The sequence below is a fragment of the Dactylosporangium sp. CS-047395 genome (genome assembly GCF_050942185.1).
In the GTDB taxonomy this organism is placed as follows: domain Bacteria; phylum Actinomycetota; class Actinomycetes; order Mycobacteriales; family Micromonosporaceae; genus Dactylosporangium.
The window spans coordinates 6,047,098-6,162,440 of sequence record NZ_CP192015.1 but is presented as its reverse complement, the minus strand read 5'-3'; the positions used below and the strand labels follow the sequence as shown (position 1 = coordinate 6,162,440).

Genomic DNA, 115,343 nt, shown 5'->3' with positions numbered 1-115,343 from the left:
CGCTGGTGTACCCGTTGCGCGACGACGCGGAGGACCGGGTGGTCGGGACGCTCATTCTCGGCGTCGATCCGTACCTGGCCCTCGACGACAGGTACCGGGAGTTCCTGATGCTGGTCGGCGACTCGGTCGCGGGGCGGATGGCGGACGCGCAGGCGCGGCACCGGGAGCGGCGGCGGTTGGAGCGGTTGGCGGAGCTCGACCGCGTCAAGACGGAGTTCTTCTCGAACGTCTCGCACGAGTTCCGGACACCGCTGACGCTGATGCTCGGCCCGCTCGAGGACCTCGCCCGCGACGGCGGCGACGGGCTCGCGCCGCAGCAGCGGGCCGACATCGACCTGATCCGCCGCAATGCGCGGCGCCTGCAACGCCTCGTCGGGACCATGCTCGACTTCTCCCAGATCGAGGCCGGGCGTCTGCGGGCAAGGTTCGCGCCGGCCGATCTCGCCGAGCTTACGCGGGAGATCGTGGCGCAGTTCGACAGCGCCGTGAAGCGGGCGGGGCTCGCGCTGCGCGTCGACGTCGAGGCGCTGCCCGCGGTCTGGGTGGACGCGGAGATGTGGGAGAAGATCGTCTCGAACCTCCTGTCGAACGCGCTGAAGTTCACGTTCGAGGGCGAGATCGAGGTGTCGTTGCGGGCGCTGCCCCGCCACGTCGAGCTCGTCGTCCGCGACACCGGCGTCGGCATTGCGGAAGCGGAGCTGCCGCACGTCTTCAAGCGCTTCCACCGCGTGCGCGGCAGCCGCGCACGGACCCACGAGGGTGCCGGGATCGGCCTCGCCCTCGTCGACGAGCTCGTCCGCCGCCATCACGGCCGGATCCGCGTCACCAGCACGGTCGGCGAGGGGGCCAGGTTCGCCGTCTGGATTCCCGTGGGCCGGCGCCCCGAGCAGCCGGAAGCACCGGCCGGGGTACCGGCGCCGACCGGATTCGCGGCGGCGATGGCCGAGGAGGCGACGCGCTGGTCCGAGACGCCCGAACCGGAGCTGTTCGCCGACGACGGCGCCGCCCGGGGAACGCTCGGCGGGTATGCGCCGACCGCGCGCATCCTCGTGGTCGACGACAGCCACGACATGCGCGAGTACCTGACGCGTCTGCTCGCTGCGCACTGGCAGATCGAGACGGCGTCGGACGGAGCGCAGGCCCTCACCCTCGCGCGCGCCAACCCACCGAATCTCGTGCTCGCCGACGTCATGATGCCCGGCCTGGACGGTTTCGCGCTGCTGCGCGCGCTGCGCGGCGAGACTGATCTGCGCTCCGTCCCGGTCGTGCTGGTCACCGCTCGGGCCGGGGAGGAGGCGGCGATCGAGGGCCTGCTCGCCGGCGCCGACGACTACGTCGTCAAGCCGTTCTCCGCCCGCGAGCTGATCGCCCGCGTCGGGGGACAGCTGGAACTCGCCCGTGTCCGGCTGCGCGCGGCGGAGCTGAACGCCTTCCGCATTGGCCTGTCCGACGCACTGCGGACGCTCGGCGACCCGCTGGCCATCCAGCAGACGGCCTGCCGGATGCTCGTCGAGCAGCTCGGGGCCGACCGGGCCCGCTTCGTGGAGGTCGACCAAGCCGCCGGTGAGCTGATCACCATGGGCGGCTACGCGGTCGACGGGATGCCCGGCGGATTCGGCCGCTACCCGCTCGAGCACTACCAGCCGCTGGCCCAGGCGATCCTCGCCGGCCGCCGGCTGGCGATCGATGACGTCCAGACCGACCCGCACGTCGCCGGCATCGGGCCGGCCCTGGCGAACCTCCAGATCGGCGCGCAGCTCGTCCTGCCACTCGTGCGTGGGCAAGAATCGAATGTCGCCCTCGCGGTCCACCAACGCACGGCCCGTTCGTGGACGGCCGAGGAGGTCGCGATCGCCGAGGAGGCCGCGGGACGCGCCTGGGCCGAGGTGCAACGGACCCGTGCCGAGACGGCCCTGCGCGCCAGCGAGGAACACAACCAGTTCCTGCTGCGGTTCTCCGACACCGTCCGCGGCGTCACCGACCCGCGGCTCGTGGCCGAGGCCGCGTGCCGCATGATCGTCGACAGGCTCGGTGCGCAGCGCGCGTACTGGGGCGAGACGGACTGGTCGACGCGCGAGTACGTGGTCGGCGTGGTGGTGCCCGCCGAAGACCGCGACACGTTCGGCGGCCGCTATCCGATCGACGACTGGCAGCCGTTCACGTCGAGGTATCTCGCCGGCGACACCGTCGTGCGCGATGACGCCACCGCGTTCGCGCACCTGCCCGACGTCGTCCGCACGGCCCGCGTGCCGCGCGGCCACCTGGCGAGCATCGGCGTCCCGGTGCTCGTCGATGGACAGTTGCGCGCGGTCCTCGGCGTCAGCCAGAACGCACCGCGTCGCTGGTCCCGGCACGAGATCGCCGTCGCCGAGGCACTCGCCGCCCGCGGCTGGGCCGAGATCGAGCGCGCCCGCGCCCAAGCCGACCTGCGCGCCGGCGAGGAACGCACGCGCATGGCCGTCCGCGCCACCGGCATCGTCACCTGGGAGTGGATCCCGTCCGAGGACCGCATCACCACCAGCGACAGCTTCGCCGACGTCTACGGCCTGCCCGCCCTCGCCGGCGCCGAGCAGGGCTTCGCCCTCGTGCTACCCGAGGACGCCACCCGGCACCTCGACAAGGTGCGCGCGATCGCCGCCGAGGGCGGCACCTACAGATCCCAGTTCCGAATCCGACGCCCCGACAACAACCAGATCGTCTGGCTCGAAGAGCGCGCCCAGGCTACGACCGGCCCCGACGGCACCGTCGAAAAGGTCATCGGGGTCACCCTCGACATCACCGCGTTCAAGCACCCCGAGCAGGAAACGCACCTCGGCACCGAGAGCGGTACGCCGCCGGCAGCATAGGAAACGGCTCATCGCGGGCAGGTATGGGGCACCACCTGAGCGCGGGTCGTGCGATCATGCGCGGGTGTCCGTCGATGCCTCGCACGCCGCGCTGCCGAAGGCACACGTGCATCTGCACCTGGACGGGGCGATGCGCCGCTCGACGTTGTTCGAGCTGGCCGGCCGGGCCGGGCTCGTCGCCACGCTGCCGAGCGGGTACGGCTCCTTCGCGGCCTTCACCGACACCATCACGGCCGCGGCCCGCTGCCTGCGCACGGCGGCGGACGCGCGGCGGCTGGTCGACGAGATCGCGCCGGCGCTGGCCGGCATCGAGGCGTGGCTGCGCCCCGGCCCGGCGTGACCGGCGCCGACGCTTCCCGGCCGCTGCGCTCGCCGTCCTTTCGCTGGTACTTCGCCGGCCGCTCGATCTCCCTCGCCGGCAGCGCCATGTCCCCGGTCGCGCTCGCGTTCGGCGTGCTCGCCCTGACCGGCAGTGCCTACTGGGTGGCCGCGGTCACCGGCACCGCGATGGTCGCCACGGTCGCCACCATGCTCGTCGGCGGCGGCATCGCCGACCGCTACCGGCGCTCCACCGTGCTGTGGCTGACGAGCCTCGGCGCCGGCCTCACCCAGGCCGGCGTCGCGGTTTTGCTGATCACCCACCAGCATCCGGTACTGCTGCTGCCGTTCGCCGCCGGCAACGGCGTCCTCCAGGGGCTCACCACGCCCGTCCTGCGCGGCATCCTGTCCAACCTGGCGTCGGGGCGCGGCCTGCAGCGGGCCAGCTCGCTGCTGGCCTCGGCCGGCAACCTCGCCCGGATCGCCGGGCCGGCCGGCGCCGGGCTGCTGACGGCGTCGGTCGGCGGCGGCTGGGCGATCGCCGCCGACTCGGCCTCGTTCCTCCTGGCCGCCGCGTGTTTCGCCCGGATCGCGCTGCCCGGCCCGGCGGAACGGGACGGCGGCCGGAGCATGCTCGGCGACCTGCGGGAGGGCTGGGCGTACTTCGCGTCGCACCCGTGGTTCTGGTCGGTGACCCTCGCGTTCGCCGTCTTCAACGCCACCAATCGCGGGGTCTGGGCGGTCCTCGGGCCGGTCATCGCCTTCCACACCATCGGCGCCGCCGGATGGGGCCTGGTGCTCAGCGCGCAGGGCGTCGGCGCGCTGCTCGCCAGCGTGGTGCTGGTCAAGGTGCCGCTGCTGCGCCGGCCGATGCCCCTGGCGCTCGCCGCGATGGCGCTGGCCGCCGTGCCGCTCATCCTGCTCGGCGCCGGCGCCGGGCTCGTCTGGCTGGCCGCGGCGACGTTCCTGGGCGGGGTGGCCGTCGAGCTGTTCACCGTCACCTGGGAGACCGTGAACCTCACCCACATCCCCGAACGGCTGCTGTCCCGCGTCGGCGCCCACGACGAATTCTGGTCGTTCGTGTCCTTCCCGCTGGGTCAGACCGCCGCGCCGGTACTGGCCGCAGTGATCGGAACGGCGCTCGTCGCACTGACCGGCGGTACCGTCGCGGCCTTGATGATGCTCTTGGTGGCCCTGCTGCCGATGTTCCGGCGCATCGAGCTCCACCACGTCGACCGTTGAACGGCACCCGTCCGGATGGAGCAGACTGGGACGCGTGGATGAGCAGGGCCGGGCGACGTTCGTGCTGCATGAGCACCATAAGCCGCGGCACCATTTCGACCTGCGGCTGGAGGAGGACGGGGTGCTCCGGTCGTGGGCGGTGCCGCGCGGCCTGCCCGAGGACCCGCGGCGCAACCGCCTCGCCGTCGCGGTGCCCGACCACGGCCTCGACCACCTGACCTACACCGACGCCGACAAAGCGATCGCCGACATCGGGTGGTGGGAAGAGGTGGACCGCAACGACAAGCGCATCGTCTTCACGCTGCACGGCCGGGGCGCTCCACGGACGTACGCGCTGATCAGAACCGACTCGGACTGGCTGCTCCACCTGATGAACAGCACCGCGGGCTGACCCCGACACGCCGAGAAAATCTGGGTCGGGGGTACTAGACATGCTCGGCGGCGGCGCTTAGTGTTTTTCAGGTCGAGAACAGAGAACGTACCATGACGCTGACGGGACGCCCCGACAGTTGGGCGTCGAGTTGGAACCGCCGGTGGGGCCGTGCAACGTGGGCCCTGCGTACGGCGGAGATCGAGGCACGACCGTACAGATGAAGCAGAGGAAAGGGAGGGCGGCACACCGTTGGATCGCCCGCACCGGCCGCAGGTTGGGCCCGGGTGCGGACACCGCAGGTTCCATCGAACGAGAGGTGGTCTCCGGTCACGCTTACGCGATCCTCGCACCCGGCATCGTCTGTGATGCCCGGGGCGGATACGACAAGCCGGCGTACGCGCCGGTAGATGGTGTTGAAACCCGATAACCCTTGGGCCCCGGCGCGGTTGCGCCGGGGCCCTCGACACGGAGGTCAGATGGCCCAATCCGACGACATGTTCGGCGACGAGGACTACCCCGCCTACACGATGGGCCGGGCCGCGGACATCGTCGGCGCCTCACAGGACTTCCTGCGCCGCCTCGACGAGCTGAAACTCATCACGCCGCACCGCTCCGCCGGCGGGCACCGCCGGTACTCCCGCTACCAACTGCGCCTCGCCGCCCGGGCCCGGGAGATGGTCGACCAGGGCACCGCGGTGGAGGCGGCCTGCCGGATCATCATCCTCGAGGACCAGCTCGAGGAGGCCCTGCGCATCAACGCCGCCCGGGAACAGGCCTGACTCGACAGCCGAGGGGCGGCAGACCGGCCGGAACCCGGCTGGACGGCGCCGCCACCCGTACGCTGAGCGGATGAACGCTCCGGTGGGCGGGCGCGCCGACGAGGCCCAGCCGTGGTTCGGCGCTCAGCCGGTCGACCTGCGACCCGATCCGTTCCCGGTCGGGTTCCCGGTCGTGGCGATCATCGCCTCGGCCGGCGGCGTCGAGGCGTTGCTGCGGGTGCTCGAGCCGCTGCCCGAGGACCTGCCCGCCGCGGTCCTGGTCGCCCTCCACCAGTTCCCGCATCGCGTCAACGAGCTCGCCCGCGTCCTGGGCCGCCGGACCCGCCTGCCGCTGACCCTGGCCGAGCCGGACGCCCTGATGCGGCCCGGGACGGTGCTGGTGGTGCCGCCCGGCCGGCATCTGATCGTGACGTCCCGCGCGCGGATCGGGCTGATCGAGACCGGCGCGCTGCCGCCTCCCCGGCCGTCCGGCGACCTGCTGCTCGCCACCCTCGCCGTCACCTGCGGACCGCGGGCGCTGGCCGTCGTCCTAACCGGGGGAGGACACGACGCGCAGGCCGGCGTACGGGCCGTCGTGCACTGCGGCGGCACCGTCCTGGCCCAGGACGAGGACACGTCGAAGGTCTTCGCGATGCCCGCCGCCGCCATCTCCACCGGCAAGGTCAGCCAGATCCTGGCCGTCGACGACATCGCGGCCGCGATCGTCGCCCACACCACGCGCTGACCCCGCCGCCCGGATCAGCCGCCACCGGTCCGCGCCGCGGCGTCGCGGGCGAGGCCGCTACCGGTCAGCGTCGCGGGCGAGGCCGCTACCGGTCCGCGTCGCGGGCGAGGCCGCTACCGGTCAGCGTCGCGGCGTCGCGAGCGAGGCCGCCACCGGTCAGCGTCGCGGCGTCGCAAGCGAGGCCGCCACCGGTCAGCGTCGCGGCGGCGCGGGCGAGGGCGGCCACCGCCGGGGACGTGCAATGCGTCGGCCAGGCGAGGACGAGGGCGACCGGCGGTACGTCCGCCATCGGCACGGCGACGAGGTCCTCCCGCAGCGGCCGGGTCAGCACGCGGGGCAGCACGGCGACCTTCCGGCCGAGGGCGATCAGGTGCATCAGCTCGCTCAGGGTGCGCATCTCGGCGGGGTCGGCGGGCCGCTGGTGCAGGGTCTCGCCGGCCAGGTCGGCCAGGTGCAGGCTCGCCCGCTGGGCCAGGGGATGGGCGCGGGGGAGCACGGCGACCGGCGCCTCGGTCAGCAGCGGCTCGGTGTCGAACCCGCGCAGCTCGTCCGGCGGCGCGTACAGCAGGGCCGCGTCCACCTGCCCCGCCCGCAGCAGCCGGGCGCAGTCGGCGTCGAAGACCACCTCGATCGGCGGGCCCTCGTAGGCGGCCAGGAGCGCCGGCAGCAGCCCGCCGTCGCCGCCGGGCTTCATGGCCAGCAGCAGAGCCGGATCGGGCGCCGCGGCCCGCCGGGTGCGCCGGGCCGCGGCCGCCACCGCGTCCAGGGCGACGCCGGCCTCGAGGGTCAGCACCCGGCCGGCGGCGGTCAGCGCGACCGCGCGGCTGGTCCGCTCGAACAGGGTGACGCCCAGGCGGCGTTCCAGCCGGCGGATCGCCTTGGACAGGGCCGGCTGCGCGATGCCGAGGCGGGTCGCGGCCCGGCCGAAATGCAGCTCCTCGGCGACGGCCACGAAGTAGGCGAGCTCCCGCGTCTCCAGGCGGTCCATGCCTCCAGGTTATCGATCGCGGCCGGACCGGTCTTGGACGATGCCCCGGTACCGCTGGTGAGCTGGACCCATGCCCACCATCGCACTTGTCGCCGCCGGGGACCGCCTCGGCCGGTCGCTCGCCAGGACGTTCGGCCGCAACGGCTACGACGTCGCCCTGATCGCCCGGTCGAAGGAGCGCCTCGACGCGCTCGCCGGGGAGCTGGCCGCCGAAAGGATGACGGCGGCCGCATTTGCGGCCGATGTCACCGACCGCCCGGGCCTGACGGCGGCCCTGGACAGGGCCGCGGCCCGGTTCGGCGGCATCGACGTGCTGCACTACGCGGCTCCGGCGGCCGGAAGCGGCGCGGCGGCCCACCGCACCGGAGCGCTCGACGTCACCGTGGACGCCGTGGGGCCGCAGTTGGAGACGATCTGTTTCGGGGCCATTGCCGCCACGCATGCGGTACTGCCGGGGATGCTGGCGGCCGGCACGGGCACCTTGCTGTACACGACGGGTGCTTCGTCCTTGGCTCCTGTGCCCGTCTTCGTCAGCACCGGCATGGCGGGCGCGGCGCTGCGCAAATGGGTCCTGACCCTGCACGACGCGCTGGCGGGGCGGGGGATCTACGCCGGGCACGTCGCGATCGGGGCCTGGATCGCCGGTACTCCGGGCGCCCCCGACGGCGCGGTGCTGCGGCATCCCGACGACCTCGCCCGCCGGTACTGGGAGCTGCACGTCAACCGCGGGCCGGCGGAGGACGTCATCGCGGCCTGAGGCCGTCCAGCAGGATGTCCAGCAGCCGGCCGGCCCTGGCCGCGTGCCGGGGCGTGGGGGCGACCGTGAAGACGCCGATGAGCGCGGCGGCGACGTCCTCGGCGGTCACGCCGGCGCGCAGCTCGCCGGTCGCGCGGCCGGCGTCGAGGATCGCGTCGATCGCCGCGAGCAGCGCGGTGCGGGTCTGACCGTGCGGGAGCTCGCCGGAGTCGACCATGGTGTGCAGCGTGTCGAGCATGCCGTTCTTGGCGGCGATCCAGGTGCCGAACAGGTCCATCCAGCGCCGTAGCGCCGCCGGCGGGTCGAGCTCGGCGAGCAGCTCGCGGGCGCCGTCGGTGAGGCGGGTGACCTGGTCGCGGTAGACGGCGTCGACGAGCGACTCGCGGGTCGGGAAGTGCCGGTACAGCGTGGCGATCCCGACCCCCGCCTCCCGCGCGATGGCCCGCATCGACGGCTCGGCCTCGGCGGACGCGAACACGCGGGTCGCCACCTCGAGGAGCTGGTTGCGGTTGCGCGTGGCGTCCGCGCGCAATCCGCGAGCCTCGTCGTCGGTCAAAACGGATCACGCTCCGGTTGTGCTACGGTGACGCTGGTAAGCGGAGCATAGTCCGTTTCAGTGGAGGAGACATGAGCCGTGCGGTCCAGTTCGAGTCGTTCGGCGGGGCCCTCGTGTTGCGCGAGGTACCCGAGCCGCACGCCGGCCCCGGCCAGATCCGGGTGCGGGTCGCCGCGGCCGGGCTCAACCCGATGGACTGGGTCATGACCTCCGACGCCGAGACCGCGGCCCGGTTCGGACTGAGCCTGCCGTGCGGGTTCGGCACCGACTACGCCGGGGTCGTCGACGAGGTCGGCGCCGGCGTGACCGGCTACGCGACCGGCGAGCGGGTCTTCGGCGGCGCCATGTCCCGGGCCGTCGCCGATCACGTCCTCATCGACGTGGACGGGACGATCGCCAAGGGCGGCGACGCGCACCGCACGCCGGAGGGCGTCGAGGACCGTACCGCTGCCGTCCTGACCATCGGCGGGTGCACAGCCGCCGCCGCCCTCGCCGTGGTCCGGCCCGGCCCCGGCGACACGGTGCTCATCGGCGGCGCGGGCGGCGGGGTCGGCGTGTTCGCCGTGCAGCTGGCGCGGCGCGCGGGCGCACGGGTGATCGGGACCGGATCGGCAGCGTCGGCCGAGGCCCTGCGCGCCCTCGGGGCCGAGCCGGTCACGTACGGCGACGGCCTGGTCGAGCGGGTCCGTGCCCTGGCCCCCGGTGGGATCACCGCGGCCCTGGACCTGTACGGCGCGGAGACGGCCCACGCGGCCCGCGCCCTCGGCGTGCCGGACGAGCGGATCACCACCATCGCCGGCGTCCTCCCCGGCATCACCCCGGCCAACGGCGCCAACGCGGCCCCCGGCGCCATCGAGGAGATCGCCGGCCTGGTCGCGGCGGGCGCGCTGCGGGTGCCGATCGCGGCGACTTTCCCGGTCGAGCAGATCCGGGCCGCGGTCGAGCTGCAGTCCGGCCGCCACGTCCACGGCAAGGTCGTCATCGACCTGTAGGCGGACCGCGGCGGCCGCGGACACCAAGATCGAATGTTCCGGCGCTGTACTACCATCGCCGGGTGAGCGCAGCGACACCTGTACCTGACGAGCGGACCATCTATTCGTCGCGCCGCGCCGGCGGTGTCGACGACCCGGCCTGGCCGGTGTTCAGCGAGCACGTCATGGGCCTGCTGCGGACGGCCGGTGAGGTGCTGCACCCGCGTGCGGGCGAGCTGCTGTGGGACGCCGGTGACCCCTATGACCTGAACCTGGTGCTCACCGGTGGCGTTCAGCTCGTCGACCGGCGTGACGACCGGGTCGTGTTCGTGGTCGAGGCCGGCGACTTCGTCGGTGAGCTGGGCATGCTGATGGGCCAGCGGGCCTTTCTCCCCGGCGTCGCCATGCCGGACACGACGCTGCTGCGCGTGCCGGTCGACGAACTGCGCCGCCTGGTGGAGATCTCGGGCGAGTTCAGTGACGTCCTGCTGTCGGCGTTGGACGCCCGGCGACGCCTGCTGACCCGGCTGGGCGAGGGCGGGCTGGTGCTGGCCGGCGACGACGATCGGGACCTGCACCAGCTGCAGGACTTCGCGCAGCGCAACCAGATCCCCTACCGGACGGTGCTGCGCGCCGACGCCGACGCGTGGGCCGAGCTGGCAAAGACCTGCGAGCTGCCCGCGGCGGGCGCGGCCGTCGTCACCGGGCAGCGCCGGGTGCTGGCCGCCCCGACGACCCGCGACCTGGCCACCGCGCTGGGCATCGACCTGTGGAGCGTCACCGACGGCTCCACCTGCGACCTGCTGGTGGTGGGGGCCGGCCCCGCGGGGCTGGCCGCCGCGGTGTACGGCGCCTCGGAGGGTCTGGACGTGGTGGTCGTCGAGGACGTCGCCATCGGCGGGCAGGCCGGCAGCTCCTCCCGAATCGAGAACTACCTCGGATTCCCCCGCGGGGTGTCCGGGGCCGAACTCGCGCGATCGGCGATGCTGCAGGCCGTCAAGTTCGGCACCCGGCTGGCCTCGCCCCGTGCGGTCACCGCGCTGGCCCGGGACGCCGACGGCCGGTTCCGGGTGACCCTGGACGGCGAGCTCGACGTGCTCGCCGCGGCCGTGATCGTCGCCGGCGGCGTGCGCTACCGGCGCCTGGCGCTGCCCGGCCTGGCCGACCTGGAAGGGCGCGGGGTGTACTACGCCGCGGGCCAGCTCGAGGCGCCGCTGGTGGCCGGGCGCAACGCGGTGGTCGTCGGCGGGGCGAACTCGGCCGGCCAGGCGGCCCTGTTCCTGGCCCGGCAGGCCAGCCACGTCCACGTCCTGATCCGCCGGGACGACCCGGGCGCCACCATGTCGAACTACCTCCTGCAGCGCCTCGCCCACCACGACCGCATCACCGTCCATCCGCGCAGCGAGCTGACCGAGGTGCACGGCACCGACCGGCTCACCGGTCTGGTCTGGCGCGACCACGCCGACGACCGGGACGTGCACCTCGACGCCGCCGCCGTCTTCCTGCTCATCGGCGCCGAACCCTGCACCACCGCGCTGCCCGCCGCGGGCGTCGAACTCGACGGCAAAGGCTTCGTCGTCACCCACGACGGCTACGCGACCTCGCAGCCCGGCCTGTTCGCCGTCGGCGACGTGCGCGCCGGCTCCGTCAAACGCGTCGCCTCGGCGGTGGGCGAAGGCTCCGTGGTGATCTCCGCGGTGCACGCCTACCTGGCCGGACTCGAAACGACCTGACCTGCGGGACAGCCGCGCGCCGGCATCGTCAAGTCGGCCGAGCTCGCGGCCGCCCAGCCGGTGCTCCTGGTCGTCGAGGACGTCCGGTGGCCCGACCGGGCCAGCGCCGACGTGCTCGCGTTCGTCGCCCGGCGCCTCTTTTTCGAACCCATCGCTCTGGTACTGGCGGTGCGCGACGGATTCCACGGCCCAGCGCATCTTCCCGAAGCTCGGCGTCACCACCCGCGCCGCGCTGCGCGGGGTGCCGGACCCGTCGTTCGTCACCGGGAGACGGCGACCGCGATGACGGAGACCCCGATGATGAGGTCGACGACCGCGCACCACTCCGCGAACGGCCGCGGTACGACCAGGTCGCGCCGGTGATGCCAGGCGTCCCAGCCGGCATGGAGGATCCAGCCGATCCCTACCAGGATCTGGCCCCATCGGGCCCCGGCGGCGGCCGCCGCGCCGAGCAGGACCAGGTAGCCGGCCAGCGCGCCGAGCTGGGCGAGGAGGACCGGCCGGGGCCGCAGCGTGCGCCGCGCCGCACCGATCGCCAGGTATCCCAGCGGCAGGATCATCATCGCCGCCAACGGGAGCGGCCGCGGGTCGAGCAGGTTGTCGGCGGTGGCGAGCAGCGCCAGGACGCTCGGCCAGCGGGCCAGCAGGCCGTGCCGCTCGACGTGCCCCGGCCGCCGCGCTCCGTACTCCCCGGCGCGGCGGAGCATGGCCAGAAGCATCGCGGGCAGCATCAGGAGGTGCCCGCCGAGCAGCACGGCCCCGTCCGTGACCAGGCCGGCCCACCAGGGCACCAGGAGGAGCAGGAACGGCACGTACGCGGCGGCGGTCATCTCGGCCACCGCCGCGCGGCCGTGCCCGCGGTGCCACATCCACACCGCCATCGCGATCGCCATGTCGGTGGCCGTGACCAGGGCGCTGACGTCGGTCCGGCCGGCGATCGCCGGCGGCAGCGGCCACAGCGGGTCGAGTACCACCATGCCGACCGCCATGGCGAGCACCATTTCGACGAAGTGGCGGACGAAGGTCCGCCGGGAGACTCGGGGTGTGACGAGTGTGGTCATGCCGTCGAGCGTGCGGCCGTCGCAACGCCGGCGACCCGTGACATGTTCACGGTCCGGGCGTGACGGGCGCCGGCCTACAGTCGGCCTCATGCAGCAGCGCCTGGACCGGGTCAGGGTCGTCACGTTCGCCGTGCTCATCACCAACGCGTCGGCGGCGTTGTTCCTGCCAGCGGTCGGGTTGTGGCGCGAACCGGAGCCGGCCCGGCAGGCCGTCGGCGCGCTCGGCATCGCGCTGTTCTCCGCGGCGCAGGTCGCCGTGCTGTACACGCTCGTGACGCCCTGGATCGGCGCGCGGGCCAGGCGGTGGGCGCGGCTGGGACTGGCCGGGGCGGCCGCCGCGTCGCTGCCGCTGGTGTACCCGGTCGGCGGTGGCTGGCCGACCTGGTCGTGGCTGGCCGCGTGCATCGTGGGACTGGTGCCGGTGCTCACCGGGCCGGTCCTCGCCGCCGGGCTGAGCGCGGTGACCATCGCGCTGGCGCTGCTCGTCACGCCGGGCCCGCCGGCCGACACGTTGATCATCACCGCCGGATTCGGTGCCGGTCTGGCGGCGATCAACGTGCTGCACGTGTGGCTGTGGGACATGCTGCTGCAGGCCGAGCAGGGCCGGGCGGCGCAGGCCCGGCTGATCACCGCGGAGGAGCGGTTGCGGTTCGCCCGGGACGTGCACGACCTGCTCGGGCACAACCTGTCCATCATCGCGTTGAAGGCCGAGCTGGCGGAGCGGCTGGCTGCCGTGGACAGTGCGCGGGCCGGCCGGGAGGCGGCCGAGGTGCGCCGGTTGGCCGCGGCGACGCTCGTCGAGCTGCGTGCGGCGGTGTACGGGTACCGGCAGGCGGGCCTGCGTGAGCAGCTCGCGGCGATCGAACGGGTGCTGGACTCCTCCGGGGTGCGCTGCACGGTGACGGTGCCCGACGGCGACCTGCCGGCGCAGACCGTGCTGGCCGCCGTGGTTCGCGAGGCGACCACCAACGTCCTGCGGCACAGCCGGGCCCGCTGGTGCACGCTCACCATCGAGCACGCCGCGGGCGTGGTGCGCCTGACCATCACCAACGACGGCGTACCGGCCGGAGCCGCGCCCGACGCGCACAGCGACGGCCTGCGCGGCCTGGCGGACCGGCTGGCCGAGTCCGGCGGCGTGCTGCGCACCCGGGCCGGGGACGGCGAGTTCACGGTCGAGGCCGCCGTACCCTCGACATCGTGATCCGGGTCCTGCTCGCCGACGACGAAGAACTGATCCGCGTCGCGGTGGCCGCCCTGCTCGGGCTGGAGCCGGATCTCGACGTGGTGGCCCAGGCCGCCGACGGCCGGGCCGCGGTCGAGGCCGCCCGGGCCCACCGTCCCGACGTGGCCGTGGTCGACCTGCGGATGCCGGCGTTGGACGGCATCGAGGTGGCGGCCGAGCTGGCGCGTGCGGTGCCGTCGTGCGCGGTGGTGATCCTGACCGGTCAGGGCCGCCCGGCGCAGCTGCCCCGGGCGCTCGCCGCCGGGGCCAAGGGCTTCCTGCCCAAGGGTTCGCCCGGCGGGGCGCTGGCCGACGTGATCCGGCGGGTGCACGCCGGCGGTCGCTACGTCGACCCCGGCCTGGCGGCGGACGCGCTGAGCCTGCCCGAGTGCCCGCTGAGCCCCCGCGAGCTGGACGTACTACGGCACAGCGAACCGGACGTTGCGGTGCCGGTGGTGGCCCGCCGGCTGCACCTGTCGCCCGGCACGATCCGCAACCACCTCACCGCGATCATGTCCAAGCTGGGCGTCGCCAGCCGCGAACAGGCGGCCGCCAAGGCGCGCGACCACGGCTGGCTCTGAGCACCGGCCCTGGTCCGGAACCGCCTTCCGGACCCGCTCAGGTACGGCCGCTCCAGCCATCTGCGGTGGCTACCCCGGCTTCGGCGTTGGGCTGATCGTCGTGGATCTGCCGCTGGGCGTGGCCGCCGGCCACCGCACGATCGCCGCGATCGGCTGAGCCCGCCGGACAATCACCCGGCGGGGTCACCCGGTGGGTGTCTAGCGTGCCGCGCATGCTCAAGAGCCGGGCCCCGTGGCTGGTCCTGTGCGGCGCGTACGCGCTGCTCGTGCAGGAGCTGGTCCGCATCTCCCTCAGTGGCCGCATGCACAGCATGGACAACCTGCTGGTCGTCGATGCGGTGCGGCGGCTGGCGGAGGGCGGCTCGCCGTACGAGTCGGCGCGGTTTCTCTACCCGCCGTCGAGTGTGCTGTTCGCGTGGCCGCTCACCGGGTTGTCCGACGCACAGCTGGAGCGGCTGTTCCCGTGGGGGCTGGCGGCGCTGCTGCTGCTCGGCTGGTGGGCCTCGCTGCGGCTGTTCGGGGTGGGTCTGCGCTCGTGGCTCGGGGTGGCCGGTGTCGCCGCGTTCGGCCTGTTCAACCCCGCGGTCAGCGTGGTCGAGCTGGGCAACTGGACGGCGCCGGTGGCCGCCTCGATGGCCGTCGCGCTGCTGCTGATGGGCCGGGGCCGCTGGGTCGCCGCCGGCGTGGTGATCGGCGTCTCGATCGCGGTCAAGCCCATGCTCGTACCAATTGGGCTGGTATTTCTGCTTGCCCGGCAGTGGCGCGGTCTGGCTGTCGCGGCGGGTGTGCCGGTCGCCGTCTGCGCGATCGTGGCGCCGCTGCTGCCGGAGCCGGGCCTGTTCTTCACGCGGACGCTGCCGTTCCTGCTCGGCGGGCAGGACGAGTTCGCCCGCCCGTACGACTCCTCGCTGCCGGCCATGCTGCCCCGCATCGGCATCGACGGCGCCCCGCTGGCGGTCGTCCGTATCGCGGTCCTCGCCGTCGCGCTCGCCACGGCCTGGTGGCGCTGGCGCACCGGCGGCGATGAGCGCCTGCGGCTCGTCGACACCTGCGCGATCCTGATGATCGGCACGTTCCTGGTGAGCACCCCCGCGTTCGGCTACTACCCGCTGGTGGTGCTCCCGCCTCTGGTGGCGAGCGTGCTGGTCCGCGGTTCGGCGGCCCGTTCGGTCTGGTTCTGGATCGCGTTGGTACCGCTGGTGCGCCCGATCCAGTTCATCGGCGTCGACTTCCTGGACGGCGGGCACGCGGGGTACCGGCAGGCCGCCAAGCCCCTCGCCTGGATGGCGGTCGCGGGCACCCTGCTGCTCGTGCGCACCTGGCGCGCCGAGCCGGCGGCGCCGCCGCCGGCTCTCGGACCGGGTCACGCGGCCGCGGCGCCGCTGCCGGAGCGCGACCTGGCGGCCCGGCTGCCGGTACACTGACGCGGCGTCGCTCCGGTGGGCGACGGGCCGCCGGTGGTGGCAGACTCGGGCCGTGATGGCCCTGCCCGCCGCCGTGCAACGGCTCGCCGACGCCGTGCACCGGGCCGGGCCCGACGACCTCGTGCCGCTCGCCGGTCAGGTGAGCGCCGACCTCGGGGCCCTGGGCATGACGGTCTACCTGGTCGACTACGCCCAGACCGCGTTCACGCCGTTCGGCGTGCCGGGGGAGCCGGTGCCGATCGACGGTACGCCGGCCGGGCGCGCCTACGGCACCGGCACGATCCAGCACGAGCGGCTCGGCGGCGTGTACCACGTGTGGGCGCCGCTGATCGACGGCGCCGAACGGATCGGGGTCCTGTACACGGTCACGGCCGCGGTTCCGGATGCGGTTTCGGTGGCGGCGTACGGTACCGTTGCCGCGCTCTTCGCCCAGATCCTGGTCACCCGCCGCCGCTACGGCGACGCGATCGAACGCACCCGCCGGCGGCTGCCGATGCAGCTCGCGGCCGAGGTCATCTGGACCCAGCTGCCCCCGCTCACCTTCGCCAGCCGCGACGTCGCGGTCAGCGCCATCCTCGAACCCTGCTACGACGTCGGCGGCGACGCCTTCGACTACGCGATCAACGACGGCATCCTGCACATCGCGCTGTTCGACGCGGTCGGCCACGGCATCGCCGCCAGCGCCACCACCTCGCTGGCGCTGAACGCCTACCGCAACGCCCGCCGGCTCGGCCTCGACCTGGCCGACACCTACCGGTCCATCGACAAGTGGGTCGCCGTCCAGCACCCCGACAGCTTCCTGACCGCGCTGCTGGGCGAGCTGGACACCCGCACCGGACGGTACCGCCGGATCAGCGCCGGCCACCCGGGCGAGCTGCTGCTGCGCGACGACGTCCTGGTCCACCCGCTGCCCGCGCCCACCGCCATGCCGCTCGGCCTCGGCCAGCTCACCGACCCGATCCCGGACATCACCGAGACCGTCCTGGAGCCCGGCGACAACCTGCTGCTGTACACCGACGGCGTCGTCGAGGCCCGCACCGCGGCCGGCGAGTTCTTCGGCATCGAACGGCTGGCCGCCTTCGTCGCCCGCGCGCTCGCCGACCACCTGTCCACCCCGGAGACCATGCGCCGGCTGGTGCACGCGATCCTCGACCACCAGCACGAGCAGCTGCAGGACGACGCCACCGCCGCGCTGCTGACCTTCCGCCCCCGGCACTGACGGGCCGGGTTCACGCGGCCGGCGCCTGCTCCTGCGCCGCCTCCGGGCCGGGCTCGGAGCGGCGCAGGGCCCGCACGACGCCGTGGCGGCGCAGGGCGAGCGCGAGGCGGCGGGCGTGGCGGTGCCGTACCAGCAGCAGCACAGCCGACCGGATCAGCGCCCAGCGCCGGCCCTCGGCCTGGTGCTCGACGACCTGCCAGACGACCGCCCGCAGCGGCGCGGACTCGAGGGCCTCCCGCAGCTCGGCGCGCACCTGCGGGTCGTCGAGCGCGGACCGGATCGCCCGGGCCAGGTCCGGCCGGTCGGCGAGGCTCGCGGCGATCCCGGCCGCGAGGTTGTGCCGGACGTCGTCGTCCTCGACGAGCAGGAGCGTCGCGTGCCGGATCTCGGCCGTGTCCAGGCCGGAGCGCAGCAGGTCCATCGCCCGGCGCTCGACCTCGTGGTCGTGGTCCTCGACGGACAGCGCGGCCAGCAGGCTCGTCACCTCGTCGAGGTCGATCAGATGCTGCAGGCCCTCCCGGAACTCGGCCCGGTCCCAGGCGAACAGCAGCGCCTTCACGAAATGACGGTCCATGCCTGCTGATGCCCGGTGACCGGACCGCCCGAAACGCATCCCGGACTTCGAAGGAACGCGATGGAACTCCTTGGGGGTGACGCGATCAACAAGAAAGGAGCGTCACCCATGCGCAGAGCAGTCATCCTGCTGTTCGCGGGCCTCATGGCCGCATTGCTGGGCTCCGTCGCGGTGGCCGGCCCGGCCGTCGCCGCCGGTCCCGCGGCCGCGCCGGCCTTCACCGTCGCGGTGCCACCGTCGGGGGTGTTCAGCGAGATCTTCCCGCCGTTCATCAGCGCGCGGTCGCCGATCTGCCTCGACGAGCCGGGCGGCAGCGCCAAGCTGTACCTGCAGATGCAGCTCTACCACTGCCACGGCTACGCGAGCAACGGCGGCCCGCAGCGGTGGTTCTGGCAGCCGCAGCCGGCGTTGGGCAGCAACGTGTACCGCATCCTGAGCGCCGACAACCACACGAACCCCTACCTGTGCCTCGGCGTGTTCTTCGGCAACCCGGGCCCGGGCAGCGCGGTGGTCCAGGCGGGCTGCACCAACACCACGGGCTTCGACTGGGTCCTGGTGCCCAGCGCGGTGGCCCCGCACTTCCAGCTGCAGCTGCTGAGCCGGCCGAGCCTGTGCCTGGCCGCGGCCGACACGTCGGGCGCCAACGACACCAAGGTCGTCGTGCACACCTGTGTGACGCCGACGGTCTTCTACGAGCCGCCGGACCTGACGTGGCAGATCGGCTGACGTGACGCGGCCGGCCCGGCGGGGACCCGCCGGGCCGGCCGTCGCCGAGGAGACCGGAGCCACGCAGCACACGCGCGAGTCCAACAATCAGCCAGTCGAACCGGCGTCTCGAAGTGAACGACGCACCGGGTGGTCGGCCGCGTCAACGGCACACAACCCCAATTCGTGCCAGGTGCCCGGACACGCACGTCGGGCGATTCTGAGCAAATCGCCGCGAGGGTGCTGACTAGGGTTTGGCCTTACGGCAGGCCACCCAGCGGCAATTCGGCGAGGTGAGGCCGCGTTTGCGGTCATCGCGAGACTTTTACCGCAATGAATATGTACGAGTATGCCCTTGAATTGATGCGGCATTATTTCCGCTAGGAAAACGGCTAACGCACGGCCGTCCGATATTGGGGAGGGCTGCGCGTGTTTCAGCGTGTCCACGAACAGGTCGAAGCGCAGGCGAGGCGCACGCCGGACCGGGTCGCCGTGATCGCCGGCACCGTCCGTACGCGCTACGCGGAGCTCGACGCCCGCGCGAACCGGATCGCCCGGGTGCTGGCGGCGGCGGGAGCCGGGCCCGGTGCGCTCGTGGGCGTGTGCCTGGGCCGCGACGAGCACCTGCTGCCGGCGCTGCTCGGCGTGCTGAAGACCGGGGCGGCCTACGTGCCGATGGACCCGGCGTACCCGGCCGAGCGGCTGACGTACATCGCCGCGGACACGCGGATGCGGCTCGTCGCCACCACCCGTGGCACGGCGCTGCCCGACCTGGACGCCGTCGCGGTGGCGGTGGACGGGATCGCCGCGGACGCCGACGCGACCCCGCTGGGGCGGCCCGGCAACGGCAGCGACGCGGCGTACGTCATCTACACGTCGGGCTCCACCGGCCGGCCCAAAGGTGTCGTCGTCGAGCACCGCAACACCATGAACCTGCTGCGGTACGAGGCCGGGGCGTACACCGCCGAGGAGCTCGCCGGGATGCTCGCCACCGCGTCGATCTGCTTCGACCCGTCGATCACCCAGCTCTTCCTGCCCCTGGCCACAGGTGGCACGGTCATCCTCGCCGACAACGTCCTCGCCCTGCCCGCGCTGCCGGCCCGCGACGAGGTGACGACCGTCTACGGGGTGCCGTCCGCGCTCGCCGCGCTGCTGCGGGAGCCGCTGCCGGGCGGGGTGCGGGCCGTGTTCGCCGGTGGGGAGCCGCTGACCCGGGCCCTCGTCGAGCGGATCTACGCCAACCCGGGGGTACGCCGGGTGCTGAACCTCTACGGCCCGACCGAGTGCACCACGACCTGCGCCATCGCCGAGGTCGGCCGGGACGACACCGGCGAGCCGCCGATCGGGGAGCCGGTCGCGGGCGCCGTCATGTCGGTGCGCGACGGCGACGGGCGGCCGGTCGGCGACGGCGAGCTGGGCGAGCTGTGGATCGGCGGGCCGGTGGTCGCCCGCGGCTACCTCAACCGCGACCGGGGCGGGTTCGGCGACGGCTGGTACCGCTCCGGCGACCTCGTCCGCGCCGACGGGCCCGTGCTGCGCTTCGCCGGGCGCGCCGACGACCAGGTGAAGATCCGCGGGTACCGGGTCGAGCCCGGCGAGGTCGAGGCGGTGCTCGCGGGCCACCCGGCCGTGCGCCGCGCGGCCGTGGTCGCGGCCGCCGATGCGGACGGGGTGTCGTACCTCGTCGGGCACGTGGAGGCTACCGGTCTCGACGAGCGCGGGCTGCGGGCCTGGCTGGGCCGCCGGGTGCCGGAGCATCTGGTGCCGACCCGGTTCGCGGTCAGCGAGCGGCTGCCGCTGAGCCCGAACGGCAAGATCGACCGGGCCGCCCTGCCCGCGCTCGCGGCCCGGCGGGGGACCGGGACCGCGTTCGTCGCGCCCCGTACGCCCGTCGAGGAGCGGCTCGCCGCGATCGTCGGCGAGGTGCTGGGCATCGACGAGGTCGGGGTCGAGGACCGGTTCACCGATCTCGGCGGGCACTCCCTCGCGGCGGCCCGGGTCTGCGCGCTGGCCGGGCGGGAGTTCGCGGCGGCGGCGGTACCGCTGGCCGGGTTTCTCGCCGAGCCGACCGTCGCCGCCCTCGCCGCACTAGTCCGGAAAGCCTCGGCCCCGGCCGCGGGTGGACCGGTGCGGCATGCGGGCGTCCTGGAGTACCCGCTGACGCCGACCCAGCGCGGCCTGTGGACGCTGCGGCAGCTCGGCTCGGTGCCGCAGGTGACCACGGTGGCGTTCCGGGCCCGGCTCACCGGGCCGGTCGAGGTGCCCGCACTGCGTGCGGCGCTGGCCGCGGTGGTGTCGCGGCACGAGGTCCTGCGCAGCCGGATCGTCGAACGCGACGGTGAGCCGATCGCCGTCGTGGGCGGCTGGACGGACGTTCCCGTCATCGAGCACGACCCGGGTGACGGGGATGCGATCGCTGAGGAGGCCGCCCGGCACGCCTTCGACCTGACCGGCACCGTGCCACTGCTGCGGGTGACGCTCATCCGGCTGGCCAAAGACCTCTCGGAGCTGGTGGTCGTCGCTGATCACCTGGCCTTCGACGGCTGGTCGACCGGCGCGTTCCTCACCGAGCTGGCGACGGAGCTGGCCGCGCCCGGCACCGTCGAGCCGCCGCCCGTCCAGGTCGGCGACCTCGCTCTGATCGAGCACGGCGGCACGGACGCCTGGCGGGACGAGCTGGCCGGGGCGTCGCCACCGAGCGAGCTGTTCCGCGGCGAAGGGACCGGAGGCTTCCACGGCGAGCGCGTCACCCGCGAACTACCGCCGGAGATCCGCACCGCCGCCTTCGCGGACTGGCTCAGCGCCCTCGGACTGCTCCTCGCCGGCCTCACCGCCCGCCGCGACGTGCTCGTCGGTGTGGTCGCCGCCCGCCGCGCCGGGCCCGAGCTGGACCGGGTCATCGGCCCGCTCGTCGACGTGCTGCCGATCCGCCTGCGCCTGGAACCGGCGGCCACGGTAAGGGACACGGTCGCCGAAGCGTCCGCAACGACGGCACGGGCGCTGGACCGGCCCCGGCCGTCCACGGACGAGCTGTTCGCCGCCGTCGGCTCGCAGTCGCGCGGGACGATGCTCACCCCGGTCGTCCTGTCCGTACAACCCGCCGGGATGCCGGTCAGGGTCGAGCGGGACGGAGTGCGGCTGGAGCTGCTCGGCGAGCTGGGCTGCGGCGGGGCGCAGAACCCGCTGACCGTCTTCGTCAACGAGACGGCCGGCGGGGTCGAGCTGCAGGTGGAGTACGACACCGGCCTGACGACCCGCGCCTGGGTGGAGGTGTTCGCCGACCGGCTCCTGCGCACGCTCGCCGAGGTCACCGCCGACCCGGACCGCCCGCTGCACCGCGTGCCGCTGGTCACCGCGGCCGAGGAGGCGCACCTGCTGGATCTGGCCGCCGGCCCGCCGATCCCGGACGGCGCGCCGGCCACGGCCGTCGAGGCGATCGAGCGGCAGGTGCGGGAGCGCCCCGACGAGGTGGCCGTCGTCGGCGCCGGCGGCGAGATGACGTTCCGGCAGCTGTGGGACGACTCGGCCGCGATCGCCGCGACCCTGCTCGACCGGGGCATCAAGCCCGGCGACGTCGTCGGCGTGTGCCTGCCCCGCGACCACCGCGTGCCGTCCACGCTGCTCGGCGTGTGGCGGGCCGGCGCGGCCTACCTGCCGCTGGAACCGGAACTCCCGCCCAGCCGCTTGGCGTGGCTGGTCGCGGACGGTGGCGCGACGACCGTGCTGTGCCGGTCGACGACCGCCGCCGCGGCCGGACCGGCCGCGCTGGACCTCGACCGTGCGCCAGCCGTGTCAGCCGCCACGCTCCCGAATGTCAGGCCCGGCGATCGGGCCTACCTCCTGTACACCTCGGGCTCGACCGGCAAGCCCAAGGGCGTGGCCGTCGCCCAGTCCAGCCTCGCCGCCCTCACCGAAGCCTTGCGCGTCGAACCCGGCCTCGGCCCCGGGGACCGGATGCTGGCCGTGGCCACGCTCAGCTTCGACGTCTCGTGCGCGGAGATCTGGTCCGCGCTCGGGGCCGGCGCCTGCTGCGTGGTCGTCGACCGGGACAGCGCCGTGGACGGGTACCGGCTGCGCCGCCAGATCGCCGAGCACCGCGTGAACGTGATGAACGTGCCGCCGACCATCCTCCGCACGCTGCTGGCGGCGGGCTGGACGGGCGGCGCGGACCTGCGCGTGTGGGCGGCCGGCGAGACCCTCGACCCGGCCCTGGCTCGCGAGCTGCTCCCGCTGGTCGGCGAGCTGTGGAACACCTACGGCCCGACCGAGGCCACCGTGCTGTCGACCGCGTACCGCGTGCGCGAGGTCGGCGACGCCGTGCCGATCGGGCACGCGATGGCCGGCGAGCGGCTGTACGTCATGGACGCGCTGGACCGGCTCGTCCCGCCCGGCGTGGCGGGCGAGCTGTGGATCGGCGGCGCCGGCCCGGCCATCGGCTACCACAACCGGCCGGACCTGACCGCGGCCGCGTTCGTGCCCGACCCCGTCGTGCCCGGCGGACGCTGCTACCGCACCGGCGACCTCGTCCACCGCCGCCCTGACGGCGAGATCGTGTTCGTCGGGCGGCGCGACCACCAGCTGAAGATCCGCGGGTACCGGGTCGAGCTCGGCGAGATCGAGGCCGTGCTGCGCGCCCACCCCGACGTCGAGCACGCGGTCGTCGTCGCGCGCGGCCAGGGCGCCGAGGCGCACCTCATCGGTTACGTCGCGGGGCGGGTCACCGCCGGGTCGGCCGCCGACCACCTGCGCGCGAACCTGCCCGCGTACCTGGTGCCGCACCGGTGGGTGGTGCTCGACGCGCTGCCGATGACGCCCAGCGGCAAGGTCGACCTGGGCGCGCTGCCCGAGCCCGGCGAGGACCGGCCGCACCGGCCGGCCGAGTCGGTGATGGAGCAGTTGGTCGCCGACGTCTGGGCGCAGATCCTCACCACCGACCGCATCGGCGCCGACGACAGCTTCTTCGGGCTGGGCGGGCATTCGCTGGCCGCGACCCGGGCCGTCGGCCGGTTGCGCGAGACGCTCGGCTGCGCGGTTCCCGTGCGGCTGCTGTTCGACCATCCGGTCCTCGCGAACTTCGCGGGGCAGCTCGAGCGGCTTGTCATGGACGAGATCGTGGCCGAACCGGCCACCAGTACATAGGGAAAACACGATGACCTTGTCTGACCAGGACACCTTACGGTCCCTCATGGAGCGGCGGGTCGCGGCCGCCCGCGCCGCCGCCCGGGCCGACGCGGAGATCCCGCGCCGGGCCGACCCGCACGCGCCGCAGCCGCTGTCACCGTCGCAGGCCCGGCTGTGGTTCAACGCGCAGTTCGAGAACAACCCGTCGATCTACCACGTTCCCTCGGTACTGCGCCTCACCGGACCCCTCGACGCCGGCGCGCTGCTGGCCGCGCTGCGCGAGGTCGCCGAGCGGCACGAGGTCCTGCGCAGCGTCATCGCGCCGCCCGGGCACGCGATCGCCGGCCCGGCCGACCGGATCGAACTGTCCATCGTGGACATCGACGAGCCGGCGCTGGACGCGGCGCTGCGCACCGAGGTGAGCCGGCCGTTCGCGCTCGACCGCGAGCCGCCGATGCGGGCCGTGCTGTTCCGGCTCGGCGCCGAGCACCACGTGCTGGCCCTGACCGTGCACCACATCGCCACCGACGCGTGGTCGCACGGCCTGTTGTTCGACGAGCTCGGCGCGCTCTACGCCGCCCGGCTCGGCCAGGGTGCGCCGCCCGCCGCGCCGCGGCTGCAGTACGCCGACATCACCGCCTGGCAGTCGACGCGGACCGCGGACGACCACGTCGGCTGGTGGGTCGAGCGGCTCGCCGGGCTCGCCCCGGTGCTGGCGCTGCCGGTCGACCGGCCCTACCCGGCGGTCGCCGACTGGAGCGGCGGCTACCTGCCCTTCGCGCTGTCCCCGGCGCTGGCCGAGCGGATCCGCGAGACCGCCCGCGAGTGCAACGCCACGGCCTTCATGGTGGTCCTCGCGGCCTGGCAGGCGCTGCTGAGCCGGCTCGGCGGCAGCGAGGACGTCGCTGTCGGCGTGCCCGAGTCCGGGCGCCACCACCGCGCGACCGAGAGCGTCGTCGGCTGCTTCATCAACACCCTCGTGATGCGCACCGACCTGTCCGGCGACCCGACCGGCCGGCAGCTGCTCGACCGCGTCCGGGAGACCACCCTCGAGGCGTTCGCGCACGCCACCGCGCCCTTCGAGCGGGTCGTGGAGGCCGTCGCGCCCGAGCGCTCCACCGCCACGACACCGATCTTCCAGTCGATGCTGTACCTGCTCGAGACCGCCCAGCACGACCCGGTGCTGCCCGGCGTGCGCACCGAGCGGCTCGACGCCCCGCTCGACTTCAACAAGTTCGACCTGAGCCTGTCGCTGCAGGCCGAGGGGGCCGGCTACGAGGGCGAGCTGCACTACCGCCGCGACCTGTTCGACCGGGCGACGGTCGAGCGCTGGTCCCGCTGGCTGCTCGCCCTGCTCGACGGGATGCTGGCCGAGCCCGACCGCCCGCTGTCGCAGCTCGAGCTGCTGGACGACGCCGAGCGGGCCGAGCTGATCGCCCTCGGCGCCGGCCCCGCCCTGCCCGAAAATGCCGCCGCCACGGTACCGCAGGCAGTCCTCGCCCAGGCCGCCGCCCGCCCCGCCGCCGTCGCCGTCGACGCCGCCGACGGCACCCTGAGCTACGGCGACCTGGCCGCGGCCGCCGCCCGGATCGCGACCGCCCTGCGCGCGCACGGGGCCGGGCCCGGCACGCCCGTCGGGATCTGCCTGCCCCGCGACCGGCACCTGCCCGCCGCGCTGCTCGGCGTCTGGCAGGCCGGATCGGCCTATGTGCCGCTGGAGCCCGACCATCCGGCGCAGCGGCTGCGGTACCAGCTCGACGACTCCGGCGCGACGGTCGTGCTGGCCGCCGCGGAGACCCTCGACGTGGCCCGCCCGCTCGTCGAGGGCACCGGCGCCGTCCTCGTCGACCTGGCCGACGCGCTGGCCACCGAGCCCGGCGAGCTCCCGGCGCCCGGACCCGACGACCTCGCCTACATCCTCTACACCTCCGGCTCCACCGGCCGGCCCAAGGGCGTGGAGCTCAACCACGGCGCCCTCGCGGCGTTCGTCGCCGCCAGCTGCGACCTCGTACCGGTGACCCCCGACGACGTGATGCTCGGCCTCACCGCGCTCTCCTTCGACGTGGCCGGCTTCGAGCTGTGGTGCGGCCTCGGCCGGGGCGCCCGGCTGGTGCTGCTGGAACGCGGCGTGGCCGTCGACGGGCACCTCGTCGCGGCCCGCATCGCCGAGGCCGGCGTGACCGTGATGACCGCGACCCCGACCACCTTCCGGATGCTCGTCGCGGCCGGCTGGCGCTCGCCGCGGGTGCGCGGGGTCGCCATCGGCGAGGCCCTCGACCCCGCGCTCGCCCGCGAGCTCACCGTCCGGCTCGGCGAGTGCTGGAACGGCTACGGCCCGACCGAGACCGCCGTGGTGTCCACGATGTACCGGGTCACCGCGCCCGTCGGCGACACCGTGCCGATCGGCACCCCGATGGCGGGGGAGTGGGTCTCCGTGGTCGACGCCGCCGGCCGCCTCGCGCTGCCCGGCACCATCGGCGAGCTGTGGATCGGCGGGGCCGGGCTGGCCCGCGGCTACCACGGCCGGCCCGACCTGACCGAGTCCGCGTTCGTGGCCGACCCGGTCCGGCCCGGCGAACGCTGCTACCGCACCGGCGACCTGGTCCGCCGGCGCAACGACGGGCTGCTGGACTTCCTCGGCCGCCGCGACCACCAGGTGAAGGTGCGCGGGCACCGGATCGAGCTCGGCGAGATCGAGTCGCAGCTGCGCGCGGCACCGGGCATCAAGGAAGCCGTCGTGACCGTCGCCGACCCGACCGGCGACGCGCACCTCGTCGGCTACGTGGTACCGCAGCCGGGTTCGGCACCGGACCCGCAGGCGCTGCAGACCCTGTTGCGGGCGACACTGCCCGACTACATGGTGCCGCAGCGCTGGATGACGCTCGACGCGCTGCCGGTCAACGCCTCCGGGAAGGTCGACCGCACGGCGCTGCCCGAGCCGCGGGACGAGGTGCAGCAGCGGGTCGCGCCGCGCACCGAGGCCGAGCAGCTGGTCGCCGAGGTGTGGAGCGGCGTGCTGCACCGGGAGGAGCTGTCGGTGTACGACAACTTCTTCGCCCTGGGCGGGCACTCCCTGTCGGCGACCCTGGTCGTGGGCCGGCTCCGCGACGCACTGGACTTCGCGGTGCCGGTGCGGCTGCAGTTCGAGCAGCCCGTCCTGGCCAACTTCGCCGCCGCGCTGGAGGCGCTGCTGCTGGACGAGGAGACGCTGGACGAGGAGACGCCGGCGTGACCGTCACCGACACCCAGCGCTCGGCGCTGCAGCAACGGCTGGCCGCGGCGCGCCGCAACACCGCGCGGACCGCCAGTACCATCCCCGCGTTCCCCGACCGGGACGCGCCGGCGCCGCTGTCGCCGGCCCAGACCCGGCTGTGGTTCCTGCACCAGCTGGAGCCGGACAGCGCCGCCTACCACGTGACGGGCACCGTGCGGCTGACCGGCCCGCTCGACGTGGCCGCGCTGAGCGCCGCGATCCGCGACCTCGCCGAGCGCCACCACGTGCTGCGGACCCGGTTCGTGGACCACGACGGCGTGCCGGCCGCGGTGCTGGGCGCCGCCGCGGACGTGCCGGTCGAGACCGGCGGGGAGCTGCTGGCGTTCCGGGCGCGGCCGTTCCGCCTGGAGCACGAGCCGCCGCTGCGGGCGCTGATCCGCCGCGAGGGGCCGGACGAGCACGTGCTGCTGCTCGTGGTGCACCACATCGCGTTCGACGAGTGGTCGGTGGACCTGGCGCTGCGCGAGATCGCCGAGCTGTACGCGCACCGCCTCGACGGCCGGGCGGCGCCGGACGGGCCCGGGCTGCAGTACGCCGACTACGCCCGCTGGCAGGCCGGCCGGGAGCCGTCGGCCGCGGCCCTGGACCGGTGGGTCGAGCGGCTGCGGGGCCTGGCGCCGGTGCTGGACCTGCCGACCGACCGGCCCCGCCCCGCGGTCGCCGGGCACGAGGCCGGCGAGGTGGCGGTGCACATCCCGGCGGCGCTGGCCGGCCGGATCGCCGGGCTCGCCAACTCCTGCGGGGCCACCCCGTTCATGGTGCTGCTCACCGCGCTGCAGGCCCTGCTGGCCCGGGTGTGCGGCACCGACGACATCCCGATCGGCGTGCCGGTCGCGGGCCGGCACCACCCCGACCTCGAGCGGATGGTCGGCTGCTTCATCGGTACCGTCGTCATGCGCACCGACTGCGCCGGCGACCCGACCGGCCGGGCGCTGCTCGACCGGGTCCGCGAGACGGCCATCGACGCGCTCGCGCAGTCCGAGACCCCGTTCGAGCGGATCGTGGAGCGGCTGCAGCCCGAGCGCAACCTCGGCCACACGCCGATCTTCCAGGTGATGCTCAACGTGCTGGAGCAGCCGGCCATGGCCACGCGCATGCCGGACCTGCGGGCGCAGGGCGTCCAGTTGCCCAACCACACGGCCAAGTACGACCTCGGCCTCACCCTGTCGCGGGTCGACGACGGCTACCGCGGTCCGCTGGTGTTCCGCGCCGACCTGTTCGACGAGCGGACCGCGCAACGCCTGGCCGACTGGTTCCTGGCCCTGCTGACCGGCCTGGTCACCGAGCCCGACCGGCCCGTCGGCGAGCTGGCGCTGGAGCCCGGGGTGCGGCCCGGGCCGGACGGCCCGCCGGTGTCCTACCCCCTCGATCGGCCGCTGCACGAGCTCATCGCCCGGCACGCCGCGTCGGCGCCCGACGCGACCGCCGTGGTCGCGGCCGACGGCCGGCTGTCCTATGTGGAGCTGGACCGGCGCGCCGGGGTGGTGGCGGCCCGGCTGCTCGCGGCCGGCGTGCGGCCCGAGGAGCCGGTCGCGGTCCTCACCGAACGCGGCACGGCGCTGCCCGTGGCGATGCTCGGCGCGCTCAAGGCCGGCGCCGCCTACCTGCCGGTCGACCCCGGCTACCCGGACGGCCGGGTGGCCGACATCCTCGACGCCGCGCAGGTCCGGTTCGTGCTCACCGAGGCGGCGTTCGCGGGCCGCCCGCTCGGCCGCGAGGCCATCGTGGTCGCCGACGTGACCGGCGAGCCGGCCGAGGCGGTGGCGGTGCCGGTGGACCACCTCGCGTACCTCATCTTCACGTCCGGCTCGACCGGCCGGCCCAAGGGGGTCATGGTCGAGCACCGCAACATCGTGCACTACCTGCACGCGGTGGCCGACCGCATCGGGCCGCACGGCTCCTACGCCTTGGTCTCCACCCACGCCGCCGACCTCGGCATGACGAACCTGTTCGGGGCTCTCGCCACCGGCGGCGTGGCGCACCTCGTGGACCGCGAGACCGCCACCGACCCGGAGGCGTTCGCGGCCTACCTGGCCGAGCATCCGGTCGACGCGATGAAACTCGTCCCGAGCCACCTGGAGCTCCTCGCTTCGCACGGCGACCTCGCCGCGCTGCTGCCCCGCGAGCTGCTGATCCTGGCCGGCGAGCCGTGCCCGTGGGAGCTCGTCGACCGCGTCGAACGGGTCCGCCCGGACCTCGAGGTGCAGGTCCACTACGGCCCGACCGAGACGACGGTCTCCGTGCTCGGCTGCGACGTGCGCGAGGTGCCGGCGCAGCGCCGCATCGGCACCGTCCCCATCGGACGGCCGTTCGCCAACGTCGAATGCCGGGTCACCGACCGGGCGGGCCGTCCGGTGCCCGCCGGGGTGCCGGGCGAGCTGCGCATCGGCGGCCCGAGCGTGGCCCGCGGCTACCTCGGCGTCCACGACGAGCGTTTCCAGCAGGGTTGGTACCGCTCCGGCGACCGCGTCCGCCTCGACGCCCACGGTCTGGTGCAGATCCTGGGCCGGGTCGACGACCAGGTGAAGATCCGCGGGTTCCGGGTGGAGCTCAACGAGGTCGCCACGGCGGTGCGCGGGGTCCCCGGCGTCGGCGAGGCCGTGGTCCTGCCGGTCGGCGAGGCCCACACCCGGCGGCTCGCCGCCTGGATCACGCCCGGCACCGCCGACCCCGGCGCGGTGCGGGCCGCGCTGCGCGACCGGCTCCCGGACTACATGGTGCCCTCGGCGTTCGTGGTCCTCGACCGGCTCCCGCTGACCGCCAACGGCAAGGTGGACCGCACCGCGCTGCCCGCACCGCAACCGCCGGGCGCCGCGACCCGCGTCGCGCCGGAAACCCCGACGCAGCTGCGGGTCGCCGCGGCCTGGGCCGAGGTCCTCGACGGGGCTGAGATCGGGCTCGACGACGACTTCTTCGCCCTCGGCGGCGACTCGTTCAAGGCCGTGCGCGCCGTGCGGGCCATCGACCCGCAGCTGCGCGTCATCGACCTGTTCACCCGCCCGACCGTGCGCGAGCTGGCCGCCTACCTCGACGGCGACACCGGCTCGACCGGGCTGCTGCACCGCCTCGCCGGCCCGGCCGACGCGACCCTGAGCGTCGTGTGCGTGCCCTACGGCGGCGGGTCGGCCGCGGCGTACGGGCCGCTGGCCACCGAACTCGCGGCGCGCCTGCCCGGTGCGGCCGTGCTGGCGATCGAGCTGCCCGGGCACGACCCGGCCCGGCCCGACGAGCCGCCACTGCCGCTGACCGAGCTGATCGACCGGGTGGTGGCGGACCTGCCGGCCGGCCCGGTGCTGGTCTACGGCCACTGCGTCGGCTCGGCCGCCGCCACCGAGCTCGCCCTGCGCCTGGAGGCCGAGGGCCGCGAGGTCGCCGGGCTGGTCGTCGGCGGCAGCTTCCCGGCCGCGCGGCTGCCCGGGCGGGTGTCGTCGTGGCTGCACCGGCGCTTCCACGCCACGTGGTTCACCTCCGACCGGGCGTACCGCGACTTCCTGCGCACCCTCGGCGGGCTCGACGACGACGAGGGCCTCGACGCCGAGGTGATCCTGCGCAGCCTGCGCCACGACGTGGACGAGTCGCAGACCTGGTTCACCCGCGAGCTGACCCGGCCCGACCGGCGGCGGCTGCGGGCGCCGGTGCTGTGCCTGATCGGGGCGCGGGACCGCTCGACCGAGCTGTACCAGGAGCGCTACGCGGAATGGGGCGCCTTCGCCGACCACGTCGCCCTCGCCGTGCTGCCCCGGGCCGGGCACTACTTCCTCAAGCACCAGGCGGCGGCCGCGGCCGACGAGATCGCCGGCGCGCTGCGGGAGTGGAACGCCGGCCGGACGCCGGAGGTGGTCAGCACCGCGGTCACCGGCGGCCGGGCCCGCCGCGACCTGCGCGAGTTCTACGTGATGACGGCCGGGCAGACCACGTCGCTGATCGGGGCGGCGCTGAGCTCGTTCGCGCTGGGGGTGTGGGCGTACCAGCGAAATGGCCGCGTCGCCGACTATGCCCTCGTCACCATGCTGGCCCTGCTGCCCTCCATCCTGCTGCTCCCGCTGGGCGGGGCGGTGGCGGACCGGATCGACCGGCGGCGCATCATGCTGGCCTGCAACGGGGCGGGCGCGGTGGTCATGTCCGCCGTGGTCACCCTGCTGGCGCTGGGCCGGCTGGAGATCTGGAGCGTCGGACTCCTCGCCGGGCTGCTGTCCGCGGTCACCGCCTTCCACCGGCCCGCCTACCTGGCCGCGGTCGCGCAGCTCGTGCCGAAGCCGTACTTGGGCCAGGCCAACGCGCTGGCGAACCTCGGCCCGGGCATCGGCATGCTCATCGCCCCCCTCGCGGGCGGCGCGCTGATCACCGCGCTGGGCATGCCGTGGGTGGTCGCGGTCGACGTGGTGTCGCTGCTCGTCGGCGTCGGCACGCTGCTGCTGGTGCGCCTGCCCGACCGGCTCTTCCGGCGGCAGGAGGAGACCTTCGTGCGCGCCATCGTCGGCGGCTGGCGGTTCCTCGTCCGGCGCCGCCCGCTCATGATCATGATCGTGTTCTTCGTGGTCGAGAACTACCTCGCGATGCTCGCCCTCGCCGTGACCGTGCCGACCGTGTACGCGTTCGGCGGCACCACGGCGGTCAGCGTCGTCACCGCGTTCAGCGGCATCGGGGCCGGTCTCGGCGCGCTCGCCATGGTGCTGTGGGGCGGCGCGCAACGCCGGGCCACCGGCATGGTCGGCTTCGTCATCGGGGTCGGCCTCGGCGCCGCGCTCGTCGGGCTGCGGCCCTCCACGGCGCTGGCGGCGGTGGGCAGCCTCATCTGGTACGGCTCGCTCACCGTCCTCAACGCCCACTGGCTCGCGATCATCCAGGTCAAGGTCGGCCTCGAACTGCAGGGCCGGGTGCTCGCCACGAACCAGATGCTGGCGGTGGCGATGACCCCGGTCGCGTTCCTGACCGCGCCGCCGTTCACCGACGCGGTCGCGCCGCTGCTGCGGCCAGGAGGGGCGCTCGCCGGCACGGTCGGGCGGGTCGTGGGGGTCGGCGATGCCCGCGGTACCGGCCTGATCCTGCTCGCCTGCGGCCTGCTGCTGGTCATCTGGGGCGTCCTGGGCCTGGCCTACCGTCCCCTGCACCGGATGGAGGACGACCTGCCGGACGCGGCGGCGGGGGCCGAGATCCCCGACTCCCTCGACGAGATCCAGGCCGCGGCTCTGCACACCCGTCCATCAACCGGTTGACCCGCGCGGCGTATGCATCGGCCACGATGGAGATCGTGACCGATGCATACGCCATCGAGGCCAAGGGCCTCCGCAAGACCTACGGCGCCAGCCACGCGGTCGACGGGCTCGACCTCGCCGTCGAACGGGGTGAGGTGTTCGCCCTGCTCGGGCCGAACGGGGCCGGCAAGACCACGACCGTGGAGATGCTGGAGGGCTTCCGCAAGCGCAGCGGCGGGCACGTCCGAGTGCTCGGCGTCGACCCGCAGCGCCGCCCGCTGGGCTGGCGCGCCCGCATCGGCATCGTGCTGCAGTCCACCGGCGAGTTCGAGGAGCTCACGGTGCGGGAGGTGGTGCGGCACTTCGCGCGGTACTACCCGGACGCCGACCGTCCCGACGAGGTCATCGAACGGGTCGGGCTGCAGGCCAAGCGCAACGACCGGGCCAAGGTGCTGTCCGGGGGGCAGCGCCGCCGGCTCGACGTGGCGCTGGGCATCATCGGCCGGCCGGAGCTGCTGTTCCTCGACGAGCCGACGACCGGCTTCGATCCGCAGGCCCGCCGCGAGTTCTGGGAGCTGATCCGGGACCTCGCGGCGGGCGGGACCACGATCCTGCTCACCACGCACTACCTCGACGAGGCGGAGACCCTCGCCGACCGGGTCGGCGTGATCGCCCGCGGCCGGGTGGTGGCGGTCGCCACGCCGGCGACGCTCGGCGGCCGGGGCACCGCGGCGGCGAAGGTCCGCTGGGCCGCACCGGACGGCCCGCAGGAGCACGACACCGACACCCCGGCGAAGTTCGTGGCCGACCTCGTCGCCCGGTTCGGCGGCGAGGTGCCCGAGCTGACGGTCACCCGGCCGTCGCTGGAAGACGCGTACCTCTCGATGATCCAGGAGACGGCATGACCCTCACGCTGCGACTCGGGCTGCTGCGCAGCGGCCTGGAACTGCGCCAGTTCTTCCGCGGCCGCGAGTCGGTCATCTTCTCCTTCGCGCTGCCGATCCTGCTGCTGGTCGTGTTCGGCTCGGTGTTCGGCGGCGACGACGTGGCGCCCGGGGTGACCCTGACGCAGTACTTCGTGGCCGGCATGATCGCCGCCGCGCAGCTCACCAACGGCTTCCAGACCCTCGCCGTCCAGATCCCGATGGAGCGCGACCGGGGCGTGCTGAAACGGCTCTACGGTGCGCCGATGCCGGCCGGCGCGTACTTCATCGGCAAGGTCGTGATGGTGTACCTCATCGGCGTGGGCGGCTGCGCCGTCATGCTGGCCATCGGGACCCTGTTCTTCGACGTGACGCTGCCCTCGACCGGCCGGCAGTGGTTCACCCTGCTGTGGGTCTCGCTGCTGGGCATCGCCGCCTGCACGCTGTGCGGGATCGCGTTCTCCTCGATCCCGCGGGAGGCCAAGCGGGCGCCGGCCGTGGTCACCCCGGTGGCGCTGGTGCTGCAGTTCATCTCCGGCGTCTTCTTCGTCTTCACCAGCCTGCCCGCGTGGATGCAGCAGATCGCGGCGGTGTTCCCGCTGAAGTGGATGGCCCAGGGCATGCGCTCGGTGTTCCTGCCGGACTCGTTCGCCGCGCACGAACCCGCCGGGTCTTGGGAACTGGGCCGGGTTGCCATCATGCTGGGGGCGTGGGTGATCGTGGGACTGGGGCTGTGTCTGGTGACGTTCCGCTGGACCGGCCGGGAGGACCGTTGACCGGAGCGCCGCCGGGCGGGCACGCGTGGGACCGGTTCCAGGCCGTCTGGCACCTGGTGGCCGTGGCGGCTCCGGCCATCACCGGCGCGCTGGTCTGGACCGACGACTCCCTGACCACGCGCGCCCGCCTGCTGGCGTCCCTCCTGCTTTGCCTGTTTCTGCTCTGGTACTGGCAGGTCGGCGCCCCCGCCGTCGGCCGGCCCGGCGAGCGGCGGGGGACCGTCCAGCTCGCCGGGGCCCTCGTGCTCTTCGCCGGGATCGTCATGGTGACGATGGTCGGCGCGGTGCTGGTCTCCGTGCTGTTCCTGCACCTGTTCCTGCTCCTCGGCCGGTGGCGCGACCGGCTCGTCGTCCTGGGGATCGTCGCCGCGCTGCTCGTCGCCGCCATGTTCGTCCACTTCGGACTGTCCGCGGGGACCGTCGCCGCGATCCTGCCGACGGTGGTCGTCCCGGTGCTGTCGGCCGGGCTGATCGGCGCCTACATCTCCGCGCTCATCGCGCAGAGCCGCGCCCGCAGCACGCTCATCGCCGAGCTGATCGAGACCCGCGCCGCGCTGGCCCGCGAACGGCACGCGGCCGGCATGACGGCCGAGCGGGAGCGGCTGTCGGCCGAGATCCACGACACCCTCGCCCAGGGCTTCACCAGCATCCTCATGCTGACCCAGTCGGCCCGGCTGGCGCTGCGGCGCGACGCCGCACCGGTGCCGGACCAGCTCGACCTCATCGAGCGCACCGCCCGGGAGAACCTGGCCGAGGCCCGCTCCCTGGTGGCCGCCCTGAGCCCACCCGACCTCAGCGCGCACAGCCTGGCCGAGGCCCTGGCCCGGCTGGCCGAGCGGCACACCCGCGACACCGGCACCCCGGTGGACGTCGAGGTCGACGAGCCTTCCGGCGGCGGGGCGCCCGAGCGGGACGCCGTGTTCCTGCGGGCCGCGCAGGAGGCCCTCGCCAACGTCCGGCGGCACGCCGGCGCCTCGGCCGTGCGCATCGCGCTCACCCCCGGCGCGCTCACCGTCACCGACGACGGGCAGGGCTTCGAACCCGGCCGCGGGCCCGGCGGCTACGGCCTGTCCGGGCTGCGCAACCGGGTGATCGCCCTCGGCGGCACCTGCACGGTCGTCTCGGCGCCGGGCGCGGGCACCACGGTCCGCGTCGAGCTGCCGGTCGTCGAGCTGCCACTGCCGCAGGACTCCCGGTGACGGTCCGGGTCCTGCTCGTCGACGACCACCCGGTGGTCCGGGTCGGGCTGCGCGGCATGCTGGAGCTGGCCGACGACCTGGACGTGGTCGGCGAGGCGGCGTCCGGCGCCGAGGCCTTGACCCTCGCCGCGGCGCTGCGACCCGACGTGGTCCTCATGGACCTGCGGATGCCCGGCGTCGACGGCACCGAGGCGACCGCGCGCATCACCGCACGCTGCCCCGGCGTCCGGGTCCTGGTCCTCACCACCTACGACACCGACGCGGACATCCTGCGCGCCATCGGGGCCGGCGCGGTCGGGTACCTGCTCAAGGACACCCCGCACGCGCAGCTGGTGGCCGCGATCCACGCCGCGTCCCGGGGCGAGTCGGTCCTCGCGCCCCCGATCGCCGCGCGGCTGGCCGGGCGCCGCGCGGCCCTCACCCCGCGGGAGGCCGAGGTGCTCGGCCTCGTCGCCAACGGACTGTCCAACCCGGAGATCGGGCGCGTGCTGTTCATCAGCGAGGCGACGGTCAAGACGCATCTGGTACGGGCATTCGTGAAGCTCGGGGTGAGCGACCGGACGGCGGCCGTGACCGCCGCCCTGTCCCGCGGGATCCTGCGCTCACCGCTTTAGCGCTTCAGGCCTTCGCGCAGGCCGTGCCGTTCAGGGTGAACCGCGCCGGTACCGCGTTCGTGCCGGTGTACGCGGCCTGGAAGCCGAACTGGGTATTGCCGCCCGCCGGGATGGTGGCGTTGTAGGGCATGTTCGTGGCCGTCATTGCCGTGCCCGACTGGGTGACGGTCGCGTTCCAGGCGTTGCTCAGCGTCTGGTTGCCGGCGAAGGCCCACTTGAGTGTCCAGCCGGTGATCGGCGTGGTGCCCGCGTTGGTGATTGTCACGGTGGCGGTGAATCCGGAGCCCCAGTCGTTGAGGGTGTACCCGACCTTGCACCCGGTCCCGGCGGGCGGCGGTGACACGGACCGCGACGCGGACGGGCTCGCGGATGCCGACCGCGACGCGGACGGGCTGGTCGACACCGGGGGATTGCCGCCGCTCTTGGCCACCATGGCCGCGGAGTGCGCCTTGAACACCGACAGCTCCGGCGCCCCGTGCTTGACGCTGTAGTTGTCGCCGCCGGCCTGGGCGTCCGGGAACCACCAGAAGGCGCTGCCGTCGGCGTCCCGGGTCTGCAGGTCGTTGTAGATCGCCGTCCACCAGGTGCCGCGGTCCACGCCCATGGTGTTGAACTCGCCGAGGAAGAACGGCTTGCCGACCACGTCGTGCGAGTCGGCCAGCCAGGCGTCGACGAGCGTGACCGTCTGCGCCAGCGTGAGATTCGCCCAGCCCTCGTTCGGGTACGGGTGCGCCGAGGTGAAGTCGATGTACGGCGACTGCTGGATCGCCACGAACGGGTTGCCCTCGTCGCCGCCGAAGCCGTACTTGGTGCCGTGGCCCTCCAGGCCCGCGTCGACCATGTGGTTGCCGTCGATGCCCTTGATGTAGGCGGCCATCGTGTCGACCCACTTGCGCAGGGTGGTGCCGTTGACGTTCTCGGCGGTGCCCTGGCCCTCGTACCGCGGCTCGTTCATCAGCTCCCAGGCGAACACGGCCGGGTCGTCCTTGTACTTGACGCCGGTGTAGTGGTTCGTCCGGTTCAGCGCGTACGACACGTAGTTCTTGTACTGCGTGAAGCAGCCCGGGCACGCCGACTCGTTGAAGAAGCGCCAGCGGTTGGCCTGCCCGGTGCCCAGGCCCTCCCACGACAGCCGGGTGTCGATGCCGCCGTACGCCTCCCAGTAGTTCTCGAGGACGGGGATGACCCGGATGTTGTGCTGCGCGGCCGAGTGGAGGATGTAGTCGAACTCGGCGAACTGCTGCTCGCTGTACACCCCCTTGCTGGGCTCGAAGCCGTGCCACTGCTCGTGGTCGAACATCCACGTGCGCAGCACCGTGACCCCGTCGGCGGCCATCTCGGCCATGTGGTTGTCGATGCGCGCCTTGTCCATCCACTGCGTCTCGGTGTCGCCGTAGCTGCCGCCGTACGTGAACGTGTCGTAGACGTTGGCCCCGGCGAAGTAGTACGGGTGCCCGCCCAGGCAGAAGTGGATGCCGCAGCGGCTGACGAAGCCGGCGGTCGCGGCGGACGCGCGCACCAGCGGCACCGCGACCGCGGCCGCGACCAGGGCGGCACAGACGGCGACGACGAGCGCGAACCGGGATCGATGCATGGGGGTGCGCCTCCTGGCGTGGGTCTGCTGAACCGCTTCAGTAGGCGCGGGCGACGAGCCCGGCGTCAATGCCCGGTGGTGTTCGGCGCGGCCACCGGCCCAGTGGGGCTGAAACTTACCCGGCCCCGCCGGCTGACCTGCGGTTTTCACCACGTTTCACGCCCAAATCCCCGCAAAACGGCACCCCTCCTTGTGTTGACCCCGGTCCATGTCTACGGTGCCAGGAAAGCGCTTTCCTGACCCCCCATCGACCCTCGGAAAGGTGAGCACGGATGAGACGAGCCCCAGTCTCGCTGCGGTGGCTGGCGGGCGGTGCGGCCGCGGTCGCGGTCGCCGCCGTCACGCTGGCGATGCAGATCCCCAACGCCGCGGCCGCCGACAATCTCAGCATCGGCGCCGGTGCGGACGGCTCCAGCAAGGCCAGCGGTACGAGCTACGGCAACGTGATCGACGGCAACACCGGCACGTACTGGTCGCCCAGCGGCAGTACCGGCCAGATCTCGGTCAAGTGGAGCAGCGCCAAGACGGTCTCCTCGGTCGTCATCCGCACCGCCTCGGGCGGCGGCTCCATCAGCGCCTGGCGCCTGCTCAACCACGATTCGGGCGCGGTACTGGCCAGCGGCAGCGGCACCCCGGCGACGATCACCTTCTCGTCGACGTCGCTGAAGAAGATCACGCTCGACATCACCGGCGCCTCGAGCGCGCCCCGGATCGCCGAGTTCGAGACCTACGCCGCCGGCGGCTCGAACCCGACCCCGACCTCGACCGGCGGTGGCGGCAACCCGACCCCGACGGCGACCGCGACCGGTGGGGGCGGCGGCAACCCGACCACCTCGTGGCCGTCGTCCGCGGGCAACGTGTCGCTGTCCAGCACCAAGAGCGTCTCCGGCACGTTCGACGGCGGGATGAAGACGTACTGCTGCATCGGCGACGGCAGCCAGTCCGAGAGCCAGGACCCGATGTTCGAACTGGCCAACGGGGCCACGATCCAGAACGTGATCATCGGCTCGCCGGCCGGCGACGGCATCCACTGCCTGGGCACCTGCACGATCCGCAACGTGTGGTGGAACGACATCGGCGAGGACGGCGCCACGTTCCTGCAGACCAACGGCGGCACGTCGTACGTCATCGGCGGCGGCGCCCGCTCCGGCAGCGACAAGATGTTCCAGCACAACGGCAACGGCACGGTCAGCATCAGCGGCTTCTACCTCAAGGGCACCGGCAAGCTGTACCGCGCCTGCGGCAACTGCACGAACTCGTACACCCGCAACGTGAAGGTCGACAACGTGATCGTCGACGACGTCGACTACGTGGTGGGCATCAACTCCAACTGGGGCGACGTGGCCACCATCACGCGGGTGCGGGTCCTCAACAGCTCCAGCACGGTGATCTGCGGCAAGTACAAGGGCGTCGCGAAGGGCAGCGAGCCGAGCTACCTCGGCGAGGGCTGGAACGACGCCAACTGCAAGGTCAACAAGAGCGACATCACCTACGGGTGACGTCACCCCACGCAACGGGCGCCCACCGGATCCGGTGGGCGCCCGGTCGACTTCCGGCGCGGCGGACCGGCCGGCCCGTAGGCTGGGGTCGTCGGAGCGGGTGCGGGTGACTGGAGGCTGGGCGTGGAGCTGTCCCTGACGACCCGGCCGGGCCGGGCCGGCCTCGTCGTACACCTCGCCGGTGACCTGGACCTGGGCGTCACACCGGCCGTGCGCGACCGGCTGCGGCAGGCGCTGGACGACGATGTCCGCAACGTCGTGCTCGACCTGGCCGGCGTGCCGCTGATCGACTCCACCGCCCTGGGCATGATCGTGTGGCTGCACAAGCACCTGCTGGAGCGCGGCGGGCGGGTCTGTATCGCCGCCGCCCAGCCCGTTGTGCGCAGCGTGTTGGACCTGACCTCGGTCGATCGTCTCATCGGGGTCTACGACAGTGTGGCGTCGGCCGAGGCCGGCCTGGCCGCCGGCGGCGAGGACTGAGCCGGTCCCGGGTGCCGGTCAGCCGGCGGGGGAGTCGCTGGCCCGGGCCGGGTCCGCGCCGGCGTTGCTGCGCCGCGCCTGTCCGTGATCGCCGTACCAGTCGATGATCAGGAGCGTGGCGTCGTCGGCCAGGGTGGGGCCGGCCACCCGCAGGACCGCGTCGGCCAGGGCCCGGGTCGCCTCCCGCGGGTGCAGGTCGGCGGCCCGGCGCAACTCGGCGGTCAGGTCCAGCTGCGCCGCTCGGCGCTCGCGCATCCCGTCGGTCACCACGACCAGCCGGTCCCCGGCCCGCAGGGTCACCTCGCCGGTCTGGAAGGTGGCGTCGGCCAGCATGCCGAGCGGGAAGTTGCGCGGCAGCGTCAACGCCTCGACCGCACCGTCGCGCACCAGCAGCGGCGGCAGGTGACCGGCGTTGATCAACGTACAGACGCCGCTGTTCAGGTCGATGCGGCCGAGCACGGCGGTCATGAAGGTGCTCTGCGGCCCGGCATGTCCGGCGACCGCGGCGTTGGCGGCGCCGGCCTGCTCGACGAGGCCCTGCCCGCGGCGCCGGCTGTTGCGGAGGCTCCCGACGCCGAGGGTGGCGGTCAGCGCACTGGCCACGCCGTGGCCCATCGCGTCGGTGACGCTGAAGTGCAGCTCGTCCCGCGCCAGCGAGTAGTCGAACGTGTCCCCGCCGATGCTCGCCGCGGGTTCCAGCCAGCCCGACAGCGTGAACGCACCCGCCTCGCACGTGAACGCGGCCGGCAGCAGGCGGCGCTGGATCTCCGCGGACAGGTTGAACGGCGTGGTCCGCTGCCCCCACTCGAACAGGTCGGTGTGCCGCCGGTTGGCGATCACCACGAACGCCAGCAGATGCGCGATACGGCCGATCTCCCGCAGCGCCCGGGCGTCCGGCTCGACCGGCAGGACCACCTCCAGCAGCCCGATCGCCTCCCCGCGCTCGGTGACCGGGGCGAGCACCGTCCACCGGTCACCGGCCGCGATCACCTGCAGCGTCTGGGTGCGCAGCGTCTGCTCCTGCACGCCACCGTCGAACGGCAGCACGGTGGCCACCTCGTCACCGCCGCGCCGCCCGGCCTCGCCGTGCACGGCGTCGGCGAGCGGGACGTACGCCAGCCGCACCAGCGCCCGGCCGCCGAGGTCGGCGATGAGGAACGACACCGACCGGGCGTCGAGCGCCCGGCCCAGCTCCCGCGTGACCGCTTCGACGGCATCGACCGGCGGCGCGTCCTCCGCGGCCGCGAGCAGCGCTGCCATCATCGTCGTGTCGCCGTGATCCATTCCGGCAGCTTAAAGCTTTCCCGCGTCCGTCTCAGCTTCCGCCGGGTGCGCATCGTCCCGGCAGGCGAACGTCCCGGGGGCGCCCACCGGATCCGGTGGGCGCCCGTCAGCTCAGCGGTGGACCAGTTCGCGGATCGGCTCGGGCTCGTCCAGCACCGTCTCCCGCAGGCCCATGAAGCCGTGCAGGCGGCGCAGCCAGGCCGGGGCCCACCAGTTCGCCCGGCCCAGCAGGGTCATCGTGGCCGGGACCAGGACACACCGGACCAGCGTCGCGTCCACCGCGACCGCGATCGCCAGGCCGAGGCCGATCTGCTGCACCTGGCCCATCTCGCCGGTCACGAAGCAGCCGAACACGATCACCATGAGCAGCGCCGCCGAGGTGATGATCCGGCCGGAGCGCTGCAGCCCGCGCCGGACGGCGACGTCGGTGGGCAGGCCGCGGTCGGTGTACTCCTTGATCCGGCCCAGCAGGAACACCTCGTAGTCCATCGACAGCCCGAACGCGAACGCGAACACGCTCACCACGGTGAACGGGCTCAGCCCGCCGACGGTCAGCACCCCGAGCGGGCCGGCCAGGAAGCCGTGCTGGAAGACGGCGGTCAGCACGCCGAACGTGGCGCCCAGGGACACCAGATTCATCAGCACGGCCTTCAGCGGTACGACCAGCGAGCCCGTCATCGCGAACAGCAGCACGACCATCGCCAGCAGCGTCACGCCGAGGGCCAGCGGCAGCCGGTGCACGATCTGGCCGACCACGTCGGCGACGAACGCGCCGCTGCCGGTCACCCACGACTCGCCACCGCCGGGACGGTCGGCGCGGATGCGGTCGACGAGGTCCTGCGCGGCCGGCCCCTCGGGGTCGCCGGTGGCCTCGATGCCGACGGTGGCCAGGCCGTTGCCGGCGTCCTCGGCGGGGTGGATCAGGGCGACCCCGGGGGTACCGGCGAATCGGTCGGCCCAGGCGTCGAGGGCGGCCGGCCCGGTGTGGGCCACGACGATGACGGCCGGCGCCGCGCTCTGCCCGTAGTTGCCGGTCAGCTCGCGCTCGACCTGCACCGACTCCATCTTCGGCGGCAGCGCGCCGAGGTCGTCGAGGTGGATGGCGGCACCGAGGGCGGGCAGGGCGACGGCGACCAGGGCCGCGCCGCTCAGGACGGTGGTGAGCAGCGGCCGGCGCTGCACGACGCGGGCCAGCCCGGCGAAGAACCCGGCGTCGGCGTCCTGGCGGGCGGCCCGCTTCGACGGCTTGATGCGGTTGCGGGCCAGGCCGAGCAGCGCGGCGGTGAAGGTCAGCGACACGAGCATGGCGGCGACGGCGACCGAGATCCCGGCCGCGCCGAGGGCGGACAGGCCGGTGATGCCGAACAGCAGCAGCCCGCTCAGGGCGGCGGCGACGGTGAGGGCGCTGAACGCGATCGTCCGCCCGGCGGTGGCCCAGGCCCGGCTCAGCGCGGCGGCGGGCTGGTGGCCGGCGGCGAGCTCGTCGCGGTACCGCGCGACCAGCAGCAGCCCGTAGTCGATGGACAGCCCCAGCCCCAGCAGCGTGACGATCGTGACCGCGTTCGAGTCGAGCTCGGTGAACTTCGTGAACACCAGCAGCATGGTCATGGAGAAGGCGATCGACACGATGGCGGCCAGCACCGGCATCCCCGCGGCGATGATGCCCCCGAAGATGAACACCAGCACGACCAGCGTGATGGGCAGCGACATCGACTCGGCCTTGGCCAGGTCCGCTCCCGCCTGCGCGTTGGCCTGCTGGTTGAGCACCGGCCCGCCGCCGACCCGGATCCGGGCCTCGGGCTGCCCGTCGGCGCGCAGGCCGGCGGCTCCGGCGTGCAGCGCGTCGGTCAGCGCGGTCGCCGCGGTGTCGCGGGCCTCGTCGCCGAGGTTGGCCAGGCCGACCTGGATCAGCAGGCCGCGGTGGTCCTTGGCGACCAGGCCCGCCGCCTGCTCGGCCGGCAGCCCCTCGTCGAACGGGGTCACCACCTGCCGCACCCCGTCGACCCCGCGCAGCTTCGCGGCCAGGGCGAGCACGTCGGCGCGTACCGGTGCGGCGGCCGGGTCGATCCCGTCGACGACACCGATCACCGTGCCGCCCTGCGTCGACTGCGTGGCGAGGACCTTCTGCCCCCGGAAGGACTCGAGGTCCTTGGGACTGTTGTCCCCGGCCAGCGCGGCGAAGACCGGCCCGGCCGCGAGGACGCCGAGCGCCACGGCGGCGAGCCACAGTCCGAGCACCCCCCACCGGTGCCGGAAGCACCAGTGCCCGACGCGCGCGATGAACCCGTGTGCCATAGCCATCCCCTTAGCCGAAGCGACCCGTATCAACGGGTTTCAGCCTCGTCACCGCGGCGCCCGGGCACACTGCCGCCGACCACCGAGTCGGCCCTGACGCCAGCCCCCGCCCGGCTGCGGGGGACAGCCCTACCCCGCCGCCGTGCCGGGAGCGCTCACGGCAGCTCAGGGTGGGGTCGGGATGGACATCGGCTCCCCGATGACCTCGACCGTGCCGGCCTCGACGGTGACCCCGCCGACCTCGGCCGCGCGGTCGCCGTGGTTGATCGCGACGGTGAAGGGCGGCCGGCGCACGACCTCGACCGTGTCCGGCAGGTCCGGTATCCCCGCCAGGCCGGTCCCGGCCAGCACCCGGGCCAGCAGGCGCTGCAGGCCGGCCGGGTCCGGGCGGGTCGAGACGTACCAGGCCGTCCCGCGCCCGTGCGCCCTGCGGGTCACCGCCGCCTGCCCGGCGGCGGGACCGTCCGCGTAGGTCAGGACGACCTCCGCCGGGTCGGCGGCGAGGTCCTCGGCCCACACGTCGGCCACCGTCCCGTCGGAGAGGGTGACCCGTTCGCCGCGGCGCAGCGGCAGGAACTCCTCGACGGTCACGCCGAGCAGCTCGCGCAGCGGGCCGGGGTGGGCCCCGGGGTGCACGGTGTCGTTGGCGTCGACGACCCCGGAGAAGTACGACACGAGCAGGGTGCCCCCGCCGCTGACGTACGTGTCGAGGTTCTCGGCCGCCGCGGCCGTCGTGAGGTACAGCGACGGGGCGACGACCAGCGGGTACCGGCTCAGGTCGGCCTCGGGGCGGACGAAGTCGACGGTCAGGTGGGCCTTCCACAGGGCGGTGTAGTAGGCCTCGACCCGTTCCCGGTACGCCAGGTCCACCGACGGCCGCCACTCCAGTTCGAGGGCCCACCACGACTCCCAGTCCCACACGATCGCCGCGTCCGCCCGCACGCGGGTACCCCGCAGCCGGTCCAGCCCAGCCAGGCGCTGCCCGAGCGCGGTGACCTCGCGCCAGATCCGGGTGCCGGTCCCGCCGTGCGGCAGCATCGCCGAGTGGAACTTCTCGGCGCCGGAGCGCGAGGCCCGCCACTGGAAGAACAGCACCCCGTCGGCGCCGCGGGCGACGTGCGCGAGGCTGTTGCGGGCCAGCTCGCCGGGGCGCTTGGCGATGTTGCGCGGCTGCCAGTTCACCGCACTCGTGGAGTGCTCCATGAGCAGCCAGGGTGCGCCGCCGGCCAGGCTCCGGGTCAGGTCGGCGCACATCGCCAGCTCGACGTGCGGGTCGGCCCGTTCGGCCTGCAGGTAGTGGTCGTTGGCCACGACGTCGACCTCGCCGGCCCACTTCCAGTAGTCGACCGCCTTGCAGTTGGCGATCATGAAGTTCGTCGTGATCGGGACGGCGGGGGACAGCCGGCGCAGGATGTCCCGTTCCCGCCGGTAGTTCTCCAGGTGGTTGTCGGAGCAGAACCGCAGGAAGTCCAGCTGCTGGGCCGGGTTCACCGGGGCCGGCGCGGCGTGCGGCGGCTCGATCTCGGCCCAGTCGCTGAAGCGCTGGCTCCAGAACGTCGTGCCCCACGCCGCGTTCAGCGCCGGCAGGTCGCCGTGCCGGGCCCGCAGCCACGCCCGGAACGCCTCGGCGCAGCGCGGGCAGTAGCAGTGCGCGTTGAGCCCGGCGTACTCGTTGTGCACGTGCCAGAGCGCGACGGCCGGGTGGTCGCCGTAGCGCCGGCCGAGCTGCTCGGTGATCGCGGCCGCGGCCCGCGCGTACTGCGGCGAGCTGGGGCAGAAGCTCTGCCGGGCCCCCTGCCCGAGCACGTGGCCGTGCCGGTCGACGAGCCGGGTCTCGGGATGGCGGTGGCTGAGCCATGGCGGCGGCGCGGCGGTCGGCGTGGCGAGGTCCACGCGGATCCCGTTGCGGTGCAGCAACTCCAGGATCCGGTCCAGCCATCCGAAGGTGTACCGCCCTTCGACCGGTTCCAGCATCGCCCAGCTGAAGATGCCGACGCTGACCAGGTTCACGCCGGCCGCCCGCATCAGCCGGACGTCCTCCGGCCACACGTCCTCGGGCCACTGCTCCGGCGAGTAGTCCCCGCCGTAGGCGATGGCGTCGAGGCCACGCGGGAAGCGCGGCGAACGGTGCGGCTGATCCATGGACCGGCTCCCGACTGTGAACGTACGCGGAAAGATGCTGCAACGACGCTGCAACGATGCTGCCCGATATGCTGCCGGGCGCCGTCAAGGGATGATCGGCCCATGACGAACGCGCGCGAGCCCCGGCCGCACCCAGCCCGCCGCCCCACGATCAACGATGTGGCGGCGGCGGCCGGGGTGTCGCGGGGTACCGTATCCCGGGCCCTCAACGGCGGCCGGGACGTCAGCGACGCCGCGCACGCCGCCGTCGAACGCGCGATGCGCAACACCGGCTACGTGGTCAACCAGCACGCGCGCAGCCTCGTCACCCAGCGCTCCGGGTCGGTGGCGTTCATCCTCTCCGAGCCGCAGGACCGCCTCTTCGAGGACCCGAACTTCAGCGTCCTGCTGCACGGCTGCACCGAGGCCCTGGCCCGGCACGACATCACCCTGCTGCTGACCCTGGCCGGCAGCGTCGAGGACGGCAGACGCATCGGCCGGTACCTCACCGCCGGCCACGTCGACGGCGCGCTGCTGGTGTCCACCCACCGCGGCAACCCGCTCATCCCCGAACTGCTCGACCGCGGCCTGCCGGTCGTCGCCTGCGGCAAACCCCTCGGCCACGAGCACCGCACCGCCTACGTCGCCGCCGACGACCGCGACGGCGCCCGCCGGATGGTCGACCACCTGCGCTCCACCGGCCGCCGCCGGATCGCCACCGTCACCGGCCCGCTCGACACCCCCGGCGGCACCGAACGCCTCGCCGGCTACCGCGACGCCCTCGGCGACGACGCCGACCCGGCCCTGATCGCCAACGGTGACTACACCCGCGCCGGCGGCGAGGCGGCCATGGTCCGGCTCCTCGAACAGGCCCCGGATCTCGACGCCGTCTTCGTCGCCTCCGACCTGATGGCCGCCGGCGCCCTCAACGCCCTCTACCGGGCCGGCAGACGCGTCCCGTCGGACGTCGCCGTCGGCGGCTTCGACGACAGCCAGGTGGCGGCCGGCACCCAGCCGCCGCTGACCACGATCCGCCAGCCGTACCCGCGCATCAGCGCCGAAATGGTCCGCATGCTGCTCGGCCTCATCGACGGCGGGCCCCCGGCGGCCGTCGTCGTCCCCACCGAACTGGTCATCCGCGAGTCGGCCTGAGCACGACCACACCGGCCAGGGCCGGGGCGCCGGGTACGCCGAGCGCGCTGACGGCCCGGACGGCCACGGTGTAGCGCACCCCGTTGCGCAGCCGGGTGAGGCTCGCCGCAACGGTGCCGTCGGTGTCCACCGCCACTTCAGGAGTCCGCCAGGTCGCGCCGTTGTCCAGGCTTATCTGGTACTGCATGTGCTCCGGATCCCCGCCCGTCGGCGCCCGGAACGTCACGGTGATCCGCCCGTCGCCCGGCTGCAGGCGCACCGCGGTCGGCGCGGCCGGCGGCACCATCCCGTAGGCGTTGATCGAGGCGTTCCACTGCAGCACCGGCCAGGCGGATGTCGACCAGTTCACCATCGACTGGAAATGCGCCGGCTCCCAGACGAGCACGCCGAGGCCCCGGTTGTCGGGCAGGTCGTTGGCCATCCGGAAGACCCGCAGCAGCGCGTCCTGCTGGCCCTGCACGGACACGGGGTACGGCGAGTTCGGAATCGGGTCGGAGAACGCCGACGGATGGGCGGTCTCCGCGATGTCGATCTTGTACCCGGGGTGCTCGGCGGCGAGGGTCTGCAGCTGCGCCTCGAAGACGTCCGGCGGGCCGTGCCACTCGGAGTAGTACGAGAAGCCCATCACGTCGATGTCCTGGCCCTTGGCGTGGAGGCGGTGCAGGTACTGCCGCCAGAACTCCCGGGTCCGCTCGAACTGCCCGTTGTCGATGATGACGTGCGTCTCCACGCCGATGCGCACGTGGTTGGCCGCGGCGACCTCCCGCACGGCCCGGACCCCGGCCGCCTGCACCGTCGTGAACCGGTCCCAGGAGGCCTCGTAGGCGGCCTGCCGGGCGGGGTCGGTGGACGTCCAGTCGTCCCAGGCGATGCCGCCGCCGGGCTGCGCGCCGTACGCGGGATCGTGGTTGAAGTAGCAGTCGTAGCACCAGTCGGCGGGGTCGGTGAACCACGGCCCGGGCCGCTCCGACCCCCACAGGAACCCCTTGATCAGCTCGTTGCCGATCGCGACCTTGTCGGGGACGGTGCCCTGCGCCACGAGCCGCTGGACCGAGTCGCGGGTGTAGTCGTGGACCGCGGTGACGAGCTGGTCGAACGGCAGCGCGGCCCAGGCGGCCGGCTTGGCCTGCTTGCTCGGGTCGGCCCAGGAGTCCGAGTAGTGCAGGTCGACGCCGAGGCCCAGGCCCAGCTGCTTGACCTGCCGGGCGACGGCGAGGGTGCGGTCGGGTCCCTGGTAGGCCGGGTCGAGGAAGGCGCCGGTCTTCTCGTCGCGCGGGGTGTTGAAGACGCGCAGCCGCACGTACCGCAGGCCGGCGTTGCGCGCGGACGTGAGCACGTCGGTCGCCGTGGCCGGATCGTCGACGTAGTAGGTGAGGTGGTCCTGGTTGTCGTCCTGGTCGGCGTAGGAGATGTCGGCCCCGACGACGAGGTCCGGCCGCAGGTAGTTGTAGACCTCGACCTCGGCGATGCCGGCCGCCGGCCCGGTGAGTCTGACCCGCAGGAAGCGGATGCCGGGGCGGGTGAACCCGTGGCGGGTCTGGTCCGCGACCGTCGTCCAGGTGGCGCCGTCGGCCGAGGCCTCCACGATGTAGCGGTTGGTCGCCGTCGCGTTCGTGAACGTTACGCGAATCTGGCGCAGGTTGTCGTAGGCGCCACCCAGGTCCAGGCGCAGCCACTGCGGGCCGCGCCCGGTGGGCCGCCACGCCGTCGTCACGTCGGCGTCCGCGGCGAGGCGCGCGCTCGCCTGCCCGCTGCTGGCCGAGTACGTCACCCACGGCTTGCCGGCGATATTGCTCGCCACGGCCTCGACCGGCACGGTGTGGCCGGCGGCGGCGGGTTGCGCCGGGGCCGCGGCGAGCGCGGTGGCGGCGACGGCGACCGCGGTGATCCAGCGTCGTGATCGACCACGCATCAGCAATCCTTCGTTCGGAGAACTCGGGAAACTCACGAGGACGCGGTGGAACTGCGGCCATCATGCCCGACACGGCACACCACCGCCAGCGTCCCCGGGGAGACCCCTTGCGCAATGGTCAAGAATCGTTGACCATTGACCGCGTGCCTACCGACGATGTGCCCGAGACGTTTCACGTCACCACGGACGAGCAGCTGCGCGCCGTCTCCAACCTCACCCGTCACCGGATCATGGCGGTGCTCCGCTTCGAGCCGGCGACGATCACGCAGATCGCCGAGCGGGTGGGGCTGGCGAAGGGCAGCTCCAGCTACCACGTGCGGCTGCTCGAACGGGCCGGCCTCGTCAAGGTGGTCCGGACGCGGAAGGTGCGGGGGGTCGTCGAGCGGTACTACGCGATGGCCGCGCGGACGATCGAGCTGCCCGATCCGGGCGAGGGCGGCACGGACGTGCTGATGCGGCACGCCGTGGCGGACCTGGAGGCGTCACCGGCGGACGGCGAGCGGCACGTCCGGATGGCGCACCTGCGGCTCACCGAGGAGCAGTTCGCGGAGCTCGGAGCGCGGCTGCACGCGCTGGCCGACGAGTACCGCAAGCTGTCGGACCCGGCGCTGCCCGACGCGTCGCTCGTCTTCGCCCTGTTCCACCCGGCGCGGCGCGGCCAGGCCGGCGGGGGTGCCGCATGAGCGCCGACGCCCGGAAGCTGCCGGCCGGGTTCGCACGGCTGTGGAGCGCGCAGACGATCTCCTCCCTCGGCGACGGCGTGACGCACGCCGCCCTGCCACTGCTCGCCCTGACGCTGACCGGGACCCGATGGCGCTCGCCGTCGTCACGGCCGCCGGGACGCTGCCGTGGCTGCTCTTCGGCGTGCTCGGCGGTGCGCTGGTGGACCGCTGGGACCGCCGGCACACGATGTGGGTCACCGACGGCGCGCGGGCCCTGCTGCTCGCGGTCCCGGCCGGGGCGGCCGCCCTCGACCTGCTGAGCATTCCGCTGCTCGCGGCCGTCGCCTTCCTGCTCGGCCTCGGCGGCCTCTTCTTCGACACGGCCGCCACCTCGTACCTGCCGGACCTGCTGGGCCGCGACCCCGCACTGCTGGAGCGGGCCAACTCCCGCCTGCGCGGCGCCCAGACCGCCATGTCCGGCTTCGCGGGCCCGCCCGCGGGCAGTGCCCTGCTCGCCCTCGGCCGCGCGGTCCCGCTGCTCGCCGACGCGGTGTCGTTCGCGCTGTCGGCGCTGCTCGTACGGTCCCTTCCCGCCGTGCCCCGCCCCGCACCGCAGGCCCGCGAGTCGCTGCTGCGCCAGGCGCGGGCCGGCGCCGCGTACGTCTTCCGGGACCGGGTGCTGCTCGGCCTCGCACTGCGCCCGGCGGTCGGCAACGTCGCCTTCGTCGCCGTCGAGACCGTCCTCGCCCTCTTCGCCCACGACCGCCTCGGCATCGACACCTACGGCTTCGGCCTGCTCCTGACCGCCGAGGCCACCGGCGGCCTGCTGGGCGCGGGCATCGCCTCCACCCTCGGCCGGCGACTCGGCACCGGCACCGCACTGACCTGCACGGCCGCGATCGAGGGCCTCGCCATCGTGGGCCTCGCCGCCGCCCCGAACCCGTACGTCGCCGGCCTCGCCCTCGCCGTCTGCGGAGCCGGCATGGGCGCCACGATGGTGCTCGCACCCTCCCTGCGCCAGGCGATCGTCCCCGGCCACCTGATGGGCCGGGTCGCCTCCACCTCGCGCATGCTCGCCATGTGCGCCGCCCCGCTCGGCGCCTTCCTCGGCGGCTGGCTGGCCTCGGCGTTCGACGTGCGCACGCCGCTGTACGCCGCGGCCGGCCTGCTGCTCACCATGACCGCGGTCACGGCCACCATGACCAGCAACCGCCGCGTCGAAGCCGCACTGCGCGCCGCCGCTGATCCCGTCCGGGACAGCGAACCGGCACTGGTGTAGGACCGGACCTCGGATGGAACAGACCTTTGATAGGGGAGCGTCGATGTCAGCGGAGCTCGTGGACAAGGCACTGGAACTGTTGTGCGGCAACTACATTTTTCCGGATCGGGCTCAGGCGGCGGCCGAGGGTATCCGGAAACGACTGGCCGCCGGGGAGTACGACGGGCTGGACGAGGAGGCCCTCGGCCGGCGGCTGACGGCGGAGCTGTTCGAGGTGTGCCAGGACAAGCATCTGCGGGTGCGGCCGCGGACGGAGGACGCGCGCGAAGCGCTCAGCAAGGCCGAGATGGAGGCGGTCTGGGCCGAGCAGCAGCGGCTCACCAACTACGGGATCGCGCGCGTGGAGCGGCTGGACGGCAACGTCGGGTTGCTGGAGCTGCGGTTCGTCGCGTCGGCCGGGGTCGGTGGGCGCGCGATCGCGGCGGCCATGGAGCTGGTGTCACAGACGGATGCGCTGATCGTCGACCTCCGCAAGAACCGGGGTGGGTCTCCCGACGGGGCGGTGTTCTGGTCGAGCTACTTCTTCCCGGACGGGGAGACCCATCTCAACAGCATCTATGAGGGGTCGACCGGTCAGACCCGGCAGTTCTGGAGCCACGCGTGGCTGCCCGGCGCGCGGTACCTCGACCGGCCCGTGTACGTGTTGACCAGCGCATCGACTTTCTCGGCCGGTGAGGAGGTCTGCTACAACCTGCAGGCGCTGGGGCGGGCGGTCCTGGTCGGGGAGACGACCAAGGGAGGGGCGCATCCGACGGACGCCTTCCCGATCACCCCGACCCTCGAGATCACGGTGCCGGTGGCTCGCGCCGTCAATCCGGTCACCGGTACCAACTGGGAAGGCATCGGCGTGCAGCCCGACGTGGCCGTGGCGGCTCCGGAGGCGTTCGACGTCGCGTACCGGACCGCCCTGCAGCACGTCCTGGCCAGTACCACCGCAGCGTCGGTCCTCGCTGAGGCGCGTTCGGCGCTGGCGTGACGGCGGTCAGCGGTCGCGGGCGGCGGGCGGGCGGCGGGCCGGGTACAGCCGCGGACCGCGCGCCGACCGGGCCAAGCCGGCCACCGCCGCGAGCGCGATCAGACCGGCCGCGGGCCACCAGCCGAGCCGCCAGACGCCGTCGCCGGCCGCCACGGCGAGGTCGGTGGGGGAGGGCGGCGCCGACCAGCGGCCGTCGGTGAGCCGCCAGGCCGTCCAGTAGCGGACCTCGGCGACCGCGTGGTAGGCGAGGTAGGCGCCGGCGGTCAGGCACAGGCCGTACACCGCGCCGGCGAGGTACTGCCGCACGCGCGGCGGGCACAGCGCCACCGCCTCGCGCAGGGCCGACCCGGCGAACACCAGGGCGGTCAGCGCCACCGCCACGCCCAGCGCGACCGCCAGCCACAGGGTCGCGGCGGTCCAGCCGTCGGCGGCCAGGATCCGGTGGGCCACGTACAGCACCGGGTCGTCGGCCGGGCGGGCCACCTCCACGGCGATGCCCGGCTGTCCGGGCGGCGGGTCGGTGCCGGGCCGGGCGTACCAGTGGGTCAGGGCGGCGCCGCCCAGGACGGTGCCGGCCGCGGCCGCCAGCGCGTACGCGTCCGGGCCGGTCGAGCCGAGGACGTCGAGGGGGCGGCGGGTGGCCAGGCCGCGCAGGCCCGCGGCGACGACGGCGAGGCCGGCCGCGATCGCGACCAGGGGCAGCCAGCGGTCGGCGGCGGTCAGGACGTGGCGGAAGGCGCCGTGGCCGGGCCCGCCGGTGCGGCCGGACGCGCCGCTGTTGAGCATCGCGGCGCTGGTGAGGACGACCAGCAGCGCGGCGCTTGCCGTGGCCGCCAGGGCGAGCAGCCGTCCCGGCGGCGGTGGGCCGGTCCGCAGCGGTACGGCCGCCGCCCTGGCGGGCAACGCCAGCATCGCCACGAACGCGAGGGCGGTCAGGAAACCGGCCGGGCCGAGGGGCGTGCGCAGGCCGGTGCCCAGGGCCTCGGCGCCGTTGGCGGTGGCGATCGCCGGGATGACGACGACCACGAGCGCCATCGCCAGCAGGATCAGCGCCGGCCGCAGATAGTCGCGCGGCCTCGACCGGGGTGGCGCGCTTACCGAAGCGCTCACCAAAGCTGGACGAGGAGCGCTCACCAAAGCCGGAGGAGGCGGGCTCACCAGAACAGGTTCGGTCGCGGCGTGCAGGGCGCCCTCGGCGACGATGAGCTCGGGCTGTTCGATGACGACCGGGGCGAGGCCGGTGCTGCGGTGCACGACCGTGGAGACCAGCGGCATCCGGCTGGCTCCGCCGACCAGGAACAGCGCCGCGGGCGGGGCGGGCAGGTCGCGCAGCGCCGTGGCCACCGCGGCGACGGTCTCGTCGAGCACCGGGGCGGCCAGGCCGTCGAGCTCCTCGCGGCCGAGCGGCGCGTCCACGTCGAGCAGCGGCAGCCGCACGAACGTCGACGCGCTGCGGGACAGCATCTCCTTGCCGTCGCGGACGTGCTCGGCCAGGTCGAGCCAGGCGTCGCGGTGGGCCGGCTCGGTCAGCTGCTGCCAGGTTCCGGCGTGGTCGGCGTACGCGGTGCGCAGGTGCTCAACGACGGCGGCGTCGATGTCGAGGCCGCCGCGGTCGGCCAGGCCGGTGCTCGCCACCACCGCGAAGCCGTCGGCCGTGCGGGCGACCACGGTCGCGTCGAACGTGCCGGCGCCGAGGTCGTACACGACGAGGTGGGCGCCGACGGGCAGGTCGGTGCCGAGCACGGTGACGAAGTACGCCGCGGCGGCGACCGGCTCGTCGACCACCGCCGGGTGCGGCAGGCCAGCCTCGACCGCGGCCCGGACGAGCAGCTCCCGGCGGACCCGGCCCCAGCTGACCGGGCACGTCACGGTGACCCGCTCCGGTGTGCTCCCGGCGACGCGCCCGGCCTCGGCGGCGACCCGGGACAGCACGGCGGCGAACAGCTCGACGACGCCGACCTCGCGCTCGCCGAGCAGGACCGTGCCGTCGTCGATGCGCCGTTTCGGGTACGGCTCGAAGCGCTCCGGATGCCGCCGGGCCCAGTGCCGCGCGTCGCGCCCGGCGAGCAGCGGGCCGTCCGGATCGGCGTAGACGGCCGACGGCAGCAGCGGGGAGCCGTCGAAGGTGAGCGGGCGGGTCCGTCCGTCGGGCCAGGCGAGCACGGCGACGGTGTTCGACGTGCCGAAGTCGACGCCCAGCCGGTACCCCCCGCCGATCATGCCGTCACAGTAGAGCCCGACGCCGGGCCAGGAACGGGCCGAGTGGCTGTCCGATAGCTGACATCGCGGTGGCCGTTCCGGCGGCCAAGACGATCACCGAACGGTCGGACCGAACAGGCGAGCGCGGCCGCCTGAACATTCGGTTCGTTCTGGCTGCGTCCCGCGTACGTTCGTTGCCACCAAACCGTTTCCGCGCCCGTACCGCAGCCGCGCAAGCGAAAGGTTCGACCCCGATGCGTCCTTCCCAGCGCACCAGGCTCGCCACGGCGGCCGGGCTGCTCACCGCCGCGTTGTCCACCGTCCTCGCCGCGCCGCCCGAGGCCGGCGCCGCCCCCGCCGGACCGACCGCCGGCTGCGCCATCACCGGCGTCGCCGCCGGGTCCGCGGCCGACGCCGACCGGCTGCACCGGGAGCTGCCCAAGCAGCCGGCGCACGAGCTGGCCGGCGCCCGGCTGGACGGACGGACCACGTGGACGGTGCCGGGCGGCCGGCCGGTGCTGGTGGTCGACTCGACGACCGGGGCGGCCCCGGCCACGGCGACGGCGTCCGTGTTCGGGCTGCGGTTCGACCTGCCCGCCGCCGCGGGGGCGACCAAGGGCCGGTACCTCAACGCATCGCAGCCGCCGCTGTTCGGCGGCTTCACCCGCACCGTCGAGATCACCGTGGCCGGCACCGGCTGCAACACGACGCTGGTGCTGACGAGCGACCGCAGCGCGTACACCACGGTGGCGGGCATCGTCGGGCTGCTGCTGGCACTCGTCGGCGGCTTCTTCACGGTGCTGCTCGCGCGCCGCCCGACCGGTGGCTGGGCCCGGCGCGCGCTGCTGGCCGCGCCGCTGGGGCTGCTGGCCGGCGCCGGTGAGGGCATGGTGCTGCACGAGTCCGGCGCGCTGAGCCCGTCGAGCGGGCTGATCTGGCTGGGGCCGCTCGCCGGTCTGATGCTGGCCCTGCTGCTGCCGCTGACCCGCCGCCGCCCGCGGCACGCCGTTGCCGCACCGGTGCCGTTCGCGCCTCCGAGCCATGTCGACCTTGCCGGCCGTACCGTCGAAGCGCTCTTCACCCAGAGCGAGACCGAGGTCGTCTATCGGGCCGTCGAGCCCGACGGTGTCACCCGGGTGCTGCTCAAGGCGCCCCAGCCGCAGTGCGCCGGCGACCCGGCCGTGCTGGCCGCGCTGGCCCGCGACGCCGAGGTGATGCGCCTGCTCGACGACGAGCACTGCCTGCGGCTACACGGGGCCGCCGCGCCGCCCGTGGTGGTCACGCAGGACATCGACGGCGCCCCGCTGCGCCGGGTGCTCGCGGCCGGCACCCCGCTCACCCCGCAACAGGCCCTCACCGCGGTCGCCGGGGCGGCGAACGGGCTGATCGCCCTGCACCGCCTCGAACTCGTCCACCGCGACGTGCGGCCCGACACCATCTACCTCGACCGGTCCGGGCGTACCGTCCTGGCGAGCTTCGGCAACGCCCGCCCCGGCGCCGAGCCGGTGCCGGCGGCGGAGGGCTCGGCGCAGTACCTCAGCCCCGAGCAGCGCCGCGGCGAGCCGCTCGACGCCCGCTCGGACCTGTTCACGCTCGGCGTCGTCCTGGTCGAGCTGCTGACCGGCCAGGTGCCGGTCGTCGCCCCGGACGCGCCGCCCGCCGCCCCGGCCGGGCTGCACCCGCACCTCGCGGCCCTGATCGAGCGGGCCCTGGCGCTCGACCCGGCGGAGCGCCCGCCGAGCGCCGAGGCGTTCCTGGCCGAGCTGAGCGAGGCGGCCACCGCCGCCTACGGCCCGGACTGGATGACGATCGGCGCCGCCACCAGCGCGATCCTGATCCCCGGCGGGGCGCTCGCGGCCGCCGGCGCGGTCGGGGCCGGCGTCGCCACCGCGGGCACCGGGATCACCGCGCTCGGCGCCGCCGAGGTGGGCGCCGCGTCGGTCCCGGTGGCCACCAGCGCCGCCGGCCTCTCCGCGGTGAGCAGCGGTACCACCGCCACGGCCACGTCCACCGCCACCTCGGTGTCCGGCGGCTCGGCCGGCAGTCTCCTGCCGCTGGCCGGCGCGGCCACCGCCGTCCTCGTCGGCGTCGTGCTCGCGGTGGCCCCGTCGACGCCCGCCGCCGCCGCGCAGGAGGTCATCACGCAGGAGTCGGCCCGGGTCATCCTGGTGTCCACCTGGGACGAGGCCCGCGGCGGCAGCGACACGCACATCGTCACCGACGCGCGGCCGGTCCTGTCGGTCCTGCTCGGCATCCCGGGCGCCGCGGGCGGCGAGCTGAGCCAGATCGAGATCGGCGTGCCGCCCGGGCAGACCAAGTACCCGGCGTACTTCCTCGCCACCGCCCAGCTGAAACTCGCCGACGGCAGCATCGTCTACGTCTACGCCCGGTTCACCCGCACGTCGGCCGATCAGCCCTGGATGATGTCCGAGCTGATCGAGTCGAAGATCGCCGCCAACGTCCCCAAGCCGAAGATCAATGCGGACGGCAGCCTGCCCGCGGCGCCCGAACTGGTCGCCGACCCGTCGACCCTGCCCGCCCGCTACGTCGCCTGGGGCCAGCGGGTGACGGACAGCAAGGCCCTCGGTACCGACGACGTCCTGGCGCTGTCCACGAGCGGCACCTCGTTCCTGGCGGGCATCCCGGGCTTCGTCGGCGCCAACGGCCAGTTCTACAACACGCTCGTCTGGAAACCGGCCGGGGGCCTGACCATGCAGCCGGTACTGCTCGAGGACGGCACCGTCCTGGCCCGCTTCAACGCGAGCGCGGCCCAGACGCTGTACAACTCGCCGTCCCCGGCCAGCCGGCCGTGCGTGGTCGGCAACACCACGGTCTCCGTGCAGTTCGGCTTCCCCGGCTTCCCGACCGGCAAGTACCGGGAGGTGACGGTGGACTGGGCGATCGCGGTGACGGCGCACGTGCCGGTGAAGGGCGCGGCCGCGGCCAAGGTCACCATCGAGGACACGTCCCTGCCGACGAACCCGCGCAGCACGCCCTGCTGACCCGGTCCGGGGCCCGGCTTTCCGGCCGGGCTTTCCGGCCGGGCTTCCGGCCGGGCTTCCGGCCGGGCTTCTGCCACGTGGCGATGGATGGTTGCCGAAGTGGCGGCGCGGGTAACGCGTGGGGTTATGACGGAGTACGGCATCCATGCGTCGCACGAGCAGATCCCGCCCGCCGACCTCCTGGCCGCCGTGATCGCGGCCGAACGGCACGGCTTCCAGGCCGCCATGTGTTCCGACCACTTCGCGCCGTGGAGCAGCCGGCAGGGCCAGTCCGCCTTCGCCTGGTCGTGGCTCGGGGCGGCGCTGCAGGCCACGAACCTCACGTTCGGCGTGGTCAACGCTCCCGGCCAGCGCTACCACCCGGCGATCGTCGCGCAGGCCATCGGGACCCTCGGCGCCATGTTCCCGAGCCGCTTCTGGGCGGCGTTGGGCAGCGGGGAGTACAGCAACGAGCACATCACCGGCGGCCCATGGCCGCGCAAGGAGGTCCGCGAGGCCCGGCTGCTGGAGTCGGTGGAGGTGATCCGCGCCCTGCTGTCCGGCGACGAGGTCACCCGCGACGGCCTGGTCACCGTCGACCGGGCGCGGTTGTGGACCCGGCCGGCCGAGGTACCGCCGCTGATCGGGGCCGCGGTGAGCACGAAGACCGCCGCCTGGTGCGCGGGCTGGGCCGACGGCCTGGTCACCGTCAACGCCCCGACTGAGCACCTGCGCGCGATGATCGCCGCCTACCGCGACGCCGGCGGCCGCGGCCCGGTCTGCCTGCAGGTGCACCTGAGCTGGGCCCCGACCGACGCCGAGGCCGAGGCGATCGCCCACGACCAGTGGCGCAGCAACGTCTTCCGGCCGCCGGTCTGCTGGGACCTGGAGACGGTGGAGCAGTTCGACGTGATCAGCGAACACGTGCCGCTCGACCAGGTGCGCGAGGTGGTCAACGTCTCGGCCGACCTGGAGGCGCACACGGAGTGGCTGCGGGGGTATGCGTCGCTCGGCTTCGACCGCATCTACCTGCACCACGTGGGGCAGGACCTGATGCCGTTCGTCGAGACCTTCGGCGCCAAGGTGCTGCCGGCCCTGCGCTAGCGTGCGTGCTGGAGCGAGGCGACCAGCTCGCCGACCACCAGCGCCACGCAGACGGGAGGCGGGATGCCGGCGCTCAGTGAACACACGAATGTCTACACCACAGCGATGGCGGTCCTGGAACACAAGGGATTCGCGATTTGGTACGACCGGGAACGGGACACCTATTGCGCTCAGCGGGATGGCTGGGACTTCTGGGCGGACAACCCGATCTCCTTGCTCGGCCTGGTGGCGATATTCGAGTACAAGCATCCGACTGAGTACACGAGCCGTTGGTGGGAGAGCGAGGGCAGCATCCGCTACCCGGACGTTCCCGAGACCGCACCCCGATACACCCCGGCCTACGGGATCTCCCAGGACGAAACGCGCGCTCCACGCAATCGAAAACCCGGTCATTGAGGAGAAACGTCGACCGCGCACGCCGAGGACCGGATGCGGCTGGCCCACCGCCTCGCCGGGCGCAACCACCGCGAGGGCACCGGCGGCCCGTTCGCCGCCGTCGTCAGCGACGCCGGCACCGGCGAGATCCTGTCCGTCGGCGTGAACCTCGCGCTGGCCAGCGGTCTGTCCGGGTTGCACGCCGAGATGGTCGCGCTGTGCCTGGCCCAGGCCGGCGCCGGCACCTGGGACCTCGGTGGCGCCGGCCGGCTGCCGGTGGAGCTCGCGGTGAACTGGCGGCCGTGTGCGATGTGCTATGGGGCGGTGCCGTGGTCCGGCGTGGCGCGGCTCGTCATCGCCGGCGAGGGCGACGAGGTCGAGCACCTCACCGGCTTCGACGAGGGCCCGATGCGCGCCGACTGGAAGGAGCAGCTCGCGGCCCGCGGCGTGCAGGTCCACACGGCGTGACCGTGCACCAGTGGTCTGACCCTGTCGCCGGGCTGCGCGAGCTGCGGCGGGTCGCCCGCGGCCCGGTCGTCGTGCTCACCTCGACGGCGACGCCCTCGACCGCCTGTGGCTTGCCGAGTACGCACGCCGCGACCTCGACGCCGGCGCTGGGACGAACGCCACGGCCACCTGCGCACCCAGCCGACCTTCACCGGGTCGCTGCGCCTGCTGGTCGGCCAACCGTGACCGGCCATCCCGCAACCGTGCCGGCGGCCGCTGCCGTGTTCGGGTCCTGGACGCCGCAGGGCGTGGTGTTCGACTGCGACGGCTGCTCGTGGACACCGAACCCTGCTGGAGCGTCGCCGAGGCCGAACTGTTCGCCCGCCGCGGCCTGCCGTTCGGCGCCGAGGAAAAGCGGCTGCTGATCGGCAAGTCCCTCACCGCCGCCGGCCTCGTCCTCGAAGCGGTGTTCGGCGAGCCCGGCCGGGGCGCGGCGATCGGCGGCGAACTCGAGGCGCTCGTCGGCGACGTGATCGCCGGGCAGGCCGAGCCGATGCCCTCCTGCCCGGCCTCCACCACACCGGCCTGGTCGATTGGATCGCCGCCTGGCCACCGGCCGATCCCGGCGACGCCTGAGGTACCCGTCCGCCCCGTACGACGGGTGCTGCCCTCCCTCGGTTCGGGGCATCCGGCAGGCCGCCGGCGCGTGCGCCGAACGATCCTGCCCCGGCCGTCCCGGTGTTCGCATCCCGACCCACTGTCCACGCGGCGACGGGCGGATCACACCGACGCAGGCAGGCCCATCAGGTCCAGGACCGCACGGCTGAGCTCGACAGGCCGTACCTCCGGCAACCAGCGCGCGCCGGGCAGCACCACCGTCCGCAGATCATCCGCCCAACCGGACCACACCCCCGCCGGGTCGGGGAACGACCAGGTGTCGGCCCACACCGCGAGGGTCGGCGCCGCCAGCCGCCGCCCAGCCTGCCGATCGTCCTCGTCGTGGGCCCGGTCGACGGTCGCGCTCGCCCGGAAGTCGCCGCAGATCGCGCGGATGACCTCCGGCGAGGATGCCGTCAACAGGTACGCCTGCCGGACCGGCGCCGGCATCACCCCAGCTGTGTCGGCGTCCGCGCCGAGGACGTTCCCGAAGAACACCTCCGGCGCGGCGGCGACCATCCGCTCGGCCACCTCGCCCGGCTGGGCCAGGAACAGATGGTGCCAGTCGTCGCCGGCGAAACCGCCGACGGTAGCCCACCGGTCCACGCTCGGCACCGCCCCGACGACCGCGAGCCGGACCACCACGCCGGGGTGGTCCATCGCCAGCCGGAACCCCACCAACGCCCCACGGTCGTGACCGACCACCGTGAACCGGTCGAACCCCAGATCACCCATCACGTCCACCGCGTCGCGGGCCAGCACCCGCTTCGAGAACCCGGCACCCGCGCGGACCCGGCTCGCGCCGTAGCCGCGCAGATCCGGACACACCACCGTCGCCCGCGACACCAGCTCGGCCGCCACGAACCGCCACGCCAGATGCGTCTGCGGGAACCCGTGCAACAGCAGAATCGGCGGGCCGGCCCCACCCACTGTCACGAACAGCTCGGCGTCGCCGACATCGACCCACCGGGACCGGAACCCCTCGAACGCACCGAGATCGACCACGCCATCACGGTACCGAGGCTCGACCTCGACACGCTGCCCGACGCCAGCCTCGGCCGCCTCGGGACGGTCACGAACAGCGGCACCGGCGTCAACCTCACCGTCGGATACAACACGCTCAACCAGCTCGCATCGATCACCTACAACGGCGGCAACCAGCGCACCTTCGGCTACGACAGCCTGCACCGTCTGACCTCGGACACGCTGAAGACCTCGGCGTCGGCCACGGTCGCCTCGATCGGCTACGGCTACGACAACAACAGCAACATCACATCGAAGACCACTGCAGGCTTCGCCGGATCGGCCGCGAACACGTACACCTACGACTGGTCCGACCGGCTCACGTCCTGGAACAACGGCTTCGCCACCACCAACTACGGCTACGACGCGTCGGGCAACCGCACCCAGAACGGCGTGCGCACCTTCGCCTATGACGCCCGCGACCGGCTCACCACCGGCGGCGGCAACACCTACAGCTACACCGCCCGCGGCACCCTGAAGTCCACCGTCGCCGCCACCGGCACCAACACCACGACCTCCGACGCGTTCGACCAGGCCATCACCCAGGGCTCAGCGACCCGGACCTACGACGCCCTCGGCCGCCTCGTCATCGCCGGGCTGTCCTACACCGGCGCCGGCAACACCCTCGCCGGCGACGGCACCAACAGGTACACCCGCAGCCCCGACGACAGCCTGATCGGGACGAAGACCAGCAGCGCGTCGCTGTACTCGTGGACCGACCAGCACCTCGACGTCGTGGGCCAGTTCACCGCCACCTCCACGGTGCTGAGCGGCTCCACGAACTACGACCCGCTCGGCAAGATCAGCGCCTCGAACACGCCGGCCGGGAACCTGGGCTTCCAGTCCGGCTGGACCGAGTCGTCCAGCGGCCGGGTCAACATGGCAGCACGGTGGTACAACCCCGACACCGGCCAGTTCGACTCCCGTGACTCGGTGGCGAACAGCCCGAGCCCGAACTCGGGCGAGGCCAACCCGTTCGCCTACAGCGGCCACCCGCTCGGCGACACCGATCTCACCGGGCACACCCACGACCAGCCTGACAACTCCGACCCCGAACTCAAATGGTTCGGCGACCACTGGATCTCCAAGGCCGCGTTCGCGAGCATCAGCACCAGCGAACCGGCATGTGGTGCCCATGCGATTTACCGTGCAGGCAGCGCCGGCTGCGGTGCGAACAACGCTCCGCCCGGCCCGCGGGACGGGAAACCGGCAATGCCGCACGGCCAGCACGGCGAACAGCTCTACGAGCAGCAGTCCTGCCCACGAAACCCAGACGGCACGGCGAACTATTTCGCCAACTGCACCACCCTGATCGAGACCGACGACGGCTACGTCAGCATCGACGGGATCGTCATCAAGCGGGAGGTCCTGCAAGGCATCGACCCACGGGACGTCGCGCAGCAGATCGACGAGTCGAAGAACTCGGCGCACCCGGACGAGCTGGAGGACGTCGCCGCCTACACCGCGTCCAGGCTTGAGAAAGCGGCCCAGGACGCCGCCAACCACGAGCAGGACCTCAACGACCAGGCCAAGAAGCTGCAGTGCGACGCCAGCTGGACCTGCCGCAACGCCGGCCTTCTCGGCAACATCGCCGGCGCCGTCGTCGGCGTCATCTGCGAAACGGCTGTCACGGTCGCCTCCGGCGGTGCCTTGTCCGTTCCCGGTGTGATCGGCTGCGGCGCTCTCGGTGGTCTGGTGAGTTCACTGAGCACGAGTTACCTGCAGGGCAAGGACATGCTCAGCAAAGAGGTCTGGATCGACGCCGCCGTCAGCGGTGGCGTCGGTGCCCTGGCTGGTGGCCTCGGCGGTGCGCTGGGCGGCGCCGCCTCCAAAGTCTGCGGTGCGCTCGCCTCGAAAATCGTCGGCAACGGCGCCGCATCCCTCGCGGCCAAGGTCACCGCGGAGGCCATCCGCGAAGCCGTCGGCGGCGCGCTCACCGGCGGCCTCATCGGCGCAGCCTCGGGCGCGGCCGAGTACGGCTCAACCTGCGTCCGTGCTCATGACTGCTCCGCCGGCGGGTTCGCAGCCGCGGCCGGTGAGGGTGCCGTCGGCGGGGCGGTGAGCGGGGCGATCACGGGCGGCGTCCTCGGCGGGGCTCGAGCGGCCCGCGGTGCAAGAGGTTCGTCGGCGGCACCTGACGAGACGGCCGCGCCGGCGGAACGTCGAGGGTGCACAGCTCCCGGAAACAGCTTTGCTCCAGCAACGCCGGTGCTGATGGTGGATGGCAGTACGAAGGCCATCGAAGACATCAAAGTCGGAGACCGGGTCCTGAGCACGGATCCCGCCAATGACCTCACGGTGGGGGAGCCCGTCACCGATCTGCACCTGAACAAGGACACCGAGCTCACCGACCTCACCGTCCTCGCCGGCACTTGCGCGGCTGCGACCGGTGTTGTGGTGTCGGACGCCGGGCTCGCCGACGGGAGTGCCAGTGGATCTACCGCCATCGTGCACACCACTGCGCACCACCCCATCTGGGACGAAACCGCGGACGCATGGGTTTCCGCCTGTGACCTGATTGCGGGGCATCAGCTTCGGACGCCTACCGGATCGATAACACTCATAGCGGTCCATAGCTATGCCGGCAGTTCGTGGATGCGGAACCTCACGGTCGCGACCGTCCACACGTACTATGTGCTCGCCGGCACGACGCCGGTATTGGTTCACAACACGTGCCCCGAGGGCTTTGAGCCTCCCGGAATCACGGTCAATCGCCATGGCCAGCTCACGAACGGCACCTATACCCTGGACTCGGCAGGAATGGAGCCCCACATCAACGGAACGCCAGGCAAGAAGCAGTTCGGGTTCTACGTGAACTCAGGAAAGGCCACACTCGACGGCGCGGCGTACGCGGACGAGAATGGACTATGGGTTGGCAACAAAGGCGAAGGTTCCGGTCGCGAACGGAACCATCGGCTACACGGGTGACGGTACGCCCACGAGCTGGTTGAATATCTATCGAAACAGGAACGGATTTGTCCATGGCTCGCCGGGGAATGCGCCGTGATGAATATTAATAACCATCTATCAGCAGTGCGCGACGTTGCAGCTAGTTGGAACGCTTCCCTGGCAACCGAGTTTGCTCGCGGTCTCGATGTTGGAGGTGAGGGGGTGATTGACTGGGACGAAGGGGCGGGGGAGTCGTGGGTTCGACTCATTGTCGACAATGCTGTTGTTGCATATGTCTCCATCGTCCTGCCCTTGGTCATCCTCGAGCGCGACGCGACGCGGTTTAGCGAACCCGATTCGAAAGTCAAGAAGATAGTGGTGGAGGCTATGGCCAGCCGTGAATTGTCAAGCGCCAAGGAAGTACTTGTGGCTACCTTTGGCGATTCGCCTCGACTCGATACATTTAATGCCGAGCAGTTCTCTGCCGATGAACTTTGGTACGCGACAGTTTGAGTCTTAACTGGCGCCTCGCAATGTAGATGACTAACTGACTGCGACTGCCGAGCGACGTTGGGTGCTGGCGGGCGCCTCCGTGCACTAGGGTTGCCGTCACGGTTGCCGTCGGCAGGCGACCTGTATCTACCGAAATCGATGCGTTGTCGATGTACCAGATCATGGCTCGGATGCTCGGCGACGTGCCGTGGAGGGTTCTGTCAACTTAACGGCACCTGTCTGTCGCCAACCCCTTGACACAGAGAGGTGCCGTTAGTTCCAGTGTCACTCTTGATCAGTCCGTCGGGCTCGCCCTGCCGTTAGATGCCTTCGTGGCTGAGGTAAGTACTACGGCCCGGCGGACGTGAAGGACCGGCCGGCATGGCTTAAGAGGAGCGTGTCAGCGCCCGACTGGGATATGCCCACCGACCGGTCCGTGCCCCCTCGGTCAAGGAGACACAACCCCCATGGTGGTCATCGGCATCGACGCGCACAAGCGCACCCATACCGCCGTCGTCATCGACAGCAACGGCCGCAAACTCGGCATCAAGACCTGCGAGACGGCGACAGTGCGCCCGTCCTCGGTACGAACGACGTCTGCTCATTGTTCGACGCGGCGCTGCTCGATGCCGCTGTCCCCGGCGGCGTCGTCAGTGTCTCGGCGCTGACCACGTCCGACGATGCGGGATCCGGTGGCGTGTGCGAGGTCAGCAACGTCGGCCAGGGGCCGCGTCCGGCGCTGGCCCGCTCGGCGACGTCAGCCGCATCCGAGCAGTAGGCACGTCCACGAACCGGCAAGCGAACGAGTGAACCGGGGAACGAACCATTCTCCGCCCGGTGTTGACCGCGGGCGGCCCGGCCGTGCGCCATGGAACCGTGGACACTCCCTGCCCCGAGACCGACGCCGCCGGCGCCGGGCGGGCCGAGCGGCTCGCGGCGATCGTCGCGTTCGCGGCCGGCGCGCACCGGCGGGCCGAGAAGATGGCGCAGGCCGCGCGGCAGGTCCATGAGCGGGCCGCGGTCGCGCTGGCCTTCGCCGAGGAGGCGGGCGCCCGGCTCACCGGACGGCGCTGACGTCGGTTCGTGCGCTGCGCCACAGCACGCGCGGGCGAAGCACGCTAGGGTCGGCGGGAGCACACCGCCGGACTGACGCCTCAGGAGCCTCCACTGTGGACTCGTCGGTCGTCGCGCTGACCCTCGCCGCCGCGGTGCTGCACGCCACCTGGAACGCGCTTGCCCACGGGGTGAAGGATCGGCTGGTCGGGTTCGCGTTGATCGGCGTGGCCTATGTCGGGGCCGGGGGAGCGGGGGCGCTGCTGCTCGGGCTGCCGCCGGCCGCGGCCTGGCCCTACGTCGTGACCTCGGCGGCCGTGCACGTCGTCTACGTCCTGCTGCTGTGGGCCAGCTACGAGCTCGGGGACTTCAGCCAGTCGTACCCGATCGCCCGCGGTACCGCACCCTGGCTTGTCGCGGTTGTCGAGGTGGCGCTCGGGCACCGGCTGCCGCTCGTGCAGGCGGCCGGCATCCTCGTGGTGACCCTGGGTCTGCTCAGCCTGGCGCGGGGCGGGCGGCGCGACCGGCGCGCGGTCGGGGCGGCGGTGGCGACCGGGGTGGCCATCGCCGCGTACACGGTGATCGACGCGACCGCGGTGCAGGTCAGCCCGGTCCCGGTCTACGCCGCCTGGATGTTCCTGCTGCAGGGGCCGGTCCTGCCGATCATCGCCCTCGCCCGGCGGCGGCGCGAGTTGAAAGCGACCAGGCCGGGCACCGTCGCCATGGGAGTGGGCGGGGGGCTGGTGTCGCTCGTGGCGTACGGACTCGTGCTCGTCGCCCAGACCAGCGGGGCCACCGCGGCCATCGCGGCACTGCGCGAGACCAGCATCGTCATCGGGGCGCTGATCGGGGCCGTCTTCTTCCAGGAGGGCCTGGGCGCCCGGCGGGCGGTCGCGGCCGGCATCGTCGTGGCGGGGATCGTGCTGGTCAGCTTCTGAGGCCCGGGTGAACCGCAGGGCGGGCTCAGACGTGGTCGAGGCAGGACCACCGCTGGAAGGAGCCGCGCCGTGCCCGACTTCGCGATCGACTACGGGCTGCTGCACCAGGCCCGCAAGGACCTGCACGACCTGGCCGACCGGATCGGGCCCCGGCTCGGGGACACGGTCTTCTCGCAGGTCGGCAGCATCGAGTACGGCGACAGCGACTCGGTCTTCGGCAACGAGGGACTGGCCGAGAGCTTCCGCAGCCTGTACCGGCGGGCGCAGCACCCGATGAGCAAGGCCGAGGACGACCTGCGCGAGCTCGGCGACATCTTCGGCGCCGTGGCCGACGGGTACTTCGACGTCGACGCCCAGATCGCCGACGGCATGGGCATGATGGGCTCCACCCTCGACCTGGACCGGTGGAAGGACAAGAAGGCCGAGTGGGACTACCTGCAGGGCCACCGCGCCGACTGCGTCCCCGGCGCCGACGGCAAGATGCCGGACTTCTGCTCGGCGACCGACCCCGGGCCGCCGCCCACCGACATGACGATCGACACCGCCACCGGGTCGGTGCACACGCACCTGACGCTGGACGAGCACAACAACGTGATCAAGGAGGAGACGACGGTCGTCAACGGCGACCAGAAGTACACCTCGACGACCACGTACAGCGACGGCGGCAAGAACTACACCACCGACACCGTCTTCAGCGACGGCAGCACGACCCACTCGGTGACCACGACCGGTGACAACGGCTCGTCGACGACCGACACCACCGATCAGGACGGCAAGACGACGCACACCGTCATCGCGCTCAACGAGAACGGCGGCGGCACCATGACCGTCAGCGAGCCGGACGGCACGGTGACCGAGTACTCGCGCCCCGACCGCTACGCCAAGTGGGACGAGACGAGCAAGACCGAGCCCGAGGACGACACGTACTATCCGGCCCCGATGTACTAGGAGTCAGCCCAATGCCCAACATCTCCCTCGACTACGACAAGATCGAGGCGACGTCGACCCGCCTCGACGGCGCCGTCCGCGACATCCTGCCGATGCTGGAGTCGCTGCGCAGCGACGTGTCGAACCTGCTCGAGGACGGCCTGGTGTTCCAGCAGTCCAGCCCGGCGATGAAGGAGTCCTACGAGAAGTTCAACACCTCGCTGCTCGCCGCGATGAAGGGCATCAACGACTTCGCCAAGCAGTTCCGCGACATCCGCACCTCGATGGAGGAGATGGACACGGACATGGCCGGCAAGATCCGCAGCGCCGGCAGCTGACGGCGCTCAGCAGCAGGGCGCGGGGCGGCGCAGGCTGCGCACGCCCATCGTCACGGCGGCCCCGCCGACCAGCAGCATCAGGGTCGAGCGGGTGCCGCCGGCGAAGATCCGCCCGACGTGCGGCACGACGAAGACGGCCTTGCGGAACTGCCCGCCGTCCAGGGATACCTGCCACGGGTCCGCCTGCTGGTTCGCGTCGCCCTTGGTGGTCATGAACGGCTTGCCCGCGGCGGTGCCGATGCTCTGCACGCGGTGCATCACCGGGCGGCCGCCGTTGACGACGAACGGGGCCGGCGGGCGGAACGCGATCACGTCGCCGGTGTGGATCTGGGCGGCGTCGACCGGGACCGTCATCACGAGGGAGCCGGTCGGGGAGTACGGGGTCATCGAGCCGGTCAGGATCGGCAGGAACCGCACGCCGAGGAGGCTCGCGACGGCGAAGGCGGCCGTGGCGAGCAGCAGCAGGGCGGTGCCGGTGCGGCGGACGAGGCTCATGCGGCGCTCCTGTCGGTGGCGGTACGGGCGGCGGTGACGGTGTCGGCGGTGAAGGTGACGCCGCTGGCGACGCCGCCGCTGACGATCTTCAGGTAGACGTGGCCGCCGACCGGCAGGGCGGCCGGCGTGGTGTAGGCGCCGGTGGTGGTGCCGATGGTGACGGTGATGCCGACCACGGTGGACGTGCCCGGGCAGGCGCCGGTGGTCGTGTTCCAGGCCACCGAGCACACCGTCGCCGGGCTGGAGCCCAGGACCGTGGTCAGCGACAGCTTGAGGGCGAGCTTGGCCGGCATGGTCGAGGTGTTGACGAGGTCGACGTAGCTGTTGCCGCCGACGAGCAGGCTGGCGATCTGGTACAGCTTCCCGTCCGTGCTCACCGCCCCGCCCCCGGACAGCAGCTGGAACGCGCTGGAGAGCTGGGCGCTGGCCACCGACGCCGCACGGGCCGTCGGTGGTCCCCAGGCGGCGTGCGCCGGCCGGACGGGGCCGGCGCACATGACGGTGGCCACGAGGGCCACGGCGAGGAGCATCCGCGTCACGATCCCGCGGCGCGGCTCCTCACCGCCCCCGCAGGCACAGTCCGCCTGTCGCATGGCTGGGTCAGCCGCCGGTCCGGTCGCTGCCGCCGACGAGGGCGTTGCTCACCGACAGGCTGATCGAGCCGTTCTTGCCCTGCAGCGAGGCCGGGGCAGCGCTGGAGAACGTGAACTTGTACCGCACGTGCTGCGTCGCCCCCGCCCCCGGCGCGAGCGAGCCGTGGTTGATGGCGACGGGGCTGTTCAGCGCCGGCGTGCCGGAGCCGATGCCGGCGGTGGTGCCGGAGCAGGTGCTCACGCCGTTCACGGTCGTCCAGGTGGCGGTGCAGCTCGCCGCGTCGACCGCGATCTGCCCGGCCAGGTCCCCGGTGACGCCCACGCTGCCGGTGAAGGTGCTGGTCAGGGTGCCGTCGTTGCGCACGTCGACGTACCGGTAGAAGTAGTCGCCGGGCAGCAGGTTCGACACGGCGGTGACGAACTGCCCGCCGTTGGTGTCGACGAGGGTCGGGGTGCCGCTGGCCGTGGACAGGCCGCCGGAGTTGACCTCGGCGGTCGTGGTCCAGCTCGAGAACGCGCCGTTGCCGATCAGCACGGCGCCGCCGACGGCCAGCCCGAGCGCGGCGACGCGGCGGACCTTCTTGCCCATCCCGATCCGGGCGTGGCGGCCGGCGCAGGCGTTGGTGTGCTCGTGGGTCATGGTGCTCATCGGTCGGGTCCCCCGTTCGTGGTGTGGCGACCCGGCTGATGGGTCGACAGTGACGTCGGCGTGTCAGCCGATCGGTTGAGGGGGCGCACCCAGGTGCTGTACACCGGCAACCGCCCGGCAACCAGGACCGCCCCACCGGCCCCCACCCGCCACAGGCGTCACCCGAGGAGGGTGTTCGCCATCCGTGTCAGCCGGTCGTCAGCCGCCGCCGGGCCGGTACGCGCAGCGCGTCCCGGTCCGCACGGCCGCGTCGAGGTGGGCGCCGATCGCCGGGGCCCGCTCCCGGATGCGGGCGATGGCGGTGCGGATCGCCCGGGTCACGTTGAGCCGCGCCCGCTCGGTGTCGGAACCCAGCCGCCGGGTACGCCCGCCGAGCCCCGCCGCCGCGCTGATCTCCTGGATCAGGAAGTCCCGCTCGGCCCGCACCCGGGCGGCGCGCTCCTGGTCGTGCCAGTGCTCGGCCTCGGCGAGGTCGTCATCGAGCTCGGCGAGCCGCCGGCGATACTCCGCGCGGGCCCGAGCGTCGAGCACCTCGTCGCCGCGTCCACCACCGGCCGTTTCCAACCCTTCGCCGGTACCGCCAGTGCGTCCCCCCGCCGCCACCCGCACCAGCTCGACGGCGGAGAGCTCCCGGCCGGGACTGCGCACGAGCAGCGCGAGGTAGCGCAGCCCGAGACTGTCGGCCACCCGCACGGCCTGCCCTTCGAACGCCACCAGCCACACGTCCTGCTCCAGCCGCAGCACGAGCCGCGCGCCGGTGGCCGCCGGTGCCTCGCCGAGCCGTGCGAGCAGCCGGGTCATCCCGCAGGCCGCGGCGATCGCCCGCGCCTCGGCGACCTCCCCGAGCTCGGCGAGCGTACGGGCCAGCATCGGCCGCGCCCCGAGCGCCCGGTGCAGCCGCTCCGCCACCCGGTAGTGCCGCCCGGCGGATTCGGTGTCGCCGTCGAGCGCGGCGAGCCGCCCGAGGTAGAAGTCGGTCGCCCCGGAACACGAGACCGCCCCGGCCTCGACGGCGGCGCGCCCGGCGTAGGGCAGCAGCGCCCGGTACACCCGGCGGGCGTGTGGTTCCGCGCCGAGCACGCAGACGGCCTCGGCCAGCTGGGTCAGCGCCCAGACGAGCACCATGTCGGGCCGCTGCCGATCGAGGCCGTGCTCGACGAGGTCGTCGAGCCGCCCCCGGGCCTGCTCGACGTCTCCGGCGGCCGCCTCGAACTGCACGAGCGCGGGTGCGTGCGCGAACGCCCGATGCGAGTGCGCGACCAGGTCCCGCAGCGTCCGTACGGTCCAGTCGAGGTCCTCGGCCGGCACGTCGGTGTGCAGCCAGATGGCGTGGACCTGCCCCCACCGCACCGCGTCGGCGTCGGGCAGCCCCGCGCGGCGTCCGACCTGCCACGCCTCGGTCGCCGCGCGGGCCCCTTCGGCGAAGTCCCCGGCCAGTGTGGCGAGGGCAGCTTGCCGCGACAGCGCGACGAGCCGCGCCGAGGGATGCCGCAGCGTGTCCGCCAGCCGGTCCAGCTCGGGCAGCACCCGCCGCGCGGCGGGCCCGTCCCCGAGTTCGAGGAAATGCGTGAGGACGAGGACCCGCCCGTCCAGTTCGGTACCCGGATCACGAGCCCGCTGCGCCGCGTCGACGATGCCACTCGCATCGGCCAGCGCGCCGGCAGGCTCCTGCGTACCCCACCGCGTGTGGTGCCGCGCCGCAAGAGCAGCCGCGAGCGCCGCCGGTTCGGTCCGGGCGGCCCGTCCGGCCTCGGCGACGGCCGCGTCGGCGGTGATCCGCGCCGCCTCCAGATCGGGCGCCTGCACGAACGCGAGCCGTGCCAGCACCTGAGCCCGCAGCGCGGCCTCGCCGGTCGGCAACCCCTCGGCCGCCTCCCGCAGCAGCGCGGCGAGCGAGTCCCCGGGCGCATTGAAGTCTAGATGCCGCGCGGCAAGGAGGGCACCGGCGGCGAGCTGTCCGCTCTCACCGGTCCGCCGGGCGAGTTCGACTGCCTCGCCGATGACCGCGGCGGCCCCCGGATCGGCCGCCGCGTCGAGGGCGGTGGCCAGTCGCAGCAGGAGTTCGCCGCGCTGCCCGGGACCTGGTTCCGGGCTTCGGCCGAGCGCGTCGAGGGCATGCCGGAACTGCTCGGCCGCCTCCTCGGGTGCGAGCGCGGCGAGGGCCTCGTCCCCGGCGAGCGTGGCGTACCGGACGGCGGCGACCACGGTGGCCGGCCCGGTCGCCTGAGCGAGCCGGTAGTGCCGGGCGAGTTCTGCGGCCCCGGTCCGCCCCCGCCACGACGGACGTTCGAGGACACCCGCGATGCGCAGATGCCGCTCGGCGCGGGCGAGCGGCGTGAGGTCGGCCAGCAGCGCCTCGCGGATGAGCGCATGCCCGAACCGATAGCCCGCCGGTCCGGCCACCAGCAGACCGCTCTGCGCGGCACCGTCGAGCACCGCCCGCGCCGACTCATCCTCCAGGGCGGCGACCAGCGCTGGATCGACATCGGCACCGAGCGCGGCCGCCGTGGCCAGCACGCCGGCGGCATCCGGCCCTAGCGGCACGATCAGCCGGGCGACGGCCTGGCGGATCGAGGCCGGCACCGGAACCTCGTCGACGGTCGAAGCCTCCCGCCCCAGCAGCCGCGCCACCTGGGTCACGAACAGCGGGCTGCCCGCACCCCGGCGAGCCACCGCGTCCAGCACCGCGTCCCCGGCGTCCGGCAGCAGCAACCGGATCTCGGCCGCGTCCAGGCCGGACAGCGTCAGCACCGTCGCCGAGGACTCCAGGGCGCCGAGCACCGGCCGCAGCCCCGGGTCCAGTCGCGCCTCGGCCGGCCGCAGCGCCGCCACCAGCAGTACACCCGGAAGATTGGCCGCGGCGAACCGCAGCAGCAGCGCTGACGGAGGACCGGCCGCGTGCAGGTCGTCGAGGACCACCACCAGCGGCGCGGCGACCCGGGACAGCACCGCGCAGACCGCGTTGAACAGCGCGAAGCGGGAGCCGAACGCCGACCCGGTGAACGGCGCGTCGTCGCCGGCCTGGCGCAGGACCTGCATCCACGGCCAGTACGGCGGAGCGCCCCCGTCCTCCCACGCCCCGCCCCACAGCACCGTGGCGCCGCCGGCCCGGGCGCGGCGGGTGAACTCGCGCAGCAGGGCGGTCTTGCCCAGGCCCGGGTCGCCGCAGACGAGGACCGGGCGCGCCTCGCCCGCCGCCGCGGCCGCCCGCGCCGCCGCGAGCACCGCCAGCTCACGCGCGCGGCCCACGAACACGTCCACGAAGCCACCGTAGGCGTTCGGCGCGGTGTTCAGCGACGGTGAACGGCCCGATGAACGCCGGAGGAGGTAACCAACGATCGGGAGGTACCAGAGATGGACGAGAACAAGGCCGCCGAGTTCACCGGGCGCGTGCTGGCAGACACCGCCGCCTTCGCCACCGTGGTCCTGGCCGCGCTCGGGGACCGGGCCGGGCTGTTCAAGGAGCTGGCCAAGGGCGGCCCCGGCACCAGCGGCGAACTGGCCCGCCGCGCCGGCCTCGACGAGCGGTACGTGCGCGAGTGGGCCGCCGGCCTGCACGCCGCCGGCTATCTGCGCTACGACCCGGCCCAGCAGCGGTTCGAGCTGCCCGCCGAGCACGCCCCGACGCTCGCCGTCGAGCCCGGCCCGGCCTTCTTCGGCGGCGTGCACCAGGAGCTCGTCGGCGCCGTCCAGCGCTACGACACCGTGGCGGCCGCGTTCCGCGACGGTGGCGGGGTCCGCGGCGACGAGCTGCACCCCGACGTCGCCGAAGGCACGAGCCGGTTCACCGCCCAGTGGCACCGCAACCTGCTCGTGCAGCTCTGGCTGCCGCTCGTGCCCGAGGTCGAGGCGAAGCTCCGCGCCGGGGCCCGGGTCGCCGACGTCGGCTGCGGCACCGGGCAGGCCCTGATCGAGCTGGCGCGCGCCTACCCGGCCGTCACCGGCACCGGCTACGACGTGTCGCCGAGCGCCGTCGCGGCGGCCCGGGCGGCGGCGGAGGCGGCGGGCGTGGCCGACCGGCTCCGCTACGAGGTGCTCGACGCGTCCGGCGGCCTGCCCGAGCCCTACGACGTGATCACGACCTTCGACGTGGTGCACGACGCCGTCGACCCGGCCGGGCTGCTGCGCTCGATCCGCGACGGCCTGCGCCCCGGCGGGCGCTACCTGTGCCTGGAGATCAACTGTTCGGACCGGACGGTGGAGAACGTGGGGCCCATCGCGACCCTGCTCTACGGCTTCTCGATGCTGTACTGCATGACGACCTCCCTCGCCGAGGGCGGCGCCGGGCTGGGCACCCTCGGCCTGCCCGAGCCGGTCCTGGCCCGGCTGTCCGCCGAGGCCGGCTTCGCCACCTGCCGCCGCGTCGACATGGACAACCCGTTCAACACGCTGTACGAGCTGACCCGCTAATCCAGCTCGGCGGCGACCGAGCGGACGAACTCCTCCTCGCCCAGCGCCGCCACGAGTTCCGCGATCGTCATCGTCGGGCGGACGCCGGCCAGGTGGGCCACGAACCGCACGCCCTGCACCAGCGCGACCCGCACGCACCGGTCGACCGGCGCGTGCGGGCCGTCGGCGGTGAGCAGGCGCATGGTGTCGTGGTAGACCGGCTCGAGGCGCGGCGGGCGGTCGGCGAGCTCGCTGCTGGCGGCGCCGGCGGCCCGGTCCTCGCTGCGGCGCGCGGCGAGGCGGCGCAGCATCCGGCGGTGCCGGGCCCGCCAGTCGTGCACGTCGACCGTCTCGGCGGGCCCGGTCGGCTGGGTGAGGCGGGCGCAGGTGAGCACGAAGGCGTGCACGAACTCCCACGACGGGCGGGAGACGCCGGCCAGCTTGTCGCTGATCGTCGAGCGGGGGAACGGGTGACCGGCGTCGCGCAGCGCGACCTCGAGCTTGCGCACGCTCGGGTTCCCGCACGCCGCGCGCAGCTCGCGCAGCTGCGCGGCGAACTCCTCCGTCGGATCGACCAGGCTCACACCGGCCACGGTAGGAATCGACCGCGGTCGTCTCCCGTGACTGTCCGCATTCCGTCGCCCGCTGTCCGGGAACCTCGCCGGACACGCCGGGCGCCGTCCACCCTCGCTGCTATGCGAACCCGACTCTCAGGCACCCGACCCTTGCGCGTGGCGGCGGTGGCGCTCCTGCTCACCGGCGGCCTGGTCGCCGCCGGCGCGGGACCGGCCGCGGCCGCCCCGAACTGCGACGTCCCCAACCCGCCGCCGGTCTGCGAGACTCCCGGCGACAACGGCATCGAGCCGACCGTGGAGATCACGAGCTTCAGCCGCACCCCGGCCGGCTTCACCATCGCCGGCCGGGCCTACGACCCCGACGCGACCGGCCGGCTGACGGTCCGGCTCAGGGTCGGCACCACGTACACGACGACCTGGCTCGCCGGCACCACCGGCACCTTCGGCGGCAGCTACGCGGCCAAGGACGCCGCCTCGGTCTGCGCGATCGCCCTCAACCAGGGGGTCGTGGCCCCCGACGGCGTCGCCTGCCTGCCGGGGCCGCTGCGGGTGTCGCCGATGGGGTACCTCGACGAGGTGTCGGCGTCACCGGCCGGCGTCCGGGTCAAGGGCTGGGCCATCGACGAGGACACCACCGCGCCGATCGCGGTCCGCATCGCGGTCAACGGCACGGTCCAGCCCACGGTCACCGCGTCGGGCAACCGGCCCGACGTCGGCGCGGTGTTCCCGGTCTACGGCTCCGCCCACGGCTACGACGTGACCTACCCGCAGCCCCGCGGCAGCTACGAGGCCTGCGTCGTCGCGCTCAACGTGGCCGGCGGCGCCGACACGAGCCTGGGCTGCAAGACGGTCGTGCAGGGCGGCCCGCCGACGGCGCCGGTGCTCACCGCGTCCAACGGCGGCCTCGACGCCACGCCGTTCGCCCAGGTCCGGGTCACGACACCCGGCGTCGAGGCGACGGCCTGGCAGGTGCACCGCGCGCCGAGCGCCAACGGGCCGTGGGGCCTGCTGCAGGGCTTCACCGGCAACGGCGCCGGCCAGACCTACGAGGACCGCACCGCGACCGGCGGCCAGACGTACTGCTACCGGGCCACGGCCAGCAACGCCTACGGGGTCGCGACCGGGCCGGCCAGCTGCGTGCTCGTGCTGTACCCGGCCCTGCCGCCGGCCGACGCGGCGCGGGTCGTCGCCGTCACGCCGACCTCGCTCACCTTCGAGTGGCGCGACAACGCCACCGGCGAGGACCGCTACCGGGTGGCGTCGAGCCGGGGCACGCAGCTCGTCCCGGCCGCCGCCGGCACGGGCTCGTTCCTGAAGGCGACCTTCACCGGGCTGCCGTCCGACGCCGACTTCTGCGTCTCCATCTTCGCCGAGAAGACCGGGTACGCCGACCGCTACGTCAACGTCTGCGGGCACACCGACCCGCCGCCCCCGGTCGGCATCAAGACCCTCGACCTGTGGAACTGCAACGCGAGCAACGGCACCTTCTGGATGTTCAACTGGTCCACCGGCGTCTGGACCCGGCTCGGCGACGCGCCCAGCCGGCAGCGCTGCGGCCCGGGCGGCGAACCGCCCTCGATGACCACGAACCTGCCCGGCGGCCAGTACGTGACCATCTCCCTCGTCATCCTCAACGCCCAGTGCCCGGTCGAGGACCCGACCACCACCAACTGCGAGAAGTACCGCACCGACCTCATGCGCGGCGACGCCAAGGGCGTCAACGACTGGCGCATCCTGAAATAGCGGCCTCAGTCCTCGCGCAGCACGGTCAGCGGGATCTGGACCGCGATCGCCGCCCCGCCCGGCCCGCCGGTGAACGCGCGGCCGGGCGGGGCGGCGTTGCGGACCTGGCTGCTGACGAGCCGCGCGCCGATCACGTCGCCCTCGGTGATCGAGCGCGGCGTGAGCAGCAGGCCGCGGCGGGAGCGGCGGGCCGCGGTCAGCCAGCTGCCCAGCGCGATCGACAGCGCGTCGGCCGCCCCCGCGTAGACGACCGCCCGGCCCCGGTCCCGCCCGCCCGCGGCCACGTCGCGCAAGACCTTGTCGGCGGCGGGCGCGGTGAGCAGGTCGGCGTCGTCGACGAGGACGACGACGGGACCGCCGAGCTCGTCCATCGCCGCGGCGACCGCGTCGGCCGCCGGGTCCGGTTCGTCGAGCAGCCGTACCCGGGGCTGGCGGGCCAGGGCCCGCAGCGGCGAGTCGCGCGGGGTCAGCACGACCAGGCCGGTGCCGCCGGTCAGCAGCGACACGGCGATCGCGGCCAGGGCGTTGCTGCGCCCGGCGCCGGCCGGGCCGCCGACGAAGAACGACGACGTGGCGGTCAGGTCCGCGAGGACCGCGCCGCCCTCGTCGCCGCCGACGCCGAGCAGCGCCTGCATCGGCCGCTGCTGCGCGGCGGGGACGAGCGCGTACGCGTCGGTGAAGGCGACCCGCCCCGGCAGCGGCGCCACCGGGAACGGCCTCGTCCCCTGAACGGCGATGCTGGAGCCGATCCGGCGGAGCGCCTCGGCCTGGGCCTGGCCGCTCTCGTCGGCGTCCAGCAGCGCGATCTGGGTCTCGGTGCGGCTCAGCACGTGCCAGCCGCGGCCGGCGACGATCGTGCCGGGGACCTTGCTGGGCAGGATGCCGACGAGCTGGTAGTCGTTGCGGTCGGCCTGGCGCAGCAGCAGCTTGTGGTCGTTGTGCGCGGCGAGCCGGCCGCCGAGCAGGGCCCGCTCGGAGGTGGCGATGACGTGGATGCCGGCCGCGGCGCCCTCGCGGACCAGGCGGGTGATGTCGGTGAGCAGCCGGCCCTGGTCGTGCTCGTCGAGGATCGGGGCGAGGGCGTCCCAGCCGTCGACGAACAGCAGGATGTGCGCGGGCCGCTCGGCCGCGGGCAGCCGCCGGCGCAGCTCGACGATCCCGGCCGCGTTGGCGTTCGCGGCCCGTTCCTGGCGGTCGGTGAGCTCCCGGCCCAGCCGGCGCAGGAGGCGCTCCAGGCGTTCCATGTCGTGCCGGGACACCACCGCACCGCAGTGCGGCAGGGTTTCCAGCGCGGCGAGGCCGCCGCCGGCCGCGTCGATGCCGTACATGTGCACGTCCGCGACCGCCGCCCGCCGGGCCGCCGACGCCGCGATGGTCCGCAGCACCTGGGTCCGGCCGGAGCGGGGCGCGCCGACGACGTAGAGGTGCCCGAACGTGGCGAGGTCGACGGTGGCCACCCGCCGCTGCTGCAGCGCCGGCACGTCCTCGAGGGCATACGGGATCGGCGCCGGCACGCTCGGGTGCCGGTCTTTCGGCGTCGGTACCGCCGGCAGCTCCTCCAGCAGCACCTTGTCCTCGAGCGCGGCGAGCCACGGGCTGGGCTGGCGGACGAAGTCGTCGAGCCGTTCGGCCGCGGCCCGGATCGCCGCGACGAGGGCCTGCAGGTCGGTGGGGACGACCGGGCCGGGCAGCAGCGGGTCGACGTCCTCGACCGGCAGCTCGACCGGCCGGCCGAGCCGCTGCCAGGACAGTTCCGCGGTGCGCACCCGGTCCGCGACGACCGGCGCGGCCGGCTCCTGCGGGGTGGTGCCGGGCCGTTCGGCGCCGACCCAGGCCGCCTGGAACGGCACGGCGCTGCGGTGCCCGGCGCGGATGAGGGCGCGGCCCGGCGTACCGGGGGAGATGTGCACCGCCTCGCCGGTGTCGATGATGTCCTGGCTCTCGACGGTGTCGGTGACCCGCAGGGCGATGCGCAGGTTGGTGTTGGCCTTGATGTCGGGGGTGACCGCGCCGGCCGGGCGCTGGGTGGCGAGGATCAGGTGGATGCCGAGGGAGCGGCCCCGCTGGGCGATGCTGATCAGGCCGGGCACGAAGTCCGGCAGCTCCCTGACGAGGGTCGCGAACTCGTCGATGATGAGCAGCAGCCGGGGCAGCCGGGCCAGGGTCGGGTCGGCGGCCCGCTTGGCCCGGTACGCGGGCAGGTCCTTGGCCTCGGCCGCGGCCAGGATCCGCTCGCGGCGACGCAGCTCGGCGCCGAGGGAGTCCATCGCCCGCTGCACCAGGTGGGCGTCGAGGTCGGTGACCATGCCCAGGGTGTGCGGCAGCTGCGCGCACTCCCGGAAGGCGCTGCCGCCCTTGTAGTCCACGAGGACGAAGGTGAGCTCGTCGGGCCGGTTGGTGGCGGCGAGCGAGGCGACGAACGACTGCAGCAGCTCGGACTTGCCGGAGCCGGTGGTGCCGGCGACCAGGCCGTGCGGGCCGTCGCGGACGAGGTCGAGGCTGAGCGGGCCGTCGTAGCCGCTGCCGAGCACGAACGTGGTGGAGGCGGGCCGGCGCCGCCACCGTTCGAGGAGCGCGGCCGGGTCCGGGGGTTCCTGGTCGAGGAGGTCCAGCAGCCGTACCTCGCGAGGCAGGCCCGCGTCGTGCTCGGGGCTGACGTCCCGCAGCGGGGTCAGGGCGCGGGCGAGCCGGTCGCACCACGGCACCGGCACGAGGTCGGCGCGGATGTGTTCCAGGGGCGCGGTACCGGTGCGCTTGAGGGTCAGGCCCGTCGTGTCGGCGGCCACGACGGCCCCGCACTCCTCGGGCAGCAGCCGCTCCTGCTCGTCGAGGCAGACGCTGAAGATCCGCACCCGGGGGCCGTCGGCGAGGATCTGCACCATGCCGGGCACGTCGCGCAGGGCCCGCGCGCCGTCGACGACGACGAGCAGGTCGGGGTCGGTGAACATGGCCCGGCCCATCGACGAGCCGAGCGCCCGCTGGCGGGCCTGGACCTGGGCGACGAGTTCGGCGACGCGGTTGGCGATGCTCTCCGGGTCGTTGCCGATCGCCGCGTGCGCGCCGCCACCACCGGCCGGGCGCAGGTGCGGCAGCCAGCGGACCCAGCCCCACCCCTCGGAGCGCTCGGGCGTGGTCAGCACGACGACCCGCACGTCGCGGGGGCTGTGCAGGACGGCCGACTGGGCCACGAACCAGCGGGTCAGCGCCTGCACCGGTTCGGCCGGTCCGACGACGCCGAGGACGCCGATCTCGGGCAGTTCGAGGCCCACCGGTACGTCGCGGATCGTCCAGCGCACCGTGCGGTGGTTCTCGTCGCGGGCCGGGTCGTCGATCTCCTTGACCGACGGCACGTCCACGGTGCCGAGGCGCAGCAGCAGGTGGTCGGGGTCGCGGCGGCGCCGCTCCCACAGCCGGGCGCCGGGCCCGGTGGCGATCAGCCCGACGGTCGCCGGGTCCGGTCCGGTGATGCAGCGCACGTCGCGCTCGCGGCGCACCGCGGCGTCGATCTCACCGGCGAGGCTGCGCAGGCGCTGGTCGTACCGTTGCTGCTGCTCCTGATGCTGCTTGCGGTTGGTCTTGCGGCCGACCATCCAGTTGGTGATCGCCATGACCGGCGTGAACAGGATGAAGACCAGGTAGAAGTAGGAGTGGAAGACCCCGACGAGGACCAGGCCGAGCACGATCGGGGCGAGCAGGAGCAGCATCGGGAACGGCTGGCGGGGGGTGCGGCCCGGCGGCACCGGCAGCCGCACGCGTTCGGCGTCCAGGTGCGGGGCGATCCGCGGCGGCCGGTTGTAGTCCAGCCCGAACCCGTCGGCGGAGGCGGTCACCGCCGCGTCGGGCTCGACCGGAGCGCTCAGGCGCAGCAGGGCCGGGCCGACGCACAGGTCGGCGCCGTCGGCCCAGCGTTCGCCGAGGGCGCCGCGGACGGGCCGGACCGCGGTCGGCAGGCCGGTGACCGGGTGCGGGTCGGGCGGCGGGGTGATGCCGGCGGGTCGTACGCCGTCGTCGGGCCGGGTCAGGTGCCACCGGGCCCCGCCGTCGGCCGCGACCGTCACCCACAGCCCACCGGCCGGCGCCTCGGGCCCGCCGACGCGGATCGCGCACGCCGCGGCGGCGCCGATCTCGAAGCTGCCCGCGCCGAGCAGCCAGGTCGCCCCGGCGCCGGGCCCGGACACCAGGTGCACCTCGGCCAGCAGCGGCCCGCCGGACGTCAGGTCGGTCCGCACGCCCTTCGCGGCCGGGGCGGGGGCGCCGAGGCCGATGGTGCTGCCGGGCCGGATGCCGCTGCCCCGCACGGGCGCGTCGGGTTCGAGCCGCCGGTCGTCGAGGTAGATCCGCTGCCCGGCCGCGCCGAGGGGGCTCTCGACGGCCTCGGCCAGCCCGCGCACGGTGGCGCCGTCGGGCACGTCGACGAGGTGGTCGCGGGCGGCGCCCTCCTCGGCGTCGAACGCGGTGAGCATGACCTTCACGCGGTTCCCCCGGCTCGCCGGCCCACGGCCGCCTCGTCGAATTCGGGCTCGTCGAATTCACCCGAGGAGTCCTCCGGCGCCTCGACGATGGCCACCGTTGCCGTGTTCGCCGATACGCCGGTCACCGTCTCCGGCTCCTCCGGCATGAACTCCTGCACCGCCGGCGCTTCGGGAGCCTTTTCACCAGGCCGCGTTGGTACTTCCGGTGCCTCCGACTTCAGCAGTCGCGCGACGGCCCGGGGCAGGGCGGCGGTCTCGATGGTGAGCGGAACGCCCGCGATGCGCACGATGCCGCCGCGCTCCGTGCGCAGCAGCCGCGCCTGCCCGCGGGCGCCGCCGATGGCCAGGACCCGGGCGCCGACCGGCTGTTCGGGCGGCTCGGGGCAGACGACGAAGGCCGCGCCGGCGGTCGGTTCGGTGCCGGGGAAGCGCGGGTGCACGCCCGCCGTGACCTGGACCGCGCCGGGCTCCAGGACCAGGCCGAGCTGCGCGGCGATCGCCTGGATCAGGGCGCGGGTGGTGCGCGGGTCGCCGGCGCCGGCGGTCAGGCGGGGGCCGGTGTGCAGGTCGAGGTACACGACGAGGTCTTTCGCGGTCATGCCCAGGGCGACGGGCAGCTGGCCGCCGTCCACGGGCTCGGGCAGGTCGGCGCGCTCGGCCCACCACAGCCGCGGGTCGTGCTCGTCGGCCGCGAACGGCTCCGGGGGAGTGCCCGGGTCGCGCCCGGCGAGCAGGACGGCCGTGGACGTGGGCCCGACGAGCACCGCGTACGGCCGGCCCGGCCCGGTGTTCGCGGCCCGCAGCGCCCGGTCGGCGTCGGCGCGGGTGGCCGGGTCGGCGAGGGCGCGCGTGAGGCGGCGCAGGCTCAGGCGGTACCGGAGCCAAAGCCGAAAGGGGCGGACGAACGCGGCGCCGGTCAGTCGGATCTCGCGGCCGGCCCGCCGGAGAACGACCTTCCAGCCGCCGGCCCGGCGCACGGCCCGGGTGGCCAGGACCAGCGCGAGCACGAACAGCCCCAGCCCGCCGATGAGCAGGCTGATCGGACCCCGGTTCCGGGAGAAGAAGTCGATCACGCGGCCTGCTCCAGCGCGGCCCGCAGGGCGCGGACGGCGTGGTGGGTGCGGCTCTTCACGGTGCCCGGCGGGATGCCCAGCCCGGCGGCGACGTCCTCGCCGGCCCGGCCGAGCAGGTGGACGTGCACGAGGATCTCGCGCTGGGCGGCGGGCAGGCGGCGCAGCCCGTCGGTGAGCACCACCCGGTCGCAGACGGTGTCGGCCAGATTGCCGTGGTCGGGCCGGTCCGCGCCGAGCTCCGGGGCCAGGCCGGCCGGCACCGCGCGCCGCTTGCGCCAGGCGTCGATGACCAGGTTGCGGGCGGTGCGGAACAGCCACATCCGGATCGGGCGGGCGTCGCGGTCCAGGCGGTCCGCGTCCTGCCAGGCCCGCAGCAGCGTCTCCTGGACGATGTCCTCGACGTGGTGCGGGTCGGTGGTGACCAGCGACGTGACGTACCGGTGCAGGGCGGGCTGCTCCCGCAACAGTGCGTGGCCGAGACAGGGACGCTCGACGGTGCTCAAACGTGGTTCCTTCCGCGCGGTGCTGACTGGAATGTCATCGGTTGCCGGATATCAACAGGTGAACGCGGCGTGACCTGTCGGCCACCCACGACCGACAAGTCATCGCCGTCGATGCCCGGCGGGGCCGGTTTCCGCAAATATATTCAAATCGGACAAATGCCGATTAGAGTGCACTGGTGATCACCGCCGAGACCGTGCACGACCTGGACCGTGAGCTCATCCGGATCACCGTCGAGGGGCGGCTGACCCTGGCCGAGAAGCTGGACCTGCGCGTCTGGATCGGCAAGGCCCTCGTCGCCTGCCCGCGCGCGGTGATCGTCGACCTCACCGCCTTCGACGACCCGACCGGCACCGCGGCCTCGATGTTCCAGGCGGCGGCCGACAGCGCCCGCGAGTACTACGGCGTGCTGCTGCTCTGGGTGACCCCGGCCGCCGGCCCGCTGCGCATCCAGCTCGACGTGCCGTTCTGGCGGCGCAAGCTGCACCTGTTCGAGGATCTGGCCCGGGCCGAGGTCGCCGCCCAGGCCGGCCCGCCGCCGCCGGAGCGGTTCCGGCTGGTGCTGGAGCCCGACGGGCTGGCCCCGAGCCGTGCCGCGCTGCTCGCCCAGGACGCCTGCACCATGTGGTGCGTGCCCGAGGTGACCGCGGCCGCCCGCCGGATCGCCTTCGAGCTCGTGCACAACGCGGCCGTGCACGCCGGGACCGCGATCACGGTCACCGCCAGCCTCCGCGGCAGCTACCTGCACCTCGGCGTGCGCGACGGGCGGCCCGACGCCCCGGCCCGGCTGCTGCCGTTGCGGCGCACCGACCCGGTGCTGGCCGACCCGCGCGGCGACGGGCTGCACGTCGTGGACCGCAACGCCACCGCCTGGGGCTGCGCCGCCGACGGGCACGGCAAGACGGTGTGGGCCGTGATCCGGCTGCCCGGCTCGGTCGCGCCCTAGGCGTTGTTGAGTCTGGCCATGGCCTGCACCCGGTCGGCCGGGCGGTCCTCGTCGTGGCTGCGCCGGGCCGCGTAGGTGGCGACGAGGACGTGCAGCGCGAACCGGCCGCCGGGGCGGCACTGGATCAGGTGCTCGTCGGCCAGGCAGGCCAGGTGCGCCTCGGCACCCGCCCCCAGCAGTGCGGCCGCGTCACCGGCGCCGAGGTCCGGGCCGGGGTGCAGGGCCAAGCGGCGCAGGAGGAGCTGGGCTCGGGGCGGCAGCTTGCGGTACGACTGCAGGAACACGCTCTCGAGGCCCTCGTCGAGATCCAGGCGCCCGCGGCCCTCGTCGAGCCGGTCGGCGTGGTCGGTGACCGTCCAACCCGGCCGGGCCGCGATGTCGCCCGCCGCCCGGTCCAGCGCCAGGGGCAGGCCGCCGCAGTGGTGGGCCACCCGACGGTACGCCGACGGGTCCGGACCGACCGGCACGCCGGGCACCCTGGCCCGCAGGAACCGCTCGCCGTCCGCCGCCTCCAGCGGCCCGACCTCGACCGCGGGCCCGCCGAGCCGCCGGCTGGAGGTGATGATGGTCCGGGCGCCGGGGAACGCGTCCAGCAGCGGCCGGACCTGCTCGGCCGAGGCCGCGTTGTCCAGCACCAGCAACGCCCGGCCGGTGATCGCCAGCCGCAGCAGCGCGTCGAGGACCTGGCCCGGCTGCGCCGCCGGCAGCGCCGGGTCGGGGTGGAAGCCGCGCAGATCCGCGTACGCGGTCGCGTCGAACCGTCCCGCCGCCGCTTCGCGGTGCGCGGCCCGCACCGCCAGGGCGGTCTTGCCGGCCCCGGGCATGCCGGTCAGCACCGTAACCGGCCCGTCGATGCGGGCCAGCTCGGCCGTCCGCCCGACGAACGTGGCGAGGTCCGCCGGCAGCCGGTCGGCCACCCGGACCTGGGCCGCGGTCTCGGTGCCGACCCGCCCGTCGCGCAGCGCCTCCCGCCACCGGGCCAGGTACTCGGGATAGTCGTGCAGCGCCTGCACCACCGCGACCATGAGATCGGCGTTGATCCGCCGCCGGCCGGGCTTGAAGCAGTCCACGACGGTGCTGCGCCGCGCCAGCTCGTCCGCCCGCCGCCCGGCCGCCCGCCACCGCTGGTTGATCCGCCGCGTGATCGTCTCGAACGACGGGTCCCCGGCCCACACCTTCAGGCCGCGCAGGCAGCCGACCAGTTCGTCGAGGCCACGCGCCCGCGCGGGGTCGGGCGGCGCCAGCGCCATCGGAGACCCCCGTTTCGCTCGTGCGGGCATCCTACGGCTTCGAAGCGCTTGGTTGGTTCCGCCGCCGAGTCCACCGTGGGAAGTCCACACGATTCCGTACGGACAACCGGGCTCCAACCCATAGCGGCATCGAAACCCGTGCCCGTATTTTCTGGGGCGTAGCCAGGCACCGCGGCCGCTCACCCCCCGGGCGGCCGCGGGTTTTCACTGTCGTAGTAGCGGTACAGCAGGTACGCCGCGACCGCGCTCAGCACGTGCCAGACGGCGTGGCCCTGCAGCAGCGAGTGCGGGTCGCACAGCCAGGTCTGGGTCGCGTTCCACACCCCGAACGCGACGAGCATCGCGCCGATCGAGGCGTAGGCGAATCGCGGCCGGCCGCGGGTATCCCCACGGCGGATGATCGCCACCTCCAGGGCCGCCGCGGCGATGAGCAGCAGCCCGAAGGCGACGTTGCCGGCGTACATGACGACCGGGATCGGCTCGTGCCACAACCCGGCCAGCTCGCAGCCGGCGACCCCGGCCGCGAACGTCACGCCCATCGTCGCCCACCCCGCCCGCCGCCACCGCATCACCGCGTAGGCGAACGCGAACGCTGCGATCAGGTACATGCTGAGCACGTCGAGGTCGCCGCCGGCCGCGCTCTGGGTGGCGTGCATGGCCGCACTGCCGGGCCCCAGGAGTACAACAATGCAGGCCATTGCGGTTTTGATCGGCTTGCTGCCCCGGCCGGCCGCGATGAGCAGCCCCGCCACCACGAACCCCAGGTTGCTGAACGTGTTCGCCGGCTGTCGCACCAGCCCGGCCCGCGCCGCCTCGCAGAACGTGTTCCCGCGCCCGACGTCCGGCCCGAGCCAGCCCCGGGCGATCGCGAGCGTCAGGAGCCCGCACGAGACGACCGCCGTCAGCGCGGCGGCGATGATCGGGCGGCGATCGTTGCGAACGTTCATCGAGTGCCGATTATGCGGTGCACTACGCTGTGCGCGTGTCCACTGAGCGGATCGACACCTCGGTAGCCCATCCCGCCCGCCGGTACAACTACTGGCTGGGCGGCAAGGACCACTTCGCGGCCGACCGGGCCTCGGGTGACGCGATCGCGGCGGCCTGGCCGAGCGCGCCGGTCGCGGCCCGGGAAAACCGGCGGTTCCTGCAGCGCGCGGTGCGCTACCTCGCCGGCGAGGTCGGCATCCGGCAGTTCCTCGACATCGGCACCGGCCTGCCGACCGCCGACAACACCCACGAGGTCGCGCAGGCCATCGCGCCGCAGACCCGCGTCGTGTACGTCGACAACGACCCGATGGTCATGGTGCACGCCCGGGCCCTGCTGACCAGCGCGCCGGAGGGCCGCACCGCCTACCTGGAGGCCGACCTGCGCGACCCCGGCCGCATCCTGGCCCACCCGGAGGTCCGCTCGACCCTGGACTTCAGCGAGCCGATCGGACTCATGCTCGTCGCGGTCCTGCACTTCATCCACGGCGAGGGCGCCGGCCTGCCGATCGTGCGCGAACTGCTGGCCGCGCTGCCGCCGGGCAGCTACCTGGTGGCCAGCAACGCGACCAAGGACCCGTCGCCGCCGGAGGTCGCCGCTCTCTACGACCGGATGCTCGCGGCCGGCCAGACCGACATCTGGCCCCGGGACCGGGCCGAGTTCAGCGCCCTGTTCGAGGGCCTCGAACTCGTCGACCCCGGCGTGGTGCTGGTCAACGACTGGCGCTCCGAGGACGAGCCGCCGCCCCGCCCGACCGGCGCCGAGGTCGCCGTCTACGGGGCCGTGGGCAAGCTCGGCTGATTGGGGGCGGCCCGATCGGGGCATTCGGGGGTGATGACTCGCCCCGCCCCGCTGATCCGCCCGCCCGAACTGCGCGTCGAAGGCGAGCGGTCCGCGTCGCGGCTCGAGCTGTTCTTCGACCTGGCGTACCTGCTCGTCATGGCCGAACTCGCCACCGACCTGGCCAAGGACCTGACCTGGGCGGGCGCGGCCAGGTTCACCGGGCTGTTCGTGGTCACGTGGTGGTCGTGGGTCACCGTCACGCTGTACGCGAACCGCTTCGACACCAACGACGTCATCTACCGCCTGGCCAAGCTCGCCGGCACCGCCGCGGTCATCGGCATGGCGGCCGGCATCGGCGACGCGGCCGTGTTCGCCGGCTGCTACCTCGCCACCCGGGTCCTGCTGTTCCTTCTCTATCTGCGCGCGTGGCGGCACGTCGTCGACGCCCGCGCCACGATCCGCATCTACCTGGCCGGCATCGCCGCGGGCGCGGCCCTCTGGGCGGTGTCGCTGGCCGTCGACGGTACCGCCCGCTACGTCCTGTGGGCCGCCGGCATCCTCGCCGAGGCCGCCGCCCCGATCCTCGCCACCCGCTTCGGCGGCGGCGTGCCCCTGCACGTCGACCACCTGCCCGAGCGCTTCGGCCTGTTCGTGATGCTCGTCCTCGGCGAGTCCATCATGTCCATCGCCACCGGCATCCACGAGACCGAATGGCGGGCCGCTCCGGTCGCCGCGGCCGGCATCGCCTTCGTCGCCGTCTCCGCCGCCTGGTGGAACTACTTCGACCTGGGCGGCGCGGCCGGCAAACGCAAACTCGAGGACGAGGGCGACGACCAGGAGAGCTGGGTCCCCGACGCCTACATCTACGGCCACCTGCCGCTCACCCTGGGCCTGGCGATCTTCGCGGTCGGCGTCGAGCAGTACATCGTCCACCCCGCCGACGAACTCCCCGACGCGGCCCGCTGGGCCCTGCACGGCGGCATGGCCCTCTTCCTGGCCGGCACCGCCGCCGTCGTCGCCGGCACCTCCGGCCACTGGCGCGCCGCCTGGCCCTGGCCGAGCCTGGCCGTCCCCGCCGTCCTCGTCATCGCCGTGGCCGACGACGTGGTCGACGCCGTGCCCACCCCGCTCGCCGTGGCCCTCACCGGTTTGATCGTCGTGCTGACGGTCCTGGCCGGCGTGTGGCGCCAGCGCCGGGGCCGCCTGCAGACCGCCGAAACCTGATCATCTGCTCTTCAGGCACAGGAATCGGTCGTACCCGGTGTGCTGCCGCCCGGTCGCGCCGGCCGGACACCCCTTGGCGTCGTCGGCGAACCCGGCGAGCGGCACCACGTTCACGGCCCGCCCGCACTGGTCCTTCACGGCCGGCGTGTACTGGTTGGCGGGCAGGCTGACGCAGTCGCCGGGCTTGGCGATGAGCGCCTTGTCGTCGCCCTGCCCGAGGCAGATCGTGCCGCCCTGCCTGTCGGGGTAGCTCAGCCGGCTGATCGTCCCGTCCGGGCACCCCTGCTTGTCGGCGGCGCGGGCGAGGACCTTGCCGAAGTACCCGCCGGCGCACGGCACCTCGGGGATCTGGTCGTTGAGCGGCCGGGCCGAGTTGCTGCTGCCGACGTACACGCAGTCCCCGGCGACGAGCCCGCCCCCGCCACCACCCGGGTCGCCGGGGTGCGGGTCCTTGACGTTGCGGGTGCAGTACACCTGGCCCCCGGCCGCCGCCTTCTCCTGCACCGCGAGGTCGGTGTCGGCCGGGCAACCGTCATCGCCCTTGCTCGTCCCGGCCGCGCCCATCGCCGTGATCTTCGCGAGCGCCTTGGGGTCGTCGCAGCCGATCGGGCTGTACTGCTTCGACTGCTCGATGGCCCGCTTGATCTCCGGCGTCAGCGGACTGGGCGTGGGGCGGGTCCAGGTGTTCTTGGAGACGTAGATGCAGGACCCGACATTCCACCCGACGGCCGCCGCGGGCTTGCTCTCTTCCCCGGTGTCGCTGGTGCCGCTCGACCGCCCGACGAGCCACACCACTCCGCCGGCGACGGCGAGCAGCACGATGGCGGCAATGACCCCGACGACGACGAACAGCCCCTTCCTCCGCTCGCCCGGCACTGCTGGGCTCACCCCGTACGGCGGCTGGAACGGCTGCTGCTGCTGCTGCTGATACGGCGGCTGCTGATTGAACGGCGGCTGCTGCTGGTATGGCGGTTGCTGCTGGTACGGCGGTTGCTGCTGGTACGGCGGTTGCTGCTGGTACGGCGGTTGCTGCTGGTACGGCGGCTGCTGCTGGTACGGCGGCTGCTGCTGGTACGGCTGCTGGTGCGGTGATTGCTGCTGATTCGGCGGCGGCGGCGGTTCCTGCTGATTCGGCGGCGGTGGTTGCTGCTGATTCGGCGGCAGCTGTTGCTGATTGAGCGGCGGCGGCTGCTGGTATGGCGGCCGGTTCTGCGCCCACGGATCGGTGCCCGGCATGGATCCGGTGGCGGGAAACTGCCCGGTGCCGGGAACGTGCCCCGTCGGATCCCGCCCGGCCCACGGATCGATGGGCTCCTGCTGCGGCTGATTCGGCTGCATGGTCGTGTCCTCCCCGATGGTCACGATTCGCATTCACCGTAATGGATCGCGCACGGTCACCACCCGACTACGCCAGCCGGGTGCGACGACCGAAACCAGCAGCCCGGCCGCAACGACGACAAGCAGCACCGCCCACCGGTCATGCACCCTCGCCCAGGTGGCCGCCGCAGACGTGGCCGGAACGAACATCGCCGGTCGCACCGGCACCACCGCAACGGCGAGCGCTGCCGCGAGCGAAACGGGCGCGGCAACCGGCCCACCCACACCGCGGTCCATCCACCGGCCCACCGCTGCCGCGGCGAACAGGGCCAGGACCCCGATCGTCGCAACCTCCAACGTCACCCCGCCCACCGGCAGCTGCGGGTCCCGGGTGATCGCCACCGCCACAGCCCACCACGCCGCGAAGGTCACCGCCCCCGCCATCGCCCGGATCGCGGTCGGCAGCCACCCCGGAACCGGCACCACCACCGTCGTCGGCCTGGCCGGGTCGTCGAACACGAACGCGAGCCCGACCGCCGCACACACCGCCGCCAGCCGCATGAGGTTCGCGTGGTCGTCGGGGCCCAGGTCGACCCCGAGCACCACCGGCACGGCAACGACCAGCAACCCGGCCCCGGCCGCACCGAGCAGCGGCCCGTACCGCATGGCCCGCACGGTCGGCCGGACCAGAGCGACGGCAGCGGTCAGGTGGCCCATGTCGTCCGCTCCTCGGCCGGTGGCGCCGTCGGGACCGGGACGCCGAGCGCCGGCCCGCGGCGCATGGCTCGCATGGTCGGCCGGATCAGGGCGACGACGGCGGTCACGTGGCGCATGTCATCCGCTCCTCGGCCGGTGGCGCCGCCGGGACCGGGACACCGAGCAGCTCACCGAACCGCTCCAGGGGTGTGTCGGGCGCCGTCAGTTCCGCCCAATGCTCGCGGACCAGGACCGTCGTCGCGTCGCTCGGGCGGTTCAGCAGGGTCAGGGCGGGCGCCGCGTCCCGGTCGGGCACGGCGATCGAGGTCAGCAGGCTCTCATCGGACAGGGTCACCGCGCCCCACGAGGAGTCGTCCGCGGCCCGCAGCCCGCGGCCGGTCGCCGGAGTGGCCTGGCCGACCAACCAGATCAACAGTGCACCACGGGCACCACAGATCGGCCGCTGCGTCGCCAGTGCCGTTCCGGTCATCACGCGGTAGGCCACCGCCCCGGCGAAGGTGGCCGCCGCCCGGTCCGGTCCCCAGCCCGCCCCGATCGTGACCGCCCCGGGGAATCCGGCCGCGGCGTCGGCGTCCTGCCAGGCGGCGACGCGCTCCTCATCGGCGTCCGCGCTGCTGGTGAACGACCCGGTGGCGTCGGGCCGCCCGACGAGCCAGACCCGCTGCCGCACGACCAGCGCCGGCCCGGCGACGGCGGGGGCGGGACGGGTCGCACCGGCGACGACCGCGGCCCAGGAGGGGATCCAGGCCTCGAACTCGCCGAGGGCACAGTACCGGGCGTCGCCGACCTGCCGGCAGATTTCGGCCGGCGCCGGGTCCCGGGTCACCTCGGCCCGCAGCCGCTGCACGCCCGGATCGGCGCGGAACTGCACCACTCCCGCGACGACAGTCACCACCACGGCCACGGCGAGCGGCACCAGCACGCGCCGGGCCCCGGACCGCACCAGAGCGAGCAGCGCGACAACGGCGACGAGCCCGGCCACGTACACCAGGTGCCGCCCCGACGCCCGATCCACGAGCGCCGCCGGCAGCGGATAGGCCCGGTCCAGCGGCGTGATGGGCGTCAACCCCAGCAGCCACGGACGTCCCAGCGCCCCGGCGGCCAGCGCGGCGAACATCGACACCACGATGAGCATCAGCACGAGCGGCGCCGCCACCGCCGACCGCGCCAGCCGTCCCAGCAGCACCCCGACCGCCCCGAACAGCATCACCGCCACCGGCGTGGTCAGCACCTCGAACGGATCGGGCCGCCCCACGGCCCCGGGCTGCAACGCGAGGATCCCGAGCCGCACGCCGACCAGCAGCGTCACTCCCATCGCATACGGCCCCAACGCCAGCAGCACCGCCCCCACCCGCCACGCCGGCGGCAGGACGAGCGTCCCATCGAACTCCTCGGTACGGTGCCGATGCCCCCGCATCACCGCCAGGTTCGCCGTCATGAGCGCCCCGCTGCCCAGCGCGAACACGCCGACCAACTGCAGATCGACCGCGGCGTCGGACAACACCGGAAACCCGTCGGCGCTGCCGCTCACGAGCCCGTACACCCACGGCGCCAGAAACAGCACGACCGCCACGATCGTGAGCGGATGCCGCACCAGCCGCACCGCTTCGGCCCGCGCGAGCGCGACCATCGCCCGCCCATGCCCACGCCCAGCCCGCGCCGCGGCCGCAGCAGGCACGGGCGCGGCGATCAGCAGGTCAGCCACGGCCCGCTCCCTGGTCGCCGCGAGCCGAGCGTCCCGCAATATGCATGCTGTCGTCGCCGGCAACATTGACGAGCGTGGCCGTGGCTGGAGCTGCCGCGACGGTGGGTGGGCCAGCCACGGCTCGCGTCCTGGTCGCGGCCGGGTCTGGAGCTGATCCGACGGTGGGTAGGTCAGCCACGGCCATTACCGTCCGTGGGGGCGTCGACGAGCATCAGATAGCCGTCCTCGATGGTCGGCGCGAGGAGTTCGGCGCCCGGTGGTGGGTCGCCGACGTGGCGGAACAGGCCGGTGCCGGTGCGCCATGAGGCCAGGGCGGCCGGTTCGCGCGACGCGCTCGTCCATACCCGGCCCTCCGCGAGGGCGGCGAGGCCGGTCGGCGGGCCGGTGAAGCGGACGCGGCCGCGGTCGATGACGATCACGTCGCGGCACAGGGACATGACGTCCTCGGTCTGGTGGGTGGAGAGCAGCACGACGCGGTGTTCGCCCAGGTCGGCGAACAGCTCGCGGAACCGCATCCGCTGCTGCGGGTCGAGCCCGACGGTGGGCTCGTCGAGGATCAGCAGTTCCGGGTCGCCGACCAGGGCGGCGGCGAGGGCGACGCGCTGGCGCATGCCGCCGGACAGGGTGCGGATGCGGGCGCGGCGGTGCTGGTCGAGGCCGACCGCGGCCAGGACGCGGCGGACCTCGTTGTGGCTGCCGGCGGTCGGTGAGTTCCTTGAGGATCGCCACGTAGTCGACGAACTCGAAGGCGGTGAAGGCCAGGTGGAAGCCGGGGTCCTGCGGCAGGTACCCGAGGCGGCGCCGCACGCTCAGCCGCCCCGGCGCGCTCAGCGGGTCGTGGCCAAGCACCGACAGTTCGCCGGCGTCGGGTGTGACCGCGGTGGCGAGGATGCGCAGCAGGCTGGTCTTGCCGGCGCCGTTCGGGCCGAGCAGGCCGGTCACGCCCGTCGCCAGGCCGATCGTGACGTCGTCGAGGGCGACGGTCCGCCCGTACCGCAGCCGCAGTCCAGTGGCCCGCACGGCGACGTCGGCGCCGGTGCTCGTGGTCATGGGGCTCTCCTCGTCAGGCGCGGTGCGGTGTCAGCCGGGGCGGATCGAGGGCCGCAGCCGCCAGCCGGCCGCACGGTGGTGTGAGTGCCGGTGCTCGTGGTCATCGGGGTCTCCTCGTGAGGGTGCGGCGCGGGAACAGCCGGGACGGGTCGAAGGTCCGGGCGCGGTGGGCGAGGGCAACGCCCGCCACGGCGGCCGCGGCGGCGCTGGTCAGCTGGCCGGCCGGGGTGAACGGGGCGGAGACCGTGGCCGCGACGAGCACGGCCCAGCCGCAGCCGACCGCGATCGCCGCCGGGATCATGCCCAGCCGGGTGGCGAGCAGCAGGGCGAGGACGGTCAGGGCCAGGGACGGCAGGAACCAGCCGGCCGCGGCGAGGCTCAGGTCGGGCAGGGTCAGGCAGGCCGCGGTGCACAGGACGGTGTTCACGGCGACGACCGCGGCGACCCGCAGGAGCAGCAGCCGCAGGGCGCCGATCGGGGCGACCAGGCCCAGCTCGTACGTCGGGTCGATGCCCGGGCCGAACGAGGCCGCCACGCTCACCAGCGGCAGCAGCGGGGCGGCGGCCAGGAACAGCAGTGGTGCGGCGGCCCAGGCGAACAGGACGGTCAGGGTCAGGGTGAGGGCGATCGCCGCCAGCCACGACATCCGCAGCGCCGGGGTCGCGGCGAGCAGCCGGGCGGTCGCCTCGGGCACGCCGGCTCGCCGCAGCACCCGCTCGACCGGACCGGGCACGGGCGCGTCGAGGGCGGCATCGAGCGCGGCCCAGCCGTCGTCGAGCAGCGCCGGGCCGGTCGCCGCAGTGAGCCGGTCGCGGCAGCCGGGGCAGGCCAGTAGATGCGACTCGACGGACCACAGCAGCGGCGGCGCGCACCGGCCGTCGGCGTAGTGGTGCAGGTCGTCGTCGGGCAGGTGCCACGCGCCGGTCGCGGAGAAGGAGGTCATGTCAGCTCCAGGCGAGATTGGCGGCGGGTTCCGACCGAGCCGTGCGGACTGCCGAGCTCCGCGGGGAAACAGGTCATGTCAGCTCCTGGCGTAGTTGGCGGCGGGCGCGCAGGGCGCGGGACTTGACGGTGCCGGGCGGGATGCCGAGCAGGGCCGCAGCCTCGGCGGTGGTCAGGCCGTCCAGGACGGTGGCCTGCATGACGGCGCGCAGCTCCGGGGAGAGGCGGGCCAGCGCGCCGGCCAGGTCGCCGTGTTCGACGCCGGCCAGGACCTGTTCCTCGGCTGAGGGTTCGTCGCGGCCGCGCAGTCTGGCCAGGAGGCGGGTGAGGCGCTGCCGGGCGCCGTGGCCGCGCATTGCGTCGACGAGGCGGCGGGCGCCGATGCGCCAGAGCCAGCCGGCTACGTCGACGTCGTCGCGGTATCGGGCGGCGCCTCGCCACACGTCCAGGAAGGTTTCCTGGACGACATCGTCGACTACGGCGGGGTCGGGACATCGGTAGCGCAGGCGCATCGTGAGCCACACGCCGTGGCGCCGGTAGAAGGCCTCGAACGCCCCGCGGTCCCCGCCAGCGATCAGCAGGAGCAGGTCCCGGTCCTCCGTCACGTTCTCCCTCACACCCCCTCATCGGATCGACCGCCCGTTTCGGTTCACGCCCGACGAAAAAACTTACCGAGTGTCCGATCCGGACCACGCCCGACGAAGAAGTGCCGAGTGCCCGACCCGGTCCACGCCCAGACAGGGAAATCCACGCCCGGAGAGAGGAATCCACGCCCGGAGGGAGGAGGTGCCGAGTGCTCGATCGGTTCGCGCCAGGAGAAAAATCGTTGCCGCGCTCAGCCGCGCCCGCGTGGCGTCGATGACCACGGCATGACCGGATGGCTCAGGAGGCTCGCGCGCGCCCTGCCCAGCGGCCGACCCCTGCCGGCCCGTGAGTGGAACCTGCGGCACCGGGCGATTCTGTGGATTCTCGGGCTGCACATCGCCGGTCTGTTCGTCTTCGCGCTGGTCCGCGGGCACGGGGTGGGCGGGGCCACGCTGGCGGTCATTCCGCTCGGCGTCGCGTTCGCCGCCGCCGCGCAGCGGGTGTTCTCGCGCAATGTGCGCGCCGGGGCGGCCACGCTGGGGCTGATGGGCAGCTCGGCGGTGCTCGTCCAGCTCGGCGACGGCGTGATCGAGATGCACTTCCACTTCTTCGTCATGCTCTTCGTCATCACCTTCTACCAGCAGTGGCGGGCGTTCCTGATCGCGGCCGGGTTCGTGCTGGCCGAGCACGCGGTGGTCGGGGTGCTGGCGCCGCAGCTGGTGTACGACCACTCCGCGGCCCAGCACCACCCGGTGCAGTGGGCGCTGGTGCACACCCTGTTCATCGCCGGCGCGGCGGTCGCGGCCATCGTGAACTGGAGCTTCGCCGACCGGGCGCAGAACGCGGAGCGGCGCATCGCGGCCCGCCTGGAGTACGAGGCCGAGCGCGACCCGTTGACCGGCGTGTACAACCGGCGCGAGTTCGACCGGCGGTTGGACGCGGCTGATGACGGTACACATGCGATCGTGTTCTTGGATCTTGATCGGTTCAAGATTGTCAACGACAGCTGCGGGCACGCGGCCGGGGACACGCTGTTGTGCCAGGTCACCGACCTCATGCGGGACACGCTGCGGGCCGGGGACGTGCTGGCCCGGGTCGGCGGCGACGAGTTCGTGATCCTGCTGCACGGCAGCACCGCCGAGCAGGCCGCGGTTGTCGCCGAGCGGCTGCGCCGGGTGGTGGGCCAGCACCGGTTCCCGTATCAGGGCCGGGACTTCTCCGTCGGGCTCAGCGCGGGCGTCGCGGCGGTCCACGAGGGCGACGACCGGCAGGCCGTCATGCGGGCCGCCGACGCCGCCTGCTACGCGGCCAAGCATCACGGGCGCAACCGGGTGCACGTGGTCTCGGCCGGCGACAAGGACCTGGCCCGGCAGGGCGGCCAGGCACACTGGGCCGAGCGGCTCATGAACGCCATGAACCAGAACACCCTCGTCTTGTACTACCAGCCGATCGTCCCCACCGCAACTCCGACCGGCGCCCGGTTCGGCGAGCTGCTCGTGCGGATGCGCGGCGACGACGGCGGGCTCATCGGGCCGGGCGTGTTCCTGCCCGCGGCCGAACGGTACAACCTCGTCACCGCCATCGACCGCTGGGTCATCGGCGCCGCGCTGGAGCGGCTCGCCGAGCGGTACCGGGGCGCGGATCCGGGCGACGAGGTCTTCTCGATCAACCTGTCCGGCAGCTCGTTGGGCGACGCGAGCCTGCTGCAGTACATCCGCGACGAACTCGAGGAGCACGGGGTCCCGCCGCGCGCGATCTGCTTCGAGGTCACCGAGACGGTGGCGGTGGGCGATGTCGACCGGGCGGTCGCGTTCATCCGCGAGTTGCGGGCGCTGGGCTGCCAGTTCGCGCTGGACGACTTCGGCAGCGGGCTGTCGGGCTTCACGTACCTCAAGCAGTTCCCGGCCGACCTGGTGAAGATCGACGGCTCGTTCGTGCGGGGCATCGTGCGCGATCCGCTGGACCGGGCCGTGGTCGAGTCGGTGCACCGGATCAGCCACGAGATGGGGCTGCGCACGATCGCCGAGTTCGTCGAGGACGCCGAGATCCTCGAAGCCCTGCGCGCGATCGGGGTCGACTACGCGCAGGGCTACGGCACCGGCGTTCCCGTCCCGTTCGACGGGTGGCTGGCCGAGCACGCACTGGACGTACCGGCGGCGGCGTTTTAACTGTCGAACCCGAAGCCGATCCGGTCCATCGCGCGCAGCCACAGGTTGCGCCGGCCGCCGTGGGTGGCTGGCTGAGCACGCATTGGACGTACCGGCGGCGGCGTTTTAACTGTCGAACCCGAAGCCGATCCGGTCCATCGCGCGCAGCCACAGGTTGCGCCGGCCGCCGTGGGTGGCTGGCTGAGCACGCATTGGACGTACCGGCGGCGGCGTTTTAACTGTCGAACCCGAAGCCGATTCGGTCCATCGTGCGCAGCCACAGGTTGCGCCGGCCGCCGTTCGCGTCGGCGCTGATCATGGCCTGGCGGGTCAGCTGCACGCCGGCCCAGCGCACCGGTTCGGGCGGGAACGGCAGCGGCCGTTCGCGGACCATCCGGGTGCGGGTGCGTGCGGTGTCGGCCCCGGCCAGGAGGTCGAGCATCACCTCGGCGCCGAAGCGGGTGGCGCCGACGCCGAGGCCGGTGAACCCCGCCGCGTACGCGACCCGCCCGCCGTGCCCGGTGCCGAAGAACGCCGAGAAACGGGTGCACGTGTCGATCGCCCCGCCCCAGGCGTGCGTGAACCGCAGACCGTCCAGCTGCGGAAACGCGAGGAAAAATTGTTCCGCGAGTTTTCCGTACGTTGCCGGGCGGTGCTCGTAGGATTTCCGGACCTTGCCGCCGAAGTGGTACACCGCGTCGTAGCCGCCCCACAGGATCCGGTGGTCGCGGGTGAGCCGGAAATAGTGGAACTGGTTGCCGCAGTCGGACATGCCCTGCCGGTTGCGCCAGCCGATCGACTCCCGCTGTGCGGGCGTGAGCGGCTCGGTGACCAGCGCATAGTCGTACACCGGGACCACGTAGGCGCGGGTGCGGCGCAGCAACGACGGAAACACGTTCGTGCCCAAAGCAACTTTCCCGGCAACCAGTTTTCCGGCGCTGCTGGATTTTCCGCCGATTTTTCCGCCGAGTTTTCCGGGTTTTCCGCCGCCGAGGTGCAGAGCACCGCCGGTGTGCAGAGCGCCGCCGGTGTGCAGCGCGGCGCCGCCGTGCAGGGCGCCGACGGCGTGCGCGGCGCCGACGGCGTGCGCGGCGCCGCTGGCGTGCGGGGCGACTTCGGTGTGCAGGGCGACGCCGGCGCCTTCGCGGACCAGGCGGGTGACCCGGCTGCCCTCGAACACGCGCACGCCGAGCCGCTCACACGCCGCCGCGAGACCCCAGGCCAGGCGCGCCGGGTGCAGCAGCGCGGTCCCGTCGCGATCCCACATCCCGGCCAGGAACCGCGGCGAGTCGATCTCCCCGCGCAGCGCGTCGGCGTCAAGGAAGTCCACGTCGGCCCCCAGCCGCCGCGCCGCCGCGGCATGCGCGCGCAACTGCTGCACATGGTGCGGTTCGGTGGCCACGTCGAGCTCGCCGGTCCGCTCGAAGTCACAATCGATCTCGTACCGCCTGAGCGTCGCCTCGATCGCCGCCAGGTTCTCGGCCCCGAGCCGCTCCAGTTCGCCCAGCTCATCGGGCCAGCGCCGCAGCCCGTTGCCCAGGCCGTGGGTGAGGCTGGCCGCGCAGAACCCGCCGTTGCGCCCGGAGGCGGCGTGCCCGATCCGGTCGCCCTCGACGAGCACGACGTCCAGGCCCGGGTCGCGCTCCTTGGCGATGAGGGCGGTCCACAGCCCGCTGTACCCGCCGCCGACGACGGCCAGGTCACAGGTCAGCTCGCCGGTGAGTGCCGGGCGGGCGGCGGGCCGGCCCGGGTCCTCCAGCCAGTACGGCGTGAAGGTGACATCGGCGAGCGAGGCTATGGACATGCGCCTAATCATCACCGTTGTCAACGGCGTAGTCAACGGCGTTGACAACAGCGTTGAGCGTGAGGTTCCCGACAGGGCCCTACGATTGGGGGCGACCGCCGGATTGGGACAGGAGCCCTGATTGCGAACTCGCGCCGCGCTGACGCCCGAGCTGATCATCGACACCGCGAGCCGCCTGGCGGCCACCGCCGGCGCCGACGCACTCACCGTCCGCCGCCTGGGCAAAGAGCTCGGCGCCGACCCGACCGCGATCTACCGCCACTTCCGCGACAAGGACGAGATCATCCTCGAGGTCGCGGACCGCCTCGTCGCCGCCACCGTCGAGGCCCTGCCGCCCGGCCTGCCGTGGCGCGCCCGCCTGGAATGGCTCGCGAGGCAGACGGTGCGCACGTTCGTCGCGCACCCGGCGATCGCCCCGATCGTGGCCCTGCGCACCACCCGCCGCCCCGGCGAGTTCCGCACCGTCGAAGCGGTCCTCGGCGCCCTGCGCGAGGCGGGCCTGACCGAGCAGCAGGCCGCGTTCCAGCACCTCGTCTACTCGGAAACCGTTTTCTCGTACGCCGCGATGTGCAGCGCCTACGCCGCCCTCGACGAGTCGAGCCGCCAGGGCGACGAGGCCGCCTGGTCGCACGAGTACCGCTCGCTGCCGGCCCAGCGCTACCCGAACATCGCCGCATCAGCCCGGTACCTGGCCGGCATCGACGACGACATGGTCCTGGAGGGCATCGTCGAGGCGCTGCTGGACCGCGTCCAGATCCTCGCCGCCGCGAATGGATGAGCTCCTCGGCATGATCGCCGCCGAGCGCCGGGGGATCGCCGACCTGGTCGCGTCACTGACCCCTTCCCAACTCGCAACATGCGCCGGCCCCTGGACCTCCCGCACGCGCTGCAGCCCGACCGCCTCCTGACATCGCTGCACTTCCTGATGTCGGAGGCGGGCGCCGGGCTCCGTCCCGAAACGCGGCCGGATCGAGGGGCTCCGCTTCGAGACCACGGACCTGGACCGGACTTTCGGCGACGGCCCGGTCGTCCGCAGCCCGGCCGAGGCCGTGATGCTCGCGATCTGCGGCCGCCCCGCCGCCCCGCCGCCCCGCCGCCCTGCCCGACCTGGCCGGCGACGGCGTTGCGTTGCTAGCAGCGCGGATCGCAGCCTGAGCGGCACGGATCGCAGCCCGAGCGGCGCGATCAGCGGCGGCCGAACACCTCGTCCAGCCAGTCGTAGATGCGGGCGAACGCCAGCCGCTGCGCCCCCGACTGGCAGTGCGCCCCCGCCCCCTCCGCCGAGCTGAACGGCATGAGCGTCTTCTTGCACGTCAGGTGCTCGTGCAGGCGTTCCGGCTGGCCGCGGAAGAACAGGTCGTCCTCCGCCGAGCAGACCAGGGTCGGGCAGGCGATCTGTTCGGCGATGCCGTCGCGCAGGTGGTAGTCGAGGAAGGAGGCGCCGAAGGCCCGCGGTGACGGGGCGTCGAAGTTCCACATGCCCTGCTCCATGAGCCAGCGCACGGTCGGCTCGGCGGCCATCCGGTCGGCGATCACGCGGTCGAGGTCCTCGTCGACCGTGGCCCGCAGCCGCCGGTCCAGGGCAGGCCGGTCGACGGGGAGGGCGGCCGCGACCCAGTCGCCGAGGTCGTACACGCCGTCGAGGGCGATCAGGGCGTTGACCCGCGACTCGAAGGCGGCCGCGCGCGGCATGAGGTAGCCGCCCATGCTCACGCCCAGCAGCGCGATGTGGTCGCGGTCGACCTCCGGCCGGGACAACGCGTAGTCCACGACCGGGCCGACGACGTGCTCCCAGTCGGGGCGGAAGCCGAGGCCCTCGCGGTGGCGGGGGCCGGGCTGGCCGGGGCCGTCGAAGCTCAGCACGTGGTACCCGCGTTCGACCGCCGCCGCCGCGCCGTAGAAGTGCATCTCCTCGACGGTGCCGTCGAAGCCGTTGCACATGATGATCGTCGGACGGGGCTCGTCGGCGGCGCGGTAGAAGTACCCGGGAAGGGTGGTTGACTCGTAGCGGATCGCGATCGGCTCGATCGGTGGGGTCATGAGGCCCGCCGCGATGCGGAAGCACGTCACGCTGCGTTCGTAGGCGTGCGCGATCCGCGGGTCGTCGGGGTGGCCGTGCAGGAAGAACTCGGCGGACCGGTAGGAGTTGGCGGCGCGCAGGAACGCCTCGCGGGCGCTGACCCGGTGCCCGGCCGCGGCCGCCTTGTCGGCGACGGTCGCGATCCGGTCGGCGGTGGCGAGCCACTGGTCGTGCCAGCCGTCGTAGTCGCCGGCGGTGATGTTCTGGGCGGTGGTGACGACCTCGCCGAAGTCCGCCCCGCCGTATGCGGCGTGGCCGAAGTTGCGCAGCGTCTCGAACCAGAACGAGTCGTTCTCAGCGAAGAGCAGTGGGCGCATCGGATGCGGATACCCGGCCGCTGAAAAATAATCTGGGCGGAGGTGTCGATCGGGGCGGGTCGCGTTCGTAGCCCTGGTGAGAGGCCGGTACGGAGCCGGGCCGCACACCTGCTGGAGGGCATCATGACCACCACCGCCACCACGAGCCGCGCCACCACCTCCTACGCCGCGCTGATCGGCACCGGGGTCGCCGCCGCCGCCGTCGCGAGCGCCGCGACCATGGCCGTCGCCGCCGCCGGTCACGCCGCCGGCATCAGCCTCGACATGGCGGGAGCGCCGATCCCGGTCGCCGGGTTCGGCACCCTGACCGCCCTGTTCTCGTTGGTCGGGGTGGTGCTCGCGGTGACCCTCGCACGGTTCGCCGGGCGGCCGCGGCGGGCGTTCGTCCGTACCACCGTGGTGCTGACCGTGCTCTCGCTGGTGCCGGACGTGCTCGCCGACGCCGCGCCGGCCACGAAGGCGCTGCTCATGCTCACCCACCTGGTCGCCGCCGCGATCGTCATCCCCGCCGTCGCCCGCCGCCTCGCCGCCTGACCACGCCGAGAAACACCTTCAGGAAAAGGAGCACAACCATGAAGCAGTACCTGCTGTCCGTCTTCTCCGTCGACGGCGCCCCCGCGATGTCCGACGAGGAGACCGAGCACATGTTCCGCGAGACCGGCCGGATCAACGACGAGATGCAGGCCGCCGGGGCCTGGGTCTTCGGCGGCGGGCTCGTCTCACCCGACGTCGCCACCGTCGTGCGGGTCGGCAACGGCGGCACCACGATGACCGACGGGCCGTTCGCGGAGACCAAGGAGCACCTGGGCGGGTTCTGGGTGCTCAAGTGCGAGGACCTCGACCAGGCCCTCGCCTGGGCCGCGCAGGCGGCGACCGTCTGCGGCCCGATCGAGGTCCGCCCGTTCGACGAGCTGTCGCAGGCCTGAGCGGCGATGGATCTGGCGGGCATCTACCGCGCGGAGTACGGCCGCTGCGTCGCCACCCTGGCGCGCCTCCTCGGGGACATCAACCTCGCCGAGGAGGCGGTCCAGGACGCCTTCGCCACCGCGGTGGAGCAGTGGCAGGAGCCGCCGCCGAACCCGGGCGCGTGGATCGTGACCACCGCCCGCAACCGGGCCATCGACCGGCTGCGCCGGGAGACGACCCGCGAGGCCAGGCACGCCCAGGCCCTGTTGCTCTACGCGCAGGACGAACCCGAGGAGGTGGGACCGGTGCGCGACGACCAGCTGCGGCTCATCTTCACCTGCTGCCACCCGGCGCTCTCGCCCGACGCCCGCACCGCCCTGACCCTGCGCCTGCTCGGCGGCCTCGAGGTGCCGGAGATCGCCCGCGCCTACCTCGTCCCGGAGCCGACCATCCAGCAACGGATCGTGCGGGCCAAGAAGAAAATCCGAGAGGCCGGCATCTCGTACCGTGTACCGCTCGCCCACGAGCTGCCCGACCGCCTGCCCCCGGTGCTGACCGTGCTGTACCTGATGTTCAACGAGGGGTACGCGGCCACGGCCGGCCCGGAGCACATCCGCACCGACCTGTGCGCCGAGGCGATCCGCCTGGCCCGCGAGCTCGCCGCGCTGATGCCCGACGAACCCGAGGTCCTCGGCCTGCTCGCGCTGCTGCTGCTCACCGAGGCGCGCCGCCCCGCCCGCCTCGGCGCCGGCGGCGAACTGGTGCTGCTGGCCGACCAGGACCGCGCCCGCTGGAACCGCGCGCTCATCGCCGAGGGCCACGACCTGGTCCGGCGTTGCCTGCGGCGCAACCGCCCCGGCCCCTATCAGATCCAGGCCGCGATCAATGCCGTGCACACCGACGGCGAAGCCACCGACTGGCGCCAGGTGCTGGCCCTCTACGACCAGCTCCTCGCGCTCACCCCCACGCCGATCGTCGCGCTGAACCGGGCGGTCGCCGTGGCGGAAGTACACGGGCCGGGTCTGGCTCTTGCCGCTCTTGAGCACGTCGACCTGCCGGGCTATCACCGCCTGCCCGCCGCGCGCGCCGAACTGCTGGCCCGCCTCGGGCGCACCGGCGAGGCCGCGGCCGCCTACGCCGAGGCCGCGGCGCTCGCCACGAACGCGACCGAACGCGACTTTCTGCTGTCGCGCCACATCGAACTCACCGGGAGTACAAAATGACCGCCACCTACACCTTCGACGTCTTCTGCAGCCTCGACGGCTTCGGCACCGCCACCGGCGACTGGACCGGCTACTGGGGCAAGCAGGGCCCGGAGCTGCTCGAGCACCGCCTCGGCCTGTACCGCGACGACCAGCGCATGGTCTTCGGCGCGAACACGTACCGCGCGTTCGCCCAGATGCTCGCCGACAGCACCGAGGACGCCGACGTCCGCGACCCCTGGGTGACCCGCATGCGCCACCTGCCGGCCACCGTCATCTCCAACACCCTGGACGGCCCCCTCGACTGGCCCGACGCGACCGTGGTCCGCGGCGACGCCGTCGATGTCGTCGCCCGCCTGAAGCAGGAGTCGGACGTCCCGCTGCGCTCGCACGGCAGCCTGTCGCTCAACCGCGCCCTGATGGCGGCCGGCCTCGTCGACTTCATTCAGGTCTCGGTCTTCCCGGTCATCACGGGCCGCAACGGTACGGAGCCGATCTTCGCCGGCGCGCCCGACTTCGACCTCGACCTGGTCGAGACCCGCACCCTCGACGGGCGCACCCAGGAGCTCGTGTACCGGCCCACCCTGCACCCCTGAGCCCGCATCGCCGCTGCCGTAGCGTGTCCCGGCATGGGTGCCAAGACAGCGGTCCTGATGTACGCCGACGGCGATGTGGCCCAGGCGCTGCGCGGCGCGGTCGAGCCGGACCGCGCCGCGACCGCGGCCCTGGTGGCGCGGCTGCTGCCCGGGCTCGACGTGACGGCGGCCGAGGACGGCAACCTCGGCTGGCACATCAACCCGCCGGACGGCCTGCTGTACGCCGGCGTGTTCCCGGGTCTCACCGTCATCTGCGCGCGTGAGCTGGGCGAGCTGCGGCCCGGTGACCTCCGGCCGGGCTGGCTGGCCGAGGGCGCCGGCCGGCGCGTGCTCCTGCACTCGATGCACAGCGTCTCGGACTTCCTCGGCTTCGCGCTCTGGAGCCCGGACGGGACCCTCGAACGCGCACTGTGCCTGAGCCCCGACGACGGCATCGTCGAGGACCGCGGCGACCGGCTCCCGTTCGAGCAGCCGTACTGGGCCGGACTCACCGGTCGACGACGACGAGGACGACGACGAGCCCTATCCGCTGCCGTTCCATCCGCTGGAGCTCGGCGAGGACGCGCTCGCCGCGTTGTACGGGTTCGTCATCGAAGGCCGGCCGCTGGACGGGATGCCCGCGTGGGACCGGGTGCCGCTGGCCGGGTTCCGGGTCGGTGTCCCGCGGCTGACGCTGGAGCGCTCGCACGGCCGCCCGATCGCCCAGCCCTCGGCCCTCGACATCGCCACGCAGGTCCGCCGGCTCGGCAACGGCCTCGACTTCCTCATCGCCGACCGGGGCGGCGACAACTACCTGCAGGCGGCGGCCGGCGGGCGGTTCGACATCCCCGCCGGGGTGTTCCGGGTCGAGCGCCGCGAGGGCAGCCCGGACCTGCACTTCCGCTGCGACGTCGGCACGCTCGACGAGGTCGCGGAGATCTTCGACGGGTACCGCGCGAACCAGGACGGCTGGGGCGAGCGCGACTGGCAGCAGGTCTGGGTGTAGCGGCCGGGCGACGTCATCGGTCCGGCCCCGGGCTGACCGGCAGTCCGGAGCCGGACACGTTGCGTGCCTGAATGACCGAGTTCTCCGGCTGCGCGGCCTTGTTATGGTCGGCCAATGGCCAGCGGCGAGAGTCTGCAAGACCGGATCAAACGGCGCCGGGACGACCTGTTCGTGGGCCGCACGTCGGAGATCTCGCACTTCCGGCAGACGATCAACTTCCTCGACGCGCCCGACCGTTCCATCATCATCAACATCTGGGGCAACGGCGGCATCGGCAAGACCTCGCTGCTGACCCGCATGCGCACCGAGGCGTCGGCGCTGAGCGCGACGTCCGCGTTCACCGACCACGGCGCCACCGACCTGCTCAGCGCCATGCGCACCATGGCGGCGCAGCTCGGGGCCGGCGAGCAGATGAAGGGGTTCAACGGCCGGCTGCAGGAGTACCACAAGCACCGGCAGCGGCTCGAGTCCGACCCGAAGGCGCCCGACGGCGCGGCCGCGTTCTTCACCCGTACGGTCATCCGGATCGGGCTCGGCGCCGCACAGACCGTGCCGGTGGTCGGCGTCGTCACCGCGGCCGTCGATCCCGTCGCCCTGAGCGACCAGGCCACCAAGTGGGCGTCCTTCGTCAAGGGCCTGATCAGCAACAAGGACGACGCCGACCTCATGCTCTCCCCGGTCGACGCGCTCACCCCGCTGTTCGTGCAGGGCCTCAACAACTGCGCCGCCGCCGGCCCGGTCATCCTGTTCTTCGACACCTTCGAGAAGACCCACTTCTTCCTCGAGTCGTGGCTGCTGCACGTGCTCGACGGGACCTACGGCGACCTCCCGGCCGACCTGACGATCGTGATCGCCGGCCGGTACCGGCTCGACCCCAACAAGTGGGGCCCGTTCGAACCGGTCGTCAAGGACGTCGAGCTGCGCCCGTTCTCCACCGCCGAGGTGCGCGACTTCCTGCACCGCAACGGCGTGCGGCAGGAGGCGGCCGCGGACCGGGTGATGGGCCTGACCGGCGGGCTGCCGCTGCTCGTGGCGATGCTCGCCAAGGGCTACGGCGGCGACCAGGGCGAGGTCGGCGACATGATCAGCACCGCGGTGCGCCGGTTCCTCGGCGACTTCGACGAGGAGCACCGCCAGCTCGCGATCGACGTTGCCCTGCCGCGGTACTTCGACCTCGGCGTGCTGTCGGTGCTGTACCGCGACCGTGAGGCCGAGCCGCGCCAGGTGCTCAACTGGCTCAGCGAGATGCCGTTCGTCAGCGAGCACCCCAGCCGCGGCTGGCAGTACCACCTCGTCGTGCGTGCGGTACTGCTGCGGATGAAACGCAAGCAGTCGCCCGAGGACTGGATCCGCGACCACGAACGGCTGGCCGGCTTCTACATGGACCGGCAGCGGGCCGTGCACGGGGAGAGCGGCCGCACCTGGAGCAACGACATCTGGATCGAGGACGCCCAGGCCGAGGTGTACCACCGGCTCTGCGCGCGCCCGGCGGACGCCCTGCCGGAGTGCCTCGAGCAGGTCATCCGCACCCTGGAGCTGCAGCTGCGGCCGCTGCTGGCCTGGGGCGAGACGTTCGCGCAGGCCGCCGCCGACACCGAGGCCGAGGACACCGCCCGGTGGAGCCGCATGATCCGGGCCGCCGGCGAGAGCCCCGACGCCTACGTCGCGCTGCTCACCGAGGTGCTCGACTTCCCCGCGATGCCGCCGCTGGGCCGGGCCGTCGCGGCGGCCGAGCGCAGCGTCGTGCTCTGCCAGCGCGGCGACAACGACCGCGCCCTCGCCGACATCGAGCTCGCCTTCTCGATCGCGCCGGACGACGTCCAGGTGCGGGCCGCCCGCGGCTTCGTCTACCGCGAGCTCGGCCGCTACCGCGAGGCGCTGGCCGAGTTCGACGTGGTGATCAAGGTGCGCCCGGGCAGCCGGGTCCGGGTCCGGCGGGCCGAGACGCTGCGGCTGCTGGGCAACTTCCAGGACGCGATCGAGGACCTGACCCGCGCCCTCGTGCTCGACGTGAACCCGCAGACCTACCGCACCCGCGGGCAGACCTACCACGAGCTCGGCGACTACCAGAACGCGCTGGCCGACTACGAGCGGGCCGCCTCCCTGCAGCCCGGCGACCCCGAACCGCTGACCGGCATGGCCCGCGCCTACGCGCAGCTGCAGCGCCCCGCCGACGCGCGCCGGGCGCTCGGCCGCGCCGTGGACCTGGCGCCCGACGACCCGGAGGTCCGGCTGGCCGAAGGGATCGTGCTGCGGCTGATCGGCGAGCCGGAGGAGGCGCTGCTGGCCTACGACCGGGCGCTGCGGGCCGGCGCCCCGGAGTTCCGCGTCGTGGCGAACCGGGCCGACGCCTACGACGACCTGGACCGCTTCGAGGAGGCGCTCGCCGACCACGACCGCGCCCTGGAGCTCGAACCCGGGCACGCCCGCGTCCTGCTGGACCGGGCGCACACGCTGCGGGCGATGGAGCGCTTCGAGGACGCGATCGCCGGGTACGACGCGGCGCTGGCGGCCGGCGCCGGCGACTTCCAGGTCATGGCCAACCGCGCCACCGCACTGGACCGCCTCGGCCGCTACGAGGAGGCCCTGGCCGACCAGGACCGGGCACTGGAACTGGAGCCCGACCACGCCGGCGTCCGGCTGGCCCGGGCCCACACCCTGCGCGCCCTGGACCGCCACGAGGCCGCGATCGCCGACTACGACCTGGTCCTGGCCGCCGGCAACGACGACTTCCTCGCCGTGGCGAACCGGGCGCACGCACTGCACAGCCTCGGCCGCTACGAGGAGGCGCTCGCCGACCACGACCGCGCCCTGCAGTTCGAACCGGACCACCCCCGCGTGCTGCTCGACCGCGGGCACACGCTGCGGGCGATGGAGCGCTTCGAGGACGCCCTGGCCGCCTACGACGAGGCGCTCGCGGCCGGCGCGGGCGAGTTCGCCGTGGTGGCGAACCGGGCCGACGCCTACGACGGCCTCGGCCGCTTCGAGGAGGCCCTCGCCGACCACGACCGCGCGCTGGAGCTCGAACCGGGACATGCGAACGTCCTGTTGTACCGTGCGCACACCCTGCGGGCGATGGAGCGCTCCGAGGACGCGGTGGCCGGGTACGACGAGGCGCTCGCGGCCGGCGCCGACGAGTTCCTGGTCGTGGCCAACCGGGCCACCGCCCTGGGCCGCCTCGGCCGGCACGAGGAGGCGCTCGCCGACCACGACCGCGCCCTGGAGCTCGAGCCCGACCACGCCGGCGTCCGGCTGGCCCGGGCCCACACGCTGCGGTCCCTGGACCGCCACGAGGAGGCGATCACCGACTACGACCGGGTCGTGGACGGCGGCGACGAGTTCCTCGCCGTGGCCAACCGCGCGCACGCGTTCGACAGCCTCGGCCGGCACGAGGAGGCCCTCGCCGATCACGACCGCGCGCTGGCCCTGCGGCCCGGTCACTCCCGGGTCCTGCTGGACCGCGCGCACACGCTGCGGACCATGGGGCGCTTCGAGGACGCGGCGGCCGCCTACGACGAGGCGCTCGCGGCCGGCGCCGACGAGTTCACCGTCGTGGCCAACCGGGCCAACGCCTACCACAACCTCGACCGGTACGACGAGGCCCTCGCCGACCACGACCGCGCGCTGGCCCTGGAACCCGGCCACTCGGGCGTCCTGCTCGACCGCGCGCACACGCTGCGGACCATGGACCGCTTCGAGGAGGCGGCGGCCGCGTACCAGTCGGCGCTCGCGGCCGGCGCCGACGAGTTCGCCGTCGTGGCCAACCGCTCCACCGTCCACGAGGGACTCGGCCGCTACGAGGAGGCTCTGGCCGACCAGGACCGGGCGCTGGAGCTGGAGCCCGACCACACCGGGGTCCGGCTGGCCCGGGCGCACGTCCTGCGGGTCCTGGACCGGCAGGAGGAGGCGATCGCCGACTACACCCGGGCCCTGACCGACGGCGGCGCCGAGTTCCGCGCCGTGGCCAACCGGGCGCACGCCTACGACGCCCTCGGCCGGTACGACGAGGCCCTGGTCGACCACGACCGCGCCCTGGAACTGGAACCCGGCCACCGCGACGTCCTGCTCGACCGCGCCCACACACTGCGGGCCCTGGGCCGCTTCGAGGAGGCGGCGGCCGGCTACACCGACGCCCTCGCGGCCGGCGCGGGCGAGTTCGCCGTCGTGGCCAACCGCGCCAACGCCTACGACAGCCTCGGCCGCTACGACGAGGCCCTGGCCGACCACGACCGTGCCCTGGAGCTCGAACCGGGCCACGCGGGCGTCCTGCTGGACCGCGCCCTGCTGCTGATCCGGATGGGGCGGTACGAGGACGCGGTCGGCACCTTCGGCGAAGCCCACGCCGCCGGCGCCCCCGAACTGCCCGTGGTGGCGAACCGCGCCGACGCACTCGACGCCCTCGGCCGCTACGAGGAGGCCATCGCCGACCACGACCGCGCCCTGGAGCTCGAACCCGGCCACCCGGCCGTCCTGCTGGACCGCGCGCACACCCTGAACCGCGCGGAACGCTTCGAGGAGGCGGCGGCCGGCTACGACGCGGCCCTCGCGGCCGGCGTCGACGAGTTCGTGGTCGTGGCCAACCGGGCCATCGCCCGGGACCGCCTCGACCGCCCCGACGACGCCCTGGCCGACTACGACCGCGCGCTGGAGCTCGAACCGGGCCACGGCGGCGTCCTGCTGGACCGCGCGCATCTGCTGTCCCGGATGGGGCGCTTCGAGGAGTCGATCGACGCGTACGGCGCCGCCCTCGCCGCGGACGCGGGGGAGTTCGCCGTCGTGGCCAACCGCGCCACCGCGTACGACAACCTCGGCCGGCAGGAAGAGGCCCTCGCCGACCACGACCGCGCGCTGGAGCTCGAACCGGGCCACGAGGGCGTCCTGCTCGACCGCGCGTCCCTGCTGACCCGCATGGAACGCTACGAGGAGGCGATCGCCGCCTACGACGCCGCCCTGGAGGCGGGGGCGGCACCGGTGGAGGCGTACGCGTACCGCGGACGGGTCAAGGAGTGGCTGGGCCGGATCGATGCGGCGCTGGCGGACTTCCGCGCGGCGTACGAGCTGGACCAGGACGCACCGTACGTCATCCAGGGCCTGGCGGAGATGCTCGGCATCCTCGGCGCCGACGACGAGGCGCTGAACGTGCTGACCCGGGCGGCGGAGCGCGGCATCGAGGCCCCCGCCGAGCGCGCCCGCTTCCTGCTGCTCGCGAACCGTACGCCCGAGGCGCTCGCCGCCCTGGACGCCGAACCCGAGAGCAACCACAACGAGTGGTGGCACCTGTGGCGCGGCATCGCCCTGCTCCGCGCCGGCGACCCGTCCACCGCGCGCGCCCACTTCGAAGAGGCCAAGCTCCTGGCGGAGAACTCCATCGGCTGGCCGACGAACCGCGGCCTGGCCCACGTCCTCCTGGGCGACGCGGCGGCCGCCGAACGCGAGTACCGGCAGGCGCTCGCCTCGCCACTCGGCCCGGGCGCGTCCGTCGTCGCGGGCGCCGAGCTGGGCCAGATCCACCGGCTGCTGCCGGACCTGCCCCACGTGGCCGATCTGCTCGCCCTGGTGCGCGAGCCCCCCGGCCCGGCACCCCAGGACCCGGCGGTCCCGTAGCCGGCGCAGCGCGAGAGTTCGCCGGCGAGGCGGACGAATAGAGCCCGTCGGCGTGTGAACTTTGGTGCCTCCGCCGCCGTACCACTCAGGTGGACGACTCGAGGTTCTGGACCGTCGTGGCATCGCTGGTCGCCGTCGTGGCGGTCCTGGCCCTGACTCCGGCCCCGGCGCAGGCCCACGGGGCGCCGTCGAACCCGGTGAGCCGGGCGTACGCGTGCGGGGCGGGCACGGCGCAGCAGAAGGGCTCGGCCGCCTGCAAGGCCCTGGTCGCCGCCGGCTTCGACAGCGCCCAATGGGACAACATCCGGGTGGCCGGCGTGAACGGCCGGGACCGGCAGGTCATCCCCGACGGCAAGCTGTGCAGCGGCGGGATCGCCGCCTACCGGGGCCTCGACCTGCCCCGCGCGGACTGGCCGTCGACCACGCTGACCGCCGGGGCGGCCTTCACGCTGCGCTACGCCGAGCGTATCCCGCACAAAGGCAGCTTCCGGGTGTACGTGACCAAGGACGGCTACTCGCCGAGCCGGGCCCTGCGCTGGTCGGACCTGGAGACCGCTCCGTTCGCCACCGCGACCGACCCGGCGCTGCAGAACAACGCGTACACGATCAAGGGCACGCTCCCGAAGGGCAAGTCCGGCCCGCACCTGATCTACACGATCTGGCAGAACACCAGCACCGAGGACACGTACTACTCCTGCTCCGATGTGCTGTTCGCCTCCGCCTCCACCACCACGTCGCCGGCGGGTGCACCCAGTCCCACCCGCCCCTCGGCTGTCGCGACCGGTGATGCCGGGCTGGCGCCGTACGCCGCCGGGCCGGCACCTTCGAAGAGCGCGCCCCAGCTCACCGCCACGTCCGCGATCGCCTCGACACCCGCCCTCGCCGGGATCGGCGGAGTGTCGGTGCTCGCGCTGGCCGGGACCGCCTTCTTCCTGAGGCGACGCCGACGCGCTCCGGGATCGCCGGGCCCGACCAGGGGCTAGCCGGCGACGAGCTTGGTGGCGAGGGCGATGATGCTGATCGCGAGCGGCGCGACCTTCTCCAGGCCCTCCACCAGGCTGCGCAGGCCGCTCGCCACCGTCTCGACCAGGGGCTTGTTCGGCTGGTCCTTGGTGGCCTTCGCGACCAGGTCGCCGGTGGTCTCGGCGATCGCGTCGGCCCGGGCCTGCTGCTCGGGCGGCAGCTGCTCCAGCGCGGCGCCGAGCTGCTCGACGAGGCGGGTCAGCTCGGCCCGGGTCGGCTCGTCGAGGGTGGCGGCGGCGCCGATGGTCTGGGTCGTGTGGGTCAGGGTGGAGCGGAGGTTGACGTTGGAGTTGACGATGTTGCCGATCTCGATTCTGTCGCCCATCGTGACCTCGCTGTTGATGTACGTCTGGTGGAAGTGGATGACGTTCGCCGGTGCGTCCCGGGGTACCAGGTCCGCCTCGCCCGGGCGGGTCACCGACTCGACGATGAAGCGCCTGGTCGCGGTCTGCTGGAGGGGCTCCTTGGTGCTGCCGAAGCGCACCGACGCCTGCTGGACGTCGGCGACCAGTTGCAGGGCGGTCTTGCGGCTGAGCCGGTTGAGTTCGATGTGGGTACCGTCGGCGAACGCGACCGTGGCGTCGATGCCCTTGGTCTGCTTGTAGTAGCGGTCGACCGGGGTCCGCACCGCCAGGGCACCGGTGAGGAGCAGCGAGAGGCGTAGCCGACGGTGGCGGCGTCGAAGTACCGGCGGTCCGGGTCCGCCCAGCCGGTCGTGTGGCGGTCGACGGCGGCGCCGACCGCGGCGGCGAGCTCGTCCGGGCCGGCCGGCAGGGGTTGCCGTCCAGGTGCAGGTCCCGCAGCGGCAGGCCGGCGAGCGCGGCGGCGGAGGTCAGCCGGTTGCCGGACAGGTCGAGCTGCCGGATGCCGACCCCGGCCGGGAACACGTCCGGCAGCTCCCGCAGCCGCAGGCCCCGCAGGTCGAGCCGGCCGGACTCCGCCCAGCTACGCGACCGCAGCGCCTGCGCGACCGTCGAGCTCGTCCGCCGTCCTCCCGCGCGCCTGCCCGTACCAAATCATCGATCATCGTCTCGTGGCCGGCGGACCGCGCCTGGCCGGGCGGGGTCGTGCCGTCGTCCGTGGCGGCGTTGGGGTCGGCGCCGCGCTCCAGCAGCAGCCGCACCGGTTGCGCGTCGAAGCCCAGGCAGGCGAAGTGCAGTGCGGTCCAGCCGTGGCCGCTGGCCGCGTCGACGTCGGCGCCGGCGTCGAGGAGCAGCCGCATGCAGGCCAGCATGTGGTCGCCGAACGCGAAGTCGCGGCCGTGGGTCCACGCGTTGCGGCCGTCGGCGGCATGCATCAGCGGCGTGAAGCCGTCCACCGTCCGGGCGTCGACGTTCGCGCCGCGCTGCAGCAGCAGCCGTACGGTCTCGTCGTGGGCCTCCATCGCGGCGGCCATCAGCGGCGTGGTGCCCTCGTTGTTCTCCTCGTCCACGTCGGCGCCGGCGTCGAGCAGCGCGGTGAGCACGGCGATCCGGGCGTCCGCCGGGCCGGTCGTGGCCGCGAAGTGTACGGCGGCCTCGCCCTTGTCGGTCACCGCGAGGGGATCGGCGCCGCGACTCAGCAGCGCCCGCACCACCTCGGCGTTGCCCGACGCCGCCGCGTTCATCAGCGCCGTGCTGCCGGCGGCGTCGGTGGCCCCGGGGTCGGCGCCCGCGTCGACGAGCCGGTCGACGAGGGCGGCGCGGCGCGCGTGCATCAGCGGCGTCCGGCCGCTGCGGTCGGCGGCGTCCACCGCCGTGCCGCCGGCCACGAGGCGCTCCGCGACCTCGGCGTTGTCCCAGGCCGCGGCGTGGTGCAGGGCGGTGCGGCCCTCGGCGTCGGCGTCACCGGGTCGTGCACCGGCCCGCAGCAGCACGTCGACGACGTCGGCCCGGCCGCAGACCGCCGCGCGCATCAGTGCCGTGGTCCCTTCGCCGTTTCGATGGTGTACGCCGGATCCGTGCGCCAGCAGCACCGACGTCAACCGGGCACTGCGCCCGGCCGCGTCGAACAGCAGGGTGCCGTGGCCGTCCACGTCCCGGCCGGCGGTGTGGACCTCGCCGAGGGTCAGCTCGACATCGGCCCGGGTGGGGCCGGTGTACGTCACGCTGTCGTCGACGACGACGCACAGGCTCTCGCCGAGCCGGTCGAGGCCCAGGTCGCCGTCGTACCCGCTGGCGAGCGCGGCTCGCAGTACACCAGGATCGGCACAGGCGATCGCGGCGTGGACGACGGTCGCGGCGGTGAGGGCGCCGGGATCGCCGCCGTCGCGCAGCCCCCGGCAGATGGTGAGGTCGCGCAGCGCCGCGTCGCCGGTGGGGGTGTCGACGGTGGTCGGACGCGACCCGGAGGTGAGCAGGCCGGGCTCGTCGCGCCCGACCCGCCCGGCGTCCTCCAGCGCGGCGAACCAGGCCGTGGCGCTGCCCTGCGGCACCGGCTGGCGGCGCGCGACGCGGAACCTGACCTGCATGGCACTCGGCACGCCGGCGAACCCGACGTGCAGGATCCCGCGCGGCGAGGACGCCGCCGCCAGCCCCGGCGCGGCCTCCTCGCCGAGCAGGGTCAGCAGCAGGTAGGCGCAGTCGACGGCGGTGTCGAGGTCGATCGGCCCGCCGGTGTGGGAGCACGACAGGCGGGTGTACGCGTCGTCGCCGTCGAGCGTGCAGACGATCACGATGCCGCTGTCGCGGACGGTCACCCGGCGGTCGTCCGCGCCGATGGGCTGCCCGCTGAGGCGGTGCGCCTCCCGCAGCATCCCGGCCACGGCCGCCGCCAAGGCACGGCGGGCGTCGCCGCCGAGCGTTTCGCGGCGGGCCGGCAGCAGGGCGTCGACGACGTGGTGACCGAACTCGTGGTACGCCGGGCCGAGGAACGCCTCCAGCGAAGGGCGGGACAGGATGAAGTCGCGGCCGACCTCGAACGTCGAGTCGATGCTGTCACCCGGGGATGACCCGGGCCGTCTCGATGACCGTGCGGAGCATGCGCAGCCGGACGTTGGGCGACAGCTCCGCCGTGACGGGGCCGGCCGCGAAGCCGGCGAACCCGGCCAGCAGCACGGCGGTGAGGACCGCGTCCTGGATCGGCGCGCCGCGGCGGACGGTCTGCTGCAGCAGGCGCAGGGCGTCGGCCCCGACGTCCGGGCTCCGGATGGCGTCGAGGTTGTCCACGAAGTACCGCGCCTCGTGCCCCAGGATGAAGATCTTGACCAGCGGGGGCAGGGCTGCGTGCAGTACACCCGCGGCATCTTTGGCGTGCCAGGCCTCGTCCGGGCACGACCGCCCGAGCTCGCCGGCCAGGACGCGGCCGAGGGCGACCGTCGCGTCGTGGTGCCCGTCGCCGGCCATCGCCGTGAGAACGGTGACGGCGCTGCGGGCGGCGGCCGGGCCAGGCGAGTCGAGGGCGACCGCCACCAGGTCGTCGAGTGTGGACTCCGGCATCGGCCGCTCCCTCCTGCCGCAGTCAGTGTCCCAGCCGGGGCGGTCGCGACGCGGGCGGACGAGCATCACCTATCCGACAGGCCGACGCCGCATCCCGGCCGACCATGGGCGTGCCCACGCGGCTGACATCGGGTAGGAGTAGGTGGTGGAGGTCTTCCAGGAGCTTCTTGCCCGGACGGACGCCGGCTACCGGCGGTGGCTCGCGTCGATCACCGACGATGTCCACGGCGAAACCGTGACGGTGTACTGCCTGGACGCCCTGCCGGAGCGCCACACCACCTACGGCATCGGCGAATGGCTCCCCGGCTACCTGATGATCGGTCAAGACGGCGACCGGGGCATGTTCCTCGAGTGTGCCGGTGGCGGCGGCCCGGTGTTCTGGGCCGACCTGGGCAGTCGCGGCCAGGCCGACCTCGGGGTGCTGGCTCCGGCGTTCGGCGTGTGGCTGCGTTCCGGCTTCGCGCTGCCGTCCGAACCGGCGGACGACCTGCCGCCGGCGGCCGACGTCTACGTGGACAGCGTTCCGGCCGACGCCCTGCAGCTGCTGGTGCGACTCAGGACGCTGCTGGGTGTGCATTGGCGGTTCGCAGACCTGAGGGGCTGCTCGCCGCCCAACCGTTCCTGGCGGTGCGGTCGGCTCCGCTGTGCAGGTTGCGGCACGGCTTGCAGCATGCTCCCGAGTTGCGGCCGTACGTGCACTACGCCACCGACCACGGCCTGGAAGCAGTATGGTCGCCCGGCGCGTGCTGAGGGACCGCCTGACCCTCGTGCTCGGTCGGTTCGGGACGCCTCATGCGCCCGAGCGGCCCGCCGAGTCCCCGGAGGCGAATGGGTGCCTTCGGCCGTACCAGCCGTGGGTGGGGGCTTTCGTGTTGCGTTCGTTGGCTGTGAGCGTGATCGGGATGGCGTCAGCTGGGCTGCAGGGTCTTGACGAAGTAAACCAGTGTCCACGACCAGCCGGGTTGGTGTTCGCGTCCGATCTCCTGGTAGCCCAGGCTCTGGTAGAAGGCGACGGCCTCGGGTTGGTTGGTGGCCGTGTCGAGATGCGCCTCGGGCAGGCCGAGTTGATGGGCGCGGACTTCCAGCGCGGTCATCAGGCGCCGTCCGATGCCGCGGCGTCGGGTGGCGGGGTGTGCGCGTACTCGCAGGATTTCGGCCTGTCCATGGCTGTTGGGCCGGATCCCACCCATGGCGACGATGTGGCCGTCGAGCTCGGCGACGAGGAAGTCGCCGCCCGCGTCGTGGAAGCAGCGGCGAATGTCGGCGAGGTCGGGGAAGCCGGCCGGTGGTTGCGCGGTCGGAGGCAGGGGCAGCGGGACGGTCGGGTCGGCGGTCGCACCGATGTTGGGGAGACTGTTGAGCGTCCACAGCGTCGGGGCGTCTTCGTCCCGGAATCCTCTGATGGCGACCACAGGGTGATGCTGCCGTCCTGTGGCGGTGGGCGGCGACATGTTTATGACCTGGCCGGCTGCCCCTGCACCGGCTTGACGCCGTCGGGCCTCGGCGCGGCTGCTCGCCGAGGCGACGCCGCTACTGGTCGCGGACCTGTGCGGCAGGCGAGTACCGCTCCCTGACGGCGGCGCCGGGCGCTACTCGAACCTTCCCGCCGGACCGGCGTCGTCACCGGGTCGCGCACCTCCGGGCGCCGGCCAGGCCGCGACGAGCGCGTCGACCTGTTCGGGCGGGACGAGGTCGCGCAGCACGACGTACAACGGCTCGCGGCGGTGGTCGCCGGCGCGGATCTGTGCGGCCGCCTCCCGGATCTCGGCGACGGCGGCCTCGGCGTCACCGAGCAGGAGATGCGCGATGGAGCGCAACTCGCTGTGCCGGAACGGCGTGATGTTGGGCTGAGCGGCGGCGGCCAGGCCTTGGCGGGCGAGTTCGGCGGCCTCGTCGGGGGCTTGCCCGTATACGGTCACGGCCAACAGAACGAAGGACTCGACGTCGTTGGCCGGGCCCAGGCGGATGGCCTCACGGAGCTGAGGTTCAGCGTCGGCGAGACGGCCACAGAGGATGAGGGCCTCGGCGTAGTTGGCGCGGCTGGCGCTCATGGCCGGGTCCAGTCGGACGGCCTCAGCCAACGCCACGGCGCTGTCGGCGTAGCGGCCGAGCGCGCTGAGCACGCTGCCGTGGACATCGTGCGTCGTCCCCTCAAGCGGGTCGATGGCGAGCGCCTCGGTGATTGAGGAGAGCGCGTCCTGCGGGCGGCCCGCCTCCATCTGGGCGTAGGCGAGGGAGTGCCGCAGGTGCGTCAACCTGGGTCGCACCTTGATCGCTTCGAGGAGCACCTCGACCGCGTCGTCCGTTCGTCCGAGTGCTCGCAGCAACATGCTGATGGTGACTGGGTAGTCCCGGTTGGTCGGTGCGAGGCGGCGCGCCTCCCGATACTCGGTGAGCGCCTCCTGGTGGCGACCCAACTGGAGCAGGATGTAACCGCGGGAGGAATAGGCAAGGTGGTCGTGTCGGTCGACCGTGAGCGCGAAGTCCAGCGCCGCCAGTGCCTCGTCGTGCCGTCCGACCTCGAACAGTGCGATGGCGAGGGCCCGGTGCCGTCGCGCGTCCGGCTCGAGCTCGGCGGCCCGCCTGTATGCCTCGACGGCGTCGGCCGGCCGGCCTGCCCGCTGCAGGGCAATGCCCAGGTTGAAATGGTTGACCGAGGAGTCCGGCTCGAACTCGACCGCCTGCTGGTACACGCTCAGCGGAGTCGTCTCCACACCCTGAATGTAGGCGGCAACCATTTCGGTGGCCACGTCATCGCTCCATTCCAGACTCAGCTGGAAATCCTCGAGCGTGTTCGACCCGTCCTGGCGCTCCGTCGGCGGGCGCGTCTGACCGGCGTTGCGCGCGAGACCGAGCGCCAGCTGATGGTCGCCCAGCTGTTCGGCGCCGACCGCCGCGTAAAGCCACGCGTCCTCGTGCTCACCGAAACGGATGGTCGCGTAGGTTCCGCCATAGAGCAGCTGTTCGTACACGCCCTCCTCGAGCTGGCCCTTCAACCAGTCGATGAGCTCCGAGTGTTCGAAGAGCATCCCGGCTTCGTCAGCGGCGAGACGATTGGCGGCGAATTGCGCCGCCTGGTAGCGGCCCCATCCCTGGTCGAGCTTCGCGCCGAGGACCAGTAGTTGCTGGCCGATCGGCGAGGCGATGAGCGTGGCGTTGCGGAGGGTGAGGTTCTGCCATCGGCCCCACTGGCGGGCGTCGGCGGCGGCGATCCACTCAGCCAGCACTGCGGCAACGTGCGAGATGTTCATCATGTGGACTGCGCCGCCCTGGATCGCGTGCAGGCGCGGTGGCCGGAGCGCACCGCTACGCAGTTGTTCCTTCATCTTCGCGAACGTCTCCCGTACCACAAGCGGGTACTCGGGAATCTCGTGTTCGAGGAAGCCTTGCGCGCCCGCGTTGTCCTCGGCGTCGAAG

The 115,343-nt window shown here is 73.5% G+C and carries 88 protein-coding genes and 2 pseudogenes (2 of these 90 only partly in view); 53 read left to right on the top strand and 37 right to left on the bottom strand.

From position 1 onward, the window contains the following. The 6 genes from ACQP00_RS28935 to ACQP00_RS28910 form a co-directional block, all read left to right on the top strand. Positions 1-2,846, top strand: partial view of a chemotaxis protein CheB gene (locus ACQP00_RS28935; RefSeq protein WP_433200528.1) — the 3' portion only. 1,441 nt of this gene lie to the left of the window's left edge; 2,846 of the gene's 4,287 nt are visible here — the last part of the coding sequence; the start codon falls outside the window, past its left edge; its stop codon occupies positions 2,844-2,846. Positions 2,847-2,910: 64 nt separating this feature from the next. Beyond that, positions 2,911-3,186 carry a hypothetical protein gene (locus tag ACQP00_RS28930; protein ID WP_433200525.1) on the top strand — a complete coding sequence of 92 codons (276 nt, stop codon included), beginning with the start codon at positions 2,911-2,913 and terminating at the stop codon, positions 3,184-3,186. Beyond that, positions 3,162-4,406 carry an MFS transporter gene (locus tag ACQP00_RS28925; RefSeq protein WP_433200522.1) on the top strand — a complete coding sequence of 415 codons (1,245 nt, stop codon included), beginning with the start codon at positions 3,162-3,164 and terminating at the stop codon, positions 4,404-4,406. Before ACQP00_RS28930 ends, ACQP00_RS28925 begins: the two co-directional genes overlap by 25 nt. A gap of 34 nt (positions 4,407-4,440) precedes the next feature. Further along, a complete protein-coding gene (locus tag ACQP00_RS28920) occupies positions 4,441-4,797 on the top strand; it encodes a DNA polymerase ligase N-terminal domain-containing protein (RefSeq protein WP_433200519.1) in 357 nt (118 codons plus the stop codon). A 458-nt stretch (positions 4,798-5,255) separates the two neighbouring features. Further along, positions 5,256-5,558 carry a MerR family transcriptional regulator gene (locus tag ACQP00_RS28915; protein ID WP_433200516.1) on the top strand — a complete coding sequence of 101 codons (303 nt, stop codon included), beginning with the start codon at positions 5,256-5,258 and terminating at the stop codon, positions 5,556-5,558. 70 nt (positions 5,559-5,628) lie between these two features. Further along, positions 5,629-6,282, top strand: a complete 654-nt coding sequence (locus ACQP00_RS28910) for a chemotaxis protein CheB (protein WP_433200513.1) — start codon at positions 5,629-5,631, stop codon at positions 6,280-6,282. 85 nt (positions 6,283-6,367) lie between these two features. On the opposite strand, the gene ACQP00_RS28905 is transcribed toward ACQP00_RS28910, so the two are convergent. Beyond that, positions 6,368-7,270, bottom strand: a complete 903-nt coding sequence (locus tag ACQP00_RS28905; protein ID WP_433200510.1) for a LysR family transcriptional regulator — start codon at positions 7,268-7,270, stop codon at positions 6,368-6,370. A 70-nt stretch (positions 7,271-7,340) separates the two neighbouring features. On the opposite strand from ACQP00_RS28905, the gene ACQP00_RS28900 reads away from it, so the two are divergent. Then, positions 7,341-8,027: an SDR family NAD(P)-dependent oxidoreductase gene (locus ACQP00_RS28900; protein ID WP_433200507.1), complete on the top strand. Its 687-nt coding sequence runs from the start codon at positions 7,341-7,343 to the stop codon at positions 8,025-8,027. Here ACQP00_RS28900 and ACQP00_RS28895 read toward each other — a convergent pair. Continuing rightward, positions 8,014-8,583: a TetR/AcrR family transcriptional regulator gene (locus tag ACQP00_RS28895; protein WP_433200504.1), complete on the bottom strand. Its 570-nt coding sequence runs from the start codon at positions 8,581-8,583 to the stop codon at positions 8,014-8,016. The two genes, ACQP00_RS28900 and ACQP00_RS28895, sit on opposite strands and share 14 nt — an antisense overlap. A 71-nt stretch (positions 8,584-8,654) precedes the next feature. Between ACQP00_RS28895 and ACQP00_RS28890 the strand changes: the two genes are divergently transcribed. Together ACQP00_RS28890 and ACQP00_RS28885 are read left to right on the top strand one after the other, a co-directional pair. Further along, the gene (locus ACQP00_RS28890) at positions 8,655-9,575 is read left to right on the top strand and encodes an NADP-dependent oxidoreductase (protein WP_433200501.1); all 921 of its coding nucleotides are present in this window, start codon (positions 8,655-8,657) and stop codon (positions 9,573-9,575) included. A gap of 62 nt (positions 9,576-9,637) precedes the next feature. Further along, positions 9,638-11,287 (top strand): FAD-dependent oxidoreductase, encoded by a 1,650-nt coding sequence (locus ACQP00_RS28885; protein ID WP_433200498.1) that lies wholly within the window; start codon positions 9,638-9,640, stop codon positions 11,285-11,287. 260 nt (positions 11,288-11,547) lie between these two features. Here ACQP00_RS28885 and ACQP00_RS28880 read toward each other — a convergent pair whose 3' ends face one another. Further along, positions 11,548-12,348 (bottom strand): hypothetical protein, encoded by an 801-nt coding sequence (locus ACQP00_RS28880; RefSeq protein WP_433200495.1) that lies wholly within the window; start codon positions 12,346-12,348, stop codon positions 11,548-11,550. Positions 12,349-12,436: 88 nt separating this feature from the next. Here ACQP00_RS28880 and ACQP00_RS28875 point away from each other — a divergent pair, with 88 nt between their 5' ends. From ACQP00_RS28875 to ACQP00_RS28860, 4 genes are all read left to right on the top strand, one after another. Next, positions 12,437-13,549, top strand: coding sequence for a sensor histidine kinase (locus ACQP00_RS28875; protein ID WP_433200492.1), 1,113 nt, complete (start codon positions 12,437-12,439; stop codon positions 13,547-13,549). Further along, on the top strand, positions 13,546-14,151 hold the full coding sequence (locus ACQP00_RS28870; protein ID WP_433200489.1) for a response regulator transcription factor: 606 nt from the start codon (positions 13,546-13,548) through the stop codon (positions 14,149-14,151). Before ACQP00_RS28875 ends, ACQP00_RS28870 begins: the two co-directional genes overlap by 4 nt. 212 nt (positions 14,152-14,363) lie before the next feature. Beyond that, a complete protein-coding gene (locus tag ACQP00_RS28865) occupies positions 14,364-15,575 on the top strand; it encodes a glycosyltransferase family 87 protein (protein WP_433200486.1) in 1,212 nt (403 codons plus the stop codon). Between the two features lie 55 nt (positions 15,576-15,630). Beyond that, the gene (locus ACQP00_RS28860; RefSeq protein ID WP_433224030.1) at positions 15,631-16,794 is read left to right on the top strand and encodes a PP2C family protein-serine/threonine phosphatase; all 1,164 of its coding nucleotides are present in this window, start codon (positions 15,631-15,633) and stop codon (positions 16,792-16,794) included. A 10-nt stretch (positions 16,795-16,804) separates the two neighbouring features. Here ACQP00_RS28860 and ACQP00_RS28855 read toward each other — a convergent pair whose 3' ends face one another. Continuing rightward, positions 16,805-17,353, bottom strand: coding sequence for a hypothetical protein (locus tag ACQP00_RS28855; protein ID WP_433200483.1), 549 nt, complete (start codon positions 17,351-17,353; stop codon positions 16,805-16,807). Positions 17,354-17,476: 123 nt separating this feature from the next. Here ACQP00_RS28855 and ACQP00_RS28850 point away from each other — a divergent pair, with 123 nt between their 5' ends. The 8 genes from ACQP00_RS28850 (at position 17,477) to ACQP00_RS28815 (ending at position 35,175) form a co-directional block, all read left to right on the top strand. Beyond that, complete coding sequence (locus ACQP00_RS28850) at positions 17,477-18,094, top strand: RICIN domain-containing protein (protein WP_433200480.1); 618 nt, start codon at positions 17,477-17,479, stop codon at positions 18,092-18,094. 408 nt (positions 18,095-18,502) lie between these two features. Beyond that, entirely contained in the window at positions 18,503-23,212 is a 4,710-nt protein-coding gene (locus ACQP00_RS28845) for an amino acid adenylation domain-containing protein (protein ID WP_433200477.1), read from the top strand. A 10-nt stretch (positions 23,213-23,222) separates the two neighbouring features. Next, positions 23,223-26,426, top strand: a complete 3,204-nt coding sequence (locus ACQP00_RS28840) for a non-ribosomal peptide synthetase (protein ID WP_433200474.1) — start codon at positions 23,223-23,225, stop codon at positions 26,424-26,426. Further along, positions 26,423-31,684 (top strand): non-ribosomal peptide synthetase/MFS transporter, encoded by a 5,262-nt coding sequence (locus ACQP00_RS28835; RefSeq protein ID WP_433200471.1) that lies wholly within the window; start codon positions 26,423-26,425, stop codon positions 31,682-31,684. The genes ACQP00_RS28840 and ACQP00_RS28835 overlap by 4 nt, the downstream gene beginning before the upstream one ends. A gap of 26 nt (positions 31,685-31,710) precedes the next feature. Beyond that, positions 31,711-32,568, top strand: coding sequence for an ABC transporter ATP-binding protein (locus tag ACQP00_RS28830; RefSeq protein ID WP_433200468.1), 858 nt, complete (start codon positions 31,711-31,713; stop codon positions 32,566-32,568). After that, complete coding sequence (locus tag ACQP00_RS28825) at positions 32,565-33,362, top strand: ABC transporter permease (protein ID WP_433200465.1); 798 nt, start codon at positions 32,565-32,567, stop codon at positions 33,360-33,362. The genes ACQP00_RS28830 and ACQP00_RS28825 overlap by 4 nt, the downstream gene beginning before the upstream one ends. Then, entirely contained in the window at positions 33,359-34,561 is a 1,203-nt protein-coding gene (locus tag ACQP00_RS28820) for a sensor histidine kinase (protein ID WP_433200462.1), read from the top strand. The genes ACQP00_RS28825 and ACQP00_RS28820 overlap by 4 nt, the downstream gene beginning before the upstream one ends. Positions 34,562-34,617: 56 nt before the next feature. Beyond that, positions 34,618-35,175, top strand: coding sequence for a response regulator (locus tag ACQP00_RS28815; RefSeq protein WP_433224028.1), 558 nt, complete (start codon positions 34,618-34,620; stop codon positions 35,173-35,175). 4 nt (positions 35,176-35,179) lie between these two features. On the opposite strand, the gene ACQP00_RS28810 is transcribed toward ACQP00_RS28815, so the two are convergent. Further along, on the bottom strand, positions 35,180-36,769 hold the full coding sequence (locus ACQP00_RS28810) for a cellulose binding domain-containing protein (RefSeq protein ID WP_433200459.1): 1,590 nt from the start codon (positions 36,767-36,769) through the stop codon (positions 35,180-35,182). 272 nt (positions 36,770-37,041) lie between these two features. Here ACQP00_RS28810 and ACQP00_RS28805 point away from each other — a divergent pair, with 272 nt between their 5' ends. Both ACQP00_RS28805 and ACQP00_RS28800 read left to right on the top strand, forming a co-directional pair. Beyond that, entirely contained in the window at positions 37,042-38,268 is a 1,227-nt protein-coding gene (locus tag ACQP00_RS28805; RefSeq protein WP_433200456.1) for a pectate lyase, read from the top strand. Positions 38,269-38,391: 123 nt separating this feature from the next. Continuing rightward, a complete protein-coding gene (locus ACQP00_RS28800; RefSeq protein ID WP_433200453.1) occupies positions 38,392-38,748 on the top strand; it encodes an STAS domain-containing protein in 357 nt (118 codons plus the stop codon). 18 nt (positions 38,749-38,766) lie between these two features. Here ACQP00_RS28800 and ACQP00_RS28795 read toward each other — a convergent pair whose 3' ends face one another. The 3 genes from ACQP00_RS28795 to ACQP00_RS28785 all read right to left on the bottom strand — a co-directional run bounded on the left by ACQP00_RS28795 (position 38,767) and on the right by ACQP00_RS28785 (position 44,469). Beyond that, positions 38,767-40,032, bottom strand: a complete 1,266-nt coding sequence (locus tag ACQP00_RS28795; protein WP_433200450.1) for a PP2C family protein-serine/threonine phosphatase — start codon at positions 40,030-40,032, stop codon at positions 38,767-38,769. A 111-nt stretch (positions 40,033-40,143) separates the two neighbouring features. Beyond that, entirely contained in the window at positions 40,144-42,327 is a 2,184-nt protein-coding gene (locus ACQP00_RS28790) for an MMPL family transporter (protein WP_433200447.1), read from the bottom strand. Between the two features lie 165 nt (positions 42,328-42,492). Then, complete coding sequence (locus ACQP00_RS28785; protein WP_433200444.1) at positions 42,493-44,469, bottom strand: beta-galactosidase; 1,977 nt, start codon at positions 44,467-44,469, stop codon at positions 42,493-42,495. Positions 44,470-44,571: 102 nt separating this feature from the next. Here ACQP00_RS28785 and ACQP00_RS28780 point away from each other — a divergent pair, with 102 nt between their 5' ends. After that, positions 44,572-45,600 carry a LacI family DNA-binding transcriptional regulator gene (locus ACQP00_RS28780; RefSeq protein ID WP_433200441.1) on the top strand — a complete coding sequence of 343 codons (1,029 nt, stop codon included), beginning with the start codon at positions 44,572-44,574 and terminating at the stop codon, positions 45,598-45,600. On the opposite strand, the gene ACQP00_RS28775 is transcribed toward ACQP00_RS28780, so the two are convergent. Then, positions 45,581-47,512: a glycosyl hydrolase 53 family protein gene (locus ACQP00_RS28775; protein WP_433200438.1), complete on the bottom strand. Its 1,932-nt coding sequence runs from the start codon at positions 47,510-47,512 to the stop codon at positions 45,581-45,583. The two genes, ACQP00_RS28780 and ACQP00_RS28775, sit on opposite strands and share 20 nt — an antisense overlap. Before the next feature lie 143 nt (positions 47,513-47,655). Here ACQP00_RS28775 and ACQP00_RS28770 point away from each other — a divergent pair, with 143 nt between their 5' ends. The 3 genes from ACQP00_RS28770 (at position 47,656) to ACQP00_RS28760 (ending at position 50,429) form a co-directional block, all read left to right on the top strand. Next, entirely contained in the window at positions 47,656-48,195 is a 540-nt protein-coding gene (locus ACQP00_RS28770) for an ArsR/SmtB family transcription factor (protein WP_433200435.1), read from the top strand. 127 nt (positions 48,196-48,322) lie between these two features. Continuing rightward, positions 48,323-49,453, top strand: a complete 1,131-nt coding sequence (locus ACQP00_RS28765; RefSeq protein ID WP_433200432.1) for an MFS transporter — start codon at positions 48,323-48,325, stop codon at positions 49,451-49,453. Positions 49,454-49,496: 43 nt separating this feature from the next. Continuing rightward, positions 49,497-50,429: a S41 family peptidase gene (locus ACQP00_RS28760; protein WP_433200429.1), complete on the top strand. Its 933-nt coding sequence runs from the start codon at positions 49,497-49,499 to the stop codon at positions 50,427-50,429. A gap of 6 nt (positions 50,430-50,435) precedes the next feature. Here the strand turns inward: ACQP00_RS28760 and ACQP00_RS28755 are convergent, their stop codons facing one another. Continuing rightward, positions 50,436-52,649, bottom strand: a complete 2,214-nt coding sequence (locus tag ACQP00_RS28755) for an Hsp70 family protein (RefSeq protein WP_433200426.1) — start codon at positions 52,647-52,649, stop codon at positions 50,436-50,438. A 233-nt stretch (positions 52,650-52,882) separates the two neighbouring features. On the opposite strand from ACQP00_RS28755, the gene ACQP00_RS28750 reads away from it, so the two are divergent. The 4 genes from ACQP00_RS28750 to ACQP00_RS28735 all read left to right on the top strand — a co-directional run bounded on the left by ACQP00_RS28750 (position 52,883) and on the right by ACQP00_RS28735 (position 57,556). Continuing rightward, on the top strand, positions 52,883-55,630 hold the full coding sequence (locus tag ACQP00_RS28750) for a serine/threonine protein kinase (protein ID WP_433200423.1): 2,748 nt from the start codon (positions 52,883-52,885) through the stop codon (positions 55,628-55,630). 126 nt (positions 55,631-55,756) lie between these two features. Next, complete coding sequence (locus ACQP00_RS28745) at positions 55,757-56,713, top strand: TIGR03885 family FMN-dependent LLM class oxidoreductase (RefSeq protein WP_433200420.1); 957 nt, start codon at positions 55,757-55,759, stop codon at positions 56,711-56,713. Positions 56,714-56,776: 63 nt separating this feature from the next. Further along, a complete protein-coding gene (locus ACQP00_RS28740; RefSeq protein WP_433200417.1) occupies positions 56,777-57,109 on the top strand; it encodes a hypothetical protein in 333 nt (110 codons plus the stop codon). 33 nt (positions 57,110-57,142) lie between these two features. After that, positions 57,143-57,556 (top strand): hypothetical protein, encoded by a 414-nt coding sequence (locus ACQP00_RS28735; protein WP_433200414.1) that lies wholly within the window; start codon positions 57,143-57,145, stop codon positions 57,554-57,556. Positions 57,557-57,743: 187 nt separating this feature from the next. Here the strand turns inward: ACQP00_RS28735 and ACQP00_RS28730 are convergent, their stop codons facing one another. Both ACQP00_RS28730 and ACQP00_RS28725 read right to left on the bottom strand, forming a co-directional pair. Continuing rightward, positions 57,744-58,148 (bottom strand): hypothetical protein, encoded by a 405-nt coding sequence (locus tag ACQP00_RS28730; protein WP_433200411.1) that lies wholly within the window; start codon positions 58,146-58,148, stop codon positions 57,744-57,746. A gap of 167 nt (positions 58,149-58,315) precedes the next feature. Further along, positions 58,316-59,128, bottom strand: coding sequence for an alpha/beta hydrolase (locus ACQP00_RS28725; RefSeq protein ID WP_433200408.1), 813 nt, complete (start codon positions 59,126-59,128; stop codon positions 58,316-58,318). Between ACQP00_RS28725 and ACQP00_RS28720 the strand changes: the two genes are divergently transcribed. The 7 genes from ACQP00_RS28720 to ACQP00_RS28690 all read left to right on the top strand — a co-directional run bounded on the left by ACQP00_RS28720 (position 59,087) and on the right by ACQP00_RS28690 (position 65,852). Next, positions 59,087-62,143, top strand: a complete 3,057-nt coding sequence (locus ACQP00_RS28720) for an RHS repeat-associated core domain-containing protein (protein ID WP_433200405.1) — start codon at positions 59,087-59,089, stop codon at positions 62,141-62,143. The genes ACQP00_RS28725 and ACQP00_RS28720 overlap by 42 nt on opposite strands. Positions 62,144-62,326: 183 nt before the next feature. Beyond that, the gene (locus tag ACQP00_RS28715; protein ID WP_433200402.1) at positions 62,327-62,617 is read left to right on the top strand and encodes a hypothetical protein; all 291 of its coding nucleotides are present in this window, start codon (positions 62,327-62,329) and stop codon (positions 62,615-62,617) included. Positions 62,618-63,063: 446 nt separating this feature from the next. After that, positions 63,064-63,264, top strand: coding sequence for a hypothetical protein (locus tag ACQP00_RS28710; protein ID WP_433200399.1), 201 nt, complete (start codon positions 63,064-63,066; stop codon positions 63,262-63,264). Between the two features lie 208 nt (positions 63,265-63,472). Continuing rightward, the gene (locus tag ACQP00_RS28705; protein WP_433200396.1) at positions 63,473-63,670 is read left to right on the top strand and encodes a hypothetical protein; all 198 of its coding nucleotides are present in this window, start codon (positions 63,473-63,475) and stop codon (positions 63,668-63,670) included. A gap of 95 nt (positions 63,671-63,765) precedes the next feature. Then, positions 63,766-64,587 carry an EamA family transporter gene (locus ACQP00_RS28700; protein ID WP_433200393.1) on the top strand — a complete coding sequence of 274 codons (822 nt, stop codon included), beginning with the start codon at positions 63,766-63,768 and terminating at the stop codon, positions 64,585-64,587. 69 nt (positions 64,588-64,656) lie between these two features. Further along, positions 64,657-65,535 (top strand): hypothetical protein, encoded by an 879-nt coding sequence (locus ACQP00_RS28695; RefSeq protein ID WP_433200390.1) that lies wholly within the window; start codon positions 64,657-64,659, stop codon positions 65,533-65,535. Positions 65,536-65,546: 11 nt separating this feature from the next. Continuing rightward, on the top strand, positions 65,547-65,852 hold the full coding sequence (locus ACQP00_RS28690; RefSeq protein ID WP_433073415.1) for a WXG100 family type VII secretion target: 306 nt from the start codon (positions 65,547-65,549) through the stop codon (positions 65,850-65,852). A gap of 6 nt (positions 65,853-65,858) precedes the next feature. On the opposite strand, the gene ACQP00_RS28685 is transcribed toward ACQP00_RS28690, so the two are convergent. The 4 genes from ACQP00_RS28685 to ACQP00_RS28670 all read right to left on the bottom strand — a co-directional run bounded on the left by ACQP00_RS28685 (position 65,859) and on the right by ACQP00_RS28670 (position 70,850). Beyond that, positions 65,859-66,347: a signal peptidase I gene (locus ACQP00_RS28685; RefSeq protein ID WP_433200388.1), complete on the bottom strand. Its 489-nt coding sequence runs from the start codon at positions 66,345-66,347 to the stop codon at positions 65,859-65,861. Further along, the gene (locus tag ACQP00_RS28680) at positions 66,344-66,877 is read right to left on the bottom strand and encodes a hypothetical protein (RefSeq protein WP_433200385.1); all 534 of its coding nucleotides are present in this window, start codon (positions 66,875-66,877) and stop codon (positions 66,344-66,346) included. The genes ACQP00_RS28685 and ACQP00_RS28680 overlap by 4 nt, the downstream gene beginning before the upstream one ends. A gap of 70 nt (positions 66,878-66,947) precedes the next feature. Further along, positions 66,948-67,589, bottom strand: coding sequence for a hypothetical protein (locus tag ACQP00_RS28675; protein ID WP_433200382.1), 642 nt, complete (start codon positions 67,587-67,589; stop codon positions 66,948-66,950). A 198-nt stretch (positions 67,590-67,787) separates the two neighbouring features. Then, positions 67,788-70,850: an AAA family ATPase gene (locus ACQP00_RS28670; RefSeq protein WP_433200379.1), complete on the bottom strand. Its 3,063-nt coding sequence runs from the start codon at positions 70,848-70,850 to the stop codon at positions 67,788-67,790. A gap of 93 nt (positions 70,851-70,943) precedes the next feature. Between ACQP00_RS28670 and ACQP00_RS28665 the strand changes: the two genes are divergently transcribed. Beyond that, positions 70,944-71,999 (top strand): class I SAM-dependent methyltransferase, encoded by a 1,056-nt coding sequence (locus ACQP00_RS28665; RefSeq protein WP_433200376.1) that lies wholly within the window; start codon positions 70,944-70,946, stop codon positions 71,997-71,999. Here ACQP00_RS28665 and ACQP00_RS28660 read toward each other — a convergent pair. Continuing rightward, entirely contained in the window at positions 71,996-72,562 is a 567-nt protein-coding gene (locus tag ACQP00_RS28660) for a hypothetical protein (protein WP_433200373.1), read from the bottom strand. The two genes, ACQP00_RS28665 and ACQP00_RS28660, sit on opposite strands and share 4 nt — an antisense overlap. Before the next feature lie 111 nt (positions 72,563-72,673). Here ACQP00_RS28660 and ACQP00_RS28655 point away from each other — a divergent pair, with 111 nt between their 5' ends. Continuing rightward, positions 72,674-74,296: a hypothetical protein gene (locus tag ACQP00_RS28655; protein ID WP_433200370.1), complete on the top strand. Its 1,623-nt coding sequence runs from the start codon at positions 72,674-72,676 to the stop codon at positions 74,294-74,296. Positions 74,297-74,301: 5 nt separating this feature from the next. Here ACQP00_RS28655 and ACQP00_RS28650 read toward each other — a convergent pair whose 3' ends face one another. From ACQP00_RS28650 to ACQP00_RS28640, 3 genes are read right to left on the bottom strand one after another with little or no spacing between them, the layout of a single operon-like run. Further along, entirely contained in the window at positions 74,302-78,759 is a 4,458-nt protein-coding gene (locus tag ACQP00_RS28650; protein WP_433224026.1) for an FtsK/SpoIIIE domain-containing protein, read from the bottom strand. Between the two features lie 5 nt (positions 78,760-78,764). Beyond that, positions 78,765-79,841 carry a hypothetical protein gene (locus ACQP00_RS28645; RefSeq protein ID WP_433200367.1) on the bottom strand — a complete coding sequence of 359 codons (1,077 nt, stop codon included), beginning with the start codon at positions 79,839-79,841 and terminating at the stop codon, positions 78,765-78,767. Continuing rightward, a complete protein-coding gene (locus ACQP00_RS28640) occupies positions 79,838-80,344 on the bottom strand; it encodes a sigma-70 family RNA polymerase sigma factor (RefSeq protein ID WP_433200364.1) in 507 nt (168 codons plus the stop codon). The genes ACQP00_RS28645 and ACQP00_RS28640 overlap by 4 nt, the downstream gene beginning before the upstream one ends. 176 nt (positions 80,345-80,520) lie before the next feature. Here ACQP00_RS28640 and ACQP00_RS28635 point away from each other — a divergent pair, with 176 nt between their 5' ends. Next, on the top strand, positions 80,521-81,288 hold the full coding sequence (locus ACQP00_RS28635) for an ATP-binding protein (RefSeq protein ID WP_433200361.1): 768 nt from the start codon (positions 80,521-80,523) through the stop codon (positions 81,286-81,288). On the opposite strand, the gene ACQP00_RS28630 is transcribed toward ACQP00_RS28635, so the two are convergent. Both ACQP00_RS28630 and ACQP00_RS28625 read right to left on the bottom strand, forming a co-directional pair. Beyond that, on the bottom strand, positions 81,285-82,538 hold the full coding sequence (locus ACQP00_RS28630; protein ID WP_433200358.1) for a hypothetical protein: 1,254 nt from the start codon (positions 82,536-82,538) through the stop codon (positions 81,285-81,287). The genes ACQP00_RS28635 and ACQP00_RS28630 overlap by 4 nt on opposite strands. Positions 82,539-82,717: 179 nt before the next feature. Then, on the bottom strand, positions 82,718-83,485 hold the full coding sequence (locus ACQP00_RS28625) for a ceramidase domain-containing protein (RefSeq protein WP_433200355.1): 768 nt from the start codon (positions 83,483-83,485) through the stop codon (positions 82,718-82,720). A 35-nt stretch (positions 83,486-83,520) separates the two neighbouring features. Between ACQP00_RS28625 and ACQP00_RS28620 the strand changes: the two genes are divergently transcribed. Both ACQP00_RS28620 and ACQP00_RS28615 read left to right on the top strand, forming a co-directional pair. Next, positions 83,521-84,324 (top strand): SAM-dependent methyltransferase, encoded by an 804-nt coding sequence (locus ACQP00_RS28620; protein ID WP_433200352.1) that lies wholly within the window; start codon positions 83,521-83,523, stop codon positions 84,322-84,324. A 33-nt stretch (positions 84,325-84,357) separates the two neighbouring features. Next, positions 84,358-85,530 (top strand): low temperature requirement protein A, encoded by a 1,173-nt coding sequence (locus tag ACQP00_RS28615; RefSeq protein WP_433224024.1) that lies wholly within the window; start codon positions 84,358-84,360, stop codon positions 85,528-85,530. On the opposite strand, the gene ACQP00_RS28610 is transcribed toward ACQP00_RS28615, so the two are convergent. The 8 genes and pseudogenes from ACQP00_RS28610 to ACQP00_RS28575 all read right to left on the bottom strand — a co-directional run bounded on the left by ACQP00_RS28610 (position 85,531) and on the right by ACQP00_RS28575 (position 91,878). Beyond that, positions 85,531-86,901, bottom strand: coding sequence for a hypothetical protein (locus ACQP00_RS28610; protein ID WP_433200349.1), 1,371 nt, complete (start codon positions 86,899-86,901; stop codon positions 85,531-85,533). Next, positions 86,902-87,564 carry a hypothetical protein gene (locus ACQP00_RS28605; protein ID WP_433200346.1) on the bottom strand — a complete coding sequence of 221 codons (663 nt, stop codon included), beginning with the start codon at positions 87,562-87,564 and terminating at the stop codon, positions 86,902-86,904. Further along, positions 87,552-87,680, bottom strand: coding sequence for a hypothetical protein (locus tag ACQP00_RS28600; protein WP_433200343.1), 129 nt, complete (start codon positions 87,678-87,680; stop codon positions 87,552-87,554). The genes ACQP00_RS28605 and ACQP00_RS28600 overlap by 13 nt, the downstream gene beginning before the upstream one ends. Next, positions 87,668-89,269, bottom strand: coding sequence for a hypothetical protein (locus ACQP00_RS28595; RefSeq protein WP_433200340.1), 1,602 nt, complete (start codon positions 89,267-89,269; stop codon positions 87,668-87,670). The genes ACQP00_RS28600 and ACQP00_RS28595 overlap by 13 nt, the downstream gene beginning before the upstream one ends. A 170-nt stretch (positions 89,270-89,439) precedes the next feature. Continuing rightward, a complete protein-coding gene (locus ACQP00_RS28590; RefSeq protein ID WP_433224022.1) occupies positions 89,440-89,940 on the bottom strand; it encodes an ATP-binding cassette domain-containing protein in 501 nt (166 codons plus the stop codon). Positions 89,941-90,067: 127 nt separating this feature from the next. Further along, positions 90,068-90,319, bottom strand: a pseudogene (locus ACQP00_RS28585) (ATP-binding cassette domain-containing protein); the annotation flags it as partial. A 100-nt stretch (positions 90,320-90,419) separates the two neighbouring features. Next, positions 90,420-91,262, bottom strand: a complete 843-nt coding sequence (locus ACQP00_RS28580) for a zf-HC2 domain-containing protein (protein ID WP_433200337.1) — start codon at positions 91,260-91,262, stop codon at positions 90,420-90,422. Between the two features lie 73 nt (positions 91,263-91,335). Beyond that, positions 91,336-91,878: an RNA polymerase sigma factor gene (locus ACQP00_RS28575; protein WP_433200334.1), complete on the bottom strand. Its 543-nt coding sequence runs from the start codon at positions 91,876-91,878 to the stop codon at positions 91,336-91,338. Between the two features lie 252 nt (positions 91,879-92,130). On the opposite strand from ACQP00_RS28575, the gene ACQP00_RS28570 reads away from it, so the two are divergent. Beyond that, a complete protein-coding gene (locus ACQP00_RS28570; protein WP_433200331.1) occupies positions 92,131-94,014 on the top strand; it encodes a putative bifunctional diguanylate cyclase/phosphodiesterase in 1,884 nt (627 codons plus the stop codon). 214 nt (positions 94,015-94,228) lie between these two features. Here the strand turns inward: ACQP00_RS28570 and ACQP00_RS28565 are convergent, their stop codons facing one another. Beyond that, positions 94,229-95,797: an NAD(P)/FAD-dependent oxidoreductase gene (locus ACQP00_RS28565; RefSeq protein ID WP_433200328.1), complete on the bottom strand. Its 1,569-nt coding sequence runs from the start codon at positions 95,795-95,797 to the stop codon at positions 94,229-94,231. A gap of 121 nt (positions 95,798-95,918) precedes the next feature. Between ACQP00_RS28565 and ACQP00_RS28560 the strand changes: the two genes are divergently transcribed. Next, positions 95,919-96,575, top strand: coding sequence for a TetR/AcrR family transcriptional regulator (locus tag ACQP00_RS28560; protein ID WP_433200325.1), 657 nt, complete (start codon positions 95,919-95,921; stop codon positions 96,573-96,575). Positions 96,576-96,982: 407 nt separating this feature from the next. Here the strand turns inward: ACQP00_RS28560 and ACQP00_RS28555 are convergent, their stop codons facing one another. Further along, entirely contained in the window at positions 96,983-98,194 is a 1,212-nt protein-coding gene (locus tag ACQP00_RS28555) for an alpha/beta hydrolase family protein (protein WP_433200322.1), read from the bottom strand. Positions 98,195-98,317: 123 nt separating this feature from the next. Between ACQP00_RS28555 and ACQP00_RS28550 the strand changes: the two genes are divergently transcribed. The 7 genes and pseudogenes from ACQP00_RS28550 (at position 98,318) to ACQP00_RS28520 (ending at position 108,470) form a co-directional block, all read left to right on the top strand. Then, complete coding sequence (locus tag ACQP00_RS28550; protein ID WP_433200319.1) at positions 98,318-98,728, top strand: DUF6069 family protein; 411 nt, start codon at positions 98,318-98,320, stop codon at positions 98,726-98,728. A gap of 38 nt (positions 98,729-98,766) precedes the next feature. After that, the gene (locus ACQP00_RS28545) at positions 98,767-99,120 is read left to right on the top strand and encodes a YciI family protein (RefSeq protein ID WP_433200316.1); all 354 of its coding nucleotides are present in this window, start codon (positions 98,767-98,769) and stop codon (positions 99,118-99,120) included. A gap of 6 nt (positions 99,121-99,126) precedes the next feature. Then, entirely contained in the window at positions 99,127-100,323 is a 1,197-nt protein-coding gene (locus ACQP00_RS28540) for an RNA polymerase sigma factor (RefSeq protein WP_433200313.1), read from the top strand. Continuing rightward, positions 100,320-100,898: a dihydrofolate reductase family protein gene (locus tag ACQP00_RS28535; protein WP_433200310.1), complete on the top strand. Its 579-nt coding sequence runs from the start codon at positions 100,320-100,322 to the stop codon at positions 100,896-100,898. Before ACQP00_RS28540 ends, ACQP00_RS28535 begins: the two co-directional genes overlap by 4 nt. 33 nt (positions 100,899-100,931) lie before the next feature. Continuing rightward, a pseudogene (locus ACQP00_RS28530) lies at positions 100,932-101,883 on the top strand (DUF6928 family protein). Between the two features lie 114 nt (positions 101,884-101,997). Then, entirely contained in the window at positions 101,998-107,487 is a 5,490-nt protein-coding gene (locus ACQP00_RS28525) for a tetratricopeptide repeat protein (RefSeq protein WP_433200307.1), read from the top strand. An 89-nt stretch (positions 107,488-107,576) separates the two neighbouring features. After that, positions 107,577-108,470: a lytic polysaccharide monooxygenase auxiliary activity family 9 protein gene (locus ACQP00_RS28520; protein WP_433200304.1), complete on the top strand. Its 894-nt coding sequence runs from the start codon at positions 107,577-107,579 to the stop codon at positions 108,468-108,470. Here ACQP00_RS28520 and ACQP00_RS28515 read toward each other — a convergent pair. The 3 genes from ACQP00_RS28515 to ACQP00_RS28505 all read right to left on the bottom strand — a co-directional run bounded on the left by ACQP00_RS28515 (position 108,467) and on the right by ACQP00_RS28505 (position 111,926). Continuing rightward, positions 108,467-109,138: a hypothetical protein gene (locus tag ACQP00_RS28515; RefSeq protein WP_433200301.1), complete on the bottom strand. Its 672-nt coding sequence runs from the start codon at positions 109,136-109,138 to the stop codon at positions 108,467-108,469. The genes ACQP00_RS28520 and ACQP00_RS28515 overlap by 4 nt on opposite strands. 204 nt (positions 109,139-109,342) lie before the next feature. After that, positions 109,343-111,244 carry an ankyrin repeat domain-containing protein gene (locus ACQP00_RS28510; RefSeq protein WP_433224020.1) on the bottom strand — a complete coding sequence of 634 codons (1,902 nt, stop codon included), beginning with the start codon at positions 111,242-111,244 and terminating at the stop codon, positions 109,343-109,345. 181 nt (positions 111,245-111,425) lie between these two features. Further along, positions 111,426-111,926 (bottom strand): hypothetical protein, encoded by a 501-nt coding sequence (locus ACQP00_RS28505; RefSeq protein WP_433200298.1) that lies wholly within the window; start codon positions 111,924-111,926, stop codon positions 111,426-111,428. A gap of 145 nt (positions 111,927-112,071) precedes the next feature. Between ACQP00_RS28505 and ACQP00_RS28500 the strand changes: the two genes are divergently transcribed. After that, a complete protein-coding gene (locus tag ACQP00_RS28500; RefSeq protein WP_433200295.1) occupies positions 112,072-112,857 on the top strand; it encodes a hypothetical protein in 786 nt (261 codons plus the stop codon). Here ACQP00_RS28500 and ACQP00_RS28495 read toward each other — a convergent pair. Next, positions 112,835-113,338 (bottom strand): GNAT family N-acetyltransferase, encoded by a 504-nt coding sequence (locus ACQP00_RS28495; protein WP_433200292.1) that lies wholly within the window; start codon positions 113,336-113,338, stop codon positions 112,835-112,837. The two genes, ACQP00_RS28500 and ACQP00_RS28495, sit on opposite strands and share 23 nt — an antisense overlap. A gap of 177 nt (positions 113,339-113,515) precedes the next feature. After that, positions 113,516-115,343 carry the 3' portion of a tetratricopeptide repeat protein gene (locus ACQP00_RS28490; protein WP_433200289.1) on the bottom strand. Its footprint extends 3,935 nt past the window's final position, so 1,828 of the gene's 5,763 nt are visible here — the last part of the coding sequence; the start codon falls outside the window, past its right edge — the gene reads right to left on this strand; it ends in the stop codon at positions 113,516-113,518.

Coding starts and splice junctions, on each gene's coding strand:
- ACQP00_RS28915 (WP_433200516.1), top strand. CDS start 5,256: ATGGCCCAATCCGACGACATGTTCGGCGACGAGGACTACCCCGCCTAC.
- ACQP00_RS28910 (WP_433200513.1), top strand. CDS start 5,629: ATGAACGCTCCGGTGGGCGGGCGCGCCGACGAGGCCCAGCCGTGGTTC.
- ACQP00_RS28905 (WP_433200510.1), bottom strand. CDS start 7,270: ATGGACCGCCTGGAGACGCGGGAGCTCGCCTACTTCGTGGCCGTCGCC.
- ACQP00_RS28900 (WP_433200507.1), top strand. CDS start 7,341: ATGCCCACCATCGCACTTGTCGCCGCCGGGGACCGCCTCGGCCGGTCG.
- ACQP00_RS28890 (WP_433200501.1), top strand. CDS start 8,655: ATGAGCCGTGCGGTCCAGTTCGAGTCGTTCGGCGGGGCCCTCGTGTTG.
- ACQP00_RS28880 (WP_433200495.1), bottom strand. CDS start 12,348: ATGACCACACTCGTCACACCCCGAGTCTCCCGGCGGACCTTCGTCCGC.
- ACQP00_RS28875 (WP_433200492.1), top strand. CDS start 12,437: ATGCAGCAGCGCCTGGACCGGGTCAGGGTCGTCACGTTCGCCGTGCTC.
- ACQP00_RS28865 (WP_433200486.1), top strand. CDS start 14,364: ATGCTCAAGAGCCGGGCCCCGTGGCTGGTCCTGTGCGGCGCGTACGCG.
- ACQP00_RS28860 (WP_433224030.1), top strand. CDS start 15,631: ATGGCCCTGCCCGCCGCCGTGCAACGGCTCGCCGACGCCGTGCACCGG.
- ACQP00_RS28850 (WP_433200480.1), top strand. CDS start 17,477: ATGCGCAGAGCAGTCATCCTGCTGTTCGCGGGCCTCATGGCCGCATTG.
- ACQP00_RS28840 (WP_433200474.1), top strand. CDS start 23,223: ATGACCTTGTCTGACCAGGACACCTTACGGTCCCTCATGGAGCGGCGG.
- ACQP00_RS28830 (WP_433200468.1), top strand. CDS start 31,711: ATGGAGATCGTGACCGATGCATACGCCATCGAGGCCAAGGGCCTCCGC.
- ACQP00_RS28825 (WP_433200465.1), top strand. CDS start 32,565: ATGACCCTCACGCTGCGACTCGGGCTGCTGCGCAGCGGCCTGGAACTG.
- ACQP00_RS28815 (WP_433224028.1), top strand. CDS start 34,618: ATGCTGGAGCTGGCCGACGACCTGGACGTGGTCGGCGAGGCGGCGTCC.
- ACQP00_RS28810 (WP_433200459.1), bottom strand. CDS start 36,769: ATGCATCGATCCCGGTTCGCGCTCGTCGTCGCCGTCTGTGCCGCCCTG.
- ACQP00_RS28805 (WP_433200456.1), top strand. CDS start 37,042: ATGAGACGAGCCCCAGTCTCGCTGCGGTGGCTGGCGGGCGGTGCGGCC.
- ACQP00_RS28795 (WP_433200450.1), bottom strand. CDS start 40,032: ATGGATCACGGCGACACGACGATGATGGCAGCGCTGCTCGCGGCCGCG.
- ACQP00_RS28790 (WP_433200447.1), bottom strand. CDS start 42,327: ATGGCACACGGGTTCATCGCGCGCGTCGGGCACTGGTGCTTCCGGCAC.
- ACQP00_RS28785 (WP_433200444.1), bottom strand. CDS start 44,469: ATGGATCAGCCGCACCGTTCGCCGCGCTTCCCGCGTGGCCTCGACGCC.
- ACQP00_RS28780 (WP_433200441.1), top strand. CDS start 44,572: ATGACGAACGCGCGCGAGCCCCGGCCGCACCCAGCCCGCCGCCCCACG.
- ACQP00_RS28775 (WP_433200438.1), bottom strand. CDS start 47,512: ATGCGTGGTCGATCACGACGCTGGATCACCGCGGTCGCCGTCGCCGCC.
- ACQP00_RS28765 (WP_433200432.1), top strand. CDS start 48,323: ATGGCGCTCGCCGTCGTCACGGCCGCCGGGACGCTGCCGTGGCTGCTC.
- ACQP00_RS28760 (WP_433200429.1), top strand. CDS start 49,497: ATGTCAGCGGAGCTCGTGGACAAGGCACTGGAACTGTTGTGCGGCAAC.
- ACQP00_RS28755 (WP_433200426.1), bottom strand. CDS start 52,649: ATGATCGGCGGGGGGTACCGGCTGGGCGTCGACTTCGGCACGTCGAAC.
- ACQP00_RS28750 (WP_433200423.1), top strand. CDS start 52,883: ATGCGTCCTTCCCAGCGCACCAGGCTCGCCACGGCGGCCGGGCTGCTC.
- ACQP00_RS28745 (WP_433200420.1), top strand. CDS start 55,757: ATGACGGAGTACGGCATCCATGCGTCGCACGAGCAGATCCCGCCCGCC.
- ACQP00_RS28740 (WP_433200417.1), top strand. CDS start 56,777: ATGCCGGCGCTCAGTGAACACACGAATGTCTACACCACAGCGATGGCG.
- ACQP00_RS28735 (WP_433200414.1), top strand. CDS start 57,143: ATGCGGCTGGCCCACCGCCTCGCCGGGCGCAACCACCGCGAGGGCACC.
- ACQP00_RS28710 (WP_433200399.1), top strand. CDS start 63,064: ATGGTGGTCATCGGCATCGACGCGCACAAGCGCACCCATACCGCCGTC.
- ACQP00_RS28690 (WP_433073415.1), top strand. CDS start 65,547: ATGCCCAACATCTCCCTCGACTACGACAAGATCGAGGCGACGTCGACC.
- ACQP00_RS28685 (WP_433200388.1), bottom strand. CDS start 66,347: ATGAGCCTCGTCCGCCGCACCGGCACCGCCCTGCTGCTGCTCGCCACG.
- ACQP00_RS28680 (WP_433200385.1), bottom strand. CDS start 66,877: ATGCTCCTCGCCGTGGCCCTCGTGGCCACCGTCATGTGCGCCGGCCCC.
- ACQP00_RS28675 (WP_433200382.1), bottom strand. CDS start 67,589: ATGAGCACCATGACCCACGAGCACACCAACGCCTGCGCCGGCCGCCAC.
- ACQP00_RS28665 (WP_433200376.1), top strand. CDS start 70,944: ATGGACGAGAACAAGGCCGCCGAGTTCACCGGGCGCGTGCTGGCAGAC.
- ACQP00_RS28655 (WP_433200370.1), top strand. CDS start 72,674: ATGCGAACCCGACTCTCAGGCACCCGACCCTTGCGCGTGGCGGCGGTG.
- ACQP00_RS28650 (WP_433224026.1), bottom strand. CDS start 78,759: ATGCTCACCGCGTTCGACGCCGAGGAGGGCGCCGCCCGCGACCACCTC.
- ACQP00_RS28630 (WP_433200358.1), bottom strand. CDS start 82,538: ATGGCGCTGGCGCCGCCCGACCCCGCGCGGGCGCGTGGCCTCGACGAA.
- ACQP00_RS28625 (WP_433200355.1), bottom strand. CDS start 83,485: ATGAACGTTCGCAACGATCGCCGCCCGATCATCGCCGCCGCGCTGACG.
- ACQP00_RS28615 (WP_433224024.1), top strand. CDS start 84,358: ATGACTCGCCCCGCCCCGCTGATCCGCCCGCCCGAACTGCGCGTCGAA.
- ACQP00_RS28610 (WP_433200349.1), bottom strand. CDS start 86,901: ATGCGAATCGTGACCATCGGGGAGGACACGACCATGCAGCCGAATCAG.
- ACQP00_RS28605 (WP_433200346.1), bottom strand. CDS start 87,564: ATGGGCCACCTGACCGCTGCCGTCGCTCTGGTCCGGCCGACCGTGCGG.
- ACQP00_RS28600 (WP_433200343.1), bottom strand. CDS start 87,680: ATGCGCCACGTGACCGCCGTCGTCGCCCTGATCCGGCCGACCATGCGA.
- ACQP00_RS28580 (WP_433200337.1), bottom strand. CDS start 91,262: ATGACCTCCTTCTCCGCGACCGGCGCGTGGCACCTGCCCGACGACGAC.
- ACQP00_RS28570 (WP_433200331.1), top strand. CDS start 92,131: ATGACCGGATGGCTCAGGAGGCTCGCGCGCGCCCTGCCCAGCGGCCGA.
- ACQP00_RS28565 (WP_433200328.1), bottom strand. CDS start 95,797: ATGTCCATAGCCTCGCTCGCCGATGTCACCTTCACGCCGTACTGGCTG.
- ACQP00_RS28555 (WP_433200322.1), bottom strand. CDS start 98,194: ATGCGCCCACTGCTCTTCGCTGAGAACGACTCGTTCTGGTTCGAGACG.
- ACQP00_RS28550 (WP_433200319.1), top strand. CDS start 98,318: ATGACCACCACCGCCACCACGAGCCGCGCCACCACCTCCTACGCCGCG.
- ACQP00_RS28545 (WP_433200316.1), top strand. CDS start 98,767: ATGAAGCAGTACCTGCTGTCCGTCTTCTCCGTCGACGGCGCCCCCGCG.
- ACQP00_RS28540 (WP_433200313.1), top strand. CDS start 99,127: ATGGATCTGGCGGGCATCTACCGCGCGGAGTACGGCCGCTGCGTCGCC.
- ACQP00_RS28535 (WP_433200310.1), top strand. CDS start 100,320: ATGACCGCCACCTACACCTTCGACGTCTTCTGCAGCCTCGACGGCTTC.
- ACQP00_RS28525 (WP_433200307.1), top strand. CDS start 101,998: ATGGCCAGCGGCGAGAGTCTGCAAGACCGGATCAAACGGCGCCGGGAC.
- ACQP00_RS28510 (WP_433224020.1), bottom strand. CDS start 111,244: ATGCTGCGGGAGGCGCACCGCCTCAGCGGGCAGCCCATCGGCGCGGAC.
- ACQP00_RS28505 (WP_433200298.1), bottom strand. CDS start 111,926: ATGCCGGAGTCCACACTCGACGACCTGGTGGCGGTCGCCCTCGACTCG.